The sequence below is a fragment of the Streptomyces sp. NPDC034049 genome, assembly GCF_055575575.1.
This window is the reverse complement of the sequence record NZ_JBVISJ010000015.1, coordinates 57,672-169,539: the sequence shown is the minus strand read 5'-3', so window position 1 is coordinate 169,539 and position 111,868 is coordinate 57,672. Positions and strand designations below refer to the sequence as shown.

Below are 111,868 nucleotides of genomic sequence, written 5' to 3'. Positions count from 1 at the left end.
TCACATCCCGTGAAGAGAACAACTCGTGGACGAAGTCCGAAATGTCGAACACTCAGGAATCCATTCGCGGGTGGGACGCCGGCGCCGCCCCCGGCCGAGGGGCGGTGGCGGGTGGGCGGTCGCCGGCATCCCTGTCGGGTCGCGTCAGCTCGTCAGGCGGAAGGTGGCGTCGCTGCGCCCCGTCGCGGTGGTGATCGGGTCCAGCCTGAGTTGATAGGCGTAGTGGCGGATGTACCGGTCGGGGTAGTTGTAGGACTGGAACGACGACCATGTCGCGTCGGCGAGTCCGGCGACCTGGCGGAAGGTGGCGTCAGCGGCGAACGCGCTGGTGCCGTCGTTGTAGGCCAGCTGGAAATCGAATCCGGAATGCCGCAGGAAGTAGCCGGGGAAGTTCACCGACTCGAAGGAGACGGTGCCGGTGCCCGCCAGTCCGGTGCGCATCCGGAACCGGGAGTCGTCGACGGGGCTGACGTTCGGGTCGATGCGCACGTCGAAGTTGGTGTGACGCACGTACCGGTCCTGGAAGTTGTACGACTGGAGCCGGTTGACAGCGGTGTTGGGCCAGCGGGCGAGGACGCGGCTCTCCTCGGCGGCCGTCAGGTTCAGGATCCAGCCGTGGCGCTTCTTCGTGCCGCCCATGTTGTAGCTGCTCGATGTCTGCTTCTGGTAGGCGGCGGGGTTGGACGGGTCGGTCGTCAGGACCGGCATGTAGCCGCCGCCGGACGCGTACTGGTCGAGGTAGAGGGCCCACTTGTTGGTGCCGTTGAACTTCATCCACATCGGGCCCTCGACCATGGATCCGGTCAGGCCGATGCCGGAGAGGTTGCCGAGATTGGTCCACGTACCCAGGATCGAGTTGCTGCCTTCGAGGGTGATCTGGCCGTCACCGGAGGCCCGGACATAGCGGTAGTTGCCGACACCGGAGGGCACCTCGATGATCTGGGTGTCGATGATCTCCTGGGAGCCGGGACGCTCGATGTAGGTCTGCGGAGTGGTGATCGTACGGAAGTCCGTGGTGCGGGCGTAGAAGATGCGGTGCTTCGTCGCGCCGTTGAGGGGCACGTTCGTCGCCCAGTACAGGACGTAGTCGTTGGTGTCGGGGTTCCAGATCGCCTCCGGCGCCCATGCGTTGCGGCCGTCGGGGATCGCTCCGGCGACGTTGAGCAGCCATGGCTGCGACCAGGTGGTCAGGTCGGTCGACTCCCACACCACGAGGTTGCGGCTGCCGTCGTTGATGGACTGGCTCCACGTCTGCCCGCAGTCGATGCACAGGTCGGTCGCGATGATCCAGTACTTGCTCCCGTCAGGGGATCTCACCAGGGCGGGGTCGCGCACCCCCTTTGTGCCGACCGGGGAGCGCAGGACCATGCCGCCGCCGTTGAGGTCGTTCCAGTGCACGCCGTCGGTGCTGTGCGAGAGGTACATCTGCTGGTTGGTCGACCCCTCCCCCGTGAAGTGCACCATCAGGTAGCCGGGGTCGGCGGCGGCGGCCCGCTCGGGTGTGGTCAAGGCTTGGGACGTGAAGAGTAGGCAGGCGGCGATCACTATCGCCGCGAGCCGGCCGATGAGCCTGGCCATGTGCGTCTCCTGTCGTGCTACGGGTGCCCTGATCGATTGGCCATACGTTCGAAATTTCGATCACTGTGCGTAACTTCGACAGAAGATAAGTTTCGGCCAAGAGCACGTCAATGGGACTGGCGTATTTACGCGCGAAATCTTCCGTGCGTGAACGGGCCCCTCCGCGCGACTGAATCGTTCTACGGGCGTCAGCTGGGTCTGAGGATGACCGCCTGACCTCCCGCGCTGGTCATCGCCATGCTGAGGATCGTCGAGGAGGTCACGCTCCTCGTGCTGACCACCGTGGGCGTGGCGCGCGGGACCGTTCCCGCGGTTCCGTCGGCGTATACGGTGGCGGTGTAGGTGACGCCGCTGTCGAGGAAGTCCAGCGGGACCGACAGGGTGCGGGCGGTCTCGTTGGTCATCGCGCCGAGGAACCAGGTGGCGCCGCTGCGGCGGGCGACCGCGATGTACTCGCCGATCGCACCGGTGAGGGTGGTGCTCTCGTCCCAGGTGGCGGGGACGGCGTCGAACCACGGCAGTCCGGGCCAGTTGGCGGTGGTGGCGTACGACGACGGGGTGGAGTACCAGTAGAGGAAGTTGAGCGGCTGGTAGTACACCGCCGCCATCGCCATCTGGTGGTTGTTGGTCGTCAGGTTGCGGGACTGCCCGTAGCAGATGGTGTAGTCCATCGGTCCGCCCACGTTGCGGGCGAAGGGCAGGGTCACGTTGTGCGTGGCCGTGGGGAACTGCTCGTTGCCCCGGACACCTTCCAGGCTGATCCAGTTGGGGTAGGTGCGCTCGTAGCCGAACGGCCGCACGTCGTCGTGCATGTCGATGAGCAGGTTGTACTTGGCGGCGATCTTGGCCCAGGTGATGATCTGGTTGGTCATGGCCTGGGTGCCGTCGTTGATGAAGCCGAGCTTGATGCCGGCGACGCCCCAGCTCTTGTAGAGGGCGAACAAAGTGTCGGGGTTGGTCAGGGCCAGACGGTTGACGTAGAGGAAGACGCCGACGCCGTTCGTCGTGGCGTGGTCGATCACCATGGGCAGGTCGATGTCCGCGATCGCCGTGGTCGCGTCGGTGGTGGTGAACTCCGGCCCGTACCATCCCGCGTCGTACTCGATGTAGTCCAGGTTGCGGGCGACGGCGAAGTCCACGCCGGCGATGCCGGCGGCGGTGGTGAGGTTGCAGCGGAACACCTTGCCGGGCCTGATCCACGACGTGTCGGCCAGGGCGCCCGCCGGGGCCAGGTTGAGCACCAGTTCGGCGTTGTCGACCAGGTCGGCGTCGGAGGATCCGAGGACGAGCACCCGCCACGGCGTGGCGAACGGGGTGGTGACGGTCGTGGTGGTCTGTACGGTGCCGCTGCCCCGGGCGGTCTTCTTCATCAGGTACGTCTTGAGGGTGTTGCTCTGCCCGGAGACCGAAGTGAGCATCCCTCGGGGGTAGTTCACCCGGGAGGACTCACAGACGCAGGCGCGCAGCCCACCGGGCAGGGTGACCAGCAGCGGCATGTCGGTCAGCGGGCCGACGTCCGTGCCGGACGTGCCGGTGGAGGGGATCGCGTCCGGTGCGACGGCGCTGTACGCGTTCTCGTCCCGGGCGCTGTACACCAGGGTGCCGGCGGGGAACACGAAGCTGGTCAGCTCGTCGGAGATGGTGGCCTTGCCCGTGCCGAGCAGCGTGTGGCGCAGCGCGACCCCGGTGTCGTAGGCGCGTATCTGGATGCCGAAGGCGATGCCGCTGCCGCTGTCCTGTAGGTTCCAGCGCATTTCCTGGTAGTGGTCGCGGATCGTCGCGTTGCGTCCGTACACCGGGGTCCAGGTGCTGTCCTTGGTCCAGTGCTGGTAGTTGGTCATCACGGTGTTCGCGGTGCCCAGCGTGGTGCCGTCGCTCATCGCGAGTCCGAGCACCGAGGTGTCGACGACCGTCGTGCCGGCGCGCTTGACCGACCAGGTGAGCGCTCCGCCGACCAGCGACACCGTGATCTTGTTGCTGCCGTCCGGTGAGGTGGCGGTCATGGTGGCGTCGGCCGCGTGGGCCTGCCCGGTGGCGACGAGGCCCAGCGAGGCGGCCCCCGCGGTGACCGCCGCTCCCTTGAGGATTCCGCGCCGGGACAGCGTCCCCGGGCGGGCGGTTCCGTGCGGGTGGGGCTGTTCCTGACGTGGTGACATTTCCATGATCGGTACATCTCTCCCTGGGTGAGTCGCGTGCGAGGACCGGGGTGGGGAATCAGGCGGAGAGCGTGGGCCTCCCGCACGGAGGGGGTCCGTGATCGGCGGGTACGCCCACGCTCACCGGTTGCCGTGGCCGGTGTCACCGGCCGCCGGGGTGGTCGATCACTGTTCGGTCAGGGTGACCTCGTCGCAGTAGCCGTCGCCGGTTCCGGAGACGAGGTGGCAGTAGACGCGGGCGGTGGTCACGCCTGCCCCTGTCGTGAAGGTCGTCGACTGCTTCGAGTAGGTGCTGGACGTGGTCGAGGCACTCGTGACGGCGGTGCCGTTGTAGAGCTTGGCCTCCAGTGCCGTCGTGGTGCCGGCGGTCTGACTCGCGATCGCGCCGCTCAGCCGGTAGGTGGTGTTCGGCTTGAGGGTGTAGATCAGTTGCCACAGGGTGCCGCCGCTCAGGGACGCGTTCGTCAGTCCGGCGGCGTTGCCGTTGGACGACGTGCCCGAGAGCGAGAAGTCACCGTTGCGCCAGGGCACGGTGTGACCGGACTCGAAGTTGCCGTTGATCACGTGGTTCTTGACGGGGGTGACGGCGAGATCGTCGCAGTAACCGTTCCCGCTGCCGGAGCTCTTGTAGCAGTACAGGCGCACGGTACCGTTCGCCGCCCCGGTGGTGAAGTCGGCGGAGACGAAGGTCCACCCGGTGCCGCTGGCGCTCGCCACGGTTTCGAGGCCGCCGGTGTTCTTGACGCCGACGTTCATGACCTCACCGGCGACGGCGGACTTCACCCAGCCCGAGACGCGGTACGTCGTGCGGGGCGCGACGGGGACGTACTGCTCGACGGAGGCCGGCGAGGGCCCGACCCGGGCCGCGTAGGTTCCGCTGTGGGCGCCCGAGTTCACCACCGAGGCGGAGTTCCACGCGCTCCACGCCGTGAGCGAGCCCTTCTCGAAGCCGAGGTTCTCGTTCGCGAGGCAGGTCGTGTCGGACGGCGTGCTGAACTGGTCGGCACCGATGTCGGGGGCGCAGACCGCGGGAACGGTCGATCCCCAGTAGTCCTTGCCGCCGTTGTCGGGGATGACGACTCCCGCGCCGATGGCCGGGGACGAGGCGGTGAGCTGGTACCCCGCGACGCTGCCGATGCCCGTGCCGCCGCTGCCGGGCGAGACCAGCTGGGGGTCGGCGGTGATGTTGCCGTTGCCGGTCGGCTCACCGGCCGGGTGGTTGCCGTAGAAGAGGTTGTTCCGCCAGGAGAAGTTCGAGGCCGGCTGGTCGCTGGTGTAGACGTAGCCGCCGCTGCCCAGGTTGTAGATGAGGTTGTTGGCGAGCGTGAGGTCGTTCCAGGCGCCGGAGACCTCGAAGATGTTCGCGGTGGATCCGGAGGGCACGTAGATGGTGTTGTTGTAGAACATCGAGTCCTGGGACCCGAGCATGTTGACGACGCGGAGCCGGTCGTCCTCGCTGACGTTGTAGCGGACCGCCGCGTTGCTGCTGAGACGTGACCCGCCGCCGCAGCCACAGAAGAGGATGAACCCTCCCTCGTTGTCGTGGCTGTAGTTGTACTGGACGATCGTGCCGTCCTGCCCGTAGTCGACGTCGAAGCCCTGGCCGTCGGGGTTCCCGGTGAGCTTCTTGGTCCCGTACGCCTCGTTGTACTGGATCACGGTCCCGTCGGAGTCCCAGGCCCAGATGCCGGCGTTCGCCGCGTTGGGGGCCTTCGCCGCGTTGTAGACGACGTTGTGCTCGATGAGGGCGTCCTTCGACATCTGCACCACGATGCCGTCGCCGTCGGTGTCATGAACGGTGTTGTTCCGGACGACGACGCCGGTCCATGGGGTCCAGGCGGGGTTGTTGCAGCCGATGGACGGCCGGCACAGCCAGGTGCTGGACATGTTGATGCCGCTGCGGGCGATGTTGGCGACCGTGTTGCCGTCGATGACGACATCGTTGAAGGCGCTGGCTGTCGTGGTCCCGAGAACGGCGAAGAGGATGCCGGCGCTGCCGTCGACCTCCTTCGAGTTGTTGCCGTTCACGTCGTGGATGTCGAGGTTGCTGACCTTGTAGTGGTTGCCGGTGCCGTAGTTCTCGAGCACCACGTAGACACCGCGCCGCGCGTTCGCGCCCTTCACCGCGCCGGTGTTGGTCACCTCCAGGTTGGAGATCTCCCAGTACTCCTGGTTGTGCAGGTAGATCGCGTCCGTGCCGCCGCCTCCTGCGAGGATCGGCAGGGCGCCCGTGCCGTAGGCGTCGATGGAGATCGACCCGCCTGCCGCGCTGCCCGAACCCAGCGGGTGCAGGGTTCCGTTGCAGGTCGTTCCTCTCTTCAGCAGCAGTTGGTCCCCCGGCGCGAAGGTCTTGGCGTTGGGGCCGGCCAGCGAGTTCCACGGTGAGCCGGACGTGCCGGTCCCGTTCGCCGCTGCCGAGCAGTCCACGTAGTAGGAGGTGCCCGCGGCCTGCGCCTGCACGGCCGGCGTGAGCACGACCGCGGCGCAGGCGAGCAGCATGGTGACGACCAGGCCTGCGATGAACCGTCTTATGTCGGTGACATGTCTCATGGTGCTTCTCCCCGCACAACTTTGTCGGGATGGGTGGTGGGGCTCGCCGTGCTCGTGCGGAGCGCGGCGACGATCGCCTGCGTCGGAGCGGGCTGGTTCGCCCAATCGGCGGCCACGTGTCCGTCGGCGCCGATCAGGAGTGTGTGGAGCTGTCCGTCCTTGGACAGCCGGGTGCCGGCCGAGGCCGAGTCCGCGGCGACGACGAGTCCGGGCGGGATGGCCCAGTTCGCCGCGAAGTTCTTGAGTGCGCCGTCGGTCGTGTGACCGTCGGAGTCGGAGATGAGAACCCGGACGCCGGGGTACTGCAGCGCCACGCTCTTGAGCGACGGGATCTGGCTCCGTGCGTGCGCGGCGACGACGTCTCCCCGGTCGTCGACGGGGAGGGCGGCCACGAGGGTCGGGCCGGAGACGTCGATCCGGTTGCCGTCGAGCAGGGTCACCCCGGAGCCGGCCGGTCGTTCGTCCGCCTGGCATGCGGTGACGAGCAGCAGCACGGGGGCGAGCAGGAGCGCGGCGAGGAACCGGATCACCGATGTGCGGCGGGCTCCGTTCGCCGCTTGTCGGATGCCGGTCACCGGACCGGTCCTTCGAGCGGGAGGACGGGGGCTTCGAGGACTTCGTCGCGGTCGCACACGAGCGTGTCTCCGCTCACCCTCAGGCGGGCCACCTGGATCGAACTGCGGCGGTCGTTGTCGTCGCCGTGGCGTGCGGCGCCGTCGTCGGAGCGCCCCGGGTGCGTGAAGTAGAAGACGTAGGCGCCGAGTTCACTGGTGACGACGTCGGCGTGGTAGCCGTATCCCCCGTCGTCCGGGCCCTGTCCGGGACGGTCGAGAATGAGTCCTCGTGGCTCCCACGTCTCCAGGTCCCGTGAGTGGAGGACCCGCAGTCCCCGCCACTCGTCGACGAGCATCCAGTGACTGCCGCCGAGTTCGAAGACGTTCGGGCCTTCGTGCTCGGAGCACTCGACGGCGGGCCCCCGGACGGTCCACCGTGCGAGGTCGTCGCTGTCCGCCGCGTAGGTGTGCGCGTGATCGGCCTCGTCCTTGTACCACAGGCGGTAGCCGCCGGTGGGGAGCCGCAGGACGCAGGCGTCGATCACCCTCTCGGAGGAGAGCGGCAGGGTGGAGCGGTAGGTCCACGTGAAGAGGTCGTGGCTCGTGTAGTGACGGATGACGCGCGCGTGGCCCGCCCACCGGGTCGGCACACCGCGGATCACGCTGACGAACATGTGGTACTCGGTGCCGTCGTCGACGATCTCCGGCGCCCAGTACGTGTGGCGTCCGGGCTCGATGTCGAGCCCCTCGGCGACGCCCCGGTACAGCCAGGTGGCTCCGCCGTCCGCCGAGGACGCTATCCCGATGTCGCTCCCGTGCACCCAGCTCACGTCGTTCATCGGCGGCGCGTCGGCGCGTCGGCTCGTGTAGAACATCCACCACTCGCCGGCGTGCCGGTTGAAGATGAGGGTGGGGTCGCTCGCGCCGTCGTGAACGGGGTCGCGGAACAGGGGGCGGGCCATGGCTGTCATCGGTTCTCCCCTCAGTCCTGACGGGGTGTCAGGCGGATCATGTTCCAGGACAGTGGTTCGAGTTCGGCGCGCAGGACGCCGTCGGTGACGGTGGTGCCGGTGGCGGTGTGCGGGGTGACGCGGTCGGGCCGGTCCGCGGTGTTGGTGGCCTCCGGGTCGCTGTCCGCCAGGACCAGGTGCTCCACGAGGGTGTGGGCGTCGACGCCGCGCAGGTCGATCGCGAGCGGCAGGGCCTCCGTCTGGCCGCGGTTGACCGCGAAGACGGTGACGGCGCCCGTCTCGTCGTCGATCACCGCGGTGGCGTGCAGCAGCGGTACGTCGCCGAAGCGGGCCGTCGGGTACGTCGGGCTGTCCACCTCGACGCGCAGCACCCGTCCGCGTCCGTACGCCGAGGCCTGGGCGAAGGGGTAGAACGTGGTCTGCCGCCACGCCGGGCCGCCGGGCTCGGTCATGATCGGCGCGATGACGTTGACGAGCTGCGCGAGGGAGGCCGCGGTGACCCGGTCGGCGTGTCGCAGCAGTGCGATGACCAGCGAGCCGAAGACCACGGCGTCGGTGACGGTGTAGACGTCCTCCAGCAGTCGCGGCGCCTGCTGCCACTCCTCGACGTGGTGCGGGTTGGGCCGCTTCTGGTACCAGACGTTCCACTCGTCGAAGGAGAGGTTGATGCGCTTGTCCGCCTTGAGGCGGGCGCGGACGTGGTCGCAGGTGGCGACGACCGACTCGATGAAGTGCTCCATGTCCACGGCGGACGCCAGGAAGGAGTCGCGGTCGCCGTCGATCTCCTCGTAGTAGGCGTGCAGGGAGACGTAGTCCACGAGGTCGTACGCGGCCTGGAGGACGGTCGCCTCCCAGGAGGCGAAGGTCGGCATGGCGGAGCTGGAGCTGCCGCAGGCGACCAGTTCCAGACCGGGGTCGACCTGCCGCATGGCGCGGGCGGTCTCGGCGGCGAGGCGGCCGTACTCCTCGGGGGTCTTGTGCCCGGTCTGCCAGGGGCCGTCCATCTCGTTGCCCAGGCACCACATCCGGATGCCGTACGGCTCCTTGTCACCGTGGGCGGCGCGGCGGTCGGACAGCTCGGTGCCGCCGGGGTGATTGGCGTACTCCAGCAGCCGTACCGCGTCCTCGACGCCCCGCGTGCCGAGGTTGACGGCCATCATGGGCTCCATGCCGGTCCTGCCGCAGAAGTCCATGAACTCGCCGAGGCCGAACTCGTTGGTCTCGGTGGACTTCCACGCCAGGTCCAGCCGGGCCGGGCGCTCCTCGCGCGGGCCCACGCTGTCCTCCCAGCGGTAGCCCGAGACGAAGTTGCCGCCGGGGTAGCGGACGGTGGTGACGCCGAGCTCCCGGACCAGTTCCAGGACGTCCTGGCGCAGGCCGTCGGCGTCGGCGGCGGGGTGGCCGGGCTCGTAGATGCCGGTGTAGACGCAGCGGCCCATGTGCTCGACGAAGGATCCGTACAGACGTGGGTTGACGCTGCCGACCGCGAAGGCCTGGTCGAGGGTGAAGCGGGCGGCGGGCGTGGTGCCGGGCTCGGACATGACTGCCTTTCGGATGTGACGAGGTGGAGGGCAGGAGGGGGAGGGACTGGGAGGTCAGAGCGCCAGTGCGCAGACCACCGAGGGGGCGGAGAGCGGCGGGTGGGGCTGGGTGAGGGTGCCGTCGTCCTGGATCCGCAGGGCGGCGAGCGTGCCGCTGTGCTGGTTGGCGACGAGCAGATGACCAGCCGCCAGGGTCAGGCCGCGGGGCCATGTGCCGCCGGCGGGGACCTCGCCGAGCGGTTCCAGGGTGGTGCCGGTGACGCGGAAGGCGGCGACCGTGTCCGCGCCCCGGTTGGTCACCCACACGAAGCGTCCGCAGGGGGAGGCGACGATGCCGGCGGGCTGGTTGACGACGTCGTGGGCTGTGGCGGGAGTGGCGGAGAGGGCCGTCAGGGTGCCGTCGGTGGCGTCGTAGCGGTGGCGGGTGACGGTGGAGGACAGCTCGTCGGCGCTGAACACGAGGTCGCCGCCGGGGGCGAAGGCGAGGTGGCGGGGGCCGGATCCCGCGCCCATCGGATTCACCGCGACCCGCTCCAGGGTGCCGGCGCGAGTGTCGAGCCGGTAGGTGAACACCGCGTCGGCCCCCAGGTCGGTGGCGAGCAGGAAACGGCCCGCCGGGTCGACGAGTACCTGGTGGGCGTGGCTGCCCTCCTGGCGTCCCGTGACGGGGCCCGAGCCCCGGTGGACGACGAGGTCGGTCGGCTCCAGCAGGCGTCCGTCCGCTCCCAGTCGGTGCACCGCGACGGTGCCCGGCGCGGTGTCGCTGCCGTAGTTCGCGGTCAGCAACCACTCGCCGTCCGGGTGGACGGTGAGGTGGCAGGGGTTCGTCCCGCCGCTGCTCATCGGGTCTCCCAGCGGGGAGAGGGTGCCGTCGCCGTCGCGGGCGACGGCGCTGACGGTGCCCGCCTCGGTCTCGTTGGTGCTGTAGACGACGTCGAGCGAGGGGTGCGCCGCCAGGAAGGAGGCCCCGCTGACGGGCAGCGGCTTCACCAGGTCGTCGTACACGGCGCGGCCGGTGGCGGGATCGAGGAGCAGCGCGGCGAGGCCGGGGCCGTCGCCGCCGGAGTCCGCTGTGTAGGAGCCGGTGAGGAGGGCGATCGCGCCGGTGGAGGGGCTGGTCGTGGGCATGGGTGGTCCTGGAAGTCGCTGTGCCGGGGCGGATGGAGGGGGGCGGATGGAGGTGTCGGCGGACGAAGGCGTCAGCGGACGATGTCGTCGTGGTGGTCGAGCAGTCCCAGTTCGGAGCGCCGGGGCAGGCCCTCCCAGTCGCCGGCGGTGCTCACCGCGAAGGCGCCGAGCAGGGCGGCCGTCCGCAGCCGCCGCTCCGGGGGCTCTCCCGCGAGCAGTTCGGCGAGGTACCCGGCGGCGAACGCGTCTCCCGCGCCCACCGAGTCGTGGACCTGGACCGCTACGGCGGGCTGCCGGTGGGGTTTTCCGTCGATGAGGGCGTACGCCCCGTCGGCACCGACCTTGATCACGGCCGCGCCGGGTCCGAGGTCGCAGATGCCCTGGGCGAGTTCCTCCGGTCCGTCCGCACCGGGCACCACGAGAGCGGCCTCGTGCGGTCCGGCGAAGACCAGGTCGCTCCTGCGCAGCAGGGGCAGCAGGGCATGCCGGGCCTCGGCCTCGTTCCACAGCAGCGAGCGGAAGTTGACGTCCAGGGAGATGGTCACGCCGGCGTCGGCGGCGATGTCCACGGCCCGGTGCACGGCTTGGGCGGGGCCCTCCCCGAGTGCCGGGGTGATGCCGGTGATGTGGAGGACCGCCGCCCCCGCGACGACGCGCTCGGGGACGTCGTCGGCGGTGAGCCGGGCGCCGGCCGTGTGGGTGCGGTAGTAGCGCGTGCGGCTGTGGGTGGAGGTACGGCGTTCCTTCAGCAGCAGGGCGGTGGGGGCCGCGTCGCGCGCGGCGACGGTGGTGACCCCTTCGGCCCGTAGTTCCCGCAGGACGAGGTCGCCCAGTCCGTCGTCGCCCACCCGGCCGATCCAGGTCGCGGATCCGCCGAGGCGGCTGACGCCGACGGCGACGTTGGACTCCGCGCCGGCGATTCCCAGGCGCAGTGCCGTGCCGAGCGCGAACGGGCCGGGGCTCCCGGCCGCCATGACGGCGAGCACGTCGCCGAGGGTGACGAGGTAGGGCTCGCCGGGCGGGGGTGAGGAGGTGTTCACGTTCTTGCCTCCTCGGCCCGTACCGCCTCCAGCAGGGTGGCCGCCCTCGCGGTGAGGCCGTTCAGTGCCTGCGGAGTCGGGTCCCGGTCCGCGCCGCGCAGCAGCGGGGAGCCGATGCCGACCGCGCAGGCGCCCGCGTCCAGGTAGTCCCGCGCCTGGTCGATGCCGACGCCGCCGACGGCGACCAGGGGGATGCCGGTCAGGGGGGCCCGCAGCTGGCGAAGATGCGCGGGGCCGCCCGTGGCGGCGGGGAACAGCTTGACGGCGGCGGCGCCGGCCCGCCACGCCTGTGACACCTCGGTCGGTGTCCAGGCCCCCGGGTAGCAGGCGACACCCCGGTCGGCCGCGTTGCGGACGACTTCGGTGTCGACGACCGGGGCGACCAGGAACTCCGCTCCCGCCGCCAGGGCGTCCCTGGCCTGGTCGCCGGTGATCACGGTGCCCGCGCCGACCGCGACGTCGGGGCCGAGTTCCGCCCGGATACGGGCCAGCGCGTCGAGCGCTCCGGCGGTGGTGAGGGTGACCTCCAGGCAGGTGACGCCACCGGCGGCGAGGGCCCGGGCCACGGCGGGCAGTCCAGAGGCGTCGGCCGACCTGAGGATGGCCATGACCCGTGTCCGGCCGAGCTGCGGGGTGAGTGCGGGGCGCTCCGTCATGACCCCACCGCCGCAGGGCACATGGGGGTTCCCTTGGTGTGCGTCACGCGAAGTTCCTTTGGGCGAAAGCGAGTTGGCGAAGGTACGAAGGTCACTTGAGTCCGGAGGTGGCGACGCCGGCGACGAAGCCCCGCTGCACGATGAGGAACAACGCCAGCACCGGGACGACGTACATCACCGCGCCCGCGGCGACCAGGTTCCCCAGCTGTGCGCCCTGCTGGTTGACATAGCCGTAGGCGAGCTTGACCGCGAGGGTGGTGTGGGCGTCGTCCAGCAGCAGGGCGGGCGCGATCCAGTCGCCCCAGGTCCAGCTGAAGGACAGGATCAGGCTGGTGGCGACGACCGGCCAGGACTGCGGCAGGAAGATCCGCCAGAAGATGCGGATCTGCCCGCAGCCGTCGACGATCGCGGCCTCCTCCAGTTCCTTGGGCATGTTCGAGAAGAACTGCCGGAAGAGGAAGATCAGATACGGGGCTCCGCACAGGCCCCACAGCACCCACGGCATGTAGGTGTTGGTCAGATGGGCCTTGGCGAACAGCAGGTAGGTCGGGATGAGGGTGAGGACCTGCGGCAGCATCATCGTCGACAGCAGCACGGAGAAGATCACCCGCTTGCCGGGCGCGTCGAGGCGGGCGAATCCGTACCCCGCCCACGCGGAGGCCAGGGTGACCAGCACGGCGTAGACCGTGGCGACCGTCAGGGAGTTGCGGGCGTAGCCGAGGTAGTCGAAGTGGGTCAGCGCTTCTTGGAAGTTGCTCAGGCTCGGGTGGTGCGGCCACCAGTGGACGGGCAGCGCGCGCAGTTCGGAGGGCGCCTTCAGGGCGGTGTTCAGCAGCCAGCCGAACGGGCCGAGGAAGAGGACGAGGGCACCGACCAGCAGCATGTAGACGGCACTTCTGCGGGGGAACACCATCATTTGCCTCCGATCGTGCGCGGCTTGGACGGCTTGGCCGCCTCCGGGGCGACGGAATAGAACACCGCGCCCTTACTGAGTCTGAAGACGAGGAACGTCACCGCGACGATGATCAGGAAGAGCACCCAGAGCATCGCGGAGGCGTATCCGTACCGGCCGTTGGCGAAGTACTGGGCGAACACCTGGATCATGAAAAGGGAGTTGCCCTCGGGTACGGCCGTGACGCCCCTGGGAGTGGGGTCGAGAGAGATCAGCAGCGGCAGGAAGCTCTGTACGGCGGCGATGATGCCGGTGATGACCTGGAAGAACAGCACCGGGGAGAGCAGCGGCAGGGTGATCCTGGTGAAGGACTGCCAGGCGTTCGCGCCGTCCATACGGGCGGCCTCGTGCATCTCCTTGGGGATGTCCTGGAGCCCCGCCAGCGAGATGATCATGCAGTTGCCCGCGCCCCACAGGGTCAGGGTGACCAGGACCCAGCGTGCGTAGGGGTCCATCAGCCAGCTCACGCCGTCGATGTTCAGGGCGTCCAGGGCTCCGTTGGCCGCGCCCGAGTCCCGGTCGAAGATCAGCTTGAAGGTGAGGGCGGCGCCGACCGGCGGGACGATCGCCGGCAGATACAGCAGGGTACGGAACAGGCCGCGGGCCCGGATCGGCTGGTTGACCAGCACCGCGAGCAGGATGCCGGCCACGATGGTGAGCGGCACGGTGATCACGGTGAAGACGCCGGTGCGGGCCAGGGAGGACAACGTCTCCGGGTCGGAGAGGACCTGCCGGTAGTTGTCCAGGCCGACGAAGCGGGAGTTGTTCGACAGACCGTCGGAGTTGGTCAGGCTCAGCCACAGCGCGTAGCCGAGCGGGAAGGCCGTCAGGGCCAGGAAGCCCACCACCCAGGGGCCGGCGAACACATAGAAGGACCAGGCGCGACGGGTGGTCAGCGAGCGGGCTCTGCGACCGGCGTGCGCGCCGGTGCGGGGCCCGGGCCGGGCGGCCGTCTCCCCGGAGGGGGACGGCGCGCCCGGCGCGGTGATCTGTTCGGTGCTCACCCCACGAGCTCCTTGCCCTGGGCGAGCTGCTCGTTCATACGGGAGGTGAGCTGGTCGGCGACCTTGCCGGCGGAGGTCCCGGCCTTCACGGCGCCCGGCAGCACCTTGTTCAGCACGCCCTCCAGGGCGGCCTGCTGGGCGTAGGGGGTGAAGCTGATGACGGAGAAGTGCGGCAGCTCCTGTTCCTGCACCGCGAAGGCCTGCTTCTGGAAGTCGGTGGTCTGCGGCATCTTCCCGCGCAGCGACTTCAGGGACGGTATGCCCCAGCCGCTGGCCGCCCGGTCCTGGGCGGGCTTGCCGCCGAAGTACCACTCGAAGAACTTCCAGGCGGCGTCCTTGTTCTTGGCGTCCCTGGGGATCCAGAAGCCGGTGGCGCCGAAGCAGGAGCTGACGCGGTTGGCGCCGAGCTGCGGGGCGGGCGCGAAGCGGGAGACGCCGGCGAGCTTGGGGTCGCCGCCGATCAGTCCGCCGAACCAGTAGCCGTTGCAGCTCATCGCCATCCGGTTGGCCTGGTAGGTCGGGCCGTCCCAGCCGTCCGGGTTGGGGTTGACGACGCTCGGGCCTATGTCCGCCTTCGCGTAGTCCAGGTACCACCGCAGGGCCTTCAGCGCCTCCGGGGAGGAGAAGTCCACCGTGGCCAGGTCCTCGGCGAAGAGGCTGCCGCCGGCGGAGGCGGTCATGCCCATGAGCTGTGGGAAGACGCCCATGCCGGTGGCGTTCAGGCCGTACACCTTGACCTTGCCGAGGCGGCGCTTGACCAGCTTCTGGCCCAGGTCGAGCCACTCGTCGTAGGAGATCGGCTTCGTCTCGCTCGGGGCGTCCAGCTTCGCGGCCTCGAAGAGGTCGGTGCGGTACCAGAACATGGAGTCCTGGGAGTAGTCCTTCGCCATGCCGAAGCGCGGTCCGGCACCCTGCTTCTTGCCGTCGTAGCGCCACACGTCGTTGACCGGGTCGAGGTCGGAGGGGTTGAGCACGGAACTCTTGGCGAAGTACGGGTCCAGGTCCGTCATCAGGCCGCGGGCGGCGAAGTAGGGGGTCTCGGTGGCGCCGAAGCCGCGGACCACGTCCGGCGGGTTCTTCGCGGCCAGCATGGCGTTGAGCTTGGTGGCGTCCCAGATGATGACGTTGAGGTTCATCCCCAGCGCCTCTTCGGCGGCCTTGAGGCCCTTCTTGTCCCACTCGTTGTCCACCGTCATCACGGTGAGCGTCGTCTTGCCGCCGCCCGATCCGTTCGTGCCGTTGCTGACAGAGCCGGCGCAGGCGGACAGACCGGTCGCGGCGAGCGCGGTGCCGGCGGAGACGGCGAGGAAGCTCCGTCTGTCGAGAGAGGTCGACTTTGACATGGGCATGCTAATGAGCCTTTCGTGCGTGACGTACGCGGGTGCGGGACGTACGGCGGCTGCGGGAACGTACTGCGGGGCCGAGGCGGCGCGTGGGGTTGCCGCGAGAAACGAACGGGGCACGGCGTCCGGCGGATCACCGGCTCGCTCGGTGGTGGCGCGAGATGCCCGGACCGGGCGCGACCGTCTGCGTGGACGGGTGCGCGGGACCGGTGCCGGGGAACCGCTGGTGCGACGGTGGTCGCGTCCGCGGTGAGCCCGGGGACGGCTCCTCGGCTCAGTTGACTGCACGTCAACATGGCCGACATCTAACTGTGGCGATATGACCGATTTCTGGGGCTCTGCTCAGACTTATCGCTTATTTCCGTCTGAGGAAACCGGTTGACTGAAACTTTCGCGAACGTTAGGTTGCGTCGCCAGAAGGTGTCAAGAGGTTGTATCGAGTCACCCTCGGTCCGCGACAGCGGAGCAGGGCGATACCCACCGGAGAGGGGGAACACGTGCCGGAACAACCCGTCAGGGCCAGGCTCGTGGATGTGGCACACGCGGCCGGGGTCTCCAAGGCCACCGTGTCGAAGGTGCTCAACGGCCGACAGGACCTGTCCGTACGGCCCGAGACGCGCCGCCGTGTCCACGAGGCCGCCGAGGCACTCGGCTACCGCCCCCACTCCGGGGCCCGGGCCCTGGCCGGCGCCAGTACCCACGCACTGGCCCTGCTGGTCCCCGCCCTCGGCAACCCCACCTACGTCACCATCGCCCGCGGCGCCTACCAGCGGGCCCGCGAGCTGGGATATCTCTCCCTGCTGGCGGAGGACTTCGACGGCCAGGAGGCCGACGACTCCTTCAACGACCTGGTGCAGGAGGGCAGGGTCGACGGGCTGCTCATCGCCTCGGCCCGCCCCGGCCACCCCCTGCTGGAGACCCTCAGCCACAGCCCGGTCCCCCACGTCTTCCTCAACCGCTCCGTGCAGGGGTCCGGCCGCAACGTCACCATGGACGTCGCCCGTTCGAGCGTGACCGCGCTCGACCACCTGCACGGCCTCGGTCACCGCAGGATCGGCCACATAGCGGGTCCCCCCGGGATCACCCCCAGCGAGGTCCGCAAGCAGGCGTTCCAGCGGCACGCCGACGCCCTGGGGCTGGACGCGGCCCCGATCGCGTCCGGGGACTTCACCGAGGACGGCGGCGGCGCCGCCGCGCGGGAGCTGCTGCGTCCCGCCGTCGGCAGTGCGCACCCGCCGGTCACCGCCGTCTACACCAGCTCCCTCGCCCAGGCGATAGGCGCCATGGCCGCCATCAGGAACCTCGGCCTGCGGATCCCGGAGGACGTCTCCGTGGTCGGCAACGACGACCTGCCCGTGGCCGCGCATCTCCATCCCCCGCTGACCACCGTCGCGATGCCGCTGTACGAGCTGGGGACCGCTGCCGTGGACTCCTTGGTGGCCACCATCGAGAACAGACCGGTGGGAGACGTCGTCGTGCCCACCGAGCCTCGGCTGGTGCTGCGCGGCTCCACGGCCGGACCGGCAGAACCAGGGGAAACACCATGACCGTCGCCGCCGCACCGGCCCGTTTCAGCGGCCGTACGGCCCTGCTCACCGGCGCCGGCTCCGGCATCGGGGCGGCCACCGCCCGACGGCTGGCCGCCGAGGGCGCGTCCGTCCTCGTCACCGACGTGGACGCCGAGGCCGCCCGGCGCGTGACCGAGGACATCCGCGCGAGCGGTGGGCGGGCACAGGACCGGCCCCTCGACGTGACCTCTCCCGGTCAGTGGGCCACGGCCATCGCCGCGGCCGAGTCCTGGACCGGGCGCCTCGATGTGCTCCACCTCAATGTGGGCCGCAACGTGCCCGGAGCGGCACACGAACTCGGCGACGACTCCTGGCACGACCAGCTGCGGCTCTGCCTCGACTCCGTGTTCTACGGCGTCCGGGCCGGGGTGCCGCTCCTCGGGACGGCCTCGGGCGCGGTGGTCATCACCTCGTCCGTGCACGCGGCCATCGGCTTCAGGGGCTTTCCCGCCTACGCGGCCGCCAAGGGCGGGATCGACGCCCTCGTACGCCAGTTGGCCGTCGAGTACGGGGGGCGGATCAGGTTCAACTCCGTCCTGCCCGGAGCCGTGATGACCGCGCTGTGGGCCCACACACCCCAGGAGTACAAAACACAGACCGTCGCGCGCACACCGGTCGGCAGGCTCGGTGCCCCCGAGGACATCGCCGCCGCCGTGGCCTTCCTCGCCTCCGACGACGCCTCCTTCATCACCGGCCAGAACCTGCTCGTGGACGGCGGCCGCAGCATCGACTCCCAGGAGTAGTCCGCCCCGGCCGCCGGGCTCGGCACTCCTGTGGCCGCGGGCGGCGATCCCTCGCGCCTGCTCTCGACGACCACGCACCGCCCCAACCACCTACCGCCCCACCACGCACGCCCCACCCACCTACTGCCCCACCCCCCCTCGCCACCACGCCCCGCTCATCCATCTCGCCCCGCGCCTCGGCCCCGCACCGGGCCGTACACAGCACTGGACCCGGAGGTCCATCCCATGAAGATCACTGGATTCGAACTCTTCCTCGTCGAACCGCGCTGGCTCTTCCTGCGTGTCGACACCGACGAGGGAATCTCCGGCTGGGGCGAGCCCATAGTCGAGGGCAAGGCCCACACGGTCGCCCGCTGCGTCGAGGAGATGTTCGACTACCTGCTCGGCCAGGACCCCGCCCGCATCGAGGAGCACTGGCAGGTGCTCGCCAAGAGCGGCTTCTATCGCGGCGGAGTCGTCCTGAACAGCGCCCTGGCCGGAATCGACCAGGCGTTGTGGGACATCGCGGGCAAGACGCACGGCGTCCCGGTCCATCAGCTCCTCGGCGGCCATGTGCGCGACCGGGTCCGCGTCTACGGCTGGGTCGGCGGCGAGACTCCCGAGGAGTTGGCCGAGTCGGCCGCCGAGCAGGTCGCCAAGGGCATGACGGCGGTCAAGCTCAACCCCTGCGGCCAGTTGGAGCCGCTCGCGGCACCCGCCGCGATCAACGCCATCGTGGACGGAGTGGCCGCGGTCCGCGAGGCCATCGGACCGGAGCGCGACCTGGCGCTGGACTTCCACGGCCGGTTCAGCGGGGCGATGTCCCGCCGTGTGCTGCCCCACCTCGAACCGCTCCTGCCGCTCTTCGTCGAGGAGCCCGTGCTCCCGGAGTTCTCCCAGGACCTCGGCGCCGTGGTGCGCTCCACCTCGATCCCCATCGCCACGGGCGAACGGCTGTACTCCCGCTGGGACTTCCGCTCGGTTCTCTCCGACGGCATCGCCGTGGCCCAGCCCGACATCAGCCACGCCGGCGGCATCTCCGAGAGCCGCCGGATCGCCGCGATGGCGGAGGCGTACGACGTCATGGTGGCACCGCACTGCCCGCTCGGCCCGATCGCCCTCGCGGCCAGTCTGCAGCTCGACTTCGCCATCCCCAACTTCCTCATCCAGGAACAGGCATTGGGCATCGGCTACGGGGACAGCAGCGGACTGCTGGGCTACCTCGCCGACACGACGCCGTTCACGTTCCGCGACGGCTACATCGACCGGCCCACCGCACCCGGCCTCGGCATCACCATCGACGAGGACGCGGTCCGGGCCGCCGCCGAACGCGGCCACCGTTGGCGCAACCCGGTCTGGCGCAACACGGACGGCTCACTGGCCTCCTGGTAGGCCGGGTGCCCGGGCACCCGGGTACGCCGGGCAGGCCGGCCGGGCTCCGGCTGGGGTTCGCCTCGCGCGTCTCCGGCCGGGGCTGCGCCTCCGAGCACCGAGCGGGCGGGGGTGCCGGGTCGGCTGGTGTCGAAGGCGCGGGGTTCGGGAGACCTCGGCGGCCACGTCCAGGCACCGGTCGTTCAGCTACGTCCTGGCGATCTCTTGCCGAAGCTGTCGGGTGAAGTGGCGCAGGAGTTCCTCCGTCTCCCTGTGCTCGGTCCTGCGATCGGCACGGCCCTCGCTGGGCCGGGAGTTCCAGACCCGGCGGGCGAGAGCGTCGGCGAGGGCGACGGTGTCTTCGGCGCACAGGAGGGAGAGGGTTGACCGGGCTTCCTGCACGCCCGCCAGTTCATCGGCCCCGGCCCCGGCGCCGTCGTCGCTGAGCCGTGCCGGCGCTGTGTGTCGGCGCGGTCCCGGTCCCGGTCGGGGGCAGAGCCGGTGCGGCAGCTGGGTGGAGCGGGGTGCCGCCGCACCGGGATGCGTCACAGCGCGGTGAACGTCCACAGCAGGTTGGTGCTGTTGTCGAAGCGCCACTGCTTGGCGTTGGATCCGGAGGCGACGTTGCCGCCGCCGTCCAGTGCCATGACCGTGGTGCGGTTGGTGAGGGGGTAGCGGCCGTCGCCACGGTGCCGTTGGCGCGGTTCTCCACCTTGCCTGATGGAGGTCAGACGGCTGCTGGAGCCCGTCGCCACCGCACTGGCCGCCACCCGGATCTCCGACGAGGACCTGGTCGCGGGCGCGCATCCGCCGCGGACTGGTGGACGCCCGTGCCGCCGACCCGACCCTCGCGGAGCACCAGGCGATCTTCGAGGCCTCTCCGGCCGCGACGCCGCCCTCAGCAAGGCCGCCGCCCTGCTGCACGTCAGCAACACCGAACAATGGCTGCGGGAGCACGTCCAGACGACGCCTCCATGCCCGACGCGCCGCCGACGGAGAGCCACGTCGTACGACGGTGAGTCCTGGCTACGGCGTGGGCGGCAGCCGGTAGACGGAGACATGAGAACGCGACTCGGCGGTGAACTCGGCGCCGGACCAGTCCGCATGCCTGCTCTCCAGCTCGAAGCCGGCGAGCTGGGCCATCAGATCGAGTTCGGACGGCCAGACGTAGCGGTGAGGGCTGCGGAACAGCCGGGTCTGCCCGGTCTCGTCGAACGAGAAGTGGTGCGACACCACCTGCTGACGCAGGACGTCGTAGGTGCCCACATTGACGTAGCCGGGTTCGGACCGCTGGACGACCCCTGGTTGCCCCGGCGGGAGCCTGCGCAGATCGGGTACGCCGAGCTCGACCACGAAACGCCCGCCGGCGGTGAGGTGGCGGGCGGCGTTGCGGAAGCAGTCGACCTGCTCGGCCTGGGTGAGCAGGTTGGAGAGCGTGTTGTAGACGAGGTAGACCAGGCTGTACTGGCCGGGGGCGACCGTGGTCGCCATGTCGCCGATGATCACGGGAAGGGTCGCTTCGTCAGCCTTGGCCCGCAGTTGCTCCACCATCGGCCGAGACAACTCGATCCCGGTGACCGGTACGCCCCGCCGTGCGAGAGGGACGGCCACACGACCGGTACCGACAGCGAACTCAACTGCCGCTCCCCCGCCCGCCAATGCGGCGAGGCGCTCCACGGCCGGCCCCACGACGTCGGGCGCGAACATCCCGGTACCGGGCGTGTCATAGCTCTGGGCGACGTCAGCGTCCCAGATCATCTCCTGATCCATTCAGTCAACGCTCCCCACTGACGCACCCACTGTCCAACGAATTTCCGCGCCGCCTCCTGTACGACGGCCGCCGGCCCCCTCGACTCGCGGTCTGCGGCACGCAGGACTCAAGGGGCCACGTACGTAAGCCCGTTCAGCGCTTGCGGTCCGTGGGCTCGGACGGGGGGGCGGAGGTGGAGGTGGGGAAGGACGTGGCCGCCAGGCCGGCGAGGAGTTTGAGGCGCTCTTCGGACGTGGTGCCCCGGTTCCGCCGTGTAGATGTTCAGGTCGTGCGGGGCCCTCGGAGACAGGGGCAGGTCCAGGGACTGGTAGGTCAGCTCCAGCAGGCCGACCTCGGGGTGCCGCAGCCCTTTGACGCCCTCGTGGCGGATGCGGACGTCGTGCGGCCCACATGGTGCGGAACTCGGCCGGGCGGCACGGGCCAGGTCGAACGGGTAGGTGCGCTCGTCCTCGTCCAGTTGCAGGGCGGTGGCGACCGCGGCCAGCACCTCTTCGGAGACCCCGGTGATGTGGCCCTTCTCGAGCCGGGTGTACCACTCGGTGCTCGCCCCGGCGAGCACGGTGACACGTCCCACGGGCGTCCCAGCGCCCGTGGAACGTCCCAGGCAGCAGCGGCCACGGCGTCCCACCGTCCCCCGGGCCCCGGATCTCCTTGCCGGAAAGGATCATCGTCGGCAATGTCTGTTGCCCACCGGGCCTCTCCGCGATCACCGGAGACAGGGACCCGTGGCATCTCATCGACAGAAGGAAGCAGACATGCGCCTTTCCCTCAGCAAGCGCACTTTCGCCATGGTCGGCGCCATGGTCGCCGGTTCGGCGATCTTCGCCGCGCCCCAGGCCCACGCCGACTCCTACAAGGGATGCGTGTACCCTCGCGTCTGCTTCTATCTGACCGCCGCCGACTGGGAGGCGCAGTCGCCGACCGCCGCGTACCAGGACGTCACCAGCTCCTACCAGAACCTGGGATCGCGGAGCCGGGGCTCGGCCTACGTGTTCAACACCCGCAACGACGACCGGGTGATGCTCAGGTACCTCCGCAACGGCGTGACCGGCTACGAATGCATCGAGCCGAGCACGGGACGCCAGTATCCCTCCTACTTCACCGTGACCGGCGTCATGATCCAGAGCGCTTCCAGCTGCGACTGACGCTCAGGGAGGCTCTCAGGAGCAGTCGTACGTGAAGCGGGTGCCGGCCGTGTGCGGGTCCGCGGTGAGGATGCGCAGTTCGGCCCGGGCCGTGCGGTGGCCCTTGCCCTGGAAGGTCCACCGCAGGTGCACGCGTGCCTGACGCTGCCCCCGGACCATCACCTCTTCCAGGACGCCCGAGCGGGTCCCGTCGCTGCGGATCCAGCGGTACGAGAGCGTGCCCGGACGGCCGTTCGTCGCGACGACGGCGACGATGTCCGCGGTGCTGTCGCACCCCAGGACCGTGGGCCGGGCCGTGACCGTCACCGTGTCGACCTCGAGAGGCGGTCCGAGCCGCTGCCAGGCGAGGAACGCGAGGACGCACAGGAGCACCAGGACGGGCAGGGCATGTCGGCGCAGCCGTCGGCGCCGGGGTGCGGGGGTGGGCGGCAGGGCGGGGAGCGTGCGGTGGGTTCGCTGTGCGACGACGTTGGTCACGCCCGGGCCGAAGCGCAGCAGCGTGCCGTCGACGCGGTCGGGCGGGGTGAACCCGTTCACCGCGGCTGCGGCGGGCTGTTCGACGGTGTTCTCGGCGAGGGTCGCCTCGGCGAGGGTGTCGTCGGTCTCGGGTCTCTGGATCCAGTGGCTGGCCAGCACGGTGGCGCTGTACTCGGCGTACTCCGCGTGCTCGACGTCGGCCGCGTCCGTCTCGGCGGGGACGCGGTCCTCCACGGGGCCGAGGTGGAGGGGGGCGGCGGGACCCGGGTGCACGGTGGCGGCAGGACCCGGGTGCACGGTGGCGGCAGGACCCGGGTGCACGGTGGCGGCAGGACCCAGTTGCACGGTGGCGGCGGGGCCTAGGTGCATGGTGGGGGCCGACTCTCCGGCGGTCGGAAGAACCTGGGTGGGTTCGCCGGCTCCGGTGTGCTCCGGCACCTGCGTGACCATGTCGTCGATGCCCTCCACCAGCGTCACCGAGTCCGGCAGCATCATCGTGGGCTCGTCAGCCGCAGCCGTCGCGGGCGTGCTGTCGTCGTTCTGCGTGCTCATCGGATATCACACCGTCTGGTCAGAAGCTGCTGCGAGGCGCCGCCGTCGGCGGAGGTCGGGGTGGTCGTGGCCTGCACCGCCCAGTAGCAGCCGGTGCTGAGGAAGGCGTGGTCGACGGTGAGTGTGTACTGGGTGGCGCCGCTGCGTTCGAAGGTCTGGGACGTGCCGTCCGGGGCGCCGAGTTGTCCCCTCGAGTCGCCCGCGAACCACGAGACGGTGAGGGAGATCGGTCCGGTGCCGTCCGTGACGATGCCGATGGTCGCCGTGGCGGTCGCCGGACCCGTCTGCCGGAAGCCCGAGACCGTCACGTCCTTGACGGCGGGGGCGGTGACCGGGGCCGGGGAGGTGGTCGTCGGCGCCGGAGTGGTGGTCGCCCCGCCGGGCTCGGTCGTCTCCGTGGTCCCGCCCGTGGTCCCGTCCGTCGTGGCGGACGAGGGTTCGTCGGTGGGGGTGGGGACGGCGTCCGAGGGCGACAGGGTGGGTGACGGCGACTCACTGGCCGAGTCGGAGGGCGTCGGGGACGGGGAGGCGGAGCCCGTCGGGGACGGCGGCGCCGCCGTGTCCGTACTCGCATCGGCGCTGGTGGTGGCAAGGGCCTGGGCCACCTGACCGGTGTCGTCTCCGGGGGTGTGCTGGAGTCCGAAGGTGAGGACGGCTCCGAGGAGCAGCGCGGCACCGGAGACGAGCATGCCGGAGCGGCCAGGCAGCCACGCCTGGGCGCCGCCGCGGCCGGGTTCCGGGTGCAGGACGGTGCGGGCGGTGTCCGTGGTGGTTCGAGGGGTGCTGCGGGCCGAGGGCAACAGCAACGGCAGCAGGGCCACCAGCGCGGCGAGCCGGCCACGGCCGCGTTCCTCCCATTCGGGCCCGTAGCCCGCGAGGGCGGCCGCCTCCAGTTCCCTGACGAACGCCTCGGCCTCCGCGGGCCGTTCCTCCGGATCCTTCGCCAGACCCCGGCGTACCAGCTCACGCACCGCCTCCGGCACCTCGTCGGCGGGCACGGGTGCGTCGACGTGCTGCAACGCGAGCGCCGCGAGGTTGTCGCCGCGGTACGGCTTGTGGCCTGTCAGGCATTCGAAGAAGGTGGCGGCGGCCGCGTACACGTCGGCGGCGGGAGAGGCGGGCGCTCCGGTCCACTGCTCCGGGGCCATGTAGGAGGGGGTTCCGGCCACACCCGCGCTGGTGCCCGCGTCCACCGCGATGCCGAAGTCGACCAGCTTGGAGGATCCGTCCGGTGCGACGAGGACGTTCTCCGGCTTGTAGTCACGGTGGACGACGCCCACGCGGTGCGCGTCCGCCAGCCCGAGCAGTGATCCCTTGAGGATGACGAGCGCGGCCTCGGGACCGAGCGGGTCCTCCCGCTTGAGTACGGCGCGCAGCGAGACCCCGTCCACCAGCTCCATCACGATGGCGGCGCCGTCCGGGCCCTCCACGTACTCGTACAGCTCGGTGACGAAGGGGCTCTCCAGCCCGCCGAGCAGCCGCGCCTCGGTGCGGAAGTCACGTACGAACCCCGGTCGGGTGCGCAGGGACTCGCTGAGGTACTTGACGGCCACCGGCACGCCGGTCTCCTCGTGCACGGCGAGGACCACCCGCCCGCTCGCCCCCGACCCGAGCTCGGACGACTCGGTGTATCCGGGCAATGTCCATGTGTTCATTCCAGCCCCCCAAGACCGCCGTGCGCCGAAGCCCCACCTCTCTGGCGAATCGCCGCGCCGCGCGATGAGAGACACATTTTCAGCCACTGCGGTTGCGGTGCGCCATCCTCTGCGGAGCGACTTCCTCTGAGGACCGCCTTCCTCTGCGGAGCGCCTTCCCCTGCGGCACGCGGTCCTCGCGTACGTGCGACCGCGCTACGACAGCGGATGTACGGTGGGCCTGCTCGTGCTGCGAAGGCTTCGTCTGGTTCCCCGGCCAGCTGTCTGCCGGCAGCTGCTCCCGCAGCGGCGCGTCCGTGATGCTGGGGTGCCGGGCGACCCCTCGGCGTATGCAGGACTCGGTACCGGCGGCGAGTTGCTGAAGGTGCGGCACGGGAAGTTCCGAGCCCCGGACAGCTGGGGTGAGCGGGGTTCGCCATGCGTCGAACCTAGTCACCCACGCGCGTGCTCCTCGCGTGTGATCGCGTAGACGCGCACTCGCCTGCCGTGCGAGGGCACCGTCGTCTCGCGGTCCAGGTGCATGTCGAGTTTGCGCATGACGGACTCGGAGGCGGTGTTGTCGATGTTGCAGATGCTCAGGATCCGTTCCAGGCCGACTCTGTCGAAGGCGTGCTCCAGAACGGAGCGGGCAGCCTCTGTGGCGATGCCGTGTCCCCAGAACCGGCGCGCGAGACGCCAGCCGATCTCGACGGCGGGAAGGACCTCGGGCAGGAAGTTCGGAACGGCGGTGCCCGTCCAGCCCGTCAACTCACCGGTCTCGCGCAGTTCGACGGCGAACAAACCGTGCCCCTGCTCCTCGCCATCGGCCCGTATCCGGGTCAGCCATGCCGCCGTCTCGTCCCTCGTACGTACGGAGCCGTCGCCGATGTACCGCATCACCTCCGGGTCCGCGTGCATCTCGGCGAGCAGGTCGAGGTCGTCGTCGCGCCAGGGCCGCAACCGCAGCCGGGCAGTGAGGAGTTCGGGCACGGCGCATCATCGCACGCGATCGGAACAGGTGCCGGAGCCTCCGACCGGCCGGTCGGAACGGGGCCCGCTCCACCCCCCGGCACCGGTTCGGCCGGCCTTCCCACCTCACCGGGCCAGGTGCTCCAGTGGTGGGCGCGGTGTCAGGAGGCGGCTCGAAGGGTGACCTCGTCGGCGGTGGCGAGGCGGTCGGTGCCGTCGTCGGTCACATGGCCGAGGATGACCAGCCCGTCGGAGTAGGGGAAGTCGCGGTAGAAGCTGGCCAGGTTGCCCCAGGGCGCGTAGTAGGCCAGGTCACCGGCCTTCGCTTCGGCTCCGGTCGGGGCTCCCGAGGTGGACAGCCGACGGGACAGGTCGGCGATTCTCTCCGTCTCGTGGAAGTCGCTCAGGTTCAGGGTGAGTGGGAGGAGAGCGGCGAAGTCGCGCGCGGCGACGCCGGTCGTTCAGGGTTCCGGCGACGGCTTTGCCGCCGATGGTGAGCTCGATGTCCATGGCGGTCGTCCTGCCTGAGGTCGTGGTCGGTGACGGGCCCGAAGTCGTCCTCCGCGTCGACGGCGCGGAAGCGGCCCGAGACGGGGAGGACGACGGCTCTTCGCCCGTGGACGCGGTCACGGCCAGCAGCAGGGCCGCGGCCGGGACGGCGCGGACGAGAGCGCGTGCGGGAAGCGGGATCAAGGAGCGTCCAGGGGGTCGGGCGGGGAGGGGCTCGGCGTAGTGGCGGAAGCCGGCCCGCTCGCGGTGGATGGCGTCGTCCTCACCACCTCGATCGCCAACGTCATCGGCCTGGTGGACACCAGCGTCTTTGCGGCCGGCAAGGCGGCGCTGCGCTCGATGGCCCGCACCTTCTCCCGCGAGCTGCTTCCGCGAGGTATCCGTGTCAACGCGATCAGCCCGGGTCCCATCGACTCGGGGATCCTGGAAAGGACGAACCTGTCCGCAGAGGCCACCGAGCAGTTCAGGGCGGAGCGGACCGCGAGCAACCCCATGGGGCGTTACGGCACGGTCGAGGAGTTCGCCAAGGCGACCGCATTCCTCGCCTTCGATGCCACGTACACCACCGGCAGCGAGCTGGCCGTGGACGGCGGCGAAACCCAGCTCTGAACTCGCCCTGCCGCCCCGCCACGGGCGTAAGGCCCGCTACGACCGACCGAGAGACTTCCATCATGACCGTCGGGGGTTTATACGGAGGTCTTTTCGTGCGCTCAGCAGACCTGATACTGATCACGCAGACGCTGGTCACCGTTCATGGCGAGCATGTCGCGGTGCTCGGGATGCCAGCCCAGTTCCTGCGCGCGGACGGCACAGGGGCATACCCAGGGAGTTCTCCGGGCTGGAGTTCGGGGGCCTGCCGGACGAGGCGCAGCAGGCGATGCTGCAGGAACGGGCGGACCGGCCCCCGTTGCCGGACACGGATACGGGGCGCCGCCTGGGGCGTGGCCCTCGACGCGTTCCAGGCCCATGCCGTCGCGCACGGCTACGACCCGGAGGCCGAGATCCCCCGCGAGCCCTGAACGCGTCCCCGCACCGGTCGCCGGTAGACAGCCGCTGCTGCTCGCCGATGTCCTGGAAGGCGGGGTGAGATGGCGGGGGCGAGATGGCGGGGAGGGCGAGCCGGCGTCGAAGCGGACTGTCGTCGGGATGGCGCCCTCCGACACCGGTCTCGGGACTGGTGGGCCCGCATGTCCAGGAGTCGCGTACTCGCTGGAGCCGCCGGTCGATCGTCACCCTGTGTCAAGGCTCTGCGGCATGACGACCGTCACGGACACCGAGATACTCGTAGACGTCTGGCAGCGGCTTCTCGCTGACTTTCGCAAGTCGTGGGTGCTGTTCGAGCATGGCGCTTGTGTCGTGCTGACCGCTCCGGACGGGGAGTTTGCTGAACAGGCCGATTTGTTAACGTCAGCAGCGTGAACGGTTCTTCCCTGCCCGACAGGCGCGCCACGAGCGTCGTCGAATCCTGTCCGCTCGGTGCCACGACCACGCTCGCCGAACTCGCCCGGGACCCTCATCCGCGGCTGGCGCTGCTTCGTGCGCGGGAGCCGGTGTCCTGGGTCCCCGAGTTGGACGGCTGGCTGGTGACCCGTCGTGATCTCGCCCTCAGTGTGATGCGGGACGCCGCGACCTTCACCGTCGACGACCCCCGGTTCTCCACCGCGCAGATCGTCGGCCCCAGCATGCTGTCGCTCGACGGCGACCAGCACACCCGACACCGCGAGCCCTTCAACTCCCCCTTCCGTCCCCGGGCCGTGCATGACGGTTTTGCCGCGTTCATAGAGCGGGAGACCGACAGGCTCATCACCGGGCTGGAGCCGACGGGCGCCGTCGACCTGCGACGTGCCTTCGCCGGCCCCCTCGCGGTTGCGGTCGTGACCGAGGCACTGGGGCTGGTCGGCACCGACGGGGAGACGGTGCTCGCCTGGTACGACTCCATCGTGCAGTCGGTCTCGGACATAACCGCCGGCCACGAGGCGGGCCCCGCGGGTCTCGCGGCATATGCGCAGCTGAGAACCGCGGTGGAAGCCACCGTGGCCGACCGGCACGCTTCCTCTCTCCTCGTCTCGGCCGCCGGGCAGCTGACAGTGCCCGAGGTGGCATCCAATGCCGCCGTACTGATGTTCGGAGGCATCGAGACCACCGAAGCGATGATCACCAACGCGCTGCTGCACCTGTTGCGACACCCCGACCAACTCGCCCTTGTCCGGGCCAACTCCGATCTGCTGGACGGCGCGATCGAGGAATCCCTGCGCCTCGAACCCGGCGCGGCGGTCGTGGACCGCTACGCCACCCGTGACACCGTCCTCGGCCCGGCCACGATCCACCGTGGCGACCTGGTCACCGTCTCCCTTACGGGGGCCAACCGCGACCCGGCCGTCTTCCCCGACCCCGACCTGTTCGATGTCCGCCGCGAGAACGCGCGTCTGCAACTGGCCTTCGCACACGGCCCGCACTACTGCCTCGCGGCGCACCTCGCCCGCCTGGAGACCCGCATCGCCCTCCAGCGCCTACTCGAACGCCTCCCCGCCCTGCGCCTCGACCCCGGCCACCCCGCGGCCCCGTACGGCCTGGTCTTCCGCAAGCCCACCACCCTGCATGTGCGGTGGGACCAAACGGCCTGACCAACGACTCCGGAGGCGACTCCACACGGGTTCACATGTGTCGCACGGCAGGACCCCAGTACGCCGGGCGGTGTGCGCCCGCGACCTCAAGTCCGCCCATGCGGACAGGAAGCGCTACGCACCGCATGTCCCACTGCCGACGGACTGTGGCTGACGCCCCCTACCCGGGAACCCGTGAACGCCCCCGGCCCCGGCGTCGACGTGGAAAGCCGGGCCGTCCACCGGCTTGGGCGCGTACGTGGACGGCGTGGGCGAGGGCCCAGTGGGACTCCGTCAGGTCTGTCTCGATGTCGGGGGGCGGCGGGGTAGGAACTGGTGGCAGGTGGTGCAGATGCCGGTCCGGCAGTTCGGCAGGTCCTGGATGGCGTCCGCCGGCGCCACGCCCCGTCCCGGTGTACCCGATGCGCGTCGAGGACGGCTGTGTTCACGCCCGTGTCACGCCGCGCGGTGAACGGTGAGGCGGACGCCGGACGACGTCACCGCGGAGCGGGCCGATGCCGCCCGCGACCGCGCACGGCTGCTGGAGGCGGCCGCTTTCCTGGTGGCCGAGCTGGGAGCCGAGCATGTGACGATGCACGAGGTCGCACAGGAGGCCGAGGTCGGAAAGGGCACGCTCTTTCGCCGGTTCGGCGACCGCACCGGGCTGCTGCTGGCCCTGCGGGACGACGCCGAGGCGGAGTTCCATGAGGCGTACACCTGTTTGGCCCCCGCTGCTGGGACCGGGAGCGCCGGCGAGAGACCGTCTGGCGGCGTTCGGCTGCGCCCTGCTCGCACGCATAGCCGACGACGCGGACCTGGGTGCCGCGCTGGCCCGCCAGGTGCCCCTCGAACGGCGCCCTGCCTCGTTCGTCGGCCGGGCCCTCCATCGGCACGTCGCGTCTCTCCTGCGGGAAGCGGGAGTCGAGGGCGATCACGACATGCTCGCCCACACCGTGCTCGCCCTGACGAACTTCGAGACCGTGGACTACCTGCGCGAGAAGAGCGAGGTCACCACCGCGCGCCTCCAGGCCACCTGGGTGGACCTGGTACGGCGGGTGACCGGAGCAGACGAACGACGGGACCGCGGCCGCGAATCCTGACCGGTACGACACCAGACTGCTTCCCCGTCCGGAAGGACGCGTGCGGCGTGGGCTACGACTCGCTCTTCTGGAGGGCGAGGTCGTCGCGGCGGTCGGTGGTCCGCGGGACGCTGTCGCCGTCGTGGTGCTTGGCACGCTGGATCTGTTCGTAGACGTGGGCGCGCAGTTCGGCGAAGCGGGGGCTGGAGCGGGTGTGCAACTGGTCGCGCTCGTCGGGGAGATCGATGGTCAGGTCCTCCTGCACCACCGTCGGTGACTTCGACAGGATGATGGTGCGCTGCCCGAGGTAGACGGCTTCGTCGATGTCGTGGGTGACGAACAGGACGGTCACCCCCAGCTCGTGCCACAACCGCCGGATGAGGTCCTCCAGTTCGGCGCGGGTCTGCGCGTCGACCGCGGCGAACGGCTCGTCCATGAGCAGCACCTTCGGTTCGAAGGCGACGGCGCGGGCGATGGCGACGCGCTGCTGCATGCCGCCGGAGAGCTGCCACGGGTAGGCCTGGTGGGCGTCGGCGAGCCCGACCACGTCGAGGGCGTGGTCGACCAGTTCCCTCTCGCGGGCCTTGCCGAGTTTCTTGCGGCGCAGGGGCAGGGCGACGTTGTCGCGGACGTTCATCCAGGCGAACAGGGAGCGGCCGTACTCCTGGAAGACCACCGCCATGTCGGCCGGGGGCCCGCTGACCGGGCGGCCGTCCAGGCTCACTTCGCCGCTCGTCGGGGTGAGCAGTCCCGCCATGCACTTCAGCAGGGTGGTCTTGCCGCACCCCGACGGGCCCACCAGGCAGACGAGTTCGCCGGCGCCGATGTGAAAGGTCAGGTTCCGCAGTGCTTCGACGTTGCGGTTGCGGCCGGTGTAGATCTTCTGCAGGTTGCGTACGTCGAGCATCGACGTCTCCTTGTCAGGGGTTGCGCTGGGCCCGGCGCAGGCCGTGGTACCAGGCGAGGACCCGGTTCTCGGCGAGGCGGAAGAGTAGGGAGAGGACGAATCCGAGCAGGCCGAGCAGCAGGACGCCGCTCCACATCTCGGGGATGGCGAAGGAACGCTGGAACTGCACGATGGTGAAGCCGAGTCCGTTGCTGGCGGCGAACATCTCGCTGATCACCATGAGGATGATCGCGATCGACAGCGCCTGGCGCATACCGGTGACGATCTGGGGGCTGGCCGAGCGCAGCACGAGGTGCCACAGCCGGGAGGGGCCGGTGATGCCGTAGGACCGGCAGGTGTCGCTCAGCACCTCGTCGACGGCGCGGACGCCTTCGACGGTGTTGAGCAGGATCGGCCACATGCAGCCGCTGACGATGACGAGCACCTTCATGGTGTCGCCGATGCCCGCGAACAGCATGATGACGGGGACGAGCACCGGGGGCGGGATCGCTCGGAAGAGTTCCAGGACGGGCTCCAGGACGTCGCGCACGCCCCGGTGCAGGCCGACCAGCAGGCCGAGTCCGACGCCGGCGGCGACGGCGAGGACATAGCCGACGAGCAGCCGGACCAGGCTGGGCACGACGTCCGAGAGCAGTCGTTCGCCGGTCCACACGTCCCCGAACCTGCCGAGGATCGTGGACAGCGGGGGGACGTAGAAGTCGGTGCTGCCGGCGGTGGCGAACCACCACACCGCGAACAGGACCGCGGGCAGCCCCAGGACCAGCCCGGTCCGCCGGGCCAGTGTGAGGATGGTCGTCATCGTCCCTCCCTGCGCATCGACTGGTGCCAGTGCAATGCCCGCCGCTCGACCGCCCGAGCCACCAGGTTGACCGCGACTCCGAGGATCCCGGTGACCAGAACCAGGGCGTAGACCCTCGGTACGGCGCCGGACGTCTGGGCGACCGCCAGCTCCTTGCCCAGGCCCGGAGAGCCGATCACGAGTTCGGCGGTGATCGTCAGGACCAGGGCCACGGTGGCGGCCAGCCGCACCCCGGTCATCACGTACGGCAGCGCGGTGGGCCACAGGACGTACCGCACCCGCCCCCAGGTGCCGATGCGGTAGCTGCGGGCGGTGTCCTCGGCGACCGGGTCGACGTCCTGGGTGCCGGCCAGCACCTGGACGAGGACCTGCCAGAAGGAGGCGTACACCACCAGCAGCAGCTTGGACTCCAGGTCGGTGCCGTAGAGCAGCACCGCCACGGGGATCAGGGCCACGGACGGGATCGGCCGCAGGAACTCGATGGTGGAGGCGGTCACCGCCCGCAGCGCCGGGACCGAGCCGATCACGACACCGGCGACCACCCCGGCCACCACGGCGATGGCCAGTCCGAGGCCCCAGCCGGTGAGGGTGTCGCCGAGCGCGGTCCAGAACACGTCCTCGCCGAGCATCTGCCACAGGGCCCGGCCCATCTCGGAGGCGGGCGGAAGGTAGTCGGCGGAGACGAGGCCGGTGTGCGGCAGCACCTCCAGCAGGACGACCAGCCCGGCCAGGCCCGCCAGCCCGCGCAACGGGGTGCCCGCCGCGTCCATCGCGCGCCGGACGCGGCCGTCACCCGGTCCGCCGGGACCGGTGGAGGTCCCGGCGGGCTTCGTCAGAGCGGGAGTGCTCCCGGTCGCGCTCATGAGAACAGGGCGTCCAGGTCGGGCTTCTTGCCACCGAAGAGGCCGTCCTGCTCGCCGAGGTCGGCCAGCTTCCGCAGGGAGGCCATGTCGTACCCGGCCGGCCAGGTCGGCAGCGTCAGGTCCTTCAGCACCCCGCTGTCGATCTTGGTGTAGCCGGTGATCGTCCGACGTGCCTCGTCGGGGTGGTCGGAGGCGTACTTCAGGGACTCGGTCACCGCCTCGGTGAACTTCTTGACCAGGTCGGGGTTGTCCTGGGCCAGCTTGGCGGAGGCGAAGTACGTCGCGATGGTGAGGTTCGGGTCGGTCTCGGCGAACGGTGACGCGATGACGCGGGCGCCCTGCCCCTTGGCTATGGTCAGCGCCGGCTCGCCCATCCAGGCGGCGTCGACCTGGCCGCCGTCGAGCGCGGCCGGCATCTGGTCGAACGGCATCTCGACGAACTTGACCTTCGAGGGGTCGCCGCCGTCCTTGCGCACCACCTCACGGACCGTGGTGTCGCCGATGTTCTGTAGGGTGTTGACCGCCACCGTCCTGCCGGCGAGCTGCGCCGCGGACTTGATCGGGCTGTCCTTCTTGACGGCGACCCCGCTGATGTCCTTGGCGGTGTCTCCGGTGGAAGAGGCCCCGTTCACCACGGACTTGATCGGTACGCCCTTGGTCTGGGCGATCATCAGCGAGGTGACGTTGCTGAACCCGAACTGGAACTGACCGCTGACCACCCCGGGGATGATGGCGGCGCCGCCCTGGGCGGCTTCCATCTTCAGGTCGATGCCCCGGCTGCTGAAGAAGCCCTTCTCCTTCCCCAGGTAGAGCGGCGCCACGTCGACGATCGGGATGATCCCGACCTTGACCTCGGTGGTCTTGCCGCCGTCGGACGACGAGGCTCCGCTCGTGGACGACGACGATCCGCATCCGGCCGCGCCCGCGACCGTCAACACCGCTACAGCAAGCCCTAGAACGCGCCTTCGCATAGGGGCCCTCCTGACAGAAAAAGTGGAGTGTTCGCACTGCGCACAAATCTACGTGTGCCGAACAAGGCAAGCGGAGGTTATGTCCCCAGGTGGGGTGCGTCAATAGGCGCGTTCGAGTCACTCGCACCGCCCTGCGAGAGCCCTGCCGGGGAGAGAACTGCCCCTCCCCCGCCACCGGCCCCGACGTCCGAGACCTACCCAACTCACGCAGGCATGCCACCGAACAACTAGGCGCCAGTGCACGCACTGGCAGGCCCGCGGCGCGGCGAAGGCAGCGCTGATCGGCACTCGCCCCCACGAGGTGAGGCGCATGGGCGCCAGCGAGTGGACAATAATTCACCAAGCGAACATCCTGTGGGAACCCCACCGACACCGCCGTCATCGACCCCTGGCCGCGGACGACTGAGCGCCGCCCCGCTCGACCGCTTTTCCCTCACTCCCACCCTCCCCCACAGAGGAGAGACACGATGAACACACGAACGAAGTCGGGATGGTTTCGCGGAAGGCGCGTTCCGCGGACCGTGGCGGTGGCCGCGACGGCGGTGGCCGCCGCCACCCTCGTCACCACGGCGGAGGCCGCCACCTCCTCCCCTGGGGCGCCCAGGGCGGCGACTCCCGAGGTGCAGGTCACCAAGGACCTCGCCTACGCGCCCGCCCAGCCCGCCGGCACCGAGGGCCATCTGCTCGACCTGTACGTGCCGAAGTCCAGGAAGCCCGTCCCGCTGGTGATCTCGAGCCGCGGCTCCGCCTGGCTGGCGGACAACGGACGCCTGGACGCCGACAAGGTGGCCGCCCACCTCAACCCCGCCGGGTACGCCGTCGCCGGCGTGTCCATCCGCTCCACCTCACAGGCCCGGTTCCCGGCCCAGCTGCACGACGTCAAGGCCGCCATCCGCTGGCTGCGGGCCAACGCCGAGAGGTACAACCTCGACCCCGGGCGCGTCGCGATCATGGGCGACTCCTCGGGCGGCTGGGCCTCCGCGATGGCCGCCGTCACCAGCGGCGACCCCGCGACGGAGGGCGACGTGGGCGTCAGCGGGCCCTCCAGCGCCGTACAGGCGGCGATCCCCTTCTACCCGCCGACCGACTTCCGCCAGATGGATGCCCACATGCCGGGCAACTGCGAGGAGTTCAACGCGATCATGGGGACCACCGGGTGCCACAACGACCCGCGCTCCCCCGAGTCACGACTGGTCGGCTGCGCCGTCCCGGACTGCAGCGAGGAGCAGATCGCCCCCACCAACCCGCTCACCTACGTCGGCAGGCGCCCTGTCCCGCCGACGCTGATCTTCCACGGTGAGCCGGACGCCCTCGTCCCCTACCACCAGGGCCGTCTGCTGTTCGAGAAGCTGGCGGCCAAGGGCCATGACACCAGCATGTACTCCTTCCCGAAGGCGGCTCACGGCACGCTCTTCGAAATGCTCGGCGACGACGCGGTCCGCGAAGGCGCCTACAAGGAGACCGCGCGGAACGGCCGGACCACACCCGCCCACCCGACCACCCCGACCTGGAACACCGTCATCACCTTCCTGAACCGGCATCTGCGGTGAAACCGGAGGAACCGTAGGACCCGCAAGGACCCGCATGGACCCGCAAGGACCCGCAAGGACCCGCAAGGACCCGCAAGGACCCGCATGGACCCGCAAGGACCACATCGCGAAAGAAGCCGGCGGCGCTCACCGAGGGCGAGCGCCGCGGCCCCATGAACCGGCCGACGACCGGTAGAGAGGCTGTCGTCGGTCGACCAGGAGTCCGCCGTCAGCGTCGAGCGTCCTGCCGACGGCGACGGTGCGCTCGGGAGCGCTGCCGTGACGGCGGACCGAGACGCGTAGACGATCACCGCGAGTGCGGCGGAGACGACTGTGCCCAGACCGAGCGGAACGCGGCGCCCGGGCCGCCGAGACCCACGAGCGGGGCGGCGAGCGAGGTGGACTGCGGGGTGGTCGCCGCCACACCGCTGACCATGACGAACAACGAGAGCACCATGGCCGCCAGGGGCACTTGAGCGGCCGCGGTGACGAGCAGCCCGGCGGCGCCCAGCCCCGTCATGGCGAGGCCGAGGACGAGGGTGCCCTTCTCGGACCAGCGCTTCTCCCGTCGGTCCGGCGTGCCTCGTCAGGCAGCCTTGACCAGGTGATCGGCACGGGCGGCACCACGGGCCGGCCCAAGGGCGTGATGCTGACCGGCCGGAACATCGAGACCATGTCGGCGCTGACGCTGATGAGTTACCCGTTCGGACCGTCCGGCGACCGGCCGGTCTATCTGGCGCTCGCGCCGCTGACGCACGCCGCCGGGGTGCTGTGCTTCCCCGTGATGACGCTGGGCGGCGAGATCGTCATCATGCCGAGACCGGACCTCACCGAGTTTCTCGCGCTGGTCGAGCGACACCGGGTCACGCACACGTTCCTGCCGCCCACGCTCATCTACATGCTCCTCGGGCACGCCGATCTGCCCTCCACGGACCTGACCTCCCTGCGCTGCCTGTGGTACGGCGCCGCACCCATGTCGACGGCCCGGCTGAGGGAGGCCATCGAGCGGATCGGCCCGGTGATGGGCCAGCTCTTCGGCCAGTCCGAGGCGCCCATGATGATCTCGACCATGGCGCCGGAGGACCACTTCCACGCCGACGGTTCGCTCGCCGTCGAGCGGTTCGCCTCCGCCGGGCGGCCGTCTCCCCTGGTGACGGTGGCCGTCATGGACGGCGACGGACGACTGCTGCCGCCCGGCGAGCGCGGTGAGATCGTGGTGCGCGGCTCCCTGGTGATGGCGGGGTACCACAAGAACCCCTCGGCCACCGAGGAGGCGTTCCGGCACGGCTGGCACCACACCGGGGACATCGGCTATCTCGACGCCGACAACTACCTGTTCATCGTGGACCGCGCCAAGGACATGATCATCAGCGGCGGGTTCAACGTCTATTCCGCGGAGGTCGAACAGGCGCTGATGGAGCACCCCGCCGTCCAGGACTGCGCGGTCGTCGGCATGCCCGACGACAAGTGGGGTGAGCGGGTGACCGCCGTCGTCCAGCTCCACCCCGGGGTGAGCACCACCCGTGTCACCGCCTCGGGCATCCGTGACTTCGTCAAGTCCCGGATCGGGGGCGTCAAGGCCCCCAAGCAGGTCGAGGTATGGCCCGACCTGCCCCGCTCCAAGGTGGGCAAGGTCCTCAAGAACGAGGTCAGGGCCCATCTGCTCGGGCACGCGCAGGAATGAAACCGCCGGTACGACATCGGTCTGGGCGGGGCCGCGTGGTCACTCCGTACGAGAGCGCCTCTCCTGAACTCACACCGGGGATCGTGATCCTGCCGGTGGGGGCGTCCTGTTCATCGAGGTCCCGGCGCCGTCGGCCGCTGGGCGAGGGAGAGCATCGCGGCGGTCACCTCGTCGATCGCCGCGGCGGGGATCGCGGTGGCGGCCTCCTCGAGGACGAGCAGCCGTGCGCCGGGGATCTCACGGGCGATCGCCTCGCCGTTGCCGACGGGGAAGAACCGGTCACGGCGGCCGTGGACGACGAGCGTGGGGACCGTGATCCCGGGCAGCCGCTCGCGCCAGCGAGGTGCGCAGTCGAGGCGGGAGAACACCATGCCCATCTGGTTGGCCATCTGGATCGGGGGTGCGGTGCCGGGCGTGCGGTCCCAGACGCGCGCGGCGGTCTCCCGCGCGGTGACGGGATCGTCGCCGAGGATCTCCGCGCCGCCGGCGGTGAACTCCGCGACCGCCTCGCGGTCGGCCCAGTCGGGCAGCGGCCGGGTGAACAGCCGGCTCATCGTCGCCCGGTCGTGGTCGGGGAGATCGTCGTCGGGCGGGCCTGGGGCGACCGCGCGCGTGCCGACCAGGGTGAGCGCCGAGAACGCGCCGGGATGGTCGAGGACGGCCACCTGGGCGACCATCCCGCCGACGCCGATCCCCGCCAGGTGCGCGGGGCCACCGCCGAGCGCGTCGACGAGGGCCGCCGCGTCGGCGGCCAGGTCGCGCAGGGTGTAGGCGGGCGCCTCCGGATCACTCGTCGTCGACTCCCCGCTGTCGCGCAGGTCGTAGCGCACCACGCGGCGGCCGCCGGCGGCGAGGCCCTCGCACAGCGCGTCGGGCCAGGAGAGCATCGTCGTCCCGCCGACGAGCAGGACGAGCGGTGCGTCGTCGTCACCGAACGACTCGATTCCGAGGGCGGTCTCACGGATGTGGAGGGTGGTCATCGGATCACCGCTCGACGTCGTAGGTCAGGTGCGTGGCCGTCGATGTCGCGATCACGCTCCGCCGCACCAGCGTGCGTGGCGCCCCGCCGGTGAACAGGGGTGTCCCGGCGCCCAGCACGACGGGCGCGAGATGCAGGCTCAGCGCGTCGACCAGCCCGGCCTCCAGCGCCGAGCCGACCGTGGCGCCGCCGCCCATGAGCACGACGTCGAGGTCCTGGCCTCGGTCCGACGACGCCGCCTCGGCCCGCTCGCGCGCGGCGGTGACCGCGTCGGGCAGACCGGTGGTGACGAACGTCCAGTCGAGGCCGGCCGTCCGGACCGACACCGGTGGCGTGCTGGTCACGACGACGAACGCGGGCCTGCCGACCTCGCCCGCGCCGTAGCCGACGGTGTCGTCCCAGCCCTTCGGCCCGTCGACCACGTCGAAGAGGTGGCGGCCGAGGACGACGGCGCCCGAGCGGGCGGTCGCCTCGCGCAGGAGGCGGCGGTCGTCGGGGTCGTCGGAGAAAGCCCAGGTGTGCAGGGCCTCGCCGCCGGTGCCGAGGCCGTTGTCCGGCCCGGGGTCGGGCCCGGTGACGTAGCCGTCGAGAGAGACCGAGATGTCAGCGATGATGCGAGTCATACAGGGTAGACCCGGCCCGCCGCCCGAACTCATCGCTGACGTGTGACCCGACGCCCGGGGACGAGCCCCGACGGCCACCTGGGGCGACCGTGACTCGGCCGACCCTCGCCCCCTACGGCAGCAGACCCCGTCGTCGGGCGGTGACCACTGCGGCGAGGCGGGTGCGGGCGTCGAGCTTGCGCATCGCGCTGCGCAGGTACGCCTTGACGGTCTCGGTCTGGAGGCCCAGGCGACGCCCCGCCTCGGCGTTGGTGCAGCCCAGGGCGATCTGGGCGAGCACGTCGAGTTCCCGGGGCGCCAGCGGCGACACGGGTGGCACCGGCTCGGGCTCCGGTGCCGTGCCGAGGGCGGCCAGTCGGCGGGACGCGGCGCCCAGCCGGGCGCGAAGGCCGTCGTCGTCGACGGACTGTGCGATCAGCCGCAGCTCCGCGTGGAGTTCGCGGACCTCCTCGACCATGAACCGGTCCCCCGCGGGCTCGCTCTGCGCGACCCGCAGCAGCCGCAGGCGCCGGTCGACCTCGTCCCGTACGGCGACCTCACCGGCCAGCCGTCGCGAGGCGTGCACGACGACGTCCGTCGCCCGGTCCCCGAGCGGCGTGGCGCCCCGGCTGGCGCCGTACAGCACGCCGCGCACCGCTCCGGCCACGACGACGGGAACGGCGACGACGGAACGGATGCCTTCCGCGTGCACCGGCTCGTCGTAGTCGTGCGTGATCGACCGGTCCGCCCCGTAGTCGGCCACGGCGGCAGGCCGCGCGGTGGCCAGCACACGGCCGCCGAGTCCGGTCTCGGTACGGATGTCGAGGCCGCGCAGCGCGGCCGTGCGGGCACCGACGAACTGCGACAGGTTCAGCACCTGCTCGCGTACCTGGCCACCGAAGACGACCGGGATGCGCGAGCGCTGGTGGAGCGACCGGAGGGCCTGTCGGAAGGCGTCCCCGTCGTCGGGCCGCAGGGAGGTGTCCGTACCGGAGTGCATTGCCACTGCCCCTTTCCGGGGGTGGTCGGCGCCGTGCGTGACGCGCAGCATGTGTCAGCAGCGCGCAGCATAAGACCCGGTAACGCCCCGGCAAAAGGTCTGTCCACGGGATCCACGGGATCCACGCGATCCACGAGCAAGGAAGGGGATCGTCGTGGCTTCCCACGGTCATTCCGCCGAGGCGCGGGCGAACTCCCCCGATCCGGCCGCGCCGGGACGTCGGACACCGGAATTGCTCGCGCTCTTCGGTTCACCGGACGCCTGCGCCGCGGAACTGCTGTGCGACCGCCATCCCGAGAACGCGGTGGCCTTCACGGTCGTGGACGCGGACCTGTCCGCCGAGGACCTCCCCTACGGGCGGCTGCGCCGCGAGTCGGCCCGTTTCGCCGCCGCGCTCGCCGGTCTGGGCGTCGGGCCCGGGGACACGGTCGCCACGCTGACGGGCAAGTCCGCCGACCTGGTCGTGGCGCTGCTGGGCAGCTGGCTCGGGGCGCGGTGCACCTGCCGCTGGTCACCGCGTTCGCCCCGCGCGCGATTCGGCTCCGCCTCGTCGTCGGCCGGGCGAAGGTCGTCGTGGTCGACGCGGATCAGCGCGCCAAGCTCGCACCGGCGGGGACATGCCGGCCGATCCGCCCTGGCTGACCGTGGTCGTCGGCGCCCCCGGCGGACGAGTACGGCCTGTGCTTCGCGGGGCTGCCGGCCGGCCGCGCCGGTGACGAGCGCGCATGGTCATCAGCCGCGAGTTCGCCCGCGGCCGCCGCGGACCCTCCTCCCACGTCCTCACGCCCGGGGGCAACCGGCCGTGAACCACACCTGACGGCGCCCTCGTGAGTGCGTACGGTGATCGAGGAGACCCCGCCCGGCCTTCCGCGCCGAACGCGAGCGGCGGAGCACCGCGCCGGGGTGGGGCGCCGGGGCGGAGAGGGGCGGGCGCCGCGCTCGGGCTGCTCAGCCTGGATTGTGTCATCGCTCTGGGCGAGACGAAGCACCGTGCCGTCGACACGACGCCGGACACCACGACCGATTCCGGGGAACCGACTCACCCCGGCCTGACCTCGGCGGTTCCCCGCGCAGCCCGCCGCGAGGATTCGTGCGCCGAAACCGGGCAACAGCACCGTATGAAGCATCAGCCGCGTTTCACATTGTCCGCGACCACCCTCGACGCACCGGACGCCGACGAACTCGCACGGTTCTACCAGGGGCTGCTCGGGTGGCCGAGGCGGAAGGACGAAGCGGACTGGATCGAGATCGCTCCGCCGGACGGGGGCGCCGGGCTGTCCTTCCAGACAGAGCCGCTCTTCAGGCGCCCGCAGTGGCCTTCCACCGGGTCCGCCCAGCAGATGATGCTGCATCTGGACATCGAGGTGGACGACCTGTCATCAGCCGCCGCCCGTGCCCTGTCCCTGGGAGCGGCCATGGCGGACTTCCAGCCCCAGGACGACGTACGCGTCCTGCTCGACCCGGCGGGCCACCCCTTCTGCCTGTTCGTATGCACCGACTCGAGCACCTGACACGGGAGCCACGCGGCACCGCTGACAACGACCCGTCGTGCGGTGCGCCCCTGTCCCTGGCGGAATCCCGAGTCGGTGACGTCCGGGAGACACATGCGACCCGCGATCTGACGATACGTCAACTTCTGGTCAAGCGCGAAGACTTGTGCGAAGCTGACCGCTTCTCCCGCCCAGTAGTGCGCTTGTCCGGCGCCACACTGCGGCCCCGCCGACGCCGAGATGAGGCGCGCGGAGGCCGATCCGGGAGCGAGCCGAAGCACATGTTCAGGGCGAAGGGGAATGCGTGGAAGACAGCGGCACCGGGCAGGGGGAGACCGACCCGACGCGGCATCCGATGACGCGGGCGTCGAACGATGCCGAAGCTCCACAACACCCCACTCCGAAACGGCGGCGCCGGTGGTTGCGCCTCATCGGGCTCACGACCCTTCTCGTCGTGCTCGCCGGAGGCGGGGCGGCCGCATGGAGCCAGGGGATGCCTTGGTGGCAAGGGAGGGACGACGCCTACGACGTCGTGCCTCCGGCAAGCGAAGCCATGGACACCAAGGGTTCCGACATCGCTCAGCTCTCCAAGGTCCTCGAGTTGGAGGAAGAGCGCGGGTACCTGCCCGCCTCCCATGGCTATACGACCAGTTCGACCGCGAGATGGGCTCGCTACGACCCGGATGTCGTGACGATCGACATCGAGTACCGCCGGGAGGAGGCCACCACCCGGCAGTCCGGTACCGAGGCCGCGGAGGACTGGATCGATGACCGCGCCACGTTCCTGCGCGACCACTTCGTGAGCTTCGAGAAGGTGCCGAGCATCGGTGACGAGGCCATAGAGACGTACAACTCCGGCGGTGCCGAAGTGTACGTGCGCGAGGGGAACGTGACGATCACAGTCAAGTACTACGTGGCCGGTGCCGCCGGGGCGGATACCGCGGATCAACTGCAAGGCGTGGCACGCAACCTGGCCGGGACTGCCGTCGAGAAGCTGAAGGAAGCGTGATCGGAGAGAGCGCGCATCAGGGCGTTGGCGGGAGGCCACAGACCGCGGCCCCGGGACCGGACCGCACACAGAGTGCGAGTGATCCAGTTCGAGATGTCGTTCGATGCCAGGAGCCAGGCATGGGCCCTGACGCCTCAGCCGGCGAGCAGGGCCTGCATCCACTCCTCTTCGCGTTGCTCGATGTATTCGGCGTCGTTTCGCCATGCGTCGCCGTGGCCTTCAGCCCACAGCCTTGCCCAGGGCTGGGCTCCTTGGGCTGCCTGGTCGCGCAGGAAGTCGTGCATGGAACGCGTACGGCGCCCCAGTAGAGGGACCAGCCGACGGCGTTCGGCCTCAGCCAGACCGTAGGCGTCGGCGAAGACTCGCAGTCGGCCCGCCGCGTCCGGGCTCTGCCAGTCCGGATGCGCGGACAGCGGGATGAACCCGTGGATGGCGTATGCGACATCCCACAGGCGCGAGCCGGGACCTGCGGTGTCCCAGTCGATGAAGGCCCACCGCGCCTCGTCTGCGACCACGAGGTTCCAGGGGGCCAGGTCGTTATGGGCGATGATGTCACTGCCCTCAGCGGGGATCAGCGTCTGCCACCGCGCATCGGAGGGCGGCGTGAAGTCCTGCACGGCGTCGTGGAAGTCGCGGATCAGCCGTGCCACGCGAGCCAGTTGACGAGCGGATTCCATCAGCGAGAACCGCTCCGGCCAGACCACGTCTCCCGGCACGAAGGTCAGGACCTCACGCCCCTGATCGTCGATGCCGAGGGGACGAGGCGCCGCGCCGAACCCCACCTCGTGCAGGTGGGCAAGCAGGGCATGCACAGCGGGAGTCCATGGTCCGGCCGGACGGCGAACGGTGTCCCCGACGCGAATGACACCATCACTGACGTTGCCACCGGACAGAGGCTGTTCATCATCGTGGCGCATCGAACCAGTGTGTCGGATCAACTCGTCATGCTCACCCCATTAAGGGCGAGACCTGGAGTAGGGACGGAGGTCAAAGAACAAGCCGCCGCACCTCTGTGTGCGGCCCGGCTGTCAGTACGCGCTGATACAACTCTCGCGCACCGACCCGACGAGCAGAGGAGGCCCCGTGGGCGACTGGGGCGCCGGCAACTTCGAGAACGACACGGCCGCAGACCATCTGTCGATACTGACGGACCGGCTCGTCACCGAGGTCGCGGACGCTATGGCCGGCGACCCGGACGGGATCGAACCCGACGAGTACTGGGGAGTCGCGGTGCCGGACAACCCGGAGCTGCTGAGCCTCTTGGCACGGCAGGGCTGGGTGGAGGCGTCGCTGCCCGAGGCCGACGTGGTCGAGGGGTGGAAGATGTCTGCGCCGAACGGACGCCCACCCGGCGCCGATGAACTCGTGGAACGCGTTGACGCTCAGGACCGTGTTGTGGGGGTGGTCGGTCGCTGGGAGGCCGTTGGGGAGCGCTGGCTTCATCGAGTTGCTTCGGTGGTGTGCCGTGATGGACAAGACCGCTTTCTCGTCCATCGGCGTGCCGAGCAGCTTTCCCGTCTCCCGGGGCATCACGAACTCGGGGTCGGGGGCGCCGTGGGAGTCGGCGAGTCCTATGAGGAGGCAGCTGCCCGCGAGCTCAGCGAGGAGCTTGGGTCGTCGGCAACAGTGCGCCTGCGGTTCAAGTTCCTCAACCGGGGCGGGCTCAGCCCCCACTGGCTCGGGGTGTGCGATGCCGTGCTTTCGGATGTCGTCGCCCCCGATCCGGGTGAGGTGGCCTGGTACGGATGGCTGACCGAGTCCGAACTGCGGCGGGCTCTGCGGCAGTGGACGTTCACTCCCGACAGCCAGGAGATTTTCGGTCGCTATCTCGCTTGTCTTTGACCGAGGGCTCTCGCTCGTCTTTGACCGAGGGCTGCGGAGAGCGCATCGCGCTCACGAGTGGCCCCACCGCCGCCGGGGCGGTCCTGGCCACTGCGGTGTGCGCCCGCCCCCCGCCGCCGCGTCCGGCGTACCGGCATCCCCCACGGCCGGGGCGCGGCGAGGCAGCGCGCACCTCTCGCGCACCTCTCCTTTCGGAGGAAGCGGCCCCCCGCTCCAGTACCGGTCGGCCCGGCCCTTCCCGCTTCCTCGGTGCCGTGGTCCTCCCGTACCGGATCACTAGCCTGGGACGGCTGCCTCTCACCACGGGCAGCCGGAGTGCCGGCGGGGCCCTCTCGGCGGCGGTGGCCCGTCAGGTGCTGGAGAAGCGAGGTGCCTCCATCGCTCTGCGATCCTGAACTATCCCCCACTGGACCTCGTCACCGATGCCCGCGACAAGCGCACGGTCATCGCCAAGCCGCTGCCGAGGCCGTGGATGGCGGGCATCTTCGACCCCTCCTACGTGCCGAACCCGGCCTTGCGCAGCGATCGTCTGGTCTCCCCGGCCCACCCCTCCGACACGGCCGACCTGACCGGTATCGCCCCGGCCCTCGTCATCACGCCGCAGCACGACCTCCTCCGTGCCGAGGGCCTGCGCTACGGGCCGGCGGTCACGGTCGCCTGGCAGAGCGAGGCGCGTTCGCGCATGCCGAGCAGGCCCTGTCCCCCGTCGTCGCGGGGGTGTCGGCGCGGGACGCGGGGCGGGCCGCTGTCCTCGACGGCGACGCGTACGGCGTGCGAGAGGTCGCCACGACGACCACGTCGCGCGGTGGGGGAGAATCGCCGAGAGACCGGAGGTCCTCGGCCTCGGGGAGGAGTGACGGTAGTACTCCCCTACTACACGACGCGTCCCGATTCACTTCCGAAGTACCGGGAGGTGCCTGGAAGACCACTCCAGGGTTGTCCCAGGAGCCTCGCCCTCGACGTCGATCCGCAACAGAAGGAATCCCATGCCCCGCACGAACCGCATCCTTGTCATCGTCACCAGCGTCGGCGAGTACGAGACGGTCGGATACCGCACCGGCCTCTGGCTGGGCGAGCTGACGCATTTCTACGACGTCGCCGAACAGGCCGGGTTCGAGGTCACCATCGCCGGCATCGACGGCGGACCCGTGCCGCTCGACCCGGAAAGCCTCTCCCCCGCGGTCCTCGGCGACCTCGGGACCGACAAGCGGTACGCCGACCGCTCGTTCATGGACAAGCTCAAGGACACCGTGGCCGTGACCGAGGTCCAGGTCGACGACTACGACGCCATCTACCTCACCGGCGGCCACGGCGTGATGTTCGACTTCCACCAGAGTGAGGCGCTGGAGACGCTCATCGCCCGCTTCTACGAGTCCGGCCGGATCGTCTCGGCCGTGTGCCACGGCCCGTGCGGTCTGCTCGACGTCACGTTGAGCAGCGGCGAGCCGCTGGTGAAGGGCCGGAACGTCACCGGCTTCTCGTGGCGCGAGGAGGAACTCGCCCAGCGGGCGCAGGCCGTCCCGTACAGCCTGGAGGACCGGCTCAAGGAACTCGGCGCGTCGTACAGCATCGCGGAGAAGCCGTTCGACGTCCACGTCGTCGAGGACGGCCGTCTCATCACGGGCCAGAACCCCGGCAGCGCCAAGGCCGTCGCGGAGGCGGTGGTCCGCCAACTCGCCTGAGATCGGTCCCGGGGACGACGCGTTTCGCTGCCGGACGACGGCGCCGAAGCCAAGCCGTGGTGCGGCCCGGCGCGGCGTGGCGCCGTCCCGCGCCGGTTTCGGTCGGAGGCTCGGACCGGGCGAGCAACTGGTCGAGCACCGGGGGCGTTGCCTCCGGGTTCGCTCATCTCCGGTCGCCGGAGCGGTGGTCGCTGACGACTTCGGCACCCGCACGTGCTCGGGCATAGCATCCGCGTATGCGGAACATCGAGATATTGGTGCCGGACGCGGGGCAGGCCGACATCGCCGGCCTGAGGGGGCTCGACGCCGACGCACTCGCCCGCTACGTGGCCGACCCCGCGTACCCCTGGTGGCGTCGCGTGCCCTGCGCGCAGGCGCTGGCGGAGCGCGTACCGGAACGGCATGTCGCCCACCTGATCCCACGTGTTCGTGATCCGGACGATGTGGCCGAGGTTCGCATCGCGCTTCTCGACCTTCTCGCGGGCCGGGCTGAGCTGCTGCCGTGGCTGAAGCACGAGGACCGGCGACACGAGCGGTCGTACGGGATGCCCGAGGCGTTCCTCAAGGCACGCGGCATGCTCGGCGATCGCTCGGCCGCACGCGAGTTGGCGACGCTCGCGGCCTCCCCGTGGGCGCATTGGCAGGGCGTCGGCGAGGCCGGACTGGACGCGCTGGTCTCCCGGTACGGGGTCGAGGCGGTCCTGGCCGACCTCGGCGACGAGCGGCCCGAGGACCGGGCTTTCCAGGTCCGGATGCGGCATCGCGCCGCGGCGGACGTGACCGACGCGCTGGCGGACCCTGATCGTGAAGTCGCCTACCTGGCGCAGTCGTTCCTGTCGGATCCGCGACACATCCGCGGCTACCTCGACGAGGCTCCGACGGTCGAGGCGAAACTCTGGGCCGCATACGCGCTGCGTCGCCTCACCGGTGACGTTGCCGAGACCCGACGCGTCTACGACACCCTGGGGCGTCCGCGGGTCGAGGTGGCCGGTCTGGACGACGAACTCCGCGGCGCGATCCTGCACGAGTACGCGAGCGGCTGCGAACGACAGAGCGATCCGCGATGGCGCGTCGAAGCCCTGTGCAGCGAACCACCCGCCCGTCCGGACCAGGACGAGCAACTCGGGCGCGCGACGGCCGCGCTGACCGCAGCGGGCCTCGCGCCGATGCCTGCCGTCTCCTGCGGCGAGCACCACCGGCAGGGCGACGGGACGTACCACGTCATGGAGTTCGGCGAGAACGAACTGTTCATCAGCACCCTCGGGCGGTTCGTCACAAGTGCCGAACCCGACCCGACCGCCCGTCAGGCCCTCGAATCGGCGGGCTTCCGCTGGATCGACGAGACCACCAGCGCGATACGCGTCCCCGGCCTGTGTGTCTACTACTTCGGCGAGCGTGCACCCGTCAGCGTCGACACCCTGCTGTTCTACTGGCAGGACTAGGGCTCGCCCGGATCGTCATCCCGCCCCGCTCCGAGCCGACGTTCATGTGAGACGTCAGGAGGTGCGGGACTCGTATTTCTCGCGGTTCTCCAGGACCTCGGCCATGTGTGTCTGCGCCCACTGCCTGAGTCCATGGGGCCGCCCACCGATCACCAGGGCGCGCTGACCGTTCTGCGGGAAGCGGTCGACCTCGGCGTCACCCACATCGACACCAGCGACGCCTACGGGCCGCGCGTCACCAACGAGTTGATCCGCGAGGCGCTGCACCCCTATCCCGCGTCGCTGCACATCGTGACCAAGGTGGGCGCGACCCGCAACGCACAGGACGGCTGGCCCACGGCCCGGCGCCCCGAAGACCTGCGCCGCCAGATCCACGACAACCTCACGTCCCTCCGGCTCGACGTGCTCGACCTGGTCAACCTCCGGCTCGGCGACGCCGAAAGTCCCCGCCCCGGCTCGCTCACGGAGGCATTCGAGACGCTCGTCGAACTCCAGCAGCAGGGTCTGATCCGCCACCTGGGGGTCAGCAACGCCACCGAGGAGCAGGTCGCCGAGGCGCAGGGCATCGCGCCCATCGTGTGCGTGCAGAACATGTACAACCTCGCCCACCGCCACGACGACAAGCTCATCGACCGGCTCGCCGCCGAGGGCGTCGCGTACGTGCCCTTCTTCCCTCTCGGGGGCTTCCCCCCGCTCCAGTCCTCGGCGCTCTCGGCGGTCGCCGCTCGGCTGAAGGCGACACGGATGTCCGTCGCACTGGCCTGGCTGCTGCGGCGATCACCGAACATCCTGCTCATCCCCGGCACGTCGTCGACAGCGCACCTGCGCGAGAACATCGCCGGCGCGGGACTCGCCCTCTCGCACCAGGACTTGACCGAGTTGGACGGCATCGTCCGCTGAGTGTTCCGGGTTCCGGCGAGCGTCTGCCCGGGTGGTGCGGCTGACGGGGCGGTGTCGGAGTGGCGGAACCGGACGGGGTTGCTGTCAGGCGGAGTTCGCGGAGGCGCCGGAGGGAGCGCCGTCGAAGCCGTCGGACTCCAGGTGTTCCCGCAACCATCCTTCCGTGCTGCTGACGTGCAGCAGTGCGGCCGCCTGGCTGAGGGGGGCGTCGCGGGCGGCGAGCGCCTCGTAGATCGCCTCGTGTTCCATGACTGTCCTGGCCGCGACCTGGGCGTCGACCTGGCCGCGCCAGATCCGGGCGCGCAGCGTGTGACCGGAGACGCCTTCGAGCAGCGCCAGCAGGGACTCGTTGCCGGTGGCCGCGACGACCGCGCGGTGGAAGGCCACGTCGTGCATGTTGAGGAGTTCGACGTCGTCGCGGGCCTCCCGCATCGCGTCGAGGTGGTGTCTGACCTCGGCCAGCTGCTCGTCGGTGATCCGGACCGCGGCCAGCCCGGTGGCGGCCGGTTCGAGCAGCCGCCGTACCTCCATCAGGTCCAACAGCGCGCCCACGTCGGCCTGGAGGAGTTCCACCGCACCGCCGAGGCCCTCCAGCAGGACGCTCGCCTGGAGGCTGGTGACGTACGTGCCGTCGCCCCGCTTGACCTCCAGCACACGCGCGACGGCCAGCGCCTTGACCGCCTCGCGCGCCAGGTTGCGGGAGAGCCCCAGCTGAGCCGCCAGATCGGGTTCCGGAGGCAGCTTCGAACCGGGCGGCAGTTCGCCGGTCCGGATCAGCTCACGAATCCGCTCGATGGCCTTGTCCGTGAGGGACACCGTGCCCCCTCTTCGTCCGTGTCTGTTTCCGGCATGTCCGGCCCGCCGAGACCCCGGGCGGACGGAACGGCCCGGAGACGACCGGGACCCGTCGGCTGTCCGGTGTGGCGTACCGCCTGGCCTGGTCCCCCGTCGCGCATGCCGAGCGTGACGTTGATGATACGGGGATGCGTGAGGGGGATCGACGAGGTCGCCCCGGCCCGGACCGCATGAGCGGGCCGGAGGAAGTGGTCGACTATCGCTCGACCCGCGCTCAACCCCCGCTCAGCCCGCGTTCATCAGGCGCCTCGTCTCCTGGTTCACCTTCGACCAGATCGAGCAGGCGCTGGAGGCGCCGTACGCCGGCGACGTCATCAAGCCGATCGTCCGTATGCCCGTCTGATCCCCGCACTCCCCGTGGCCCCGCCACGACCAGCCCCGTACCGAAAGAAGCCCTTCATGTCTCTCACCCGTGAACTCCACATCGGTGGCAAGGACGTCCCCGCCCTCTGCGGACGCACCGCCGAGGACATCAACCCCTACACCGGCGAGGTCTACGCGACCGTCGCCGCGGCGGGCCCCGAGGACGTGACCCGCGCCGGGGACGCCGCCGACGCGGCGTTCGCCGACTGGGCCGCGCTCGCGCCGTTAGCCCGTCGCACGATCCTCCTCAAGGCCGCCGACCTCCTGGACGGACGCGCCGAGCAGGTGGCCGAGATCATGACCCGTGAGGCGGGCGGCACCCGGCCGTGGGCGTACTGCAACGTGGCGCTCCCGTCGAACATCCTGCGGAAGGCCGCGGCCGCGATCGCCGCGCCGCGCGGCGCAGTCCTCAGCCGGGCATCGAGGCGTCCTCCAATACCCGCTGGGTGACCATCGCCGGCCAGCAGGCCCACTACCCCTTCTGACCGAGGGCCGCCGGCGTGTCGGCGGCCTCGGCGGCCTCGGCGGCCTCGGCGCGCCCCCGTACCCCGTTGCGGAAGTCGATCGGGCTACGGCCCGCGCGCTGTATGAAGAACTTGCTGAACTGGGAGGGTGTGACGAAGCCCAGGTGGTCGGAGATCTGGGCCGCGCTCTCGTCGCTGTGCGCCAGCAGACGCTTCGCCTCCAGCACGACCCGGCGGTCGATGAACTCCTTCGCGCTGAGCCCCGCGCCCGCCAGTGTCGCCCGCGCGAGGGTGCGCCCCGAGTAGCCCAGCATGTGGGCGTAGTCCTCCACCCGTCGGGTGGCGGTGAAGTGCCGTTCGAGGGCGTCACGGAAGCGCAGGTAGGTCTCGTCGGGCTCCGGAGCGGGGCCGCCGACCGGGACGGTGAGATGGGCCAGCCTCAGCAGGAGGACGGCGAGGAGGTGGCGCAGTGCCGCGATGTGCAGGTCGAGAGGGAGGCGCCCCAGTGACCGGAACTCGTGGCGCAGATGGTCGGCGGCCATGGTCACCGCCGCGGCGTCGGCGGCGACCGGAGTGGTGACGACCGGCGCGTGCGGATCGTCGACCCGGGCGGCCGTCGCCGTGACCGGGTCCAGCACGTCCTGCTGGAAGAGGATCAGGGTGCCCTCGGCGCCGGCCAGATCGCCCCACTGGTGCACCTGCCCCGGACGCACCCAGAGCCAGGAGCCCGGCCGTAGGGTGTGGTCGTCGAAGTCGACGACATGGCGGAGGACACCCGCGCCGAGCGTGAGGAGATGGTGGAAGTCGGGGCGCTGAGGCCGCCCGAGGGCGTGCTCGGGGACGCGCCGCCGTAACTCGGCCAGCGACATGACCTCGACACCGGCGGGCGTGCCCGCGGGCGCGGCGAACGGGATCTCCGGGATGTCATGCGGGGAGTCGTGTCGCTTTTTGGCCATCATCAGTCGGAAGTTTATCCGGCTTCCTCCCCCCGCTCTTCGTACGGTGGTCGTGCCGCTGCGGGAGCCGGCGCCTCGGCGGCTGAGCCATCGTCGTCACCGAAGAAAGAGACGCGCGCATGTCCGAAGCAACGTCCGCATCGGCCCCCACGATCGTCGTCACCGGCTCCACCGGCCGACTCGGCGGGCGCGTCGCCCGGCGTCTCGCCGAGCGAGGCATCCCACAGAAACTGCTGGCCCGCAGCCCGGAACGGGCCCCTCGGCTGACCGGGGCACGCGCCGTGCGCGGCGACTACGCCGACCGGGACGCCGTGCGGGAGGCCCTCGCGGGGACCCGCACCCTGTTCATGGTCTCCGCCTCCGAGAGCGCCGACCGGCTCGCCCAGCACAAGGCGTTCGTCGACGCCGCGGCGGAGGCGGGTGTACGGCACCTGGTGTACGTCTCCTTCTACGGTGCCGCACCCGACGCCACGTTCACCCTGGCGCGCGACCACTTCCACACCGAGCAGCACATCCGCGCGAGCGGGATGGCACACACCTTCCTCCGGGACAACCTCTACGCGGAGTTCGTCCCCGACCTCGTCGGCGAGGACGGTGCCATCCGCGGTCCGGCCGGCAGCGGGCGGGCCGCGTTCGTCGCCCAGGACGACATCGCCGAGGCGGCCGCAGCGGTGCTGTCCCGGCCGGACGACCATGCCGGCGTGACGTACGACCTGACCGGACCCGAGTCGCTGTCACTGGACGACGCGGCCGTCATCCTGTCCGAGCGGCTCGGGCGCGCCGTCACCTACCGCCGGGAGACGGTCGAGGAGGCCTACGCCTCCCGGGCCTCCTACGACGCCCCGGCCTGGCAGCTGGACGCCTGGGTGTCCACCTACACGGCCATCGCCTCCGGTGAACTCGACGGCGTGAGCGACGCCGTGCCACGCCTCACCGGCCGTCCCGCCACACCCCTCGCCGACGTCGTCCGCGTCGCTGCGAGCTGACGAACCAGCGAGAATCCCCATGTCGCTTTTTGAACATGCCTGGTCGCCATTTCGGCAGGATCGTCGAGCACTGGGACGTCATCGCCCCCGCTCCGACCGAACTGCCGCACGGCAACGGCCTGTTCTGAGAGGTGATCCACCCGCCGACGGTCCGGCGCCGCCTGTACGGGCGGGCGAATGCCGGGCCATCGTTGCTCGGCCCAGTCCTGCACGTGCCGCAGTGCGGTGGTGGCGCCCCGGGCCAGGTCGGGCAGGGCGTACTGCACCGTCGGGGGGCGCCCACCTGGCGGTGACCAGGTCGAAGAGCTGCCTGCTCGGGCAGGCGGGATCGCGGACGTTGCCTCGCGTGCTTTCCTGCACGTGCTCACCTCACCGTGACCGCCCCGCCGCGCCCACCGTGATGGTGCTCGGTGGCCCCACCGCGCTGATCCGCCTTGCCGGCTGGACGCTGAAGCCCGCACAGCTGCCCGATCTCGACGCCGCCCTGGTCAGCCACACCCAGCACCGGGACGACCTAGCGGCTGGCCGCTTCATCGAGGCCTGGGCCTGCTTCGACATGGCCGGCTGCCCCGTCCGCACGGTCGTGCCGCCGCCGTCACACGCGGGATCGGCGGCGGGGTCAGCGGGGTCAGCGGGGTCAGCGGGGTCAGCGGGGTCAGCGGCGTCAGCGGCGTCAGCGGCGTCAGCGGCGTCAGCGGCGTCAGCGGCGTCAGCGGCGTCAGCGGGGTCAGCGGGGTCAGCGGCAGAGTGCCATGACCGTGTCCTCGAAGTCGGGGAACTCCTGACCGGCCAGCTCGATCACGGCCGCCGCCGTCGTGCGTCGGTCCGGTGCGAACCGTTCGGCGACGGCCGCCAGTTCAGGATCGGGACGTGGGACCCGGTCAGGTTCGTACGTGGTGGCCGCCTCCCAGGGGCCGTACCCCTCGGCCAGCAGCCACAGGAAGTCGCCCAGGTCACGCGCGACGACGCCGGTCTCCCCCTCGGAGCCGAGGAAGACGACGGGTTGGTCGGTCAGGGGACGGCCGGGCCGGATCAGCCAGAACGCCGCGTATCCGCCCGTGCCGTCCTGGCCGAAGACGCGGAAGGCGTCGCCGTCGAGTGCGCCGTTCCCCGTCCACGCCCGGAACCAGTCGGTGGTCTCCTCGGCGGACAGGAACGTCTCGAACGGCTCGAAGTCGATCCCGTCGCCGCCGTCGTAGACGAACGGAACGGCCAGGGCGGCGGCGAGCGCGGCGGGGAACCGCCGCTCATCAACAGGTGTCACTCGCACAGATTAGCGACAGGGTGGAGTCGCGATCAGGCCCGGTCAGCGGTCCGTCGCGGGCAGGCGGGCCAGGCCGGTGTCGGTCATGACGCGGTCCACGGTCTCCGCCAGGGTGGTGTCGGCGCCGATGACGGTCTCGATCCCGCCGGGCAGCAGATCGCGGGGTCGGTACCACTCCCGCAGACGGGTCTCGTCGACGACGTCGGCGATCGGCTTGGTGGCGTGGCGGACGAGGGTCTCGTCGAAGGGAACGTCCAGGTAGTAGCTGTGGGTCGGGCCGCGGTGGTCGGCGCGGAGCCGGGCGAGCATGTCGCCGTAACGGTCGGCGTACAGGATGCCTTCGACGACGACATGGAAACCCGCGTCGAGGGCGTAGCGGGCCGTTAGGTCGATCAGGCCGATGTTCGCCGCACCGGGACGGTCGTGTTCGCGGAGCACCGTGCGGCGGAGGTTGTCCTGGCCGACCAGGGCGAGGCCCCGGCCGAACCGCTCCCGCAGGCCCGCCGCGACGGACGACTTCCCCGAGGCGCTGTTGCCGCGCAGTACGACCAGCCGGGTCTCTTCGGTGCCCACCCTCACGACGATCACGCTACCGACAGACGGCGATCGCGTGGGGGCGTTTCCCGGTGCCGAGGTCCCCCGACGGCTCACGCGTCCCGCCCGCCCCGTACGCCGGAACGGTGACTGGCACGCCCCGCCGGTGGTCCCGTCTCCTGACGTGGAACCCGCCGCTCCCGGACGGGTGCCCCCGACTGATCCGGCCGACCGATCCAGCCCCGACTGCGAGGTGGGCGAGAGGTCCTGCGGATTCTATTCGCAGCCGATAGTCGTACTCGGCCCTACGGCCGGCCTGGCGGTGCGTGATGAGCTGACCCTGAGAACCCATCTGCCCTCTGTCTGGGGCGAGCGACTGTCGAGAAGTCCAGGTTTTCGCTGTCCCCCTTTGACGCCCCGCGAGTGGTTCCGGAGGTCTCACCGGCTACGCGTCGGTGACGTCCCGGGGCGTCACCGGGTGGAGGGAGTCGACGTCCTCCATGAAACTCATCATCCGGGCATTGACGAGGTCGGGGTGGTCGATCTGCGGCCCGTGTCCGGTCGCGGCGACGATCTCGGCGCGGGCACCGGGAATCACCCGGGGAACGCGTTCGAGCTGACGCTTCGGGTGCACCAGCAAGCTGCGCTTACCCATGATCAGGTAGAACGGCTTCCGGATGGAGCCCAGCTCGGCGTCGGACAGCGGCAGTGGAGCGGGACGGCGTATCCGGAAGGCCTTCACGCCGGCCTGGATCCAGGCGCGCAGATCCGGATCGGATATGACCGGCTGCTCCAGCCACTTGGCCAGAGCCGGGCGCAGCCGCTTAGGAGCGAAGGTGGCGAAGAGGCTGGCGAAGATCCAGACGAAGAAGCGCAGCCCCACCCTCTCCAGCCCACCCGGGTCGAGAGCGGTGACCGAGACGAGCCGTTCCGGTCGGCGGTGGACCTGGTTGATGACGAGCCAGCCGCCGTAGGAGGAGCCGACGAGGTGGACCTTGTCGAGGCCGAGGGCGCCAAGGGCCTCGTCCATCCACTGGGCGGCCCGCTCGGGCTGCCACATCGGCTCGCGATGGATGCTGCGGCCCGGGTCGCCGGGGGTGTCAAGGGCGTAGACCGGGCGATCGGCGCTGAGCGCGGCCGTGTTGGGATACCACATCGCGGAGCAGCCGCCCGAGCCGTGGATCAGGACGACCGGCGTGCGGGACTCGGCCACCGGGTCCGCGGGGCCGTACCGGTAGACGTGCGTCGTTCCGAAGCTCGTCTCCACGTCGGTCTCTGAGCGGATGGGTGCGCCCTTCGCGTAGAGCACGTCGCAGGCGGCGAAGTAGCGGTCGCGCAGCTGGTCGTTGACGTAGCGGCCTATGTCGCGGCGCGTTCGGGGCGTGTTCTCGGGCATGGGGTACCTCCGTGAGATCCCGCTCTTTATGATACGACCGTACCACATTGATGGTACAGCGGTACCATGAAAGGAAGCCCTTGAGCCGGACTGGACGGCGAACAGGGATCCCACAACCCAACGACGGCCGGAGACACCACGGATGCCCAAGCGCGTGGACCACGACGAACGCCGCGCCCAGATCGCTGAAGCACTCATCCAGGTCGCAGGGCGGCAGGGCCTGCACGCCGTCGGCATGCGCGACGTCGCCGCCGAGGCGGGCGTCTCACTGCGCCTGGTGCAGTACTACTTCCAGACCAAGGAGAAGCTGCTTTTCCACGGTCTCCAACACCTGACCGACCGCTTCAACGCACGTGTCGGCGCCCGCCTCGCCGCTGCCGGCCGAGACCCGGGCCCCCGCGCGACCATCGAGGCTCTGCTGCTGGCCTCGCTGCCGACCGACGAGGAGAGCCGAATCTTCCACCTCCTCTACAGCTCCTACTCGATCCTGTCCGTGACCGACGAGGCCCTCGCCGCCCAGCCGTTCATCGACAAGCCTGACGCCGCCGAGAATGCCCTGACCCAACTGATCCAACAGGCACAGGAGACGGGCCGGGCCGATACCGGAGCCGACGCTCGCACGGAGGCGATCAGCCTGCTTGCCATGACGGCAACCATGGGCACCAGCATCCTCGTCGGACAGCGCACGCCGGAGTCTGCCACCGCGGCGCTCCAGTACCACCTCGACAGGATCTTCAATCGCGGCCAGACCTCGCCTACGCCCCGGTGACTTACTCCAGGAACAGCCGGGGCGCCCCGAGGTGTTCCTCCGTCGGGCACGGCCAGAACACCCCGTTCTCCGCGCTGATCCGTTCGCAGCTGATCCCCGCGTAGTCGGCCCGGCCGCCGGCCGACGCGGCCCGCAGTTCGTCGAAGACGAGGCGGGGGTCGGCCGGGAAGCCCTCGGTACGGCCCAGCCGGGCCGCGAGGGCGGAAAGGATCTCCAGATCGGTGCGGACCCGGGCAGGCGGCTCGACGGCCTTGCGGCGCAGGATCATCCTGCCCTCCGGGTTGGTCAGGGTGCCGGTCTCCTCCGCCACTGGGCCGACCGCAGCACGACATGGGCGAGTTCGGCCGTCTCGGACCGTACGACGTCCACCACCACCAGCAGGCCCAGCTCCCGCAGCCGCCGCTCCACGTGGTCGGCGTGCGGCGCGGACACGCCCGGGTTGGAGCCGATGACCAGCAGTGCCCGGGCCCCGTCGAGTGTGCCCGCGGTGTCGAGCACCTTCGTAGGCCGAGATGCCGGGCCTGGCAGTTCGGAACGGCCGCCCGGATCACGATGATCAGATCGGCCTGCCTGCGCGGCGGCCGGGGCGCAGTCGCCGCGCGAGGCGGTCCGGTCCCACCGAACGGACCGCTCCCGGACGCCGGACATCACACGGCACGCCTCCCGAACCCCCTGGCCCGCGTGCCGCCACCCGGCACGGCGACTCGCCGCACTCACCAGATGCGGTGGGCCTCCCAGAACGGGCCGAGATCCTCGTCCGTGGCCGCCTGTGCGGCCTTCTTGAAGGCGGTCGTGGTGGAGACGCCGTACCAGTGGTCCCGGACGTACCCCTTGAGGAACCGGGCCATGGTGTCGGCGCCGAGGGCGCGTTCGAGGTCGGCCAGGGCGCAGGAGCCCGCCATGTAGACGAGGTGGTACTCGTCGCGGTGCTCCGACCAGTAGGCCATCGAGTTGGTGAGCGCGGCACTGTCGCTCGGCCACTGGACGTCCGACCAGCAGTCGCGGGTCTCCCACCCGTAGAAGCGGGCGTTGGCGTACTGGGCGAAGCTCTCGTCCAGCCACGGTGCGGCGTACTCGTCGTTGCCGACGATGCCGTACCACCACTGGTGCGCCAGTTCGTGGACGACGGCGCCGCCCTCCTCGGTGGTGCCGACCAGGACCAGGCCCGGATACTCCATGCCGCCGCCGAACCCGCCGGTCATCACGAGGTCGATCTCGCCGTACGGGTAGCGGCCGAACTCCGCGCCGAAGCGGTCGATCGCGGCGACGGCGTCCGCGCGGTTGAGGCGCACCCCCTCGGCGGGTGTGCCGCTCGCCCAGTACGACTTCACGCGCACGCCGCCGGGCGTGGTCTCCGTCGCCGTACGGAACGGGCCCGCCGCCCACGCGAAGTCCCGCACCCGGTGCGCGACGCTCAGCGTGACCGTACGGCCGCTGCCGCCGGGGAGGGCGCGGGTGCGACCGGTCGCGGGCACCTTCAGGGCCGTCGGGTGGTCGAGACGGACCCGGAAGTCGCTCGCGAGCGCGTGGAAGCTCTCGCCGAGTGACACGTACGGGTCGAGATGCCAGCCCTGTGCGTCGTGCACGGCGAGCACCGGGAGGGCGTTGCCGAGGAAGCGGTGGGCGCCCTCGCGGCCGAAGCGGGCGTTGCGGTCGGGCACGGTGAGGGAGACATCGAAGGAGAGGGAGGTCCGCTGTCCGTACCCGAGCGGCGCGGTCAGGGCGACGCGCAGGGCCGTGCACCCCACGGTGAGCCGGTCCGGCGTGCCGCCGTCGACGTGCGACACGGTGACGGGCGGAGGCGTGCCGGGCGTGCCGCACCCGTCCTCGCCGTTGCCCCACAGGCGCAGGTACACCTCGTGCAGCGGCTGGCGCGAGGCGTTGCGGAACGACACCAGTTGCCGTCCCGTCCAGTGACCGCCGTCGCCGTCGGAGCGCAGGGACACGTCGTAGCGGGCGAGATCGGGCGTCGCGACATCCTTGGCCCCCGACCCGCCCGCCGCGCCGGCGTCCCACGCCGCGGGACCGATCACGAGGAGTTGAACCAGCAGGACGAGCAGCACTCTCATCGGACGACGACCGGACTCGGGCGACCATGTGATCGACGGCGACATGCCATCGCATCCTGCCACAACTCGGCCTGGACGGCGCCCACTTGATACGGAACCCCGGTGGCGTGCCGCAGGGCTGCTTGACTCTCCCACCGGGGGAGAGTCGAGAGTGGGGCCCATGCACAGGGACGACGTGGCGTCGGCCGCGTGGAGCATCGGGGCCGTGGCGCGTCAGGTCGGGCTGCCGGTGAAGGTGGTTCGGCACTGGTCGGACGTGGGGATCGTGACGCCGGTCGGCAGGACGTCCGGCGGTTACCGCCGCTATGACGCCGCCGGCGTGGCCAGGCTGCACCTGGCCCGCACACTGCGGGACCTGGGTATGGGGCTCGGGGACATCCGGGCCGCCCTGGACCGCGAGGACGGGCTCACGGAGGTGGCCGCCGCGCACGTCGAGGCGCTGGAGGCGCGGATCCGCCGTCTGCGGACCCACCAGGCCGTCCTGCGCACCGTCACCCGCCGTACCACCCACGAGGGGCTCGCTCTGATGACCCGCACCGCCCACCTGTCTCCCGACGAACGTCGCGAGCTGGTCCACGACTTCCTCACCGACACCCTGGGCGATCTGGAGGTGCCCCACTTCCGCGAGGGGCTTCTCGCGGCCGGCTCCGACCTGCCGGACGATCCCACCGACGAGCAGGTCGAGGCCTGGCTGGAGCTGGGCGAGCTGGTCGCCGACGGGGACCTGCGGCCCGCCGTGCGGCGCCTCGCGGAGTACGGCGCCCGCCAGGGGCCGGCTGCTCAGGACGCCTCCGCCGCACAGGAGATGCGCGCGCTCACCGACGTCTGGACCGCACGCGTCCGCGAGGCGATGCGGGCCGGTGTCGCGGCGGACTCCCCCGCCGCCGACCGGGCCGTCGCCGATGTCGTCGCCGCCTGGCTGCCCAGCCGCGCGAACACCGACCCCGCCGTGCGCGCGGACGGCACCGGGGCACGTGCGATGCTGCGTGAGCAGCTCACCGCCGCGGCCGAACCCGCCGTCGAGCGTTTCTGGCAGCTGCTGTGCGTCCTCGGCGGCCGGCCCGCGCCTGCCGGGATCGCGGCGGAAGGGCGGTGGATGGTCACCGCGTTGCGCGCCAACCCCGCGCCGGGTGCGCGCGCCGCCGCGCTCGAAGCGCTCTACGCGGACGGCACCGACCCCTGGCCGGGCGGTGTCCTGGACGCCTTCACTCGCGTCCAGGACACCGTGCGCGCCCTTGTGCGCGCGGCCACGCCGGACCGGTTCGGCCTGCCGACCCCCTGCGAGGAGTGGACCGTACGGGACCTGCTCGACCATCTGGTGTGGGAGAACATCATCTGGGGCGGCCTGGCCCAGGGCACGCCCCCCACCGTCGGCCACGCCGACGACCACCTCGGCGACGACCACGTGGCCGCCTTCGAGGCCGCCGCCGCCACGGCCCGTGCCGCCTTCGAGGCCGCCGCCGCCACGGCCCGTGCCGCCTTCCGGCAGCCGGGCCTGCTGGAGCGCTCCTTCGGTCCGGCTCCCGGCCGTCGCGTGGTCGAGCAGCTCCTCGTCGAACTGCTGGTGCACGGCTGGGACCTCGCGACCGCCCTCGGCCGCGACCGCGATCCGCACCCCGACATCGCGCGCGCCGCCCTGCCGGTGGTCCGGGAGATCTACGGCGAACTGCCCCGCACCGCCGGTGGATCGATCGCCCCGGAGCGGCCCGTACCCGAGGACGCCCCGGCGCTCGACCGGGTGGCCGCGTTCCTCGGCCGCCGCATCACCACGTAGCGGCACGCTCTCGGGGCGCTAGCGCGGGTCGGCGATGACCCGTTCGAGTCCTGCCCGGCCCGCGGGCCCCCAGGCCGGTTTGCCGCCGGGCAGGCCCCGGTCGCCGTTCTGGCCCATGAGCATCAGGAACAGGCACTTCATGGCGGCGAGCCCGCGGGCGCGGCGGACGGTGGCCTCGTCCGCGCGCGCGTACGCGTCGAAGAAGCGCGCCGCGGCGCCTGCGGGAAGGAGGACCCAGGCGGCGGCGAGATCCCATGCCGGATCGCCGGCGAACATGTCGCCGAAGTCGACCACGCCCGTCAGCGTCCCGTCCGAGACGACCACGTTCGCGGGGTGCAGGTCACCGTGGACCCACACCCGCGGGCCCTCCCACTCGGGGGCGGCCACGGCGTCGTCCCAGACGGCCCGGACGTCGGCGGCGAGGTCGCCGGGGTCGACGGCTCGGAAGAACCTCTCGAAACCGTCCGCGCACTCCTTGGGGTGACCGCCCCGGTCCGAACCGGGCGGCGCGTCGGCGGGCGCCTCCACGTGGAGTGCCCTGAGGAAGCCCGCCAGCGTGTCGGCCGCGTGATCACCGCGGCTGATCGAGCCGTGGTCCAACGGCTCGCCCGGCACCCAGGTCATCACGGTCCAGTGCTTGGGGAAGCGCGCGGACGGTTCACCGGCGCGCACCGGGGTCGGCACCGGGAGCGGCAGGCGCGGGGCCAGGACGGGCAGCCATCGGCGCTCCTTGAGCTGGTGCTCCGGGGTGGGGTCCATGCGCTGCATGCGTACGGCCAACTCGTCCCCGAGCCGCCACATCTGGTTGCCCCAGCCGCCGGCCACCTCGCGGACGGCCAGCCCCGCGAGGTCCGGATGCTGCTCCCGCACCAGCTCGCGGACGAGGTCCGCGGTGATCTCGATCTCGCCGTCGGTCATGCGCAGTCACAGTACGAGATCCATCAACTCTCCCAATTGACCGGTCAATTGATGGATTGTACGGTCTAAGAGTCGGGGGAACGGTACCGCCGGTCGGCGGACGCACAGAACGGACTGGTCGGTTGGGCGCGCCGCTGTACGTACGGATCAGACGAGAGATCGAGGCGAGGATCCGGGCCGGGGAACTGCCTCCCGGCTCCCGGTTGCCGACCGAGAAGGATCTCTCCGTCGAACACGGTGTCAGCCGTGCCACGGCGCAGCGTGTCCTCAACGACCTGGCGGAGGCGGGGCTGGCGATCCGTCGACGGCGTCACGGTACGTTCGTCGCGGACGTGACACGGCAGATCAATCTGCTCAACTTCGTCACCCCCGCGACAGCCGCCAGGGGCGTACCGGGCCGGCACGAGGTCGTCTCCGCGCGGATCGTCAGGGCCGTCGACGCGGTCCTGGCCCTCCCCGGCGCCGACGCCGACACGGCCGTGGTGGAGCTGGTCCGGCGCAAGGTGAACGTGCGCGAGGAGCCGCAGTCGATCGAGCGGCACGTCGTGCTGTTCGCGGCCGCCCCCGACCTGCTGGACCAGAACCTGGAGGACCTCGTCACCCTCCCGTACCTGCGGAGCAGGGGCGTGCCCGTCGACACGATCCGGCTCTACCTCGACCCGGTGGTCCTCGACGAGCACGACGCCGCCCTGCTGCACAGCGAGGCCGGGACCCCGGCGCTGATGAGGCGCAGAGAGTTGCGTGCCGAGGACGCCGGCACCGTCGAGGTCGTCACGACCCTCGTCCGGCCGGGGACCGCCGAGTTCTTCCTGGAGCTGCCGGTCCCGGCCGTGTGAGCACCAGTCGCCTCCGGAAAGGGGATGCGTGAACCATGAAGGTCATCATCATCGGTGCCGGTGTACTGGGCGTGAGCGTCGCGAGGCACCTCGCCGTCGCCGGCCAGGACGTGCTGCTCCTCGACCGGCGGGGAGCGGGCACCGGCACGAGCGCGACCACCTTCGCCTGGACCAACTCCAGCCGGAAGCCCGACCCGGCCTACCACCGGCTGAACCTCGCCGGCATGGACGAGCACGCCAGGCTCGCCGAGCGGTTGCCCGGTGCGCGGTCCTACTTCCCCAGCGGGGCACTGCAGTGGGCGGACGCGGCGAACGAGCGGCGGCTCGCCGACAACGTGGCACGACTGCGGTCCCTCGGCTACCCCGTGCACTGGGTCACGGCCTCCGAGGCCGCGCGGACGGCGGGCGAGCTGCGAGTCCCGGCGACCGTCACATCCATCGCGCACTTCCCGAGCGAGGGGTACGTTCTGCCGGAACTCTTCGTACGGAACCTGCTCACCGACGCCCGCCGGCACGGGGCCACGTACCGGATCGGTGAGGTCGAGGCCGTCGACGACGGGCCGGACGGAGTCGCCGTCACTCTCGTCGGGGGCCAGGTCCATACGGGGGATCGCGTCGTCCTGGCGGCCGGCCGCTGGAGTCAGCGGCTCGCCGCGCGGGCCGGGATCGACGTTCCCATGGTGACCGACACCGGTCGTGGAGCGCAGACCGTCGGCCTCCTCGGGTACGCCTCGTCCCCCGCCCTCGACCTGCGCTGCGTGATCCACAGCCCGGGCCTCAACCTCCGCCCCGACGCCGACGGGCGTACGGTCCTCCAGGCCCTCGACCTGAACGCCGACGTCGATCCGGCGGACCCTCCGGCCGTCGACGGGGACATCGCGCGCACGCTCTCCCGGCGGTTCTCCGCGCTGCTGCCCGGCCCCCGCCAGGAACCGGAGATCGAGCTGCGGGTCGGCCTCCGGTCGCTGCCCGCGGACGGCCACACCGTCGCCGGCTACGCCTCCGCGCGGTCCCGCGTCTACTGCCTCGTCACGCACAGCGGCGTCACCCTGGCACCGATCCTGGGGCGCCTGGTCGCGGCCGAGCTCACCACCGGTCAGGAACAGAGCCCTCTCTCGTCCTTCCGCCCCACCCGGTTCAGGAACCTGCCTCGCTCGGAGTTCGAGGTGGACCAACGGGCCGTGGGGCTGGGCGAGCAGTAGCCGACCGAGCCGGGCAGCCGATCCCCGTTCACCCCGCCTTCCCTCCGCGTACAACCCTTTGCGCCCGCGGAGGGTCGTACGGGCGTCGGATCTTCAGACGGGAGCATCGCGTTGCGCGCACGTACCTTGCCGGTGGCCACGGCCGCCGCCCTCGCCCTGGCCGTCACCGGGCTCGGCGCGCCCTCGGCCGGCGCGGCGCCCTCCGGCCTCGCGGACGACTTCAACGGCGACGGATACCGCGATCTCGCCATCGGCACCCCCAAGGCGAGCGGGGGTACGGTCACCGTCCTCCTCGGCTCCGCCTCCGGCGTCAGCCGGACCCGCTTCGTGAACGTCACCCAGAACACCCCCGGCGTGCCCGGCACCGCGGAGAGCGTGGACAAGTTCGGGGAGAACATCACCAGCGGCGACGTCGACCACGACGGCTACGCCGACCTGATCGTCGGCGCGCCCGGCGAGGAGGTCACCGGCAAGCCGCGCGGGTCGGTGACGATCGTCTGGGGCGGCGCCAAGCCGTTCACCTCCGGCGGGATCGCCCTCACCGCCCCGAGCGCCGAGGCGACCGGCTTCGGCGAGGGCGCGGCCTTCGCCGACCTCGACGGGGACGGCACCGCCCAGCTCGCCGTCGTCGGTGTCGACACCTTCTGGTGGTACGGCGACGGCGGGCCCACGCAGGACGGCGCGATCGCCCCCGAGGTCGACTTCCTGCCGGACGGCGTCCGCCTCGACGGCATCGTGGCCGGCCACTTCTCCTCCAAGGACGGCGGCAACGGCTTCGAGTACGTCCTGCACGGGAGCCGCACCGAGCCCGACGGCACCCCGGCCCCCGGCTACATCGGCGTGCTGCGCGGCGGGCCCGGCGACATCGGCTCCGGGCACACGGTCCTGAGCGACGACGGCACGACCGGCTCGGCGGCATGGTGGTCGTCGGCGGTCGCGACGGGCGACATCGACGGCGACGGCTACGAGGACCTGGTCGTCGCCGACTCCGCGGGCGGCAAGGGCGGTTCGTTCACGGTGCGGTACGGGTCGGCGTCCGGTCTGCCGCTCAAGGGCCGCACGTACCAGCAGGACAGTCCCGGGGTTCCCGGCACCGACGAGGCCTACGACGCGTTCGGTTCCGCGCTCGCCCTGGGCGACGTGACCGGCGACGGCCGCGCCGACCTCGCGATCGGCGCCCCCAACGAGGGCGTCGACGGCAAGCGCACCGTGGGCAACATCGTGCTGCTCAAGGGCAGTTCGGGCGGCCTGACCACCACCGGCGCCCAGTCCTTCCACCAGGCCACGGCGGGCGTGCCCGGTGCCGCGGAGGCCGGCGACCACTTCGGCTCCTCGCTGCGCCTGCGCGACATCAACGGCAACGGCAAGGCCGACCTCGCGATCGGCGCGTACGGCGAGGACGTCGTGCCGAACGGCTACGACGACGGCGCGGGATGGGTGCTGCGGGGCTCGGCCTCCGGCCTCACGACCACCTCGGCGACGTCCTTCAACGCGACGGACTTCGGATACCCGGTGGTGGCGGGCCGGAAGTTCGCGAGCGTCTTCGCCCGCTGAGGCCGCCCCCCGCACGCGGTGCCGGCGACCCGCCCCGGCCGCTCAGGCGGCGGGGCGGGCGTGCACGCTGACGGCGTAGCCGCAGCCGTCGTCGTAGGGGTCGCCGCTCCAGGTGGAGTAGCGCTGACGCAGCGTCAGTCCTGCCTGGTCGCACCAGTGGTCGAACTCCGTGAGGGTCACCGTCGGTTCCGGCAGCGGCAGGTGGGCCGCGTCCAGGCCCATGCCGGTGACCAGGAGCCCGCCGGGGCGCAGTACGGCGGCCAGTTGCCGGACGACCGCCGCCTCGGTGCCGGGGGCCAGCAGCGGAATGACGTTCCCGGCGGCGATCGTCAGGTCGTAACCCGGTTCGAGGCCGAGGGTGTCCAGACGGGCGAGGTCGCCGAGGAGCCACTCCTGCTCGGGGGCCTCCCGGCGGGCGACGGCGAGCATCGAGGGGTCGATGTCCACGCCGGTGCAGGAGTGCCCCAGTTCGGCGAGCCGGATGGCGATCCGGCCGGTGCCGCAGCCGGCGTCGAGTACGCGGGCGGCGGGCGGCGCCAGCAGCGCCGCGCAGAAGTGGGCCTCGCCGTGGACGTCCTGGCCCGATGCGGCGAGTCGCGCGAAACGCCGGGCGTACTCCTCCCCGGCCTGCCCGCCGGTCAGCTCGGCCCAGCGGTCCCGATCTCCGGTCATGCAGCACACCCTCCGGTCAGCCCCCACCCTGCGTACACGGCCCCGGCTCCGCTCACGAGCCGACTGGATCTTAACGGTGGAGACCCCGCCCCGGGCTCCTCGCCGTGTCGCGGAACGTCGGGTCCATGGGGGGCAGAACCTCAACCTCCCTAGACGGGTGCCGATCGCTACCGGGGTGCAATGGATCAACGACCCGAGCGGCGGGACACGCTGTGGGGTCACCGGAGCGAGTTTCGAGCGGAACTGGCCCAGGAGGGCGGGCTGTTCGGTGATGCGGAGGCCGGGGACGAGGTAGGCGCCCTCGACCGTGCGGGCCGGCGTCCGGCCGATGTGGTCGAAGTGGCCGCGGCTCTAGGTCCTGCGGGGGACGGCCAGCCGCAGCAGTTCGTACGGGGCGCTGGTGAGGGGGGTGCCGTCCTCGTCACTTCGTCGTCGGACTCGCCTTCAGCCGGGACGGCCGCACCCTCGTCTCCGGCAGCGACGACCGCACGGCACGCCTGTGGGACGTCACCGATCCGCGCCGGCGCCGTCGGCTCGGCCGGCTTTACGCCCGCACCGGCATGATCGGCTACGTGGAGTTCACGCCGGACGACCGTGAGGTGATCACCGCCGACCAGGACGGCACCGTACGCCTGTGGCGGGCGGCCGACCCCTCGCGTCCCTCCGAACGAGCCCTGCTGACGCGTAGGCGGATTGCCGTAGTTTCACGGACGCGCCCGGTGCGCGCGCCGAACAGAATGGACCCGCCATCGCCTCGACGAACCAGGGAGAGCACATGCGTGCGGGTGCCCGTGTCCTCACGATCACCGGCCTGTCCGCCGCGGCGGTGCTGCTCACCGGGTGCGGCTCGGCCTCGGAGGATCCCGCGGAGTGGTGGGGCGCCGGCGGCGAGACCCGGATACAGAACCTCGTCGACGACGTGTCCGACGTCAACCGGGCGAGGATGTCGCCGAGCGTGGTCCTGGGGGAGGCCTGCGAGAGCCTGCGCAAGCATGTCGCCGAGGCCGAGGAGTTCGAGTCCATCCCGGACGACGACATCCAGGAGACCTGGGCGGACGCCCTCGCGAGCTTCAAGCGCGGCATCCCGGACTGCGTCGCGGGGGTGGACGCGCAGGACGACGCCCTGGCCTCACAGGGCGTCATGGAGATCACGGGCGACGGTCTGCGGCACCTGAAGAGCACGGCGTCCATGCTCAGGTCGAGCGTGGACACCCGGTGACACAGGCGCTCGTCCCCTCGCGGGCGGAGCGCCGGGCGGTCGGCCCGGATCGCGCGGTCAGAGGAAGGCGGCGAGCCCGCTCAGGAAGCGGTCCACGTCGTCGGTGGTGTTGTAGGGGGCGAGGCCCGCGCGCAGGGCGGGGGCGTCGAGTCCGAGGGCGGTGAAGGGCTCGTAGGCGTAGAACGATCCGGCCGGTGCCACCACGCCGCGCGCGGCCAGATGCGCCTGGGCCTCGCGGGCGTCGCGTCCTTCGAGGGTCATCAGGAGGGTCGCCGTGCGGTCGGGGGCCTTCGAGTGCAGGGTGACGGCCTCCCCCAGTCCCTCCAGCCCCGCCAGCATCCGTGCGCGCAGCGTCAGTTCGTGCGCGTGCAGGGAGTCCAGGGAATGGGTGAGGCGCTCCCGGCGTGAGCTGCCCGTGCCCGGGTCCAGCGCGGCGAGGAAGTCGACGGCGGCGGTGGCGCCCGCCAGGATCTCGTACGGCAGGGTGCCGAACTCGAAGCGCTCCGGCACCGTGTCGGGGGACGGCAGGAGCTTGTCCGGCCGCAGGGTTTCGAGCAACTCGGGCGCCGCCGCGAGGACCGCGCAGTGCGGCCCGAGGAACTTGTACGGCGAGCAGACGAACAGGTCGGCCCCGAGGGCGGGGACGTCCACGAGGTGGTGCGCGGCGTAGTGGACACCGTCCACGTACAGCAGGGCGCCGACGTCGTGCGCGCGGTCTGCGATGTGCCGGACGGGCGGCTTGGTGCCCAGCACGTTCGAGGCCGCCGTGACCGCGACGAGCCGGGTCCGGGGCGTCAGGGCCCGCTCGTAGGAGTCGAGGTCGAGCTCCGTGGTCCTCGGGTCGATCCCGATCCAGCGCACCGTGACACCGGCCCGTTCGGCGGCCTGGATCCAGGGGCGGACGTTGGCGTCGTGGTCGAGGCGGCTGAGGACGATCTCGTCGCCCGGGTGCCAGCTCTTGGCCAGGTGGCGGGAGAAGTCGTACGTCAACTGCGTGGCGCTGCGCCCGTGGACGACGCCCTCGGCGCGCACGTGCAGGAGATCGGCGTAGGCGGAGCGGAACTCCGCGACGGCGCGCTCGGCGTTGGCCTCGGAGGGGCTGACGGTCCCCCGGTTCGACAGGGGGCCGGTCAGGGTCGCGGCGACGGCGTCGGCGACCGGGCGGGGTGTCTGGGTCCCGCCCGGACCGTCGAAGAAGGCGAGCCCGGTGTCGAGCGACGGGAAGTGGGCCCGCAGAGCGGTGAGGTCGATGGCCATGGGTCGGCCTTCTCTCGGTACGGGGTGCCCGGCTCTCTCCGTGCGGGGCACCTGGCGTCCTTCGGCGGGGGCTGGACCGCCCGGTGTCGCGGTGCCTCTACCCCGCGGCGCGCCGCCATGCGCGTCCGCCGTCGTCGGAGATCCACAGTCCCTCGTCCCGCACCAGGTCGTACGTCGCCGTCGTCGCGTCCACGATGCCGTAGAGGGTGGTGCCCTCGACGGTGAACGACGTGAACGTCGCCGGGGTCGTCAGTTCATGGAAGGCGCTGTTGGCGCGGTCGTCCGCGAGCCAGTAGCGGCCGCCCTCCTCGCCGACGAGCAGCCGCCCGTCGGCGAGCACCTCCAGGACGAACAGTCCCGGGCCGCGCTTCAGCTCCTTCCAGGGGATGCCGCCCGCGAGGACGGTACGCCAGCGCGCGCCGCCGTCCGACGTGACCAGCAGACCGCGCACGCCCTCGTCCAGGTCCAGGGCGACGGCCGCCGTGTCGCCCCGCGCGGCGAGGTCGGCGGCCCCGTACGCCTTCGGCACGGCCTCGGAGCCGAGGGTGCGGCCGTCACGCTGCCACACGACGCGATGCGGGTCCTCGGACAGCGACTGCTCCAGGCTCCAGACCGTGCCCCGCTCGTCCACGGCGAAGTCGACGGCCTCCTCCGGCAGTCCGGCCGGAGGTGCCGCGGTGCGTGTGGCGGGGCGGTAGACGAGGGCCGGCTCCCGCTCGGAGAGCAGGACGTCGCCGGAGCGGGGGCGCGACGGCGTGTCGGTGACGGTGACGGCGTGCCGCTCGCCCCGGACGTCGAGAAGGAACGCTCCCCTGTCCCCCGGCACCTGTACGAAGCCGCCGCTCACCCCCCGGAACGCGGGCGGCACGTCCTCGGCGTCGGCGTGTTCCGCGTGCTCGGCGACCGTACGGCCGTCGCGGCCGACGATGCGCCAGGCGGTCGCGGCCGGGCCCTCGTCGTCCTCGACGTTGGTGGCGTCGTACGTCAGCAGCAGCGAGCCGTCGTCCGCGCCCACCACGCCGGAAGGAGCCCCGGCCGCCTCGATCACGTCGGCGGGGCTCGGGTGGGGATCCTCGATGACGCGCTTGTACCGCGCCTCACGGTCGCCGGAGGCACTGTCGTCACCGCCCTCCGTATCGCAGCCGCTCAACATCACGGCCGCGCCGGCCAGGGCGACCAGCCCGACCGCCGCCCGCCACACGCGTCCCTTCCGCCACGCCGGGACGCCGGTCACCGGAGGCTGCCCGTCAGGGTGTCGTCCTGCCAGGCGGCCAGCCGGTCGGCGATCGGCGCGGTGCCGTCGAGAACGTGCCGGGAGAAGGCGTCGCGTTCGTGGGCGATGACGGCGGCCTCCCAGACGCAGGGGGCGAGACCCGCGCGTCCCGGGCGGAGCCGGTCGGGCCGCCCGGCCGGACCGGCGAAGACCGCCAGGTCGGACATGTGGTCCTCGATCCAGGTGTGGACCAGGACGTAGTCGCCGTCGCCGCCCGCGTGCACGATCAGGGCGGCCAGCCCGAGCGACCCGCGGACGCGGCCGAGTTCGAGGTGCGCCGCCGCGATCCGCAGGGCCGCGGCGGTGTCCTGTTCCGTGACCCCGCGACCCGGCGCCTCCAGTGCGTACACCTTGACCAGGTGACCGCCGGCCTGCCTCGTGCCCAGCGGCCGTACGGTGCGTCCGTGATGGCCCCGGGACAACGCGAGCAGCGCCGCCGGGTCCACCGCCGCGGGGAGTTCGTGATCGCTCATGTGCCCATCATGCGGTGCCGACGCCGCAACAGGAGCACGGGGACGGGGAGATGACGCTCTCCAGCCCGCTATTCCGGCTGGGTCACCGTCAGTGCCCAGCGGATCGTCTCCGACGCGGCGTCGACCCCGATGGTGAAGGAGCCCATCCGCACCACACCGGCGTCCATGGTCACGGAGCCGATCCCGGCGGTTCCCACCGGACAGTCGACGGAGAACGCGGCGACCTCCGTCTCCTGCGATCGCATCGTCACCCGCACGTCTCCGCCGCCCTCGCAGGCCACCGTGAGGACGGTGGGCAGCTTGTCCCAGGCGCCGCCCGACGCCACACCGCCGTCGCCGGTCTGCTCCTCCACCCACACCAGGCCCTCCGGGCCGGGGTGGGGCAGCAGAGGATCGCCGGCCGCGGCGGCGGGCCCCACTCCCGAACCCGCCAGCACACACGCCGTCAGCGCCGTCACGGCCAGGGCTGCTCTCGTCCGGTTCACGCGTACTCCCCCTGTTGACTGTCCTGAACGGCCACAGTCTGCCCGTGTGATCGTCACCGGACCTGAGTACGCGTACTCAGAAGGGATCAGGCCGGTCGAAACCCGTCACGCCGGGTGCCAGGTCGACGCCGCCATGCACGGGCCGGGACCGGCGATGTCCACGTCACAGTGTCACAGTGCTGTCCGGGGACGGTTCCCTCTCGGTGCGAGCGGGTGGTGAAACCGCTCCCATGAGGCACGATCACCGGACATTCACACTTTCGGGGGGTTCCTCATGGCTCACACAGCTCGTTCGCGCCGTATCACCGCCGTACTCGCCGCCTGTTCGCTCGGCATCGTGGGCCTGACCGCGTGCGAGGGGGGCTCCGACAAGGCTGCGGCGGCCCCGAGCACGTCGGCGAGCGCGCCCGGCAAGGGAGCGGGCAAGGGGTCGGGGTCGGGGTCGGGGTCGGACAAGGGATCGGACGCGACAGCCTCTCCGGAGGACGACGGTGGCACGGGCGGCGGCAGTGGCGGCTCCTCCGGCGGTGGCGGCAGCACCCCGCCGTCGAAGGCCGGATCGGGTGGGTCCGGATCGGACAAGTCCGGGACCGACAAGTCCGGGTCGGAGGGGGCCGGGGCCGACGACGACCAGGACGGTGGCGTGGGCATGTGCGAGACGAGCGACCTGACCTACAACGTCACCGTCGCGTCGAGCCCCGCCAACCACGCCCTGCTGACCGCGACCAACAACACCGGCGCCCCCTGCCTGCTGTCGGCGAACGACCTGGTGATCACGATTCCGGAACTGGACGGCGCCGCGGAGCACCGAGGACCCACCGTCGACGACTGGCTCCTGAACCCCGGCGAGAGAGCGTACGCGGGGATCCTGTTCGCTGGCGCCGGCACCGGGGGCGGCAAGACCGCCGACCAGGTCGAGATCGCGCTCACGGCCGCAGAGAGCCCGACGACGGTGACGATCGTCAACGGCCCCGTCACCGTCAACGACGGCACGGTCACCAGCTTCCTCGGAACGGCCGAGGACGCGCTGTCCTACTGACCCCGCTCGGGGTGCGGTCCCGGCGGCGCGGTCAGAGGTCCAGATAGAAGCGGATGGTGGTGCCGGCCTCGGTGGTGTGCACGCGCACCAGGTCGGCGACGTAGTGGACGAGCATCAGACCGCGCCCGCCCAGCTGGTCGCGCGCCGGGGGCCGGCGGCCGGCCAGGGGATCGGTCAGCCGGCCCCGGTCCTGGACCTCGCAGACGACCTGCGGCCCCTCGGCCCAGACGCGCAGGGTGCCCGATCCGCCGCCGTGCACCACGCTGTTGGTGGTCAGCTCCGCCACCGCCAGCGTCAGATCCTGCGACCGGGCCCCGGTCAGGCCCAGTTGTCGCGCTTCCTCCACCGCGAAGGAGCGGGCCGACGGGAGCGCGTCCGCGTCGAACGTGAGGGAAGCGGCACCGGGCGGGTGGCTGAGCGGCTGGTTGTAGCGGGCGACCACGCGCTCGGGATCGTAGATGTCGCTGGCCAGTTCGATCCCCGCGTCGATGACGACGGGATGGGTGGCGTAGGCGTCGTCGAGCGTCTCCGGGGCGAGGGCGTCGGCGTCGTACGGGCACAGAATCGTCACGTCCCGGCCCTGGAAGGCCGTGTTGATCAGGGCCTCGTGCTGGACGCACGCCGGGTACTCCACAGCCGAGCGGTCGGCCCAGATCGGTTCGCCGATGATCCTCACCCGGCCGCCCGGGTGGGCGTCGGCGAAGGCCCGCAACACGCCGGGGATGATCCGCCCGGGATTGCGGCCGACCCTGGTCATGTCGAGGAACTCGACCTCTGCGGCGCTCGCTCCGAGCGCGTCCCTGATCAGCTCCAGGTTGGGGCCGGGGACGGCGACCGCCACCGCCTCGCCGGCGGAGAGTCCCGCCTGGAGGAACGGCACGGTGCCCGTCGTGTACTGCTCGCTGCCCCGGTAGAACAGCGCGGGGTGTACGAAGGGTTCGTGTTCACTGCTCGTGGCCGTACTCATCGGCCCGCCACCTCGATCGTCGTAAGGCCGGGCCAGAACATGTCCAGGATCCGCTCCAGCTCCGGCGGGGGGCGGTCCACCACGATCCGGCCCGTCCCCAGTCGCTGCGCCGTGACCGCCAGCGCCGTGGCGCCGCCCACGTCGATGGACATCAGATCGGCCAGCTCCACGTAGGAGACGTCCGTGTGGGCGTTCGCCAGATCCTCCAGTGCGTGTTCCCAGCAGGAGCGGGTGATCACGTTGATCTCTCCAGCGGCTCGGATTCCCGGGCGGCCCGGCAGAGAACAGATCTCCAGCGCGGTGTCCCCGTGCGACCGTGCCGGCCTCGGCCCGCGCACGTCGTGGGAGGTGTCCATGTTCTCTCCCCCTGCCCTCATGTGCCGCTGTACGACGCGTCTTGGACCCCCGGCTCGCCGTCCGTACGGGACGGCGGGCAACGGACGCGTCATCGTATAACTCTCCGGCGCGGCACCGCTCAACCGGCGTCCGGCCGGTCGGCGCCCGGTCGGTGAGTGCCCGGTGGCTGTGAGCCCGGTGAGGGAGAGCCCGGTGAGGGAGAGCCCGTCGGACGGAAGCAGGCCGAGACCGTCTTGCCGTGCCGCTGGCACCTCATCTCCAAGGTGTCGGCAAGCATCTGTACGATCCCCACGCCGCGACCGGAGGTCTCCCCCGCCTGCGGGGTGCGTGGGCGCGGCAGGGTCGGATCCTCGTCGTGGACGTTCACGTGCAGGCATTCGCCGTCCCAGGTGAGGATCAGCCGCGCGTCGCTGTGCGCGTGGATGTGCGCGTTGGTGAGCAGTTCGGAGACGGCCAAAACGACCGCGTCCACCGTCTCGGGCTCGTCCGCTGTCCATGGAAGGGACTCCAACTGGCTGCGTGTCCACCGCCGCCCGGCGTGCACGCCTCCCGACACGGGAAACGAATGCGCCCATCCCTTCGCCTTGATGCCCGTCGCTCCGGTACCCGTCCTCTTGCTCGTCACCGACTTCCCCGCTCTTCCGTCCGACGCCGTCTCCTACACACCGTGTGCCCGCCAACCGTTCCCGCAGACGTTCCCTCCTACGGTGGTCGTGCCGGAGGGCGGTGGTCAGTCGGGTACGACCTGCGCCACCCGGACGCCCACGAGACAGGTGTCGTCGTCGGTGTCGGACCTGCTGTAGGTGAGGAGGCGGTCCAACTGCTGGTCGAGGGTGGGGGGCACGGTGCGGGCGGCGGTGAGCAGCTGGGCCAGGGATTCCTCCACGGAACGGTCACGGCGTTCGATCAGGCCGTCGGTGTACATCAGGAGGGTGTCGTCGACGGCCAGTTGCAGTTCGTGTTCCTCGTACGTCGCCTCGGGCAGGGCGCCGAGCAGCAGGCCCTTGACCAGGGGCAGCGGCGTCGCCTCGGCCGCGCGGACGAGGACGGGCGGCAGATGGCCCGCCCTGGCCCAGCGCAGGGTGTGGCGGTGGGGGTCGTAGAGGCCGCAGACCGCCGTGGCCGTGACGGATCCGGTCAGGTGGTGGGCCACCATGTTGAGCCAGGCCAGCAACTGGCCCGGCCCGGCGCCGGTCACGGCGAGACCGCGCAACGCGTTGCGCAGTACGACCATGCTGGTGGCCGCCTCTATGCCGTGGCCTGCGACGTCCCCCACGCACAGCAGCACCAGCCCGGAGGGCAGCACGACGGCGTCGTACCAGTCGCCGCCCACCAGGTGCTGGGTCTCGGCGGGCCGGTAGCGGACGGCCACGCGCAGTCCCGGGGCCTCCAGCGGGGCCTGGGCCGGGGGCATGATCGCGTGCTGGAGCTGGAGGGTGAGCCGGTCGCGTTCGCTGGCCTGCTGCTCGGAGTGGGCGAGTTGGTCGCGGGTGGCGGCGAGGGCGACCTCCGTCCAGTGGTGGGCGGAGATGTCCTGGTAGGCGCCCCGCACGACGAAGAGCCGGCCGTCGGAGTCGAGGACCGGCTCGGCGACCACACGGATGTGCCGGGTGACGCCGTCGGGCCGCTGGAGCCGGAAGGCCGCGGACGCGGAGCGGCGGTGGTGCAGCAGGGTCCGCAGGAACCGGCCGATGGCGACGGCGTCGTCGGGGTGGGCGTGGGCGGGCAGGTCCTCCAGCGGGACGGGGCCGCTGATGGAGGGCTTGCCGTAGAGGCTGTAGAGCTGGCCGTTCCAGGTGATCTCGCCGGTGACGAGGTTCTCCTCGAACCCGCCGATGCGGCCGAGGCGCTGGGCGTGCTGGAGCAGGCTCGCCAGCCGTGCGGTCTCGTCCTCTATGCGCCAGAGGAGCAGGACACTGCCGCCGTGCCGGGTGATGTTGATGTCGGCGACCGCCGCCAGCGGGACGTCCTCCACGAGCGAGGTGAGCCGCATGCGCCGGGCGCGGAACGGCTCACCGGTGGCGTAGACACGTTCGACCTGCTCGAACAGTTCGCTCTCGCCGGCGGCCATGGGATACGTCTCCAGCAGCAGGGCTCCGTTGACGACGCCCCGGGGTCGGCCGGCCGGGTCGAGGAAGCGACTGTTGACGTGGTGGATGCGGAAGTCGACCAGTTCCCCGGTGGCGTCCAGGTGCGGGACGAGCACCAGGGCGGGGTCATGGAGACCGTCGGCGAGGTCCATCAGTTCGGCGACGTCGGGCAGGATCCCGGTCCGCGCGTCGCCCTCGCCGGGCGGCGGGGCGAGGGTTCCCAGGGTGTGGGCGCAGAGTTCGGCCAGGGCCTCGACCTGACGGACGATCTGCGGGGGCTGGGCCTCCAGCGGGGTGGGCCAGACGATCTCCAGCACTCCGTGGATGCGACCGCCGGTGCCCGCGGGTACGGCGACCCGGCCGCCGTCGGGATGGTGGTGCCGGCCGATGGACGGCAGGCCGGTCTGCGACAGGCTGCCGATCCACTGACCGGCCCGGTCGCCGAGTCCGCGGCGGGCGACGGTGACCACGCCCGGCGGGACGTACCGCCAGCGGGTCGCCTCGGCGGCCGAGAAACCGGCGCTGCCGGCGAGGGTGAGGGAGCCGTCGGCGCCCAGCGCCCAGATCGCCACGGCTTCGGCGCCGAGCGGGGTCAGGGCGTGTTCCAGGAGGGAGTCGGCCACGGCCTGGGCGTCGTGGGCGGCCAGCGCGGCGCTCTCGGCGGTCCGCAGCCGGACGGCGAGGGAGCCGCTGTCCGGTGCCTCGTCGGCGTCGTCCCGGCCCGTGGTGGTCGAGAGCAGGGCGGTCGTCATCTCGGAGAGCCGGTCGCGGGCGGCCTGGTTGATCACCTCGACGGCGAACTCCAGCGGTGTCACGCCCGCTTGTTCGGTCAGTTCGGCGAGTTGCAGGGCGGCCTGGGCCGGCCCGCACCCGAGCCGCTCGACGAGGATGCCCTTGGCCAGTTCGATCACGGCCCGCCCGTCGGCCTCCGCCTGGGCCGCCTGCACCTCACGCCGCAACCGCTCCACGGTCGCGGCGAGCCGGCCGACGGGCGAGGACTGCGCCTTGGTGTCCAGGGCGGTCACGTCGACCGCGGCCGGGTCGTCGGCCGCGCGCTCGTGGTCGGCGGGGAGCTGGTGGTCGGCCGCGGCAGGGCCGTCTGCCCCGAGCGGGTCGTCTGAGGCGCACGAGTCGACAGCCTCGCTCGGGTCGTCGGTCGTGGACGCCTCGCCGGTCGGGGGCGGGGCGTCGGTCGTGGGCGGCGCGTCGGTCGCGCTCGGCCCATCGGCACTCGACGAGTCCGGCGCGGCGGCCGACGACGGCTCGCCCGGCGCGGCGTCGGCATGCGGCGGCGCGGCCGGCTGGTGGGGGTTGCTCACGGTTGACCTGTTCCTCGGCTCGGGCGTCGCGGGACGCCACGCGATGGGCTGGTGCGCGCGGCGGTGTGACGCCCCGTCATACGGTCAGCCACCGTCGGACGCGGCCGATGAGGTCACCCGTGTCGACCGGCTTGGTGACGTAGTCGTTCGCGCCCGACGCGAGGCTCTTCTCCTGATCCCCGGGCATGGCCTTCGCGGTGACGGCGATGATGGGCAGGTCGGCGTACTGGGGCATCGCACGGATCTCCGAGGTCGCGGTGTACCCGTCCATCTCGGGCATCATCACGTCCATCAGCACCAGCGAGACGTCCGGGTGGGCGAGCAGCATCTCGATGCCCCGGCGGCCGTTGTCGGCGTGCAGGACGTGGAAGCCGTGGAGTTCCAGCATCCCGCTCAGGGCGAAGAGGTTGCGGGCGTCGTCGTCGACCACGAGGACCTTGCGGCCGAGGAAGGCGCCGTCGACGACCTGCTCGGCGGGGCGCTGGTTCTCCTCGGCGCGCACCAGGGACAGCACGTCGCCCGGCTCCTCCGCGGACAGGTGCAGGGTGATGCGTTCGCGCAGTTCGTCCAGGCTGGAGAGGAAGTCGAGCGGGCGGCCGTCCGCACGGGAGCGCAGCGCCTGTTCGTGCGCCATGTCCACCCGGTGGCCGGTGTGCACGAGCACGGGCACGCTGGCCAGGGCCGAGTCGCCCTCCATGGCCTCCAGCAGACGCGCGCCCTCGTCGTCGGACAGGGCGAGTTCGAGGACGACGCAGTGGCAGGGTTCGGCGGCCAGTGTGCTCGCGGCCTCCTGTGCTCCGACGGCGGTGATGATGTCGATCGCGCCGAGGGGGTCGCCGTCGGACGCGAGGTCCGCGACGGCGCGTTCGGCGACGAGGGTCAGCAGTCCGCGGGGGCGGTCCTCGACGACCAGCAGCCGGCGTCGGCGCTGCTCGGGCACCGCCGCGGACGCGAGCTCCGGCCGGGACGCCGACGGGAGGTCACGGCCGGTGGGGTCCGGGTGCTCCGTCGGCCGGCCGTCGCCGTCGAGCAGTTCCTCGAAGTCGTCCCGCGCCACGGGCAGGTAGAGGGTGAAGGTGCTGCCCTGCCCGGGTGTGCTGTCGACGGTGACGGCGCCGCCGAGCAGATGGGCGATCTCCCGGGTGATCGACAGGCCGAGGCCGGTACCGCCGTACTTGCGGCTGGTGGTGCCGTCGGCCTGCTGGAACGCCCCGAAGATCGTCTCCAACTGCTGCTGAGGGATGCCGATGCCGGTGTCCTCGACCCGGAACGCCACGACGGGACCGCCCCGCAGGACGCCCACGGGGATCTCGCGGTCCACGGCGGGTTCGATACGCAGGGTGACGCCGCCGTCTTCGGTGAACTTCACCGCGTTCGACAACAGGTTGCGCAGGATCTGCCGGAGCCGGGAGTCGTCGGTGAGCAGGTCGGCGGGCGTGCCCGGCGCGGTGGCCACCGTGAAGTCCAGGCTCTTCTGCGACGTCATCGGACGGAACGTGGCCTCGACGTACTCCAGGAGCTTGCGCAGTGGGACCCGCTCGGGGGCGACGTCCATCTTGCCCGCCTCGACCTTGGACAGGTCGAGGATGTCGTTGATCAGCTGCAGCAGGTCCGAGCCCGCCGAGTGGATGATGCCCGCGTACTCGACCTGCTTGGGCGTGAGGTTGCGCGAGGGGTTCTGGGCGAGCAACTGGGCGAGGATCAGCAGGCTGTTGAGCGGGGTGCGCAGTTCGTGGCTCATGTTGGCCAGGAACTCCGACTTGTACTTGGACGCCAGGGCCAGCTGCTGTGCGCGGGTCTCCAGCTCCTGCCGCGCCTGTTCGATCTCCAGGTTCTTGGCCTCGATGTCGCTGTTCTGCGAGGCCAGCAGGGATGCCTTCTCCTCCAGTTCGGCGTTGGAACGCTGCAGTTCGTCCTGCTGGACCTGCAACTCCTCGGAGCGTGCCTGGAGTTCGGCGGTCAGTCGCTGGGACTCCCCCAGCAGTTCGTCGGTGCGGGCGTTGGCCACGATGGTGTTGAGGTTGACGCCGATGGTCGGCATCAGCTGGCTGAGGAAGTCCTGGTGGATCTGGGTGAAGGGGGTGACGGAGCCCAGTTCGATGACGCCGAGGACCTGGTCCTCCACGACGATGGGCAGCACCACCAGGGCGCTGGGCACGGCCTGTCCGAGTCCGGAGGAGATGGTCACATAGCCCGGCGGCAGTTCCTCGACGCTGATGGGACGGCGGTTGCGCGCCGCCTGCCCGACCAGTGAGCGGCCGACGGGGATGCGCTCGGGCCGGTCGGTGTCGTCGGGGTAGCCGTAGGAGCCCACCAGCCGCAGTTCGGGGCCGCGTTCGGTGTCCTCGGCGAGGTAGAAGGCGCCGTACTGGGCCGAGGCCAGCGGCGCGAGCTCGTCCATGATGAGTTCGGCGACGACGGGCAGATCGCGGTGGCCCTGCATCAGGCCGGAGATCCGGGCGAGGTTGGTCTTGAGCCAGTCCTGCTCCTGGTTGGCCCGGGTGGTCTCGCGCAGGGACTCCACCATGGAGTTGATGTTGTCCTTGAGGTCGGCGACCTCGCCGGAGGCCTCCACGGTGATGGAGCGGGTCAGATCGCCCTCGGCGACGGCGCTGGTGACCTCGGCGATCGCGCGGACCTGCCGGGTGAGGTTGCCGGCCAGTCCGTTGACGTTCTCGGTGAGCCGCTTCCAGGTGCCCTCGACGCCCTCCACCTCGGCCTGTCCGCCGAGCCGGCCCTCACTGCCGACCTCACGGGCGACGCGGGTGACCTCGGCGGCGAACGACGACAGCTGGTCGACCATCGTGTTGATGGTGGTCTTCAGCTCCAGGATCTCGCCGCGCGCGTCGACGTCGATCTTCTTCGACAGGTCGCCGTTGGCCACCGCCGTCGTGACCAGGGCGATGTTGCGGACCTGGCCGGTGAGGTTGTTGGCCATCGAGTTGACGTTGTCGGTCAGGTCCTTCCAGGTGCCGGCGACGTTCGGCACGTGCGCCTGGCCGCCGAGCCGTCCCTCGGTACCGACCTCGCGGGCGACGCGCGTGACCTCGTCGGCGAACGCGGAGAGCGTGTCGACCATGGTGTTGATGACGTCCGCGAGGGCCGCGACCTCGCCCTTGGCCTCGACCGTGATCTTCTGGGAGAGGTCGCCGCGCGCGACGGCGGTGGCGACCTGGGCGATCGAGCGGACCTGACCGGTCAGGTTCGACGCCATCACGTTGACGTTGTCGGTCAGGTCCTTCCAGGTTCCCGACGCGCCCCGGACGATGGCCTGACCGCCCAGGTTGCCTTCCGTGCCGACCTCGCGGGCGACACGGGTGACCTCGTCGGCGAAGCCGGACAGCTGGTCCACCATCGTGTTGATGGTGTCCTTGAGTTGCAGGATCTCCCCACGGGCATCCACGGTGATCTTCTGGGAAAGGTCGCCCTGAGCCACCGCCGTGGCCACCTGGGCGATGTTGCGGACCTGGGAGGTGAGGTTGGCCCCCATGAAGTTCACGGAGTCCGTGAGGTCGCGCCAGGTGCCCTTCACACCCTTGACGTCCGCCTGCCCGCCGAGCCGTCCCTCGGTGCCGACCTCGCGGGCGACGCGCGTGACCTCGTCGGCGAACCCGGACAGCTGGTCCACCATCGTGTTGATGGTGTTCTTCAACTCCTGGATCTCGCCGCGGGCGTCGACCGTGATCTTCTGCGAGAGATCGCCCTCGGCCACCGCCGTGGTCACCTGGGCGATGTTGCGGACCTGCGAGGTGAGGTTGCCGGCCATGAAGTTGACCGAATCGGTCAGGTCGCGCCAGACCCCGCCGACGCCGGGCACCTGGGCCTGTCCGCCGAGCCGGCCCTCGCTGCCGACCTCTCGGGCGACGCGGGTGACCTCGTCGGCGAACGCGGAGAGCTGGTCCACCATCGTGTTGACGGTCTCCTTCAGCTGAAGGATCTCGCCACGCGCCGGGACGTCGATCTTCTGTGACAGGTCGCCCCTGGCGACGGCGGTCGCCACCTGCGCGATGTCGCGGACCTGGGTGGTCAGGTTGCCCGCCATGGCGTTGACCGAGTCGGTGAGATCGGCCCAGGTGCCGGAGACGCCCGGCACCTCGGCCTGACCGCCGAGGGTGCCCTCGGTGCCGACCTCGCGGGCCACCCGGGTGACCTCCGAGGTGAAGACGGACAGTTGGTCCACCATGCCGTTGAAGACGGTGGCGATGTCGCCGAGCAGCCCCTCGCCGTCGGACGGCAGCCGGGTGCCGAAGTCGCCGTCCCGTACGGCGGTCAGTCCGGCCAGGAGCTGTCGTAGCTCCTGCTCTCCCGGAGCCCGTTCGACGGTCTCGGTCGTCTTGCCGCTCATGCGCACCCTCGTTCCGCTCCCCTAGAGCCCCCGCGCCGGGGACTCGGAACCCGCGCCGGGCCGCGAAAGGCCCGCTCACCGGCCGGATTCCCGCAGTTCACGGAATGGCCGGATGAGAAAATCCGGTGAAGGTTAACGCAGTTGTCGTCCGACAACCAAAGCCGGTCGCGAAGATCCCGGCCGCCCCGAAAAGATACCTCCCCGGGCGGAATACCCACCGTTTCGCGGGGCACTCGGGATGGTTTCGCGCCGTCGCCGGCCATGCCCCCGAGACCACCTCGACGGGAGTGCTTTCAGCCGCTTTCCGACCATCTGTCCGCCCTGCGGTCCGCTTCACCCTCGGACCTGGCATCAGGCGCACTGTCCAGTGCACCGTCCGGTCCGTCAACGGCGACCGGGTCGGCGGCAAGAAGGTCGTCTCGGCGGAGTTCTGCCCGCCCGCGACCGGTGACCAGCAGGCACCCGCTCGCGCACCCGCTCCGCGCGCGCGAGCCGTATATGGGGCGTTACTCCGGGTCCTGGTGGTCGCGGCGATGGCCGCTTCCGCCGGGACGCCGACCGGAGGGCCCGCGAGCGCGGCCACGGGTGTCTTCAAGAGCGGGACCAACGTGGTCGTAACGCGGCGGCAGGGCGCGCCGACAACATCACGGTCAGCCTGTCCGGGAGCAGTGTCGTCATCCAGGACACCGCCGCCACCCTGAACGGCGGCGTCACCTTCGACCTCCTCATCGGCGGCGCGGGCGCGGACCGGCTCAGCGGCGGGGGCTGCGCCAGCCCTACGGCAGCCCGTTCGGCGACACGCTCGCCGGCGGCACGGCGGGCGACATCCTGTCCGGCTTCGGCGGCAACGACCTCCCCATGGGCGGCGGGGCAACTACACGCTTGTCGGTGGCACCGGCGGCGACGACACCAAGAGCGCCTGCGAGGCGTGAGGTGACGCGGCCGGGCCGACCGACAGGACGACGCAGGCCCCCAACGTCACTGCCCTCGGCGTGCGGTGAGCGGACGGCGTGCTCGGTGCCCCGCCGGTGAGGGCACCGGAGCCGGCATGCAGAATTCGGCCAGGACGTGCAACTGCCTACGGCCGAAAACCGTCCCTTTCTCCCGAGCCGACGGGGCTCACGGAGATCGCGAACAAGCAGGAGGGGACGCGCCATGAACGTGACACCGAGGAAGACCCGCCGTAGACCCGGCACCGTCCGGGCGATCGTGCTGAGCGTCTGCGCCGCCGGGGCACTGAGCCTGACCGGCTGCTCGGGGGACGGCGGCGCGGAGGCCGCCGACGGGGACGCGAAGGCGAGCGCGACTGCGACGGCGACAGGCGGGACCCAGGACAAGGCCGGCGGAAAGAGCGGGGGTACGGCCGGGACACCTGACGCGAAGGCGTCCGCGGCCCCGGACGCCGACACCGGGAAGACCGGGGCCGACCCGGACACCTCGAAGCCGCCCGCCGCCGAGGCTACGGGCTCCGCGGCCTCGGGCGGTGGCAGTGGCAGCGGCGGTGGCGGTGACGCCGATGACGGCTGCGACCACAAGATGCCCATCTCCCCCGACGAGATCGCGGTCTACCGCTACACGCCCGAAGGCGGATCCCTCAGCCTGATCGTCAAGCACGGCAACTGGGGATGCGGCACCCCCGACTCGGACGGCGCCCCCTTCGAGACGGTCGGCAAGGAGACGTACATCCCGATGGACCAGGCCGCGGCCGTCACCGTGACCACGCCCATCGTTCAGAGCACGACGAACCAGCCCATCGGCGTCCAGGAGTTCCTGGACTGGATCGAGGCCCACCCGAACTCCGGACTCGTCTTCACCTACCACCTCGGCGACAACGGGGCCATCGACCGCCTCGACGAGGTCTTCACCCCCTGATCGAGCACTCTCGCCGCGCTCAAACCATGACAAGGAGGGATAATTTACCCATCGCGGCGACACGTGAGCGCCGCCCCCCACTGCCCACGAACAGACAGGTCGGACCATGTCGAAGAAACCACGTTCGTCCGAGCCGCCGCACGGCAAGGGCCCCAGCCGGCACCGGGGCACCGAGCAGCACGGCTGGTCGCCCGATGTGGACGAGACCCGTCAGCAGGACAACCCGAGTGCCCCGCGCTCCTTCCGCGCCGAGCACGCCGGCGAACCGGGCCCGGGCCGGAAGAAGTCCGCGCAGGAGACCAAGTCCGTCCCCGGTGACAGGGCGAAGAGCGAGGGGACACGCGGCGAGGAGTACGGCGACGCGGACGAGAAGGGCCGCCGGGACACCGGCCGCCGGGGACGTTCCCAGCGCCCCAGCGGCACCAAGGACGCCGACGCCGTGACCGGTGTGGACCCGCAGGACCCGCAGGACCAGCCTCCTGGGAGCTGACGGGGTCGGCGGCCCCGTCCGGGGGCGGCCCCGTCCGGGGGCGGCCCCGTCCGGCGACGCGCGGGTGCGCATCAGCAGATGCGCGGCAACTGCTCCCCGATCGGCAGATCGACCACCCGTGTGCCACCCAGCCCGGTGCGGGCCACGACCATGCCGGGATGCCCCTCGACGACCTCACCGATGATCATGGATTCCGCGCCCAGAGGGTGGGCCCGCATGGCTTCGAGGACGGCGTCGGCGCGCTCGCGCGGGACGAAGGCCACCAGTTTCCCCTCGTTCGCGATGTACATGGGGTCCAGTCCGAGAATGGCGCAGGCGTTGGCCACGGCCGGCGGGACCGGGACGTCGCGTTCCGTGATGACGACCCCGGTGCCGGAGGCCGCCGCGATCTCGTTGAGCGCCGCCGCCAGGCCGCCCCGGGTGGGATCGCGCAGGACGTGCAGATCAGGGGTGGCGGCGAGCATCGCGTCGACCAGACCGCCGAGGGCCGCGCAGTCGCTCTTGATCTCCACGCCGAACTCCAGCCCTTCCCGCACGCTCATGATCGCCACCCCGTGGACGCCGATGGCGCCACTGACGATCACGACGTCACCGGGGACGACCCGCTGGGGCCGCAGATCGACGCCGGCCGGTACGAGACCGATGCCGGCCGTGTTGACGTAGACCCCGTCGCCGTGGCCGGCCTCCACCACCTTGGTGTCGCCGGTGGCCACCTCCACCCCGGCCGTGCGGGCGGCCTCGCCCAGCGCCTGGGCGACCCGGCCGACCACGTTCAGCTCGACGCCCTCCTCCAGAATGAACCCACAGGAGAGGTAGGCGGCGCGGGCGCCGCGCATGGCGAGGTCGTTGACGGTGCCGTTCACCGCGAGGTCGCCGATGCTGCCGCCGGGGAAGAACAGCGGCCGCACCACATAGGAGTCGGTGGAGAACGCCAGCCGGGCCCCGCCCAGCGCGAGAACGGCCGCGTCACCCATCTGGGCGAGCACATCGCCGCCGTAGGCCGGTGCGAAGATCTGCTCGACGAGTTCGGCGGAGAGGGCTCCCCCGCCGCCGTGCCCCATGACGACGCGGGGCCTGTCGCGGACGGGGGCCGGGCACGTCCACGCCTCGACGTCCAGGGTGGTGGGGGCGGGGAGATCGGTGGTGTCAGACAACGGGGCTCGCCTCCCGGGCCTTGGCGGCGGGCATGTCCAGCCGCCGGTAGAGGTAGTACGCGGCGCAGGCTCCCTCGCTGGAGACCATCGTGGCCCCCAGGGGCGTACGCGGTGTGCACAGCGTGCCGAAGGCCTCGCACTCGTGCGGCTTGAGCAGCCCCTGGAGGACCTCCCCGCTGCGGCACTCGGCGGGCTCGACCGTCCGGATCCCGCCGACCGCGAAGCGGTGCTCGGCGTCGTGGTCGCGGTACTTGGGCGCCAGCCGCCAACCGCTGTCGGGGATCACCCCGATCCCGCGCCAGGCCCGGTCGGTGACCTCGAAGACGTCCTCCAGCATGGCCCGGGCGGCCTGGTTGCCCTCCGGGCGGACGGCTCGGGCGTAGGCGTTGTCGACGGTGTGCTCACCGCGTTCCAGCTGGCGCACGGCCCGGCGTACGCCTTCGAGGATGTCCAGCGGCTCGAAGCCCGTCACGACGATGGGGACGCGGAAGCGCTCGGCGAGTTCCGGGTACTCCTCCACGCCCATCACGCTGCAGACGTGCCCGGCGGCGAGGAAGCCCTGCACCCGGCAGCTCGGCGAGGACATGATCGCCTCGATGGCGGGAGGTACGCGGACGTGGGACACCAGCATGCTGAAGTTCCCGATGCCCAGCTTGCGGGCCTGATGGACCGTCATGGCGTTGGGCGGCGCGGTGGTCTCGAAGCCGATGCCGAAGAACACCACCTCGCGGTCCGGGTTCCGCTGGGCGATGCGCAGCGCGTCGAGCGGCGAGTACACGACCCGTACGTCGCCGCCCTCCCCCCTGACCTGGAACAGGTCCCGGCCGGTGCCCGGCACCCGGAGCATGTCGCCGAAGGAGCAGAAGATCACCTCCGGTCGTGAGGCGATCTCCAGCGCCTTGTCGATGACCTCCAGCGGGGTGACGCACACGGGACAACCTGGTCCGTGGATCAACTCCAGCTCATCGGGGAGAAGTTGATCGATGCCGTGCCGGATGATGCTGTGCGTCTGTCCTCCGCACACCTCCATCAGGGCCCACGGCCTGGTGACCGTGGCACGGATGTCGTCGAGGAGCCGTCCCGCCAGCTCCGGGTCCTGGAACTCGTCGATGTACTTCACCGGTTGCGCACCTCTTCCGCCGACACCTCTGCCACCGGGGCACCCGCCACCGGCACCTCCGCCACCGGTGCCACGCCCGCCTCCGCCGCCGCCATCTCCCAGGCGTCGCCGAACTCCTCCTGCAACATGCCGAGTTCGGCGAAGAGTTCGAGGGTCTGGCGGGCCGACTCCTCGTCCAGCCGTTGCAGGGCGAACCCGACATGGACGATGGCGTACTCGCCGACCCGCAGGTCGGGCAGGTACTCCAGGCACACCTCCTTGACCACTCCGCCGAAGTCGACGGTGGCCATCCGGGTGCCGTCCCGTTCCTCGATGTCCAGCACTCTGCCGGGTACCGCCAGGCACATAGCCTCTCCTCGCTGTGGGTCGCGTGTGCTTCAGTCGGTGGGAGTGGAAGCGGTCCGGGCGGCCACCATCAGCTGGCCCAGCGCCAGACCGCCGTCGCCCGGCGGGACCAGGTGGTGCCGCAGGACCGTGAAGCCGTCCCCGCGCAGGGCGCAGGCACAGGCCGACGAGAGCAGGGTGTTGGCGAACACGCCTCCCGTGAGGGCGACCGTGTCGAGGCCGTGCCGCTCCCGCGCCCGCCGGCACATGGTGTGCACCAGGGCGGCCACTCCCCGGTGGAAGCGTGCCGCGATCAGGGCCGGTGCGACGCCCGCGCGCAGGTCGTCGACGATCGCCGCGAGCACGGGCGCCGGATCGGCCCGGACGGCACCGCCCTCGCCGCCCTCGGGGCCGTGGAGGGCGAAGGCGTACGCCCCGGTGTCCCCGGCCGGTGCGCGCAGGGCCGCGGCCTCCCACTCGACGGCGGCCTGCGCCTCGTAGCCGGCGCGGTGGCAGACCCCGGCGAGGGAGGACACGGCGTCGAAGAGGCGGCCCATGCTGGACGTGGGCACACAGTTCAGGCCCCGATCCAACTGCCGTGCCAGCAGCGGCAGTTCGTCCGACGGGCAGGCCGTCGTGCAGGCGAGGTCGTCGGCCCAGCCGATTCCGGCCGCCCGCAGATGGGCCAGGGCCATGCGGTACGGACGCCGCACGGCCGCGTCGCCGCCGGGCAGCGGAACGTAGGCGAGGTGCCCGAACCGGGTGTAGCCGTCGTAGTCGGCGAGCAGGAACTCCCCGCCCCACACGGCGCCGTCGTCACCGTGGCCTGTGCCGTCGAAGGCGACGCCGATGACCTGCCGGGTGCCGTCGAGCCCGTGCTCGGCCATGGCCGCGGCGATGTGCGCGTGATGGTGCTGGACGCGTACGACGGGCCGCCGTGCCGCGTCGCGGTCGGCCCACCGGGCGGAACGGTAGCCGGGGTGACGGTCGGACACCAGGGTCTCGGGCCGCACCCCGGTGAGCGACTCCAGTTGTGCCGTCGCGTGCGCGAAGGCCCGCTGGGTGCCGAGGTCGTCCATGTCGCCGATGTGCGCCGACAGCCAGGCGTGGCGCCCCGATCCCAGGCAGAAGGTGTTCTTCAGGTCGCCACCGACGGCGAGGGCCGGCCGCACGGGCAGCGGGAGGGTGAGCGGCAGCGGCGCGTAGCCACGGGAGCGGCGCAGCACCAGGGGCTCCCCGTCGCAGACCCGGACCACGGAGTCGTCGCAGGGGACGTGGATCGGCCGGTCGTGGGTGAGCCAGGCGTCGGCCAGGTGCGCGAGCCGCTCCCGTGCCTCGGTGTCGTCCGTGACGATCGGTTCCCCGGACAGGTTGCCGCTGGTCATGACGAGCAGCCGGGGGCCGTCCGCGTCGCCGGGCAGACCGAGCAGCAGATGGTGCAGGGGCGTGTAGGGCAGCATCACGCCGAGATCGGGGCTGCCGGGCGCGACGGCCTCGGCGGGCCGTACGCCGTCGGCGGCGTACGCCGGCCGCGGTCGCCGTCTCATCAGGACGACCGGCCTGGCCCGGCTCTCCAGCAGGCTCTGCTCCTCGGGGCCCACGCGCACGAGGTGGCGGATGTCGTCCGTCGTCCGGGCCATGACGGCGAACGGCTTGTCCCCGCGCGCCTTGCGGCGTCGCAGCAGGTCGACGGCGGCCTGGTTGGTGGCGTCGCAGGCCAGGTGGTAGCCGCCGAGGCCCTTCACGGCGACGACGGCGCCGCGGGCCAGCAGGGTGCGCGCCTCGACGACCGGGTCCGCCCCGTCGGCGCTCCTCGTTCCGGCCTCGTCGACGAGGAGCAGCCGCAGCCGGGGCCCGCAGGCCGGGCAGGCGACCGGCTGCGCGTGGAAGCGCCGGTCGGCGGGATCCCCGTACTCGCGGGCGCAGTCGAGGCACATCGCGAAGCCGGCCATGGTGGTGTGGGCCCGGTCGTAGGGCACCCCGGTGACGATGGTGAAACGCGGGCCGCAGTGGGTGCAGTTGACGAACGGGTGGCGGTACCGGCGGTCGGTGGGGTCGGCCAGTTCGGCGAGGCAGTCGGCGCAGGTGGCGGAGTCCGGGGAGATCAGGGTCCGGGCCGGGCCGCCGGTGTGGGAGGCGAGGATGGTGAAGGTCGTGCCGCCGACGGGAGGCAGTTCCCGGTGGTCGACGGAGTCGACGCGGGCCAGCGGGGGCGCCTGCGTGGCGATCCGGTCGCAGAAGCGGGTCACGGCCGAGGCGGTGCCCTCGACCTCCACGATCACACCCTCCGGAGTGTTGGTCACGTGTCCGGCCAGGGCGAGTTCGGTGGCGAGGCCGTACAGGTAGGGCCGGAAACCCACGCCCTGGACGACTCCCCGGACGGTGACGCGGCGGCGCAGCCGGGTGTCCTCGGTGAGGGCGGCCGGGGCCTGCGGAGTGCTCACGACTGGGGGTGGGCCATGGCTTCGGCGGCCTCCGGGTGCGCCGGGGCGGGGGCATGGGTGTGGTCATCGCCCTGGTCATGGCTGTGGTCGTGACCGTGGCTGTGGTCATGACCGTGGTGCTGAGGCTGCCGGGCCATGACCGGCGCATGCACGGGTGTGCCCTCCGCGGTGGCCAACGCCCGATCGAGCAGGGCTCCCACCCCCCACCCCCGGCGTGCCGAGGTCAGGATCACCTCGACGCCGGGGTTGACCTGCTCCAGGTTCCTGCGGAACGCGAACTCGTCGAACTCGACGGCCTCCGCGAGGTCCGTCTTGGTGACCACGACCAGGTGGGCCAGCCCGAAGGCGGTGGGGTACTTGAGCGGCTTGTCCTCGCCCTCCGTGACGGAGGCGAGGGCGACCCGCAGCGTCTCCCCCAGGTCGTAGGAGGCGGGGCAGACGAGGTTGCCGACGTTCTCCACGAACAGCAGCCGTACGTCGTCGGGCAGCCAGCCGTCCAGGTGCCCGGCGAGCATGCCCGCCTCCAGATGGCACAGTCCGTCGGTGAGCACCTGTTTGACCGGGACACCCGAACGCGCCAGCCGGATCGCGTCGTTCTCGGTGGCGAGGTCGGCGCTCAGCGCCGCCACGGGAACGGACCGCTCGCGGGCCCGCAGGAGTTCCTGCTCCAACAGCGCGGTCTTGCCGCTGCCCGGGCTGGACAGCAGATTGACGACGGCGGTGCCCCGGGCGGTGAGGGCGGCACGCAGTTCGTGGGCGCTCGCGTCGTTCTTCGCGAGTACGGCCCGGCGCAGGTCGGCGACACGGCACATGGTTCAGCTCTCCTCGGAGATCGGTTCGCGGGTGGGCGGCTGCGCGGGGCCGCCGGCCTCCCAGCGCACGTCGACGATGCTCAGCTCCCGGCCCGCCAGCAGATCGGTCTGTGTGCCGCCGCACGCGGGACAGGTGAGCCGGGGCGGCATGCCGACGGTCCACTCGTGTGCGCAGGGAGTGCAGCGGGCCCGCCCCGGCACCGCCTCGGTGATCAGCTCGGCGCCTTCCAACAGGGTCCCGGCGCAGGCCAGTTCGAAGCAGAAGGTGAGTGAGTCGGGTACGACACCGGCCAGTTCGCCCACCTGGAGCCGTACCGAACGTACCGCCGTGATGTCTCCGGCCCGGTCGGCGGCCTCCGCGACCTGGTCGACGACGGCCAGTGCGACGGACATCTCGTGCATGGGTCTGTGGTCCTTCCGCCGCCTGCCTTCCGCCGGGGTTCATTACAGGCGCGCGCGTCCGGGTCCCCCGGCCCGGCGCGCCGTCACGGGTCGCCGGGTACGCCGTTCGACGCAACCGGGACGGCACGCGGGCCGGCGGCCGCGCCTCACATCCGTCGGATGCGCAGATAGCGCCTGAGGTCCGGCAGGACCTCGGCGGCGACGGCGACCAGGGCGGCCACGGCCGCTCCTCCGATGACGATCTTCTTCATCCCGTCTCTCCTCATGTCGAAGCCTCAGCGGTTGAGGCCCGTGCCACGGACGGCTCACCGTTCCGCAGCAGCTCTTCGATCAGCCGGACGGCCTCCGGCACGGCCGCGGAGACCGGTGGGCTGAGTCCGATGCGCTCGTCCACCGAGGCCGGTTCGCATCCGACGACCAGGACGCGGCGTGGTGGTGCGCCGCCGGTCCCCGCGCAGAGGGTGTGCAGCAGCGCCAGCACGGTGTCGGGGGTCATCCGGTGGCCGTCGAGGGCGGGGGCGCCCGGTGACGGGTTCGGGGCCGTGTCGTCGTGCTCGATCACGTACAGCGTGCCGGGGGCTTCGCCGCGTGCCGTGGCGTCGACGAGCACGAGGGTGTCGTAGCCGTCCAGGAGCTGGTAGGCGAGGTGCACCCCCCGCACGCCGATGTCCACGACCTCGATGTGGCCGGGCAGGTCGCGCTCGGCGAGACGGCGCGCGGTCTCCACGCCGAAGCCGTCGTCGCCGAGGAAGATGTTGCCGATGCCGGCGACCAGGGTTCTGGGGTCCGACGGCGCGGGGTCGTTCATACGTCGTCCTCCAGCGGGGTGACCTCGTCGGGCTGGAAGTACAGGAAGCGGCCCTGCTCGCGGCGGATGTCGACGCCGGGGTCGCCCTCGACCGTGACGGCGAGGTGGACCCCGCCGTCGACGTCGTGCAGCACCGCCTCGACCACGGCGGTGCGCCCGCGCAGGAAGATGTCCTGTGCGTCGGTGCGGCGCAGCCCGGGGTGCAGTTCGACGCGGCTGCCCTTGCCCACGGACCGCCCGTCGACGACCACGCGGTCTCGCGTCGGGTCGAAGCCCGCGTCGCTCGCGGGGTCCCACCAGGGGGTGTCCGGCCGCTGCACCCCGTACTCGTCGGGGAAGCCGCCTCCTGGTGCCGCGAAGCCGAGGTCGGGGGCCACGGAGCCGGGGTCCGGGGCGGCGGGGTCGGGGCCGGTCACCTCGCGCAGGCTGCGTACCGCGCCGTGCAGCCGCTCCAGGACCTCGGCGGGCATCGAGTCGGCCAACTCGATGACGGCGGCGGCCCGTTCGTCGGTGCCCCGGGCCTCGCGCTTCTCCTCGTCGGTGAGGGCGGCGGTGCGCAGCGCGAGGATCTCGTCGATCTCGGTGGCGTCGTAGAGCGCGCCGGGGCTCTCGGGCGCGATGGCGGGATGGTCCTCCAGAATGATCGGCGAGGACAGCACGATGTCGCCGCGGCCGGGTTCGCCGGCGAGTACGGGCCAGGTGTGCAGGTTGCGGCAGGCGGCGACCGCGCCTCTGGCCCACTCCGGGGGGTCGGTCATCGACAGGAACGATCCGGCGCTGAGGGCCATGAGCAGATGGGTGGCCACCAGGGAGTGCGGCAGCGCCGCGTCCCGGTCGGCGCCGCGTCCCTCGGGGGGTGTCCAGCCGCTGGTGTTCTCCACGACTGCCGTGAGGCGCAACGCCCGGTAGGGGCCGTCGAGTTCGCGGGCGGACAGGCGTACCGTCCCGTTGATCTCCTCGCGGCGCCGCAGCAGCCGGCCGACGGTGCGGCCCGCCGCGTCCAGGACCGGTGCGGTGTCCTCGCGGGCCGGGCGGTGGAAGGGGTGGACGACGCCGTCGCCGAGGAGTTCGGCGACCGGCGCGATCACCTCGACGCGTTCCTCGACGCCCTCGTCCCAGGGCACCAGCACCCGGTCGTCGAGGTCGAGTTCGGCGACGGTGTCGAAGCCTCCGTCCGGGCGGGCCCGCTGCACCGTGCGCCGCCGGGCGTGCAGGAAGCGCACCTCGGCCGAGAGGGTCGCGTCCGCCTTCGGCTCCATCAGGCATTCGGTGTGCTGGAAGTCGTGTTCCTCGCACTCGGCGCCCCAGGCGGGCGGTACGAGCACGCCGAACTGCCAGCGCAGCCGGTTCTTGGCCGCCGAGGCACGGTAGGGGTAGAGCACATAGCCCTCGAAGAGGACGGCGTCGGCCACCTGCCGGGCGAGGGCGAACCGTTCCTCGGTCTCGGCGGCGAACGCGGTGAGGGTCACGTGTCGGTCCTTCCGGTGGTGCCGGTGAGGGCGCGGAACGGGTCTCTCGCGGGCGCGTCGGCGGCGCTGCTGCGGTCGAGCAGGGAGGTGAGGGTCGCCTCCCAGGACGACAGCGCGTGCCGGGAGCGGTAGGCGAGGAGGGCGTCCATGGTGTCGCGGGGCAGCCGGATCCAGCCGCAGCCGGGGAAGTGCTGCTCGACCATCTCGCGCCAGGTGGCGACCGGCATGCGGAAGGCCGCCTCGCGGTCCCAGGGGACGGGTTCGACCCGGAAGCCGCCGGTGCCGGTGAACGCCGTACCGGAGAACAGCATCAGCAGCGGGACTTCGCCGTCGGTGAGGGCGGTGAGGTAGCGGGTGGCGGCGATGTCCATGTCGTAGGTGCAGGGGACCACGAGGTCGACGTCGGTCTCTCCCGTGAAGCTGGGCACCATGAGTGCGACCTGGGCGAACTGCACCGGCTGGAGGGTGCTGCCCCAGCGGGTGCGCTCGCCGAAGAGGTCGGTCAGCCCGTCGGCCTCGGCGGGCTCGTAGGTCCGGCGGGCCGGCTCGATCCGGATCTGGCAGCGCAGGGCGACGGCGTGCACGTGCGCGTTGTCGGCGGCGGTGACGCGCAGCCGGAAGACGAGCGTGGGTCCGGCGGCGTACCGGTCGGCGCGGACGCCGGTGCAGGCGAAGGAGAACTCGGTCATGGACGCACCGCCCCGTCCACCGGCCGGGTGCGTCGTGCTACGTCCGCGAAGAACGTGTCCAGGGCGGCGCGGGCCTCGGCTCCGCCGTCGAAGCCCTGCCACAGCAGGCGCATGCGGCCGACGAGTTCGTAGCAGATGTCGATCGGGACGAGGTGGCAGGTGCAGCGTCCGTCGGTGCGGCGCAGCAGCAGTGCCTCCACGTCGGGTTCGAGGAGTTCGGCGAGGCGGCTGCCGGCGAGGACCTCCGCCCAGGTCGCCGGGTCGAGTTCGCTCTCGGTGGCTCCGGCCGGGCTCGGGTACAGCGCGACCAGCCGGTCGAGCGCGGCGTTGCGGAAGAGGAAGGCGACGCCGACCGGGATCTGCAGCGCGTCCCAGGCGTTGTCGTCCAGGTGGTGTGCGGGGTCGGTGAGGTAGCGGGCGGGGACGGCTCGGAAGCGGCCCGCTGCGGCGCCCGGCTGTTCCATCAGCAGGGCGCAGGCAGCGCAGGCGCAGACGAGGGCGCGTTTCTCGGTGTCGACCAGGTGGCGGTGGTCCTCGGGCACCACCACCGCGCACAGTTCGCAGCGCTCCGGCCGAGCCGGACGCTCGCTGAGGAACCGCCGTAGGCCCGCGCCGGGGCCGGTGCTCCGCGTGGGCGCGGTCGTCGCGGTCATCGGGCCCCCGTCGGCGCCGAGCCGATCTGCAGGAGCGGGGGTTCCGCGGGAGCGGTCTCCACCTGGACGGCCCGGACCTCGGGCGCGAAGCAGGCCAGTGCCGCTTCCGCCGCCTGCCGGGCGTCCGCGCCGGAGCCGCACCCGCAGCCGCCGGACGCCCGGGCGCGCACCCTCAGCGTGCCGCTCGGCTCGTCGAGGTCCATGACGTCCAGGGCGTGTTCCCGGACGGTGTCGAGGGCGCGGGCGATCCGGGTGTCGCGGTCCTCGGGGTGCAGGTCGTGCAGGACGAGGAGGCTCGCGACGAGTTCGTCGCCGAGCAGCCGCTCCGCCGGGTCGCCGGGCGCGGAGGACAGCAGGTGGAGGATGCGGGCGAGGCCCGCGCCGTAGTAGTCCATGAGGGAACGGACGAGTTCCTCGGCCGCGGCGGTGACGGTCGGGTCGCCGCCCGCGGACAGTCGGTCGAGCACCTCCTCGACCCTGCGTCCGGTCTGCTCGGCGTTCACCGGCGGCGTCGCCGTGGGCGCGCTCATCCGCCCAGTCCGCTCAGGCCGGTGGGCACGTGCATCGACTTCACCGTCTTGCCGTCGCCGACGTACATGTGGACGCCGCAGGGCAGACAGGGGTCGAAGCTGCGGACGGCGCGCATGATGTCGATGCCCTTGAAGTTCTCCGGGGTGTTCTCCTCGAAGATGGGCGTGTTCTGCACGGCGTCCTCGTACGGGCCGGGTGTGCCGAAGGTGTCCCTGGTGCTGGCGTTCCAGGGGGTCGGCGGATACGGGTGGTAGTTGGCGATCTTGCCGTCGCGGATCACCATGTGGTGGGAGAGGACGCCGCGGACGGCCTCGGTGAAGCCGACGCCGATGCCCTGGTCCGGGACCTCGAACTTCTCCCAGGTCTGGGTGCGTCCGGCGCGGACCTCGGCGAGGCCCTGCTCGGCGCAGTGCAGGGCGACGGCGGCGGCGTACGCCTGGAAGTAGGTGCGGGCGCGGTTGCGTTCGAGCGCGTTGGACCACCGGGGGATCTTCCACTCGAAGGTGGTCTCCGGCTTGGTCATGGTGCGGGGCAGGTTGATGACCACGCTGTGGCCGGTGGCCTTGATGTAGCCGATGTCGACGAGGCCGGACAGGGCGGTGGACCACAGGCGGGCGATGGGGCCGCCGCCGGTGTCCAGGGCGAGGTGGTCCTTGCCGTCGAACCAGCGCGGGGACATGACCCAGCTGTACTTGTCGTCGAAGTTCCGCTTCTGCGGGGCCGGGATGGTGTGCTGGTTCCACGGGTGGCGCGGGTCCACCGGGTTGCCGAGCGGGTCGTGGGTGACGAACTGCTCCTGGCCCTGCCAGTCCTCGTAGTAGGAGCTGCCGAGCAGGATGCGGATGCCGAGGTTGATCTCGGTGAGGTCGTTGGTGACGAGTTTGCCGTCCACGACGATGCCGGGGGTGACGAACATCTTCCGTCCCCAGTCGGTCATGTTGGCGTAGGTGAAGTCGCAGTACTCGGGGTCGTTGAGGGCGCCCCAGCAGCCGAGCATGACGCGGCGGCGGCCGACTTCCTCGTAGCCGGGCAGGGCTTCGTAGAAGAAGTCGAACAGGTCGTCGTGCAGGGGGACGACGCGCTTCATGAACTCGACGTACCGCATGAGGCGGCTCATGTAGTCCGTGAAGAGCTGGACGGAGGCGATGGTGCCGACGCCGCCCGGGTAGAGCGTGGAGGGGTGGACGTGGCGGCCTTCCATCAGGCAGAACATCTCGCGCGTGTAGCGGCTCACCTGGAGCGCCTCGCGGTAGAACTCGCCCTCCAGGGGGTTGAGCGAGCGCATGATGTCGGCGATGGTGCGATAGCCGTGCTCGGCTGCGTGCGGGGCCTCGGTGCGCTCGGCGAGTTCGAGGACGCCGGGGTTGGTCTCCTTGACCATCTTTTCGCAGTAGTCGACCCCGACCAGGTTCTCCTGGAAGATGTTGTGGTCGAACATGTACTCCGCCGACTCGCCGAGGTTGATGATCCACTCGCCGAGGTGCGGGGGCTTCACGCCGTACGCCATGTTCTGGGCGTACACCGAGCAGGTGGCGTGGTTGTCGCCGCAGATGCCGCAGATGCGGCTGGTGATGAAGTGGGCGTCGCGGGGGTCCTTGCCGCGCATGAAGACGCTGTAGCCCCGGAAGACCGACGAGGTGCTGTAGCACTCGGCGACCCGCTTCTGCTTGAAGTCGATCTTCGTGTGGATGCCCAGGGAGCCCACGATCCGGGTGATCGGGTCCCAGGCCATCTCCACCAGGCCGCTGCCGTCGCCGGCCGTCTTCGTCTTCGGTGCCATCTGTGTGCGTGCCCTTCGTTGCGTCGTAGCGCGGGAGGTTGGGGGTGGGGGTGCACGGGGCGGGGAGCGGACTACGCGCGGCCGCCTCGGCGGGCTCGGCGGCTCCGACCGCTCGGGCCGTTCACCACGGGGGCCGGTATCCGGTGGTGATCTTCTCTCCGGTACGGCGCCACTTGGGCTCCTTGTCCACGGTCCTGGCGGTGATCGACCGCAGTTTGCGGACCACGGCGCCGTACGCCCCGCTGGCGCCGCTCGACACCTTGGCGCCGGGGGGTTCGTCCATGAACGGCATGAACTTGTCGGGGAAGCCGGGCATGGTGCAGGCGATGCAGATGCCGCCGACGTTGGGGCAGCCGCCGATGCCGTTCATCCAGCCGCGCTTGGGCACGTTGCACTTGACGACCGGTCCCCAGCAGCCGAGTTTGACCAGACAGGTCGGCGAGTCGTACGACAACGCGAACTGGCCCTGCTCGTAGTAGCCGGCGCGGTCGCAGCCCTCGTGCACGGTGGCCCCGAACAGCCAGGTGGGGCGCAGCTTGTCGTCCAGCGGGATCATGGGGGCGGCGCCGGCCGCCTGGTAGAGCAGGTAGGTGAGCGTCTCGGAGAAGTTGTCGGGCTGGATCGGACAGCCCGGGACGCACACGATGGGGATGCCCGCGTGGGACTTCCAGTCCCAGCCGAGGTAGTCCGGTACGCCCATGGCGCCGGTCGGGTTGCCCGCCATGGCGTGGATCCCGCCGTAGGTGGCGCAGGTGCCGATGGCGACGACCGCGAGGGCCTTGGGGGCGAGCCGGTCGATCCACTCGCTGGTGGTGATCGGCTGACCGGTCTCCGGGTTGTCCCCGAAGCCGCACCAGTAGCCCTCGGGCTTGATCGACTCGTTGGGGATGGAGCCTTCGACGACCAGCACGAACGGGTCGATCTCGCCCCGCTCGCCCTTGAAGAACCACTCGATGAACGTGTCCGAGCCGCCGATGGGGCCGCATTCGAAGTCGATGAGCGGCCAGTGCACGGCGACCTTGGGAAGTCCTGGCAGCACACCGAGCACGATCTCCTCGATGCTGGGCTGCATGGCCGCCGTCAACGCGACCGAGTCGCCGTCGCAGCTCAGGCCCGCGTTGATCCAGAGGATGTGGATCGTGGGCGTCTCGTCGGCGGACGTGCCGCCCGCGTCTGCGGTGTCGAGCGTGCTCGGCGTCGCCTCAGTCATGGGATCGCCTCCTGGGGAGGTATGGGATGAAAGCCTGTATTTCGACCGTCGCTCTTCTTCGTATCAGCGGTTCGACCGGGACGGGTCGCCAACAGGGGCCGTTCCGGTGACGTCGGCGGCGGAGGGCATCGGGGCGGTGCGCGCAACCCGGCTCGGACCGAGGTGCGCCGGGGTGTGCGCCGGACGTTCCTTGCGGACGAAGGCACGGCGCAGTGCGTGGTAGGTGGCGTCCGGGTCGTCGAAGGTCCGGCGCATGCGGGCCAGCTCCCGTTCGCGGAAGCCGGCCAGCGGGGTCGTGCTCTCCAGCCGGTCCAGCTCCGTCTTCTTGGCGGAGATCCGGGAGGCCGTGGCCGGAAGGGCGGCCAGCCGCGCGGCCAGGTCGCCGACCTCCCCCGCGAAGGTGTCCGGGCCGCTGTCCACGACACGGTCCACGAGCCCGAGCCGCAGTGCGCTCGCCGAGCTCACCGGGAGTGCCTCGTCCATGAGCCGTTCGGCCGCCGCGGGCCCCACCCGGCGCGGCAGGGTGTACGTCCAGTACTCCGAGCCGTACAGGCCCATCAGCCGGTAGTGCGGGTTCAGGACGGCGCCCGAGCGGCACCACACCTCGTCGGCCGCCAGGGCGAGCATCACGCCGCCCGCGGCGGCGTTGCCCGCGACCGCCGAGACCACCAGCCGGTCGGTCGTCGTCAGGACCGCCTCGACCAGGTCGTCGATGGCGTTGATGTTCGCCCAGGACTCGGCGGCGGGGTCGGCGGCGGCCTCGATGACGCCCAGGTGGATGCCGTTGGAGAAGAAGTCCCGCTCACCGCCCAGCACCAGCACCGTGGTGGGCCGTGCGCAGGCCTCCCGGTAGGCGTCCAGGAGACGGCGGCACTGTTCCGTGCTCATGGCGCCGCCGGGGAAGGAGAAGGCGAGGTGGCCGACGTTCCCGTCCTCCCGGTAGCGGATGTCCGACCAGGTCCGGTGCGTGTTCTCGGGCAGGCGGGGCGGGGTGTGCTCGGGCAGCGGTGGCAGCCGGTCGCCCAGGGCTCGTACGGCGGGCAGCTTGAAGGTGGGCGGCTGTCCGGGCATCCGTCGGGGCCGCAGCTCGGGGATCCACACGGCGCCGTCCGCGGTGGCCCGACAGACCGCCCCGGCGCGGGTGGCCAGCAGCTCTCCCGGCCGCCCGCGCAGCACACCCTCGGCGTGGCCGCCGTGCAGGTACCACTCCGCGCCGAGCAGCACGTCCAGCACCCCGGGCTGCGAGTCGGCCGCCCGCAGCTTGCGCAGGACGTCCTCGGTGGAGTCCTCGGCCCAGTCGATGCGGCGGACGCTCTGGTCGAGGTAGGGACGCGTGCGGGGGCCCGGGCGCGGCACGCCGCCCACGTCCGCGGCGGCATAGGCGTCGGCATCGGCGGGGTCCGTGCGGTCCTGCTTCAGCGGTACGTAGGTGCCGCCGGCGAAGCGCTCCACCGCGAGCAGCACGGCCTCGATCGCGGCGTCGGCGATCTCGCCCCGGTACAGCTCGCTCTTGGGCACAGGTGGGACCCGGCAGGGCACGGTGGCCCACACGTCACCGGCGTCCATCTCCGCGTCGGCCTGGAGCACGGTGACGCCCCACCGGTCGGCGCCCTCGTGGATCGCCCAGTCCAGGGAGGACGGACCCCGGTCGCCCACGGGTCCGGGGTGGACGACGAGACAGGTGTGGGCCGACCACACCTCCTCGGGGATCGCCGTTTTGAGCATCGGCGACACGATGAGCTCCGGCGCGTGACGCCGTACGGCCTCGGGCAAGGGGCTGCCGGGCAGGGCCAGTTCGACCGTCACGGTGTGACCCCGGTCGCGCAGCTCGGCGTGGGTGCGCTGGGTCAGGCTGTTGAACGCGCTGGCTAGGAGCAGGATGTGCACGGCTGCCTCCGGGCGGACGAACGGCAGGCAGGGATGACCGCCGTCCGCGATCCTCGGCCACGGCTGCCCGCCGTCCCCGGCGACAGACGGCGAGGTCATCCGAAAGCGGGCGCCCATCCGCCGTCCGGCCTCACCGGGCCGGACCGTCCCGCCGGCTCAGCGGCGGGGGCCGGTCACCGTCGTCGCAGGCCGCTGGTGATGCGCTCCCAAGGAGTGCGGGTGGCGCCGAAGTGGGTCTCGTGGGCCCAGATGTGGGTGCACGACGGGCACTGCAGGTGCAGCAGGCTGCCGACGTTGGCCAGCAGATAGCGCCAGTGCTCCGAGCAGGTGCGGCCCTGCTCGCAGGTGCCGCATCCCTGGTGGTCGGCGCAGCTCGGGCAGGCCACCCAGGCGCGGCGGCCTATGTCGGCCTGCGGGTCAAGCGGCAGCATGACCGCCACCGTCTCCCGGCAGCACACCGGCCGCGACGAGGTCGTCGTAGATCCGGCGCTGCTCGTCGTCGAGCCCGGAGTACAGCAGTCGGTGGGCCGCCTCCTCGTCGCGCAGGGCCGCGACGGGGTCCCAGTCGTCGCCGAGGGCGTCCAGGACATGAGCGCGCCGGAGCATCTCGTGCGAGGTGAGGTCGATGTCCAGATCGACCGTCGGGGCGGCGTCGGGGCCGCCCGCGGCGGGGTAGCTCATCGCCTCGGGCTCGTCCGGTCCGCCGGGAAGGGCGCGGTCATGGGGGGCCATGCGACCGAACGTAGGTAAGCGGCGCGGGCTCCGGCAAGGGCAGGTGGGCGAAGTCACAGCAGCTCGGGGGCGTGCGGCGGCGGTCTCGGACCGGCCGGTGGGCGTGGTGTTCCCGGCTCGGGGTGAGCGGCTCACTGATCCGCTGTGCTCAGCCGACCGGTCCCGTCGTCGGGAGGCCGTACCGCCGGTTCGAGCAGCGACAATGTCCGCCGGTGCGCATCGAGGCCGACGCGGATGCCGACCGGCATCGGCAGATTCGGGCCGGCGTGCCCGAACTCGACGTTGCCCAGGACCGGGATGTCACGGTCGCCGAGGACGTCGAGGACTATCTCGGACAGGGTCGGGGACGCGTCACGAGCGTCGGTCGTGCCGAGCCCGTGGATCGCGTCCGGAACGCCCACGACCATGCCGGAGATCCGATCGAGAATGCCGGAGTGCCGCAGTACCTGTAGATAGCTCCACACATGCGCTGCCTGGCCGCCCGCCTCCTCCCAGAACAGCACCGCGCCGTCGAAGCATGCGAGCGGCAGCGCGAAAGACGTCGCCTGCACCAGCGCGATGCGGTTGATCACCCCGCCGATCAGCCGGCCTTCGGCGCGACCGGCACGCCAGCACTCCCACGACGGGGTGGCCGGCAGCGCACCGACCGCCTCGTCGCCGGTCAGCAGCGTCGAGTAGAGCTTTTCAAGTTCCGCTCTGCGTGCCGCGGGCGCGGACTGCCAGTACCCGCCGAGTCCACGGGTGGCCACGTCGGCGTGGAATCCGACCAGCCCCGTACGCGCGTAGAGCACCAGATGCAACAGTGAGATGTCGCTGTAGCCGAGGATCGGCTTGGGGTCGGCCGCGATCGCCTCGAAGTCGATCAGGTCGAGGTAACCGAGCGCCGTCTGCCCGCCGTCGTGCGCGATGATCGCGCGTACTTCAGGATCACGCAGCAGAGCGTTGAACTCCCCGGCGATCTCCGCCGGCGTAGCCGCGCTCCACCAACGGTGCCGCCCCACTTCGAGCAGCGGTGCCCGACGCACCTGGAACCCCATCTGCTCGAGCACGGCCACCGCCTGCTGGAGGTCGGGCTCGTCAACCGCGTCGAGCGGTCCGGAGAGTGCTGCGACAACGACGAGATCTCCGGCCTTCAGGGCACGAGGTCGAAGCAGTCGAGGCAGTGCGGAACCGGTCACCGACGCAGTGTCCCAACACGCGCAACTACTCGCTACGGGATAACCGATCGACCGCCCAGCAGTCGCCCGCACAGCCCGTGAGCGCCGCACGGCCTCCATCGCGCGGCAGCACCGCACTACAGCCCACCTGGCACGGAACGTCACAGATCGCCGGTGCCGGCACGGCTTCTCACAGGTGGGCGAGGAGGTCGTCCAGCGGGGCGGGCACCTCCTCGGGAGCGAGGGCTTCGACCAGCAGGCGGCCGTAGCGGATCTTGCGGCCCTTCCTGGTGCTCATGAAGCGCCGCAGCTGCTGGTGCCGGGGGCGGCCGTGCTGGGCGGGCTGTTGCAGGAAGGTCTGCCAGGGGCGCGACTCGTCCTCGGCGTGGACGATCTGTTCGACCCGCTGCGGGCCCAGCGCGCGGATGAGCTCGTCCTCCAGGTCGGCCGAGCAGACGAAGACGGCGTGGCGCGGGGTGGAGGCCGGGGCGAGGCTCCGGTCGAAGAACGGCTGCTCGCGTTCGTCGCACAGCCCGACGAGGCGCAGGCCCAGACCGGACGGTCCGAGCAGCGCGGTGTAGCGGCCGACGCTCATCGCGCCGCCCATCGACAGCACGCACACTCCCTCGGCGGCCAGGTCGCGGCCCCGCATCCCGGCGAGTGCCTCGACGGCGGCGAGGTCGCTGAGCCCTTCCAGCAGGACGACCGTGTGCACGCCGAGCCGCTCCGCCAGTTCTCTCGCCGACCCGCCGGAGTCCCCGCCCGCCCGGCGGGTGACCTCGTCTCTGAACATGCGCATGTCCGCCATGCCCGGGAGTCTGCTACGCCCACCGCCGCCACCGCACGCGATATTCGGCGGCGCGGTCGCCCTCACCGGGGCCGGAGCGCCGAGGAGTTGGGGGGCTGATCGGCTTCGGGGGCGCCGTGGTGGGTGCCGGCGGGGCCCCGGTGGGCGGGTGGCTCCGGCAGCGGCATCGGGCGTCGGTGCTGCGGGAGCAGCAGGCGGCGGCGCGGGCCGTGCTGCTGGAGGCACGCGGCCGGGCGGCGGGCGAGAAGGCCCTCTCGCAGCTGTACGCCCTGCGCCGGCACCTGACGGACTGCGAGGTGAGGCCCGTGCCGGAGGAGCGGCAGCCCTGGCGCGCCATCGCGCCGACCCTGATCGACGACGCCGAGCCGGCCGCGATGCTCATGCCGGACGCCGCCGAGGTCCCGTCCCGCGTCGCGGACGCCGCCCCGCTGATCACGCGGACGGCGATGATCGGACAGGAGGACGCGCGGATCAGACGGACGGGGAGCATCGCACGCACGTCGACCGCTGCCTCGCCGGGACCCTGGAGGCCATCGGTGTACTGTCCGCCTTCATGCGCGGCGACCCGCTCCCCGGACGCCATCGTCCGGTCGGCGGCCACCGGGACCACGACCGTGGGCCCACGGGCCCGTCATGAGGCTTTGCGGAGCACGGCGGATCGCTCCGGCCGGGTGCGCCGCACGAGGGACGCCGCCGCGCTCTCCCAGTCGGGGTGCGCGAAGGAGAATCCGGCGTCGCGCAACCGGCCCGGCACCACGCGGCGGCTCTTGAACAGCAGTTCCGTGTCCGAGCGCAGGGCGAACGCGCCCAGCTCGGCCATCCCCCGGGTCGCGGGCAGTCCCACCGGGACGTTCCACGCGGTGCGCAGCGCCCGCATGAACGCGCGGTGCGGGAGGGGCTCGGGCGAGGCGAGGTTCACCGGTCCGTCGAGGTCGTCCCGGGCGATCAGGAACTCGACGGCCCGGACGAAGTCCTCGTCCTGGATCCAGGAGACGTACTGCGCGCCGCCGGCCACCGGGCCGCCGAGCCCGAGGCGCACCAGCCGTGACAGGACGTCGAACACACCGCCCCGGTCCGGGCTCATGACCATCGCCGCGCGCAGGGCCACCTTGCGGGTGGCGGGGGTCGGCGCCTCGGCCTGCGCCCGCTCCCAGTTCCTCGCGATCTCGACGCTGTACGCCCAGTAGTCCGGCACCCCGGTCTCCGAGCCGCCGATGACGCCGGTCGTCTCGTCGTGGGGCGCGTCGAAGCGATGGGCGTAGATCGTCGCCGTGCTCATCTGGAGCCAGACGCGCGGCGGTCGCGCGGCGGCGGCGATCGCCTCGCCGACGACCCGCGTCGAAGCCACCCGGGAGTCCATCATGGCCCGCAGGTTCTCGGGGGTGTAGCGGCAGGAGACGCTGCGCCCTGCCAGGTTGATCACGACGTCGCAGCCGTCGATCGCCGTGGCCCAGGGGCCGAGCGTGGCCCCGTCCCAGCCGATGTCGTGCGCCCGCGTGGGACGCCGGGTCACCACGGTCACCTCGTGACCGGCCGCTGTCAGCGCCCGGTCGAGAACCGCACCGATCTGTCCGGTTCCCCCGGGCAACACCACTCTCATCGAACCCTCCTCGCTCGGCTCGACTCCAGGGTAACCGCTTTTTGAACGTGTTCAACAAGGTGCCGCGAGTCCCCGCGCCAGGTGCGACCAGTAAAGGAGGCGGCGGTGCGGGAACTCACGGCCGGGTGACGCGCCGGATCAGCGGATCTCGGTGACCCGGTGTTCCTTCAGGGAACCGCAGTTGGAGTTCTCCACCGACACGTACACGTTGTCGATGCTGCCGCCCCAGCTCGCGCAGAAGCCCTTGCCGTAGACGTAGGCAGGTCCCGCGTACGAGGAGTAGCTGTCGGAGTCCCCGGCGTACTCGTCCGTCGCGGGGATGTAGACCCACGTGGACATGGGCTTGAGCGTGCCCGGGTTCTTGCGGATGGTCGCGACGCAGTTCTCGCCGTTCGAGGAGTTGTAGGTCAGGTAGACGGTGCCCAGCGCGCCGACGGGCGCCGAGTTGACCGTCTTGTAGGCCTTGCCGCAGACACCCTGCGGGGTGACGTTGGGCGCGGCGGAGGCCGTCGTGGCGAAGGCGGTCGAGGCGCCCACCGCGAGTGCGGCTAAGGCCCCCATCGTCACGACATTACGTGCCTTTCTCATATTTCCCCCTTGTAGCCATGAGAGCGCCTTTGCTCTCACAGGATGTGACCCACGAGGGGGACGGATGGTTGCCCCGGTCTTCCACTGAGGTTCGCGGGAGTGTGCGCGGACCTGGTCAGAGGGTGAGAAGTTCTTCGTGGAAGCCGCCGAACCCGCCCTCGGGGTCGATGAGATGGATCTCCAGGATCCAGTGGCAGCGACGCCCGGCCTTGTCGGTGCGGCGCAGCGGGGTGGTGTTGGCGGGGGTGATGTACGACTCCACATCGGCGCCGTCGATCCACTCGTGCGGGAACTCGCCGACCAGGTGGCCGGCGTGCCAGCCGCCCAGCTCCCATCCCGCCTCGGCGGCCAGCCGCTCGACCTCGGCGTACAGCCGCGCTCCGGTGATGTCCGCGTCGGCCTCGAAGAACCTTCGGCCCGCCGCGAAGACGCGCGGCAGGTCGTCGCGGAGCCGGTGCTTGACGGGGTCGTCACCGAGGACGAAGGTCCGGCCGAAGTCGGCCTCGTACTCCTCGAAGATCGGGCCGAAGTCGGCGAAGACGATGTCGTCCGCGGTGATCACCCGGTCCGGCGGGTTCTCCCGGTAGGGCTTCAGCGTGTTCGGGCCGGAGCGCACGATCCGCTTGTGCCAGTGCCGGGTCGTGCCGAACAGTTCGTTCGCCAGGTCCCGGACGCGGTCGCTGACCGCGCGCTCGCTCTCGCCGGGAGCGACGAGACCGCGCTCCTCCAACTCCGTGAAGAGCCGTACCGCCTTCGCCTGGGCGTCCAGCAGCCGTGTCGCGCGTGTGGGTTCGTCGTCCGCCATGGGGCGACCGTAGTGAGGGAGATCGCTTCCGGCAACGGGATATCGCCGACCGGCCTCGGGGGCGTTTCTGGAAGCGTTTCCAGACGGGCCCGAGCAGGTGTCCTGAGGCATCAACGCGCCTGAACTCCGGGGATGTTGACGTTTCGTGAGCCTTGACGGTCACCTCTGGCGGTGCTTCCATCACAAGCGTGTAAACGGTTCAAGTCCCTGCGATGACTCGTCGACAGTTCCGTTCCGGCACAGGAGGTTGTCATGCGCATGACTTTCACGGCCGTCTGTGCCGTGCTGGCCGTCGGGGCGACCGGCCTCGCCTCGCCCGACGCGCCCACGGCCGCGGCCGACGAGGCGCCGAGGGTTCGGGCCGCGCGGGTGATGGAGAACCTCGGGCGCGGGGTCGTGGCGGTGCGCTCCGGCACCGCCCAAGTGCTGGTCTCCTGGCGGCTGCTGGGGCTCGACCCGGACGGCATCGGCTTCCACGTGTACCGCTCCACCGGTGGCGGCGCCTACGTCAGGCTCAACGCGAGCGCTCTGACGGGCGGAACCAACTACGTCGACTCCACGGCCGACCTGACGCGCTCCAACAGCTACCGGGTCGTTCCCGTGGTGGGCGGGCAGGAGCAGGCGCCCAGCGCGCCCTTCATCCTGACGGCCGACCACGCCACGGAGCCGGTGGTCCGCGTGCCGTTGCGCGCCGGCGGTCCCGTGAAATTCGTCTGGGTCGGCGACCTCGACGGCGACGGCGAGTACGACTACGTGGTCGATCGGCAGACCTCCCCGCAGCGGCTGGAGGCGTACACCGGCCGGGGCCAGTTCCTCTGGGACGTCGACCTGGGGCCGAACAGCCGGAACCAGGACAACATCGAACCGGGGTCGGCCACGATCGACGTGGGCCACTGGGACGGCGTCACCGTGTACGACTTCGACAGCGACGGCCGCGCCGAGGTCGCCCTGAAGATCGCCGACGGCGTCAGGTTCGGCGACGGGACGACCTGGACGCACGCGGACGACGCGCGTCAGTTCATGGCGGTCCTCGACGGCCGGACCGGAGCGCTCCGCAACTGGGCCGCGGTGCCGACCACCTACCTCGCCGACGGTCCGATGGGCGCGCGGCTCGGCGTGGCCTACCTCGACGGCACCACGCCGAGCCTGGTGGCGTACATGAAGAACCGGCGCGACGACGGGTCCTTCAACCTGATGATGGCCGCGTGGCGGTTCACCGGCAGCGCGCTGCGGCAGGAGTGGACGTGGCTGCGCGGCGGTCAGAACGCCCCCGACGGACACAACACGCGCGCCGTCGACGTCGACGGCAACGGGACGGACGAGGTCGCCGAGATCGGCTTCGTCCTGAACGGCGACGGCTCCCTGCGCTACTCGATGGGACCGCAGGGCATCGTCCACGGCGACCGCTTCCACCTCGCCGACATGGACCCCTCCCGCCCCGGCCTGGAGGGCTACGGCGTGCAGCAGGACAATCCGAGCGGTCTGCTGGAGTACTACTACGACGCGGCCACCGGCTCCGTCCTGTGGCGGCACGGCGGCGGCCCCGCCGACGTCGGGCGGGGCATGGCCGGCGACGTGGACCCACGCTTCCCCGGGATGGAGGTCTGGTCCTTCTCCGGCCTCTACAACGCGCCCTCCGACAGGCTCACCGAACCGAACACCGCACTGCGCCCGTGGCCGCAGCTGGGACTGTGGTGGGACGGTGACCTCACCGTGGAACTGCTCAACGACGGCAAGATCGAGAAGTGGGACCCGGCCCGCCCGACACCGACCGGCAGCCTGCGCCGGCTGGTCAGCACCTGGAACCACGGCGCCGTCACCGCCGCGCAGGGCGGCCCCACCCTCGTCGGTGACATCCTCGGCGACTGGCGGGAGGAGGCCGTCTACACCAACGCCTCCCACGACGAGCTGATCGTCTTCACCACCGACCGGCCCACCGCCACCCGGCTCTACACGCCGGCCCACAACCCCGCCTACCGCAACGCCATGACGTTCAAGGGCTATATGCAGTCCCATCACGTCGACTACTTCCTCGGCGCCGGCATGACCCGGCCGCCACGGCCCGACATCGCCTATGCGGGAGGCGGTTCCCTCTCCTAGGGCCTATTGCGAGAGTGGATGGCAGGGCACGAGAGGGCGTGGAATGCCGGGGAGGTCACGGAAGTTGATCACAGCATGACTCAAGGACCAGCGCCTCGATCCCTGTCCGACGAAACCCTCTCCGACCTGCTTGCCGGGCAACAGTTCGGGACCCTCGCCACGGTCAAGCAGAGTGGCCATCCGCATCTGACCACCATGCTCTACAGCTGGGACCCCGAGGCCCGCATCGTGCGGCTGTCCACCACGGCCGACCGCATCAAGGTCAAGCACCTACAGCGCAACCCGCGCGCGGCGCTGCATGTGCAGGGTGGCGACGTTTGGTCGTTCGCCGTCGCCGAGGGCGCGGCGGAGGCTTCCGAGATCACGACGGTTCCCGGCGACGCGGTCGGGCGGGAACTGCTCGCGATGATCCCGACGGCCGCGAAGCCGGAGGACGAAGACGCGTTCCTCCAGCAGCTGGTCGCCGAGCGCAGGGTCGTCATTCGGTTGAGGGTGGAGCGGCTGTACGGGACGGCCTTGGACATCAACGGCTAGGTGGATGGTGCAGCGGATGTCGCGGCGGCGCAGGTAGACGCGGTTCGCGCGGGAGCCTTACGCCCTGTCCGCGCGGACCCTGTCGGGCTTTGTCCGTGGTCGGCCGGGGCCGGTTCGAGGCACCCGGATGCTCTCCGGCCGGCTGGAACTGGGGACTGTCATGGCGCTGGCCGGCGGTGACGAGCAGGGACAGCGGCTTCTGTCCGTGCTCGACCGCCAGGTGCACGGCGCACCAGTCCTGGTCCGCCACCGTAGGCCGTCGATCAGCTCCTGGTCCCGCCCCCGGGCCTCCCCCACGCCTCCGTCGGCTATCCGTCCGTCAACCGGCGGACGGGGGCGTCGGCGAGGAAGGCGGTGATGTCCTCCACCGCCTGGGAGTAGAAGGTGCGGTAGTTGCGCTCGGTGACATAGCCGAGGTGCGGGGTGGCGAGGACGTTGGGGAGGGTGCGGAAGGGGTCGTCCGCGGGGAGGGGCTCGGTGTCGAAGACGTCGAGGCCCGCGCCGGCGATCCAGCCTTCGCGCAGGGCGCGCAGCAGTGCCGTCCGGTCGACGATCGCGGCGCGGGACGTGTTGACGAGGTGGGCGTGCGGGCGCATGGCGCGCAGTTCCGGCTCGCCCAGCAGGCCCCGGGTGCGGTCGGACAGCACGAGGTGGACGGAGACGAAGTCGCTGCGGCCGAGCAGGTCTTTCTTGTCCGCGGCGAGTCGGGCTCCCGACTCCGCCGCCCGCTCGGCGGTGAGGTGCTCGCTCCAGGCGAGGACCTCCATGCCGAAGGCGGTGGCGATGTGGGCCACCCGGGTGCCGATCTTGCCGAGGCCGAGCAGGCCCAGGGTGCGGCCGTGCAGGTCCTGGCCCACGGTGGACTGCCAGGGGCCGCCCTCGCGCAGGGCCCGGTTCTCGACGGTGACCTGCCGGGCGAGGCCGAGGAGCAGCGCCCAGGTCAGTTCGACGGGCGGGGTGGGACTGCTCGCCGTACCGCAGACGGTCACGTCCCGGGCCCGCGCCGCCGCGAGGTCGATGGAGGCGTTGCGCATGCCGGTGGTGATCAGCAGCCGCAGCCGGGGCAGTCGGCTCAGGAGGTCGGCGTCGAAGGGGGTGCGCTCCCGCATGGCCACGACGATCTCGCTGCCGGCGAGCTCGGCCACGAGCCGGTCCCGGTCGGTGATGTTCTCGCGGAGGGTGCGGACCTCGACCCGGTCGGCGAGGGGGCTCCAGTCCGCCAGGGTCAGGGCGGCGTCCTGATAGTCGTCCAGCACGGTGCAGTGGAGGGTCATGCGGACAGTCTGCCGTTCGTCGGCGGCCCCCTCGGGCGCGGGTGGGAAGCGGGTGTCGGCGGTGCCTGGCGGGCGGTCGTCGGGGCGCGTGCCGCGATGGGCGGGGTTACCTTCGGCGGTATGGACGGTGACCCCGGGCGCTGGCGCCGGTGCACGCTCGGCGGTGCGGTGTTCGCCGTGTGCATGGCCGGCACGACGCTGCCGACCCCGCTGTACGGCCTCTACCAGGAGAAGTTCGGCTTCTCCGAGCTCACGGTCACCGTGGTCTACGCCGTCTACGCCTTCGGGGTCATCGGTGTGCTGCTGCTGGCGGGGAACGCGTCGGACGCCGTGGGCCGGCGCCCGGTGCTGTGGTGGGGCCTGGGGTTCGCGGCGGCGAGTGCCGTCTGCTTCCTGTGCGCCACCGCGCTGGGCTGGCTGTACGCGGGGCGGCTGCTGTCGGGGCTGTCCGCAGGCCTGTTCACCGGTGCGGCCACGGCCTACGTGATGGAGCTGGCACCGCGCGGCGGTGCCTCACGGGCCACGTTCGTGGCGACCGCCGCGAACATGGGCGGGCTCGGCTGCGGTCCGCTGCTCGCCGGGGTGCTGGCCCAGTACGCCGCGTGGCCGCTGTACCTGCCCTTCGCCGTCCATCTCGCCCTGGTGGCCTGCTCGGCGGCCGTGCTTGTTGGGCTGCCGGAAACCGTGCGGGAGCGACGGCCGCTGAGCACCGTACGGCCGCGGCGGCCCAGCCTGCCGCCGTCGGTGCGGGTGGTGTTCGGGCCCGCGGCGGCCGCCTCCTTCGTGGGGTTCGCCCTCTTCGGGGTCTTCACCTCGGTCAGCCCGGCCTTCCTCGCCCTGTCCCTGGACGTGCGCAACCACGCGGTGAGCGGGCTGGTCGTCGCGCTGGCCTTCTTCGCCTCCACGGCCGGGCAGTTGGCCGTCGGACGGGTCGGGGTGCGCCGGTCGCTGCCGCTGGGCTGCGCCGGTCTGCTGGCCGGGCTGGCGCTGCTGGCGGGCGCGCTGCACTGGGAGCTGCTGGCGCTGGTGGTGCTGAGCGCCGTCGTGGGCGGAGCCGCGCAGGGGCTGGCGTTCCGCGGGGCGCTGTCCGCCGTGGCCGCCGCGTCGGCGCCGGACCGGCGGGCGGCCGTGATCTCGACGCTGTTCGTCGTCGCCTACACGGGGATCTCGGTACCGGTCATCGGCGTGGGTCTCCTGGCGGAGCCGATGGGCCTGGAGGGGGCCGGGCTCGTGTTCATCGCGTGCATGGCCGTGCTGGTGACGACCGCGGGGGTGTATCTGCTCCGACGTCCGGTACCGGCTCCGGAGGCGGACCGGGAGAGGGGGGCGGAGTCGCGCTCGCGGTCGTGAGCGTGAGCCTGAGCGGGGGTGGTGATCGCGGGCCCGGGTGCGGTCGTGGGCCGGTGCGGCGAGCCGGAGCTGCGTGGGCGGGGCGTCATGCGGGACGGGGCGGGTGCCAGTGGCTCCGGACGGGGATGGGCTCACGGGCCTCGTGCCAGGACGGGGGTACGCCGGCCGTGCCGGTGCGGGAGGCGACGACGCCGCCCGCGATGGCGCAGGTGGTGTCGCGGTCGCCCCACCCGGCGACGGTCTGCCACAGGGCCTCGGTCAGGTCGTCCAGGTTGCCGGCGGCGGACCACAGGGCGAACGGGACCGTGTCCGGGGCCGAGATGAGGGTCCCCGAACCCAGTACGGAAGCGGCGTGGCGGACCGACGTACGGTCCGGGAAGGCCGCGGCCACCAGCAGCCGGGCGCGGACGTCGCTGTCCGGCACATGGTCGGCGATCTCCCGCAGGAACTCCGCGCGCGGCGGGGCGTCCGGGCCCTCTGCGGCAGCCGCCAGCGCCGCCGCGACCGCGACGGCGACGGCGCCCGCGACGGCCTCGGGGTGGGCGTGCGTGGTCAGCGCGGACAGCCGGGCCTGCTCGCGGGCCGCCGGCAGGTCGTCACGGAACCAGGCGCCAAGGGGGGCGACCCGCATCGCGGCCCCGTTGCCGTGGGAGCCCTGGCCGCCGAAGCGTGCCGTGGTGACGTCCCGCCAGTCGCCGCCCTCGTGGATGCCCCGGAGCACACTGTGCATCGACGGCCCGTAACCGCGCACGGGGTCCCGGTCGTACTCGGCGGCGAACTCCGCCGCGAGGGCGTCCTGGCGGACCTCGCCGTGGGTGGTCAGGTGCGCGAAGAGGACGAAGGCCATGGCGGAGTCGTCCGTCCACGGCCACGGCCGGGGGCGGGGCTCGCGCGCGGCCCACAGCGCCTCGGCGTCCTCGTCGGAGCGCGTGAACCAGCTGTCGCCGAAAGCGTCACCCATCACCAGGCCGTCGAGGCCGGCGCGGGCGTGGTCGGGGCTGGTCATCGGGATGCTCCTCGGGACGTCGGGGTGGCCCGAGCATTGTCGTCGGGGGGCGTCGGGCTCGCGAATGTGTTTCCGCCGCGTCGCGGGCGACACGGCCGACCGGGCGGGGCCTTGATTTGGCAGGTACTGCACAACAAAGCTTGCCGGGCCCCTGCTCGACGACCCTGAGTGGAGTCCCCGCCGTGCCCCGCCTGATTCCGGACACCCGGCCGCAACGCGTGCTCGCGGCCTCGAACTTCGTCTACACCATCGGCAACGGTCTCTATCTGACCGCCGGAGTGCTGTACTTCACGCAGGCGGTGCGCCTGCCGGCGGACCGGGTGGGGCTCGGTCTCGGGCTGGCGGGTCTGATGGCGCTGGCCCTGGGTGTGACGGTCGGTCATCTGGCGGACCGGTTCGGAGCGCGCGGTGTCTACGCGGTCACCCTGGTGGTCCAGGCCTCGGCCACGGCCGCCTTCGTCCTGGCGGACAGCTTCTGGCCGTTCGTGTGCGCGGTCTGCGCGGCGGCGGGGGCGAAGACGGCGGGCACGGCGGCCCGCTCCCCGCTCATCAGGCACTACGGAGGGGACCGGCCGCAGGAGTTCCGCGCCTATCTGCGTGCGGTGACCAACCTGGGCATCTCCCTGGGTGCCGTACTGGCGGGCTGGGTGGTGCAGGTGGGCACGCTCACCGCCTACCAGCTGATGGTCGTCGGCAACGCGATCGCCTTCGTGTTCTCCGCGGCGGTCCTGGTCCTCCTGCCCCCCGTCGCGCCGCTGCCCGCCGTCGGCGGCCCGCGCTGGACGGCCCTCCGGGACCGCCCCTATCTGCTGCTCACCGCCCTGGACGGCATCATGGCCGTGCAGTTCAAGGTGCTCACCGTGGGCATTCCGCTCTGGCTCGTCGGCGCCACCACCGCCCCGCACTGGCTCATCTCGGGCACCATCCTCACCAGCACGGTCATCGTCATCGCGTTCCAGGTGCGGGCGAGCCGCTCCATCGTCTCCCCGGCGGCCGGCGGTGACGCCTACCGCCGGGCGGGCGCGGCCTTCCTCCTCTCCTGCTCGCTGATCTCGCTGGCGGCGGGCTTACCCGCGTGGGCCGCCGCGGCACTGCTCATCACGGCGGCGGTGATCCACACGATCGGCGAACTGTGGTACTCCGCCGCGGGCTTCGAGGTGTCCTTCGCCCTCGCCCCGCAGCACGCCACGGGCCAGTACCTGGGCGTGTTCGGCCTGGGCGCGGGACTGGCCGACGCCCTCGGGCCGGCCCTGATCATCTCGCTCTGCATCACCTGGGGCCGCCCCGGGTGGTACGTCGTCGGGGGCCTGTTCGCCGTGACGGGCCTGACCGCGCCGCTCGCCGTCCGCTGGGCGGAGCGCCGCCAGCACGCCCGTCGGACGGAGCCCGGCCCCGTGGAGAACGCGCCGACGGCGGGACCCGTGTGAACTCAGCGGGCGACCAGCCGAACGGTGGCGTGCGCCGGGCCGTTCACCGTGATCGAACGCAGCGGTTCCACCTCCCCGACCGGCTCGACGACGGCGACCCGCTCGGCGAGCGTCTCCAGGAGCATCCGGGTCTGGTGGCGGGCCATGGTGCTGCCGATGCAGACGTGCTCGCCCGCGCCCAGGGCCAGATGGCGGTTGGGCTCTCGGCCCAGGTCGAAGCGGTCCGGGTCCGGGAACACCGACTCGTCCCGGTTGGCCGACGGGATCCACAGCACGACCCGGTCGCCGGCGGCGATGCGCCGGCCCCGGAGCACCGTGTCCTCGGTGGCCGTCCGCATGCTGTGTGTGGCACTGCTCGTCCATCGCAGCACCTCCTCCGTGGCGGTCCTGACGAACCCGCCGTCCCGCTCCCGCACCAGCCGCTCCCACTGCCGTGGATGTGCGGCGAGAGCGAGGATCCCGGCGGCCATCGACAGGCCGGCGTTCTCGGACGCCCCGACGAGGTTCTCGACACCCAGCAGTATCTCGGTCTCGGTCGACAGCTCGCCGAGCACCTCGTTGTGGACGAACATGCCCATCGCGTCGTCGGCGGGCTCGTCCATCCGCGCGTACATCAGCTCGATGAAGTAGCGCATCAGCGGGAGGTGGGCGGTGAGCGGCTTGCCGGCCCGGAACGCCTCGGTGGTCCAGGTCAGCAACCGTTCCCGGTCCTGCGGCGGTACGCCCAGCAGGCGGCCGACGTGGTGGCCGGAGAGCCGGGCGCCGATGTCGTGGACGACGTCGCAGGTGCCCGCCTCGACGGCGCGGGTGACCACCGACCGGATCTCGGCGCGCATCTCGCCGGCCAAGGAGCGGGCGCAGCGTTCGCTGAACCGGTCGGCCAGTTGTCCGCGCAGGGCGCGGTGCCGGGGCGGGTCGGTGAGGGCCATGGTGAGGCCGCTGCCGGGGTCCTCCCCCAGCTCCGTCGGCCGGAGCAGGACGCCCCGCGCGGAGCTGAAGACGGCCGGGTTCCGGTAGACGTCCCGGATGTCGTCGTGGCGGGTGAGCGACCAGAAGCCCGGCAGGTCGCCCGGTTCGTGCCAGTGGACCGGTGCGTGACGTCGCATCCAGCGCCACAGCTCGCGCACCTCGCCGGAGGCGTGCAGTTCCGGGTCGACGACACCGGCGAGGTCGGGGGTCACCACGGTCATGAGGCGGCTCCCGTCGCGAGGGCGGGGGTCATCACGGTCATGAGGCGGCTCCCGTCGCGAGGGCGGTGAGGCGGTCGTGGTAGCCGTCGAGCAGTTTCCGCGCGGTGGTCCCGGCGACGGCGTCCCGGCGGTACGACAGCACCACGTCGAGCGCGCCGCCCTCGTCCGGCCACACCTCCAGGTGCAGCTCCAGCGGGAGGGCCGCGTACGGCTGGCGCAGATGTGTGGAGGCGACACCGGGGAGGTCGAGGCGGGGCGGAGGGTTGTCCTGGAGGGCGAAGAGGGTCTGGAAGACGGGCGGTCGCCCCGGTGTCGTCGTGGCGCCCTCGGCGACGGCGGTGAAGGGGACGGCGCCCCGGCCGAAGGCGCGGTGGACGAGTCTGCCGGTCTCCCGGACGCCGTCCTCGCCGCCGGCCGACGCGGCGCCGCGCAGGCGCACCGGCACCATGTCGATCAGACAGCCCACGGCACGCTCCAGTTCCGGGAGGGTGCGTTCGGCGACGGGGACGCCCACCGCGAAGTCCTGCTGCCCGCAGATCTCGGCCAGCGTCTCGGCCCAGGCCGACAGGAGCACCACGAACCGGCTCGCTCCGAGCGCCGCGCCCCGGGCGTCGAGCCCCGCCGCGAGGGCGGCGGGCACATG

The 111,868-nt window shown here is 71.5% G+C and carries 104 protein-coding genes and 6 pseudogenes (1 of these 110 running past the window's edge); 35 read left to right on the top strand and 75 right to left on the bottom strand.

Annotated elements, in window-relative coordinates; genetic code table 11:
* Positions 1-144 precede the first annotated feature (144 nt).
* From ACZ52C_RS33885 to ACZ52C_RS33830, 12 genes are all read right to left on the bottom strand, one after another.
* Complete coding sequence (locus ACZ52C_RS33885) at positions 145-1,578, bottom strand: glycoside hydrolase family 43 protein (protein WP_469078366.1); 1,434 nt, start codon at positions 1,576-1,578, stop codon at positions 145-147.
* Between the two features lie 188 nt (positions 1,579-1,766).
* Positions 1,767-3,740 carry a glycoside hydrolase family 97 N-terminal domain-containing protein gene (locus ACZ52C_RS33880; RefSeq protein WP_469078365.1) on the bottom strand — a complete coding sequence of 658 codons (1,974 nt, stop codon included), beginning with the start codon at positions 3,738-3,740 and terminating at the stop codon, positions 1,767-1,769.
* A gap of 159 nt (positions 3,741-3,899) precedes the next feature.
* On the bottom strand, positions 3,900-6,284 hold the full coding sequence (locus tag ACZ52C_RS33875; RefSeq protein ID WP_469078364.1) for a carbohydrate binding domain-containing protein: 2,385 nt from the start codon (positions 6,282-6,284) through the stop codon (positions 3,900-3,902).
* Entirely contained in the window at positions 6,281-6,859 is a 579-nt protein-coding gene (locus ACZ52C_RS33870; RefSeq protein ID WP_469078363.1) for a hypothetical protein, read from the bottom strand. Before ACZ52C_RS33870 ends, ACZ52C_RS33875 begins: the two co-directional genes overlap by 4 nt.
* Positions 6,856-7,809: a glycosyl hydrolase gene (locus ACZ52C_RS33865; protein WP_469078362.1), complete on the bottom strand. Its 954-nt coding sequence runs from the start codon at positions 7,807-7,809 to the stop codon at positions 6,856-6,858. Before ACZ52C_RS33865 ends, ACZ52C_RS33870 begins: the two co-directional genes overlap by 4 nt.
* An 11-nt stretch (positions 7,810-7,820) precedes the next feature.
* Positions 7,821-9,350, bottom strand: coding sequence for an arabinosylfuranosidase ArfA (gene arfA, locus ACZ52C_RS33860; RefSeq protein WP_469078361.1), 1,530 nt, complete (start codon positions 9,348-9,350; stop codon positions 7,821-7,823).
* 54 nt (positions 9,351-9,404) lie between these two features.
* Positions 9,405-10,478 (bottom strand): lactonase family protein, encoded by a 1,074-nt coding sequence (locus ACZ52C_RS33855; protein WP_469078360.1) that lies wholly within the window; start codon positions 10,476-10,478, stop codon positions 9,405-9,407.
* 71 nt (positions 10,479-10,549) lie between these two features.
* The gene (locus ACZ52C_RS33850) at positions 10,550-11,518 is read right to left on the bottom strand and encodes a sugar kinase (RefSeq protein WP_469078359.1); all 969 of its coding nucleotides are present in this window, start codon (positions 11,516-11,518) and stop codon (positions 10,550-10,552) included.
* Positions 11,515-12,174: a bifunctional 4-hydroxy-2-oxoglutarate aldolase/2-dehydro-3-deoxy-phosphogluconate aldolase gene (locus ACZ52C_RS33845; RefSeq protein WP_469078358.1), complete on the bottom strand. Its 660-nt coding sequence runs from the start codon at positions 12,172-12,174 to the stop codon at positions 11,515-11,517. The genes ACZ52C_RS33850 and ACZ52C_RS33845 overlap by 4 nt, the downstream gene beginning before the upstream one ends.
* 91 nt (positions 12,175-12,265) lie before the next feature.
* Positions 12,266-13,087, bottom strand: a complete 822-nt coding sequence (locus ACZ52C_RS33840; protein WP_469078426.1) for a carbohydrate ABC transporter permease — start codon at positions 13,085-13,087, stop codon at positions 12,266-12,268.
* On the bottom strand, positions 13,087-14,130 hold the full coding sequence (locus ACZ52C_RS33835) for a carbohydrate ABC transporter permease (protein ID WP_469078357.1): 1,044 nt from the start codon (positions 14,128-14,130) through the stop codon (positions 13,087-13,089). The genes ACZ52C_RS33840 and ACZ52C_RS33835 overlap by 1 nt, the downstream gene beginning before the upstream one ends.
* Positions 14,127-15,479 carry an extracellular solute-binding protein gene (locus ACZ52C_RS33830; protein WP_469078356.1) on the bottom strand — a complete coding sequence of 451 codons (1,353 nt, stop codon included), beginning with the start codon at positions 15,477-15,479 and terminating at the stop codon, positions 14,127-14,129. The genes ACZ52C_RS33835 and ACZ52C_RS33830 overlap by 4 nt, the downstream gene beginning before the upstream one ends.
* 491 nt (positions 15,480-15,970) lie before the next feature.
* Between ACZ52C_RS33830 and ACZ52C_RS33825 the strand changes: the two genes are divergently transcribed.
* From ACZ52C_RS33825 to dgoD, 3 genes are all read left to right on the top strand, one after another.
* Positions 15,971-17,020, top strand: coding sequence for a LacI family DNA-binding transcriptional regulator (locus ACZ52C_RS33825; RefSeq protein ID WP_469078355.1), 1,050 nt, complete (start codon positions 15,971-15,973; stop codon positions 17,018-17,020).
* Positions 17,017-17,784: an SDR family NAD(P)-dependent oxidoreductase gene (locus tag ACZ52C_RS33820; RefSeq protein WP_469078354.1), complete on the top strand. Its 768-nt coding sequence runs from the start codon at positions 17,017-17,019 to the stop codon at positions 17,782-17,784. Before ACZ52C_RS33825 ends, ACZ52C_RS33820 begins: the two co-directional genes overlap by 4 nt.
* 225 nt (positions 17,785-18,009) lie before the next feature.
* Positions 18,010-19,155, top strand: coding sequence for a galactonate dehydratase (gene dgoD / locus ACZ52C_RS33815; RefSeq protein WP_469078353.1), 1,146 nt, complete (start codon positions 18,010-18,012; stop codon positions 19,153-19,155).
* A gap of 186 nt (positions 19,156-19,341) precedes the next feature.
* Here dgoD and ACZ52C_RS33810 read toward each other — a convergent pair whose 3' ends face one another.
* The gene (locus ACZ52C_RS33810) at positions 19,342-19,536 is read right to left on the bottom strand and encodes a hypothetical protein (protein ID WP_469078352.1); all 195 of its coding nucleotides are present in this window, start codon (positions 19,534-19,536) and stop codon (positions 19,342-19,344) included.
* A 143-nt stretch (positions 19,537-19,679) separates the two neighbouring features.
* A complete protein-coding gene (locus ACZ52C_RS33805; RefSeq protein WP_469078430.1) occupies positions 19,680-19,904 on the bottom strand; it encodes an RICIN domain-containing protein in 225 nt (74 codons plus the stop codon).
* Here ACZ52C_RS33805 and ACZ52C_RS33800 point away from each other — a divergent pair.
* A pseudogene (locus ACZ52C_RS33800) lies at positions 19,852-20,115 on the top strand (GntR family transcriptional regulator); the annotation flags it as partial. The gene ACZ52C_RS33805 and the pseudogene ACZ52C_RS33800 overlap by 53 nt on opposite strands.
* A 45-nt stretch (positions 20,116-20,160) precedes the next feature.
* Here ACZ52C_RS33800 and ACZ52C_RS33795 read toward each other — a convergent pair.
* Together ACZ52C_RS33795 and ACZ52C_RS33790 are read right to left on the bottom strand one after the other, a co-directional pair.
* Positions 20,161-20,904 carry a class I SAM-dependent DNA methyltransferase gene (locus tag ACZ52C_RS33795; RefSeq protein ID WP_469078351.1) on the bottom strand — a complete coding sequence of 248 codons (744 nt, stop codon included), beginning with the start codon at positions 20,902-20,904 and terminating at the stop codon, positions 20,161-20,163.
* 107 nt (positions 20,905-21,011) lie between these two features.
* Entirely contained in the window at positions 21,012-21,479 is a 468-nt protein-coding gene (locus tag ACZ52C_RS33790) for a helix-turn-helix domain-containing protein (protein WP_469078350.1), read from the bottom strand.
* Positions 21,480-21,660: 181 nt separating this feature from the next.
* Between ACZ52C_RS33790 and ACZ52C_RS33785 the strand changes: the two genes are divergently transcribed.
* Positions 21,661-22,050: a hypothetical protein gene (locus ACZ52C_RS33785; protein WP_086801553.1), complete on the top strand. Its 390-nt coding sequence runs from the start codon at positions 21,661-21,663 to the stop codon at positions 22,048-22,050.
* A 15-nt stretch (positions 22,051-22,065) separates the two neighbouring features.
* Here ACZ52C_RS33785 and ACZ52C_RS33780 read toward each other — a convergent pair whose 3' ends face one another.
* The 4 genes from ACZ52C_RS33780 to ACZ52C_RS33765 form a co-directional block, all read right to left on the bottom strand.
* A complete protein-coding gene (locus ACZ52C_RS33780; protein WP_469078349.1) occupies positions 22,066-23,079 on the bottom strand; it encodes a hypothetical protein in 1,014 nt (337 codons plus the stop codon).
* Positions 23,076-24,734, bottom strand: a complete 1,659-nt coding sequence (locus ACZ52C_RS33775) for a serine/threonine-protein kinase (RefSeq protein ID WP_469078348.1) — start codon at positions 24,732-24,734, stop codon at positions 23,076-23,078. Before ACZ52C_RS33775 ends, ACZ52C_RS33780 begins: the two co-directional genes overlap by 4 nt.
* 432 nt (positions 24,735-25,166) lie before the next feature.
* A complete protein-coding gene (locus tag ACZ52C_RS33770; protein ID WP_469078347.1) occupies positions 25,167-25,703 on the bottom strand; it encodes a GNAT family N-acetyltransferase in 537 nt (178 codons plus the stop codon).
* A gap of 140 nt (positions 25,704-25,843) precedes the next feature.
* Positions 25,844-26,089 (bottom strand): cyclophilin-like fold protein, encoded by a 246-nt coding sequence (locus ACZ52C_RS33765; RefSeq protein ID WP_469078425.1) that lies wholly within the window; start codon positions 26,087-26,089, stop codon positions 25,844-25,846.
* A 355-nt stretch (positions 26,090-26,444) separates the two neighbouring features.
* Here ACZ52C_RS33765 and ACZ52C_RS33760 point away from each other — a divergent pair.
* The 3 genes and pseudogenes from ACZ52C_RS33760 to ACZ52C_RS33750 form a co-directional block, all read left to right on the top strand.
* Positions 26,445-26,801, top strand: a pseudogene (locus tag ACZ52C_RS33760) (SDR family oxidoreductase); the annotation flags it as partial.
* 645 nt (positions 26,802-27,446) lie between these two features.
* Entirely contained in the window at positions 27,447-27,611 is a 165-nt protein-coding gene (locus ACZ52C_RS33755) for a hypothetical protein (RefSeq protein ID WP_469078346.1), read from the top strand.
* A complete protein-coding gene (locus ACZ52C_RS33750; protein ID WP_469078345.1) occupies positions 27,608-28,816 on the top strand; it encodes a cytochrome P450 in 1,209 nt (402 codons plus the stop codon). Before ACZ52C_RS33755 ends, ACZ52C_RS33750 begins: the two co-directional genes overlap by 4 nt.
* Positions 28,817-29,240: 424 nt before the next feature.
* Here ACZ52C_RS33750 and ACZ52C_RS33745 read toward each other — a convergent pair whose 3' ends face one another.
* Positions 29,241-29,501, bottom strand: coding sequence for a hypothetical protein (locus ACZ52C_RS33745; protein ID WP_469078429.1), 261 nt, complete (start codon positions 29,499-29,501; stop codon positions 29,241-29,243).
* On the opposite strand from ACZ52C_RS33745, the gene ACZ52C_RS33740 reads away from it, so the two are divergent.
* The gene (locus ACZ52C_RS33740; protein ID WP_469078424.1) at positions 29,388-30,047 is read left to right on the top strand and encodes a TetR/AcrR family transcriptional regulator; all 660 of its coding nucleotides are present in this window, start codon (positions 29,388-29,390) and stop codon (positions 30,045-30,047) included. The two genes, ACZ52C_RS33745 and ACZ52C_RS33740, sit on opposite strands and share 114 nt — an antisense overlap.
* Here ACZ52C_RS33740 and ACZ52C_RS33735 read toward each other — a convergent pair.
* The 4 genes from ACZ52C_RS33735 to ACZ52C_RS33720 form a co-directional block, all read right to left on the bottom strand.
* Positions 29,948-30,781 (bottom strand): ABC transporter ATP-binding protein, encoded by an 834-nt coding sequence (locus ACZ52C_RS33735; protein ID WP_469078344.1) that lies wholly within the window; start codon positions 30,779-30,781, stop codon positions 29,948-29,950. The genes ACZ52C_RS33740 and ACZ52C_RS33735 overlap by 100 nt on opposite strands.
* 13 nt (positions 30,782-30,794) lie before the next feature.
* Positions 30,795-31,580, bottom strand: coding sequence for an ABC transporter permease (locus ACZ52C_RS33730; protein ID WP_469078343.1), 786 nt, complete (start codon positions 31,578-31,580; stop codon positions 30,795-30,797).
* On the bottom strand, positions 31,577-32,350 hold the full coding sequence (locus tag ACZ52C_RS33725; protein WP_469078423.1) for an ABC transporter permease: 774 nt from the start codon (positions 32,348-32,350) through the stop codon (positions 31,577-31,579). Before ACZ52C_RS33725 ends, ACZ52C_RS33730 begins: the two co-directional genes overlap by 4 nt.
* Positions 32,351-32,439: 89 nt before the next feature.
* A complete protein-coding gene (locus tag ACZ52C_RS33720; protein ID WP_469078342.1) occupies positions 32,440-33,414 on the bottom strand; it encodes an ABC transporter substrate-binding protein in 975 nt (324 codons plus the stop codon).
* Positions 33,415-33,881: 467 nt separating this feature from the next.
* Here ACZ52C_RS33720 and ACZ52C_RS33715 point away from each other — a divergent pair, with 467 nt between their 5' ends.
* Complete coding sequence (locus ACZ52C_RS33715; RefSeq protein ID WP_469078341.1) at positions 33,882-34,964, top strand: alpha/beta hydrolase fold domain-containing protein; 1,083 nt, start codon at positions 33,882-33,884, stop codon at positions 34,962-34,964.
* Between the two features lie 286 nt (positions 34,965-35,250).
* Here ACZ52C_RS33715 and ACZ52C_RS33710 read toward each other — a convergent pair whose 3' ends face one another.
* On the bottom strand, positions 35,251-35,463 hold the full coding sequence (locus ACZ52C_RS33710) for a hypothetical protein (RefSeq protein WP_469078428.1): 213 nt from the start codon (positions 35,461-35,463) through the stop codon (positions 35,251-35,253).
* On the opposite strand from ACZ52C_RS33710, the gene ACZ52C_RS33705 reads away from it, so the two are divergent.
* Complete coding sequence (locus ACZ52C_RS33705) at positions 35,416-36,627, top strand: AMP-binding protein (RefSeq protein WP_469078340.1); 1,212 nt, start codon at positions 35,416-35,418, stop codon at positions 36,625-36,627. The two genes, ACZ52C_RS33710 and ACZ52C_RS33705, sit on opposite strands and share 48 nt — an antisense overlap.
* A gap of 110 nt (positions 36,628-36,737) precedes the next feature.
* Here ACZ52C_RS33705 and ACZ52C_RS33700 read toward each other — a convergent pair whose 3' ends face one another.
* The 3 genes from ACZ52C_RS33700 to ACZ52C_RS33690 form a co-directional block, all read right to left on the bottom strand.
* Positions 36,738-37,607, bottom strand: coding sequence for an alpha/beta fold hydrolase (locus ACZ52C_RS33700; protein ID WP_469078339.1), 870 nt, complete (start codon positions 37,605-37,607; stop codon positions 36,738-36,740).
* A 4-nt stretch (positions 37,608-37,611) separates the two neighbouring features.
* Entirely contained in the window at positions 37,612-38,229 is a 618-nt protein-coding gene (locus ACZ52C_RS33695) for a dihydrofolate reductase family protein (protein ID WP_469078338.1), read from the bottom strand.
* Between the two features lie 112 nt (positions 38,230-38,341).
* Entirely contained in the window at positions 38,342-39,208 is an 867-nt protein-coding gene (locus ACZ52C_RS33690) for a helix-turn-helix transcriptional regulator (protein WP_469078337.1), read from the bottom strand.
* A 154-nt stretch (positions 39,209-39,362) separates the two neighbouring features.
* On the opposite strand from ACZ52C_RS33690, the gene ACZ52C_RS33685 reads away from it, so the two are divergent.
* The 3 genes from ACZ52C_RS33685 to ACZ52C_RS33675 all read left to right on the top strand — a co-directional run bounded on the left by ACZ52C_RS33685 (position 39,363) and on the right by ACZ52C_RS33675 (position 41,707).
* On the top strand, positions 39,363-40,025 hold the full coding sequence (locus tag ACZ52C_RS33685) for an AMP-binding protein (RefSeq protein WP_469078336.1): 663 nt from the start codon (positions 39,363-39,365) through the stop codon (positions 40,023-40,025).
* Between the two features lie 301 nt (positions 40,026-40,326).
* Complete coding sequence (locus tag ACZ52C_RS33680) at positions 40,327-40,719, top strand: VOC family protein (RefSeq protein WP_469078335.1); 393 nt, start codon at positions 40,327-40,329, stop codon at positions 40,717-40,719.
* Between the two features lie 283 nt (positions 40,720-41,002).
* Positions 41,003-41,707 carry a hypothetical protein gene (locus ACZ52C_RS33675; RefSeq protein ID WP_469078334.1) on the top strand — a complete coding sequence of 235 codons (705 nt, stop codon included), beginning with the start codon at positions 41,003-41,005 and terminating at the stop codon, positions 41,705-41,707.
* Between the two features lie 134 nt (positions 41,708-41,841).
* Here ACZ52C_RS33675 and ACZ52C_RS33670 read toward each other — a convergent pair whose 3' ends face one another.
* The gene (locus tag ACZ52C_RS33670) at positions 41,842-42,624 is read right to left on the bottom strand and encodes a phosphotransferase enzyme family protein (protein ID WP_469078333.1); all 783 of its coding nucleotides are present in this window, start codon (positions 42,622-42,624) and stop codon (positions 41,842-41,844) included.
* Positions 42,625-43,030: 406 nt separating this feature from the next.
* Between ACZ52C_RS33670 and ACZ52C_RS33665 the strand changes: the two genes are divergently transcribed.
* The 5 genes and pseudogenes from ACZ52C_RS33665 to ACZ52C_RS33645 all read left to right on the top strand — a co-directional run.
* Entirely contained in the window at positions 43,031-43,549 is a 519-nt protein-coding gene (locus ACZ52C_RS33665; RefSeq protein WP_469078422.1) for an NUDIX domain-containing protein, read from the top strand.
* A 388-nt stretch (positions 43,550-43,937) separates the two neighbouring features.
* Positions 43,938-44,141, top strand: a pseudogene (locus ACZ52C_RS33660) (alpha/beta hydrolase); the annotation flags it as partial.
* 394 nt (positions 44,142-44,535) lie between these two features.
* A complete protein-coding gene (locus tag ACZ52C_RS33655) occupies positions 44,536-45,231 on the top strand; it encodes a type 1 glutamine amidotransferase domain-containing protein (protein ID WP_469078332.1) in 696 nt (231 codons plus the stop codon).
* Positions 45,232-45,467: 236 nt separating this feature from the next.
* Positions 45,468-46,673, top strand: coding sequence for a hypothetical protein (locus tag ACZ52C_RS33650; RefSeq protein WP_469078331.1), 1,206 nt, complete (start codon positions 45,468-45,470; stop codon positions 46,671-46,673).
* Between the two features lie 123 nt (positions 46,674-46,796).
* Positions 46,797-47,573: pseudogene (locus tag ACZ52C_RS33645) on the top strand (oxidoreductase); the annotation flags it as partial.
* An 84-nt stretch (positions 47,574-47,657) separates the two neighbouring features.
* Here ACZ52C_RS33645 and ACZ52C_RS33640 read toward each other — a convergent pair.
* On the bottom strand, positions 47,658-48,389 hold the full coding sequence (locus ACZ52C_RS33640; protein ID WP_469078330.1) for a FadR/GntR family transcriptional regulator: 732 nt from the start codon (positions 48,387-48,389) through the stop codon (positions 47,658-47,660).
* A gap of 438 nt (positions 48,390-48,827) precedes the next feature.
* Here ACZ52C_RS33640 and ACZ52C_RS33635 point away from each other — a divergent pair, with 438 nt between their 5' ends.
* Positions 48,828-49,241: an aldehyde dehydrogenase family protein gene (locus tag ACZ52C_RS33635; protein ID WP_469078329.1), complete on the top strand. Its 414-nt coding sequence runs from the start codon at positions 48,828-48,830 to the stop codon at positions 49,239-49,241.
* Between the two features lie 22 nt (positions 49,242-49,263).
* Here the strand turns inward: ACZ52C_RS33635 and ACZ52C_RS33630 are convergent, their stop codons facing one another.
* Positions 49,264-50,214, bottom strand: a complete 951-nt coding sequence (locus ACZ52C_RS33630; protein WP_469078328.1) for a helix-turn-helix domain-containing protein — start codon at positions 50,212-50,214, stop codon at positions 49,264-49,266.
* Positions 50,215-50,330: 116 nt separating this feature from the next.
* Here ACZ52C_RS33630 and ACZ52C_RS33625 point away from each other — a divergent pair, with 116 nt between their 5' ends.
* A complete protein-coding gene (locus ACZ52C_RS33625; protein WP_469078327.1) occupies positions 50,331-51,197 on the top strand; it encodes an SDR family oxidoreductase in 867 nt (288 codons plus the stop codon).
* A 736-nt stretch (positions 51,198-51,933) separates the two neighbouring features.
* On the opposite strand, the gene ACZ52C_RS33620 is transcribed toward ACZ52C_RS33625, so the two are convergent.
* The 3 genes from ACZ52C_RS33620 to ACZ52C_RS33610 all read right to left on the bottom strand — a co-directional run bounded on the left by ACZ52C_RS33620 (position 51,934) and on the right by ACZ52C_RS33610 (position 54,391).
* The gene (locus ACZ52C_RS33620) at positions 51,934-52,461 is read right to left on the bottom strand and encodes an SMI1/KNR4 family protein (protein WP_469078326.1); all 528 of its coding nucleotides are present in this window, start codon (positions 52,459-52,461) and stop codon (positions 51,934-51,936) included.
* A 42-nt stretch (positions 52,462-52,503) separates the two neighbouring features.
* Positions 52,504-53,049 (bottom strand): P-loop NTPase family protein, encoded by a 546-nt coding sequence (locus ACZ52C_RS33615; RefSeq protein WP_086805040.1) that lies wholly within the window; start codon positions 53,047-53,049, stop codon positions 52,504-52,506.
* A 391-nt stretch (positions 53,050-53,440) separates the two neighbouring features.
* Complete coding sequence (locus ACZ52C_RS33610) at positions 53,441-54,391, bottom strand: alpha/beta fold hydrolase (RefSeq protein ID WP_469078325.1); 951 nt, start codon at positions 54,389-54,391, stop codon at positions 53,441-53,443.
* Positions 54,392-54,533: 142 nt separating this feature from the next.
* On the opposite strand from ACZ52C_RS33610, the gene ACZ52C_RS33605 reads away from it, so the two are divergent.
* Entirely contained in the window at positions 54,534-55,160 is a 627-nt protein-coding gene (locus tag ACZ52C_RS33605) for a TetR/AcrR family transcriptional regulator (RefSeq protein ID WP_469078324.1), read from the top strand.
* 4 nt (positions 55,161-55,164) lie between these two features.
* Here ACZ52C_RS33605 and ACZ52C_RS33600 read toward each other — a convergent pair.
* A pseudogene (locus ACZ52C_RS33600) lies at positions 55,165-55,688 on the bottom strand (molybdopterin oxidoreductase family protein); the annotation flags it as partial.
* Positions 55,689-55,873: 185 nt separating this feature from the next.
* Positions 55,874-57,229: a M1 family metallopeptidase gene (locus ACZ52C_RS33595; RefSeq protein ID WP_469078323.1), complete on the bottom strand. Its 1,356-nt coding sequence runs from the start codon at positions 57,227-57,229 to the stop codon at positions 55,874-55,876.
* 160 nt (positions 57,230-57,389) lie between these two features.
* Between ACZ52C_RS33595 and ACZ52C_RS33590 the strand changes: the two genes are divergently transcribed.
* Positions 57,390-59,003: a TIGR03086 family metal-binding protein gene (locus ACZ52C_RS33590; RefSeq protein WP_469078322.1), complete on the top strand. Its 1,614-nt coding sequence runs from the start codon at positions 57,390-57,392 to the stop codon at positions 59,001-59,003.
* Between the two features lie 18 nt (positions 59,004-59,021).
* Here ACZ52C_RS33590 and ACZ52C_RS33585 read toward each other — a convergent pair whose 3' ends face one another.
* A complete protein-coding gene (locus ACZ52C_RS33585) occupies positions 59,022-59,921 on the bottom strand; it encodes an aminoglycoside phosphotransferase family protein (protein WP_469078321.1) in 900 nt (299 codons plus the stop codon).
* 122 nt (positions 59,922-60,043) lie between these two features.
* Here ACZ52C_RS33585 and ACZ52C_RS33580 point away from each other — a divergent pair, with 122 nt between their 5' ends.
* The 3 genes from ACZ52C_RS33580 to ACZ52C_RS33570 all read left to right on the top strand — a co-directional run bounded on the left by ACZ52C_RS33580 (position 60,044) and on the right by ACZ52C_RS33570 (position 63,513).
* Positions 60,044-60,757, top strand: a complete 714-nt coding sequence (locus ACZ52C_RS33580) for a GntR family transcriptional regulator (protein ID WP_469078320.1) — start codon at positions 60,044-60,046, stop codon at positions 60,755-60,757.
* Between the two features lie 35 nt (positions 60,758-60,792).
* Positions 60,793-61,959, top strand: a complete 1,167-nt coding sequence (locus ACZ52C_RS33575; protein ID WP_469078319.1) for an NAD(P)/FAD-dependent oxidoreductase — start codon at positions 60,793-60,795, stop codon at positions 61,957-61,959.
* Between the two features lie 111 nt (positions 61,960-62,070).
* Positions 62,071-63,513, top strand: coding sequence for an FG-GAP and VCBS repeat-containing protein (locus ACZ52C_RS33570; RefSeq protein ID WP_469078318.1), 1,443 nt, complete (start codon positions 62,071-62,073; stop codon positions 63,511-63,513).
* A 42-nt stretch (positions 63,514-63,555) separates the two neighbouring features.
* On the opposite strand, the gene ACZ52C_RS33565 is transcribed toward ACZ52C_RS33570, so the two are convergent.
* A complete protein-coding gene (locus ACZ52C_RS33565) occupies positions 63,556-64,185 on the bottom strand; it encodes a class I SAM-dependent methyltransferase (protein ID WP_469078317.1) in 630 nt (209 codons plus the stop codon).
* Positions 64,186-64,646: 461 nt separating this feature from the next.
* Between ACZ52C_RS33565 and ACZ52C_RS33560 the strand changes: the two are divergent.
* Both ACZ52C_RS33560 and ACZ52C_RS33555 read left to right on the top strand, forming a co-directional pair.
* Positions 64,647-64,814 (top strand): annotated as a pseudogene (locus ACZ52C_RS33560) (hypothetical protein); the annotation flags it as partial.
* 146 nt (positions 64,815-64,960) lie between these two features.
* The gene (locus tag ACZ52C_RS33555; protein WP_469078316.1) at positions 64,961-65,404 is read left to right on the top strand and encodes a hypothetical protein; all 444 of its coding nucleotides are present in this window, start codon (positions 64,961-64,963) and stop codon (positions 65,402-65,404) included.
* A gap of 57 nt (positions 65,405-65,461) precedes the next feature.
* Here ACZ52C_RS33555 and ACZ52C_RS33550 read toward each other — a convergent pair whose 3' ends face one another.
* From ACZ52C_RS33550 to ACZ52C_RS33535, 4 genes are all read right to left on the bottom strand, one after another.
* The gene (locus tag ACZ52C_RS33550) at positions 65,462-66,661 is read right to left on the bottom strand and encodes a cysteine desulfurase-like protein (RefSeq protein WP_469078315.1); all 1,200 of its coding nucleotides are present in this window, start codon (positions 66,659-66,661) and stop codon (positions 65,462-65,464) included.
* Between the two features lie 97 nt (positions 66,662-66,758).
* The gene (locus tag ACZ52C_RS33545; protein WP_469078314.1) at positions 66,759-67,895 is read right to left on the bottom strand and encodes a hypothetical protein; all 1,137 of its coding nucleotides are present in this window, start codon (positions 67,893-67,895) and stop codon (positions 66,759-66,761) included.
* The gene (locus ACZ52C_RS33540; protein WP_469078313.1) at positions 67,892-68,407 is read right to left on the bottom strand and encodes a hypothetical protein; all 516 of its coding nucleotides are present in this window, start codon (positions 68,405-68,407) and stop codon (positions 67,892-67,894) included. The genes ACZ52C_RS33545 and ACZ52C_RS33540 overlap by 4 nt, the downstream gene beginning before the upstream one ends.
* 68 nt (positions 68,408-68,475) lie before the next feature.
* Positions 68,476-68,892 carry a hypothetical protein gene (locus ACZ52C_RS33535; protein WP_469078312.1) on the bottom strand — a complete coding sequence of 139 codons (417 nt, stop codon included), beginning with the start codon at positions 68,890-68,892 and terminating at the stop codon, positions 68,476-68,478.
* Positions 68,893-69,166: 274 nt separating this feature from the next.
* Here ACZ52C_RS33535 and ACZ52C_RS33530 point away from each other — a divergent pair, with 274 nt between their 5' ends.
* On the top strand, positions 69,167-69,931 hold the full coding sequence (locus tag ACZ52C_RS33530) for a DUF4232 domain-containing protein (protein ID WP_469078311.1): 765 nt from the start codon (positions 69,167-69,169) through the stop codon (positions 69,929-69,931).
* 31 nt (positions 69,932-69,962) lie between these two features.
* On the opposite strand, the gene ACZ52C_RS33525 is transcribed toward ACZ52C_RS33530, so the two are convergent.
* From ACZ52C_RS33525 to ACZ52C_RS33505, 5 genes are all read right to left on the bottom strand, one after another.
* Complete coding sequence (locus tag ACZ52C_RS33525; RefSeq protein ID WP_469078310.1) at positions 69,963-70,898, bottom strand: anti-sigma factor RsbA family regulatory protein; 936 nt, start codon at positions 70,896-70,898, stop codon at positions 69,963-69,965.
* Positions 70,895-71,254: an STAS domain-containing protein gene (locus tag ACZ52C_RS33520; RefSeq protein ID WP_469078309.1), complete on the bottom strand. Its 360-nt coding sequence runs from the start codon at positions 71,252-71,254 to the stop codon at positions 70,895-70,897. The genes ACZ52C_RS33525 and ACZ52C_RS33520 overlap by 4 nt, the downstream gene beginning before the upstream one ends.
* 119 nt (positions 71,255-71,373) lie before the next feature.
* Complete coding sequence (locus tag ACZ52C_RS33515) at positions 71,374-71,844, bottom strand: ATP-binding protein (RefSeq protein ID WP_469078421.1); 471 nt, start codon at positions 71,842-71,844, stop codon at positions 71,374-71,376.
* 141 nt (positions 71,845-71,985) lie between these two features.
* Positions 71,986-74,664 (bottom strand): SpoIIE family protein phosphatase, encoded by a 2,679-nt coding sequence (locus ACZ52C_RS33510; protein WP_469078308.1) that lies wholly within the window; start codon positions 74,662-74,664, stop codon positions 71,986-71,988.
* Between the two features lie 76 nt (positions 74,665-74,740).
* Positions 74,741-79,009: a HAMP domain-containing protein gene (locus tag ACZ52C_RS33505; protein ID WP_469078307.1), complete on the bottom strand. Its 4,269-nt coding sequence runs from the start codon at positions 79,007-79,009 to the stop codon at positions 74,741-74,743.
* 1,155 nt (positions 79,010-80,164) lie between these two features.
* Between ACZ52C_RS33505 and ACZ52C_RS33500 the strand changes: the two genes are divergently transcribed.
* On the top strand, positions 80,165-80,881 hold the full coding sequence (locus ACZ52C_RS33500) for a hypothetical protein (RefSeq protein ID WP_469078306.1): 717 nt from the start codon (positions 80,165-80,167) through the stop codon (positions 80,879-80,881).
* Between the two features lie 106 nt (positions 80,882-80,987).
* Positions 80,988-81,371, top strand: coding sequence for a hypothetical protein (locus ACZ52C_RS33495; protein ID WP_469078305.1), 384 nt, complete (start codon positions 80,988-80,990; stop codon positions 81,369-81,371).
* Between the two features lie 71 nt (positions 81,372-81,442).
* Here the strand turns inward: ACZ52C_RS33495 and hypE are convergent, their stop codons facing one another.
* From hypE to ACZ52C_RS33380, 23 genes are all read right to left on the bottom strand, one after another.
* A complete protein-coding gene (gene hypE / locus ACZ52C_RS33490; RefSeq protein WP_469078304.1) occupies positions 81,443-82,525 on the bottom strand; it encodes a hydrogenase expression/formation protein HypE in 1,083 nt (360 codons plus the stop codon).
* Complete coding sequence (gene hypD, locus ACZ52C_RS33485; RefSeq protein ID WP_469078303.1) at positions 82,518-83,645, bottom strand: hydrogenase formation protein HypD; 1,128 nt, start codon at positions 83,643-83,645, stop codon at positions 82,518-82,520. The genes hypE and hypD overlap by 8 nt, the downstream gene beginning before the upstream one ends.
* The gene (locus tag ACZ52C_RS33480) at positions 83,642-83,992 is read right to left on the bottom strand and encodes a HypC/HybG/HupF family hydrogenase formation chaperone (protein ID WP_469078302.1); all 351 of its coding nucleotides are present in this window, start codon (positions 83,990-83,992) and stop codon (positions 83,642-83,644) included. Before ACZ52C_RS33480 ends, hypD begins: the two co-directional genes overlap by 4 nt.
* A gap of 30 nt (positions 83,993-84,022) precedes the next feature.
* Positions 84,023-86,413 (bottom strand): carbamoyltransferase HypF, encoded by a 2,391-nt coding sequence (gene hypF / locus ACZ52C_RS33475; RefSeq protein WP_469078301.1) that lies wholly within the window; start codon positions 86,411-86,413, stop codon positions 84,023-84,025.
* Positions 86,410-87,225 (bottom strand): hydrogenase nickel incorporation protein HypB, encoded by an 816-nt coding sequence (gene hypB, locus ACZ52C_RS33470; RefSeq protein WP_469078300.1) that lies wholly within the window; start codon positions 87,223-87,225, stop codon positions 86,410-86,412. Before hypB ends, hypF begins: the two co-directional genes overlap by 4 nt.
* A 3-nt stretch (positions 87,226-87,228) precedes the next feature.
* Positions 87,229-87,627, bottom strand: coding sequence for a hydrogenase maturation nickel metallochaperone HypA/HybF (locus tag ACZ52C_RS33465; protein ID WP_469078299.1), 399 nt, complete (start codon positions 87,625-87,627; stop codon positions 87,229-87,231).
* A gap of 146 nt (positions 87,628-87,773) precedes the next feature.
* Positions 87,774-87,878 carry a DUF6893 family small protein gene (locus ACZ52C_RS33460; protein WP_405892190.1) on the bottom strand — a complete coding sequence of 35 codons (105 nt, stop codon included), beginning with the start codon at positions 87,876-87,878 and terminating at the stop codon, positions 87,774-87,776.
* Between the two features lie 11 nt (positions 87,879-87,889).
* On the bottom strand, positions 87,890-88,435 hold the full coding sequence (locus tag ACZ52C_RS33455; RefSeq protein ID WP_469078298.1) for a hydrogenase maturation protease: 546 nt from the start codon (positions 88,433-88,435) through the stop codon (positions 87,890-87,892).
* Positions 88,432-89,904, bottom strand: a complete 1,473-nt coding sequence (locus tag ACZ52C_RS33450) for a hypothetical protein (RefSeq protein ID WP_469078297.1) — start codon at positions 89,902-89,904, stop codon at positions 88,432-88,434. Before ACZ52C_RS33450 ends, ACZ52C_RS33455 begins: the two co-directional genes overlap by 4 nt.
* Positions 89,901-90,593, bottom strand: coding sequence for a DUF6084 family protein (locus tag ACZ52C_RS33445; protein WP_469078296.1), 693 nt, complete (start codon positions 90,591-90,593; stop codon positions 89,901-89,903). The genes ACZ52C_RS33450 and ACZ52C_RS33445 overlap by 4 nt, the downstream gene beginning before the upstream one ends.
* Positions 90,590-91,246: a DUF5947 family protein gene (locus tag ACZ52C_RS33440; RefSeq protein ID WP_469078295.1), complete on the bottom strand. Its 657-nt coding sequence runs from the start codon at positions 91,244-91,246 to the stop codon at positions 90,590-90,592. The genes ACZ52C_RS33445 and ACZ52C_RS33440 overlap by 4 nt, the downstream gene beginning before the upstream one ends.
* A complete protein-coding gene (locus tag ACZ52C_RS33435) occupies positions 91,243-91,776 on the bottom strand; it encodes a hypothetical protein (protein ID WP_469078294.1) in 534 nt (177 codons plus the stop codon). Before ACZ52C_RS33435 ends, ACZ52C_RS33440 begins: the two co-directional genes overlap by 4 nt.
* Entirely contained in the window at positions 91,773-93,557 is a 1,785-nt protein-coding gene (locus ACZ52C_RS33430) for a nickel-dependent hydrogenase large subunit (protein ID WP_469078293.1), read from the bottom strand. Before ACZ52C_RS33430 ends, ACZ52C_RS33435 begins: the two co-directional genes overlap by 4 nt.
* Before the next feature lie 121 nt (positions 93,558-93,678).
* Positions 93,679-94,767, bottom strand: coding sequence for an NADH-quinone oxidoreductase subunit B family protein (locus ACZ52C_RS33425; RefSeq protein ID WP_319102110.1), 1,089 nt, complete (start codon positions 94,765-94,767; stop codon positions 93,679-93,681).
* A 63-nt stretch (positions 94,768-94,830) separates the two neighbouring features.
* Positions 94,831-96,654, bottom strand: coding sequence for an enoyl-CoA hydratase-related protein (locus ACZ52C_RS33420; RefSeq protein ID WP_469078420.1), 1,824 nt, complete (start codon positions 96,652-96,654; stop codon positions 94,831-94,833).
* Between the two features lie 173 nt (positions 96,655-96,827).
* Entirely contained in the window at positions 96,828-97,085 is a 258-nt protein-coding gene (locus ACZ52C_RS33415; protein ID WP_192363052.1) for a hypothetical protein, read from the bottom strand.
* A complete protein-coding gene (locus tag ACZ52C_RS33410; RefSeq protein WP_469078292.1) occupies positions 97,072-97,386 on the bottom strand; it encodes a DUF6400 family protein in 315 nt (104 codons plus the stop codon). The genes ACZ52C_RS33415 and ACZ52C_RS33410 overlap by 14 nt, the downstream gene beginning before the upstream one ends.
* Before the next feature lie 131 nt (positions 97,387-97,517).
* On the bottom strand, positions 97,518-98,564 hold the full coding sequence (locus ACZ52C_RS33405) for a S66 peptidase family protein (protein WP_469078291.1): 1,047 nt from the start codon (positions 98,562-98,564) through the stop codon (positions 97,518-97,520).
* Positions 98,565-98,733: 169 nt separating this feature from the next.
* Positions 98,734-99,351, bottom strand: coding sequence for a TOPRIM nucleotidyl transferase/hydrolase domain-containing protein (locus tag ACZ52C_RS33400; RefSeq protein WP_469078290.1), 618 nt, complete (start codon positions 99,349-99,351; stop codon positions 98,734-98,736).
* A 13-nt stretch (positions 99,352-99,364) separates the two neighbouring features.
* Complete coding sequence (locus tag ACZ52C_RS33395) at positions 99,365-99,952, bottom strand: hypothetical protein (RefSeq protein WP_469078289.1); 588 nt, start codon at positions 99,950-99,952, stop codon at positions 99,365-99,367.
* Positions 99,953-99,982: 30 nt separating this feature from the next.
* Positions 99,983-100,951 (bottom strand): TIGR01777 family oxidoreductase, encoded by a 969-nt coding sequence (locus ACZ52C_RS33390; RefSeq protein WP_469078288.1) that lies wholly within the window; start codon positions 100,949-100,951, stop codon positions 99,983-99,985.
* A gap of 138 nt (positions 100,952-101,089) precedes the next feature.
* On the bottom strand, positions 101,090-101,539 hold the full coding sequence (locus ACZ52C_RS33385; RefSeq protein WP_469078287.1) for a spore-associated protein: 450 nt from the start codon (positions 101,537-101,539) through the stop codon (positions 101,090-101,092).
* Between the two features lie 115 nt (positions 101,540-101,654).
* On the bottom strand, positions 101,655-102,344 hold the full coding sequence (locus ACZ52C_RS33380) for a M24 family metallopeptidase (RefSeq protein ID WP_469078286.1): 690 nt from the start codon (positions 102,342-102,344) through the stop codon (positions 101,655-101,657).
* Between the two features lie 252 nt (positions 102,345-102,596).
* Here ACZ52C_RS33380 and ACZ52C_RS33375 point away from each other — a divergent pair, with 252 nt between their 5' ends.
* Positions 102,597-104,444, top strand: coding sequence for a rhamnogalacturonan lyase family protein (locus ACZ52C_RS33375; RefSeq protein WP_469078285.1), 1,848 nt, complete (start codon positions 102,597-102,599; stop codon positions 104,442-104,444).
* Between the two features lie 75 nt (positions 104,445-104,519).
* Positions 104,520-104,978: a PPOX class F420-dependent oxidoreductase gene (locus tag ACZ52C_RS33370; RefSeq protein ID WP_469078284.1), complete on the top strand. Its 459-nt coding sequence runs from the start codon at positions 104,520-104,522 to the stop codon at positions 104,976-104,978.
* Between the two features lie 308 nt (positions 104,979-105,286).
* On the opposite strand, the gene ACZ52C_RS33365 is transcribed toward ACZ52C_RS33370, so the two are convergent.
* Positions 105,287-106,252 carry a D-2-hydroxyacid dehydrogenase family protein gene (locus ACZ52C_RS33365; RefSeq protein ID WP_469078283.1) on the bottom strand — a complete coding sequence of 322 codons (966 nt, stop codon included), beginning with the start codon at positions 106,250-106,252 and terminating at the stop codon, positions 105,287-105,289.
* Positions 106,253-106,372: 120 nt separating this feature from the next.
* Here ACZ52C_RS33365 and ACZ52C_RS33360 point away from each other — a divergent pair, with 120 nt between their 5' ends.
* On the top strand, positions 106,373-107,602 hold the full coding sequence (locus tag ACZ52C_RS33360; RefSeq protein ID WP_469078282.1) for an MFS transporter: 1,230 nt from the start codon (positions 106,373-106,375) through the stop codon (positions 107,600-107,602).
* An 85-nt stretch (positions 107,603-107,687) separates the two neighbouring features.
* Here ACZ52C_RS33360 and ACZ52C_RS33355 read toward each other — a convergent pair whose 3' ends face one another.
* On the bottom strand, positions 107,688-108,608 hold the full coding sequence (locus tag ACZ52C_RS33355; protein WP_469078281.1) for an ADP-ribosylglycohydrolase family protein: 921 nt from the start codon (positions 108,606-108,608) through the stop codon (positions 107,688-107,690).
* Positions 108,609-108,790: 182 nt separating this feature from the next.
* On the opposite strand from ACZ52C_RS33355, the gene ACZ52C_RS33350 reads away from it, so the two are divergent.
* On the top strand, positions 108,791-110,035 hold the full coding sequence (locus ACZ52C_RS33350) for an MFS transporter (protein WP_469078280.1): 1,245 nt from the start codon (positions 108,791-108,793) through the stop codon (positions 110,033-110,035).
* A gap of 2 nt (positions 110,036-110,037) precedes the next feature.
* Here ACZ52C_RS33350 and ACZ52C_RS33345 read toward each other — a convergent pair whose 3' ends face one another.
* Both ACZ52C_RS33345 and ACZ52C_RS33340 read right to left on the bottom strand, forming a co-directional pair.
* Entirely contained in the window at positions 110,038-111,225 is a 1,188-nt protein-coding gene (locus tag ACZ52C_RS33345) for a cytochrome P450 (RefSeq protein ID WP_469078279.1), read from the bottom strand.
* Positions 111,226-111,262: 37 nt separating this feature from the next.
* Positions 111,263-111,868 carry the 3' portion of an amino acid adenylation domain-containing protein gene (locus tag ACZ52C_RS33340; RefSeq protein WP_469078278.1) on the bottom strand. It continues 2,466 nt past the right edge of the window, so 606 of the gene's 3,072 nt are visible here — the last part of the coding sequence; its start codon lies beyond the right edge, outside the window; the stop codon is at positions 111,263-111,265.

Excerpts from the sequence above, each read along its gene's own strand:
- ACZ52C_RS33885 (WP_469078366.1), bottom strand. The coding sequence starts at position 1,578 with ATGGCCAGGCTCATCGGCCGGCTCGCGGCGATAGTGATCGCCGCCTGC.
- ACZ52C_RS33880 (WP_469078365.1), bottom strand. The coding sequence starts at position 3,740 with ATGGAAATGTCACCACGTCAGGAACAGCCCCACCCGCACGGAACCGCC.
- ACZ52C_RS33875 (WP_469078364.1), bottom strand. The coding sequence starts at position 6,284 with ATGAGACATGTCACCGACATAAGACGGTTCATCGCAGGCCTGGTCGTC.
- ACZ52C_RS33865 (WP_469078362.1), bottom strand. The coding sequence starts at position 7,809 with ATGACAGCCATGGCCCGCCCCCTGTTCCGCGACCCCGTTCACGACGGC.
- arfA (WP_469078361.1), bottom strand. The coding sequence starts at position 9,350 with ATGTCCGAGCCCGGCACCACGCCCGCCGCCCGCTTCACCCTCGACCAG.
- ACZ52C_RS33855 (WP_469078360.1), bottom strand. The coding sequence starts at position 10,478 with ATGCCCACGACCAGCCCCTCCACCGGCGCGATCGCCCTCCTCACCGGC.
- ACZ52C_RS33845 (WP_469078358.1), bottom strand. The coding sequence starts at position 12,174 with ATGACGGAGCGCCCCGCACTCACCCCGCAGCTCGGCCGGACACGGGTC.
- ACZ52C_RS33840 (WP_469078426.1), bottom strand. The coding sequence starts at position 13,087 with ATGGTGTTCCCCCGCAGAAGTGCCGTCTACATGCTGCTGGTCGGTGCC.
- ACZ52C_RS33830 (WP_469078356.1), bottom strand. The coding sequence starts at position 15,479 with ATGCCCATGTCAAAGTCGACCTCTCTCGACAGACGGAGCTTCCTCGCC.
- ACZ52C_RS33820 (WP_469078354.1), top strand. The coding sequence starts at position 17,017 with ATGACCGTCGCCGCCGCACCGGCCCGTTTCAGCGGCCGTACGGCCCTG.
- dgoD (WP_469078353.1), top strand. The coding sequence starts at position 18,010 with ATGAAGATCACTGGATTCGAACTCTTCCTCGTCGAACCGCGCTGGCTC.
- ACZ52C_RS33795 (WP_469078351.1), bottom strand. The coding sequence starts at position 20,904 with ATGGATCAGGAGATGATCTGGGACGCTGACGTCGCCCAGAGCTATGAC.
- ACZ52C_RS33785 (WP_086801553.1), top strand. The coding sequence starts at position 21,661 with ATGCGCCTTTCCCTCAGCAAGCGCACTTTCGCCATGGTCGGCGCCATG.
- ACZ52C_RS33780 (WP_469078349.1), bottom strand. The coding sequence starts at position 23,079 with ATGAGCACGCAGAACGACGACAGCACGCCCGCGACGGCTGCGGCTGAC.
- ACZ52C_RS33775 (WP_469078348.1), bottom strand. The coding sequence starts at position 24,734 with ATGAACACATGGACATTGCCCGGATACACCGAGTCGTCCGAGCTCGGG.
- ACZ52C_RS33755 (WP_469078346.1), top strand. The coding sequence starts at position 27,447 with ATGACGACCGTCACGGACACCGAGATACTCGTAGACGTCTGGCAGCGG.
- ACZ52C_RS33740 (WP_469078424.1), top strand. The coding sequence starts at position 29,388 with ATGCACGAGGTCGCACAGGAGGCCGAGGTCGGAAAGGGCACGCTCTTT.
- ACZ52C_RS33745 (WP_469078429.1), bottom strand. The coding sequence starts at position 29,501 with ATGGAACTCCGCCTCGGCGTCGTCCCGCAGGGCCAGCAGCAGCCCGGT.
- ACZ52C_RS33735 (WP_469078344.1), bottom strand. The coding sequence starts at position 30,781 with ATGCTCGACGTACGCAACCTGCAGAAGATCTACACCGGCCGCAACCGC.
- ACZ52C_RS33730 (WP_469078343.1), bottom strand. The coding sequence starts at position 31,580 with ATGACGACCATCCTCACACTGGCCCGGCGGACCGGGCTGGTCCTGGGG.
- ACZ52C_RS33725 (WP_469078423.1), bottom strand. The coding sequence starts at position 32,350 with ATGGACGCGGCGGGCACCCCGTTGCGCGGGCTGGCGGGCCTGGCCGGG.
- ACZ52C_RS33720 (WP_469078342.1), bottom strand. The coding sequence starts at position 33,414 with ATGCGAAGGCGCGTTCTAGGGCTTGCTGTAGCGGTGTTGACGGTCGCG.
- ACZ52C_RS33715 (WP_469078341.1), top strand. The coding sequence starts at position 33,882 with ATGAACACACGAACGAAGTCGGGATGGTTTCGCGGAAGGCGCGTTCCG.
- ACZ52C_RS33710 (WP_469078428.1), bottom strand. The coding sequence starts at position 35,463 with ATGACGGGGCTGGGCGCCGCCGGGCTGCTCGTCACCGCGGCCGCTCAA.
- ACZ52C_RS33700 (WP_469078339.1), bottom strand. The coding sequence starts at position 37,607 with ATGACCACCCTCCACATCCGTGAGACCGCCCTCGGAATCGAGTCGTTC.
- ACZ52C_RS33695 (WP_469078338.1), bottom strand. The coding sequence starts at position 38,229 with ATGACTCGCATCATCGCTGACATCTCGGTCTCTCTCGACGGCTACGTC.
- ACZ52C_RS33690 (WP_469078337.1), bottom strand. The coding sequence starts at position 39,208 with ATGCACTCCGGTACGGACACCTCCCTGCGGCCCGACGACGGGGACGCC.
- ACZ52C_RS33680 (WP_469078335.1), top strand. The coding sequence starts at position 40,327 with ATGAAGCATCAGCCGCGTTTCACATTGTCCGCGACCACCCTCGACGCA.
- ACZ52C_RS33670 (WP_469078333.1), bottom strand. The coding sequence starts at position 42,624 with ATGCGCCACGATGATGAACAGCCTCTGTCCGGTGGCAACGTCAGTGAT.
- ACZ52C_RS33665 (WP_469078422.1), top strand. The coding sequence starts at position 43,031 with ATGTCTGCGCCGAACGGACGCCCACCCGGCGCCGATGAACTCGTGGAA.
- ACZ52C_RS33655 (WP_469078332.1), top strand. The coding sequence starts at position 44,536 with ATGCCCCGCACGAACCGCATCCTTGTCATCGTCACCAGCGTCGGCGAG.
- ACZ52C_RS33650 (WP_469078331.1), top strand. The coding sequence starts at position 45,468 with ATGCGGAACATCGAGATATTGGTGCCGGACGCGGGGCAGGCCGACATC.
- ACZ52C_RS33635 (WP_469078329.1), top strand. The coding sequence starts at position 48,828 with ATGTCTCTCACCCGTGAACTCCACATCGGTGGCAAGGACGTCCCCGCC.
- ACZ52C_RS33630 (WP_469078328.1), bottom strand. The coding sequence starts at position 50,214 with ATGATGGCCAAAAAGCGACACGACTCCCCGCATGACATCCCGGAGATC.
- ACZ52C_RS33625 (WP_469078327.1), top strand. The coding sequence starts at position 50,331 with ATGTCCGAAGCAACGTCCGCATCGGCCCCCACGATCGTCGTCACCGGC.
- ACZ52C_RS33610 (WP_469078325.1), bottom strand. The coding sequence starts at position 54,391 with ATGCCCGAGAACACGCCCCGAACGCGCCGCGACATAGGCCGCTACGTC.
- ACZ52C_RS33605 (WP_469078324.1), top strand. The coding sequence starts at position 54,534 with ATGCCCAAGCGCGTGGACCACGACGAACGCCGCGCCCAGATCGCTGAA.
- ACZ52C_RS33595 (WP_469078323.1), bottom strand. The coding sequence starts at position 57,229 with ATGAGAGTGCTGCTCGTCCTGCTGGTTCAACTCCTCGTGATCGGTCCC.
- ACZ52C_RS33590 (WP_469078322.1), top strand. The coding sequence starts at position 57,390 with ATGCACAGGGACGACGTGGCGTCGGCCGCGTGGAGCATCGGGGCCGTG.
- ACZ52C_RS33585 (WP_469078321.1), bottom strand. The coding sequence starts at position 59,921 with ATGACCGACGGCGAGATCGAGATCACCGCGGACCTCGTCCGCGAGCTG.
- ACZ52C_RS33575 (WP_469078319.1), top strand. The coding sequence starts at position 60,793 with ATGAAGGTCATCATCATCGGTGCCGGTGTACTGGGCGTGAGCGTCGCG.
- ACZ52C_RS33565 (WP_469078317.1), bottom strand. The coding sequence starts at position 64,185 with ATGACCGGAGATCGGGACCGCTGGGCCGAGCTGACCGGCGGGCAGGCC.
- ACZ52C_RS33555 (WP_469078316.1), top strand. The coding sequence starts at position 64,961 with ATGCGTGCGGGTGCCCGTGTCCTCACGATCACCGGCCTGTCCGCCGCG.
- ACZ52C_RS33550 (WP_469078315.1), bottom strand. The coding sequence starts at position 66,661 with ATGGCCATCGACCTCACCGCTCTGCGGGCCCACTTCCCGTCGCTCGAC.
- ACZ52C_RS33540 (WP_469078313.1), bottom strand. The coding sequence starts at position 68,407 with ATGAGCGATCACGAACTCCCCGCGGCGGTGGACCCGGCGGCGCTGCTC.
- ACZ52C_RS33530 (WP_469078311.1), top strand. The coding sequence starts at position 69,167 with ATGGCTCACACAGCTCGTTCGCGCCGTATCACCGCCGTACTCGCCGCC.
- ACZ52C_RS33525 (WP_469078310.1), bottom strand. The coding sequence starts at position 70,898 with ATGAGTACGGCCACGAGCAGTGAACACGAACCCTTCGTACACCCCGCG.
- ACZ52C_RS33520 (WP_469078309.1), bottom strand. The coding sequence starts at position 71,254 with ATGGACACCTCCCACGACGTGCGCGGGCCGAGGCCGGCACGGTCGCAC.
- ACZ52C_RS33505 (WP_469078307.1), bottom strand. The coding sequence starts at position 79,009 with ATGAGCGGCAAGACGACCGAGACCGTCGAACGGGCTCCGGGAGAGCAG.
- ACZ52C_RS33500 (WP_469078306.1), top strand. The coding sequence starts at position 80,165 with ATGAACGTGACACCGAGGAAGACCCGCCGTAGACCCGGCACCGTCCGG.
- ACZ52C_RS33495 (WP_469078305.1), top strand. The coding sequence starts at position 80,988 with ATGTCGAAGAAACCACGTTCGTCCGAGCCGCCGCACGGCAAGGGCCCC.
- ACZ52C_RS33480 (WP_469078302.1), bottom strand. The coding sequence starts at position 83,992 with ATGTGCCTGGCGGTACCCGGCAGAGTGCTGGACATCGAGGAACGGGAC.
- hypB (WP_469078300.1), bottom strand. The coding sequence starts at position 87,225 with ATGTGCCGTGTCGCCGACCTGCGCCGGGCCGTACTCGCGAAGAACGAC.
- ACZ52C_RS33465 (WP_469078299.1), bottom strand. The coding sequence starts at position 87,627 with ATGCACGAGATGTCCGTCGCACTGGCCGTCGTCGACCAGGTCGCGGAG.
- ACZ52C_RS33460 (WP_405892190.1), bottom strand. The coding sequence starts at position 87,878 with ATGAAGAAGATCGTCATCGGAGGAGCGGCCGTGGCCGCCCTGGTCGCC.
- ACZ52C_RS33455 (WP_469078298.1), bottom strand. The coding sequence starts at position 88,435 with ATGAACGACCCCGCGCCGTCGGACCCCAGAACCCTGGTCGCCGGCATC.
- ACZ52C_RS33445 (WP_469078296.1), bottom strand. The coding sequence starts at position 90,593 with ATGACCGAGTTCTCCTTCGCCTGCACCGGCGTCCGCGCCGACCGGTAC.
- ACZ52C_RS33440 (WP_469078295.1), bottom strand. The coding sequence starts at position 91,246 with ATGACCGCGACGACCGCGCCCACGCGGAGCACCGGCCCCGGCGCGGGC.
- ACZ52C_RS33435 (WP_469078294.1), bottom strand. The coding sequence starts at position 91,776 with ATGAGCGCGCCCACGGCGACGCCGCCGGTGAACGCCGAGCAGACCGGA.
- ACZ52C_RS33430 (WP_469078293.1), bottom strand. The coding sequence starts at position 93,557 with ATGGCACCGAAGACGAAGACGGCCGGCGACGGCAGCGGCCTGGTGGAG.
- ACZ52C_RS33425 (WP_319102110.1), bottom strand. The coding sequence starts at position 94,767 with ATGACTGAGGCGACGCCGAGCACGCTCGACACCGCAGACGCGGGCGGC.
- ACZ52C_RS33415 (WP_192363052.1), bottom strand. The coding sequence starts at position 97,085 with ATGCTGCCGCTTGACCCGCAGGCCGACATAGGCCGCCGCGCCTGGGTG.
- ACZ52C_RS33410 (WP_469078292.1), bottom strand. The coding sequence starts at position 97,386 with ATGGCCCCCCATGACCGCGCCCTTCCCGGCGGACCGGACGAGCCCGAG.
- ACZ52C_RS33400 (WP_469078290.1), bottom strand. The coding sequence starts at position 99,351 with ATGGCGGACATGCGCATGTTCAGAGACGAGGTCACCCGCCGGGCGGGC.
- ACZ52C_RS33390 (WP_469078288.1), bottom strand. The coding sequence starts at position 100,951 with ATGAGAGTGGTGTTGCCCGGGGGAACCGGACAGATCGGTGCGGTTCTC.
- ACZ52C_RS33385 (WP_469078287.1), bottom strand. The coding sequence starts at position 101,539 with ATGAGAAAGGCACGTAATGTCGTGACGATGGGGGCCTTAGCCGCACTC.
- ACZ52C_RS33380 (WP_469078286.1), bottom strand. The coding sequence starts at position 102,344 with ATGGCGGACGACGAACCCACACGCGCGACACGGCTGCTGGACGCCCAG.
- ACZ52C_RS33375 (WP_469078285.1), top strand. The coding sequence starts at position 102,597 with ATGCGCATGACTTTCACGGCCGTCTGTGCCGTGCTGGCCGTCGGGGCG.
- ACZ52C_RS33370 (WP_469078284.1), top strand. The coding sequence starts at position 104,520 with ATGACTCAAGGACCAGCGCCTCGATCCCTGTCCGACGAAACCCTCTCC.
- ACZ52C_RS33365 (WP_469078283.1), bottom strand. The coding sequence starts at position 106,252 with ATGACCCTCCACTGCACCGTGCTGGACGACTATCAGGACGCCGCCCTG.
- ACZ52C_RS33360 (WP_469078282.1), top strand. The coding sequence starts at position 106,373 with ATGGACGGTGACCCCGGGCGCTGGCGCCGGTGCACGCTCGGCGGTGCG.
- ACZ52C_RS33355 (WP_469078281.1), bottom strand. The coding sequence starts at position 108,608 with ATGACCAGCCCCGACCACGCCCGCGCCGGCCTCGACGGCCTGGTGATG.
- ACZ52C_RS33345 (WP_469078279.1), bottom strand. The coding sequence starts at position 111,225 with ATGACCGTGGTGACCCCCGACCTCGCCGGTGTCGTCGACCCGGAACTG.